Source organism: Pseudomonas retamae, from assembly GCF_043496865.1.
GTDB lineage: Bacteria > Pseudomonadota > Gammaproteobacteria > Pseudomonadales > Pseudomonadaceae > Aquipseudomonas > Aquipseudomonas retamae.
Window position 1 is genome coordinate 115,344 of sequence record NZ_JBIEIL010000007.1, and the last position, 111,742, is coordinate 227,085.

The window sequence follows — 111,742 nt, forward strand, 5'->3', positions numbered from 1 at the left end:
GTGCCGATGGCGCAGGTGCTGTTCGCCGGCAGCACCATCGGCGTGCTGATCCTGCCGCTGATGCTGTTCCATCAGATCCAGTTGATGGTCTGCGCGGTGCTGGCCCAGCGTTATGCGCGGCGGCCGGAATCGGTGCCGGAGCTGATGGCTCAGGTCGATCCCTGAGGGCTGCGCCTCAGACGATATCGTCGATCAGTTGAAGGGCGGTATTGCAGCTACACGTCGATTGCTTGTAGGCGGATGACAAGCTGCGCCTACACCAGCCCGACATACTTCACCGCGGCGGCAGCACGCGAAGGCACATCGAGGACGCGTAATAAACAAGACACGTGAATGCGCACCGTGAAGGGTGAAATGTCCAGTTCACGGGCGATTTCCTTGTTGGTCTTGCCTTGCGCGATCAGCCGTAAAACCTCCTGCTGACGAGGGCTGAGGGCGCTGGCGGGTTCCAGCGGCAGCAAGCCTGACGGCGCAAACTTCACCAATACCTCGCCCGCGCGGATCGCCAGAATCGCCTGTCCGATTTCATCCGGGGCGATGTTCTTGCCGATAAAACCGTCAACGCCCGCGCTCATGACCTCGCTGATCAGCGCCTGGTCATCGACCATCGATACCACGATCAGCGTGGTGCGCGGCAAGCGTCGGCGTAGTTCGGTGAGTTGGGTAATGCAGGTCAAACCCGGAAAACGCAAGTCGAGTATCAACGTGTCCGGCTCGCTACCCAGCAATGCGGTGACAGCGTCGAGGTCTCCCGCCTCCTCGATGGTCGCCTCGGGCAGCAAGCGCTGCACAGTGCGCACCATCGCTTCGCGAAACAGTGGGTGATCGTCGGCTATGATGATCCGGCATGCCATGGCGCGACCCTCCCTGGGTCAAGCGTTAATCAAGGCTGGCACCTTAGCATCGGACGCGAAGGTTGCCTGTAGGCTGCTTCCGAAACTGACGAACGCTGCACAAGGACGTTTACATGAAATTCGAGAAAAACACCGAACTCGATCAAGCCAATCTGCGCATTATCATCGCGGCCATCGCCGTGGTTTACATGGTCGTATTGAGTTTTCTGCCCGGCCATCGCGTCGATACCTACCTGCCGGTCATTACCTACATCAGCCTGTTTTTGCTGGTTTCCATCGTGTTCCGTCAGGCCATTGCGCGCTGGCCCGGGCATTATCCGGCGCGGCGGATTTTTGCCATGATCCACGATTACACCGGCACCTGTTTCGGTCTGGTAGTCGGCGGCGAAGCCGCGCTGCCGTTGTACGCGGTGATGGTCTGGGTCAACCTCGGCAATGGCATGCGCTATGGCTCACGCTATCTGGCGGTCGCCACCGGTCTGGCGTTGCTGGCGCTGCTGGCGGTCTATCGCCTGACGCCGTACTGGCAGGCGCAACCGTTCATGGTGCTGATGCTGATGATCACCAGCACCGTGATCCCGTTTTACGCCCACCTGTTGCTCGAGCGTACGCGCAAGGCATCGGAGGAGGCCGAGGCGGCCAATCTGGAGAAGTCACGTTTCCTGGCTCAGGCCAGTCACGACCTGCGTCAGCCGATTCATTCCATCGGACTGTTTACCGCGTGTCTGCGCGAGTCGCGCCTGGGCGATGACGAGCGGCGGCTGGTCGATAACATCGACCGTTCACTGCTCAACGTTTCGCAGTTGTTCCGTTCGATCCTCGACCTTTACACCCTCGATAACGGCCGGGTCGAAGCAAAAATGCAAACGCTCAACCTCGGTGAATGGCTCGCGGACATCGTCCGCCAACATCAGGAAGCGGCGCGTTGGGCGGGTGTCGAACTGCGTTTGCGTCCCTGTCACCACTGGGTCAGAACCGACCCGGCGCTGCTGGCGACCATGGTGCAGAACGTGCTCTCCAACTGCTTCAAATACGGCGCGCAGCGGCCGGTGCTGATCGGTGTGCGTAAACGCGGGGCAGGGCTGGCTATCGTCATCCATGACTGCGGCAATGGCATTGCCGAAGAGCATCTGCACAAGGTGTTTGAGGAGTTTTATCGGGTGCGGCAGGTACGCGACAAAGATGTCGAGGGTGTCGGGCTGGGCCTGTCGATCATCAAGCGTCTGGGTGAACTGATCGATGTGGACGTTGCTCTGCGCTCGCGGGTAGGGTGCGGCACGGCGATGACTCTTGCCGGATTGCCAATCGTAGCGGCGCCGCAGTCACGGCTTGTCCGTGGTGAAGTGCGGCAGGTGGGTTTGTTGACGGGGCTGAAGGTGTGCCTGGTGGAGGATGATCGCAACGTGTTGCTGGCGACGTCGACGCTGCTCGAGCGTTGGGGCTGTGTCGTTCAAGCCGAGTGGTCGGCCGAAAACCTGGTCACCGACTGCGACATCCTTGTCGCCGACTATGACCTCGGCACCCACGCCACCGGCATCGAATGCATCGATGAAGTGCGCAGGCAGCGCGGTTGGGCGGTGCCTGCGATGATCATTACCGGCCACGACGTCGAAAGGATTCAGGCGGCTTTGCACGATCGGCAGATTGCGATTCTGTCGAAACCGGTGCACCCCGCCGAGTTACGCACGACGCTGCGCGGGCTGCGTGATCGACGAGGCGAATCCGCCGAAAGCGTTCTGACGTAAAGTCTGGTCTGCAGGCTTCACGTCAGTGCAGAACTAGATATTCGCCAGTGCCCTGGCCAGGTCGGCCCGCAGGTCTTCGACGTCTTCTACCCCGACCGACAGCCGCACCAGCCCATCGCCGATCCCCAGTTTCGCGCGGGTTTCGGGCGGAATGGTCGCGTGGGTCATGATCGCCGGATGTTCGATCAGACTTTCCACGCCGCCGAGACTTTCCGCCAAAGCGAAGATCTGCACGTTCTCGAGAAAGCGCCGTGCACCGGCGAGATCGCTGTTAAGGTCCACGGAAATCATTCCGCCGAAACCGCGCATCTGCCGTTTCGCCAGTTCATGTTGCGGGTGAGACTTCAAGCCTGGGTAATGGACGCGTTTGACCTGCGGCTGTTGCTCGAGCCACTGCGCCAGATCCAGCGCATTGCTGCAGTGGCGTTCCATGCGCAGCGCCAGGGTTTTCACTCCGCGCAAGGTCAGGAAGGCATCGAACGGCCCGGAGATCGCCCCGACCGCGTTTTGCAGAAAGCCGAGTTTCTCCGCCAGTTCGGCGTTCTGCCCGACCACTGCGATACCGCCGATCACATCGGAGTGGCCGTTGAGATACTTGGTGGTCGAGTGCAGCACGATGTCGAAGCCCAACTCCAGCGGGCGCTGAATGTACGGGCTGGCGAAGGTATTGTCGGCCACGCAGATGATCCCGCGGGCGCGGCAGATGCGGGCGATAGCGGCCAGGTCCGACAGGCTCAGCAGCGGGTTGGTCGGTGTCTCGACCATGACCATGCGCGTGTCGTCCTGCAACGACGCCTCGAATGCCGACAGATCAGCCAGATCGACAAAACTGAAGCGGTGCCCGGCGCTGCGCTGGCGGACCTTGTCGAACAGGCGGAACGTGCCGCCGTACAAATCATTGCCGGAGACGATGTGCGAACCGGCATCAAGCAATTCCAGCACGGTGGAAATTGCCGCCAGCCCCGAGGCAAAAGCGAACGCGCGGGTGCCACCTTCAAGGTCCGCCACACAGCGCTCGAGGGCGAAGCGCGTCGGGTTGTGCGAGCGCCCGTAATCGAAACCCTTGTGCACGCCGGGGCTGTCTTGCAGATAAGTGGAGTTGGCATAGATAGGCGGCATCAGCGCGCCGGTGGTCGGGTCCGGTTGTTGCCCGGCGTGAATCACCCGGGTCGCGAAGCCTTGGGATTTATCGTCGGGCTGACTCATGCAAGGGATCTCCGTAATTGGTTGAGCATGTCGGTGCGGGTGATCAGGCCATGAAAGCCCGTTGCATCGGCGATGATCGCGACGAGGCCACGGCTGAGCACTGCTTCCAGCTCGGCCAGCGTCGCGCCGGGGGCGAGGGTTTGCAGCTTGTCGGTCATCACGCTGGACACCGACTGGCTGAAGCGCGCGGCGTCTTCGTGCACCGCCATGAGGATGTCCGATTCATCGATCACCCCCACCAGTTGTTTGCCTTCGACCAGTACCGGCAGTTGCGAAACATCGGCCAGGCGCATGCGCTGGAACGCGGTCAGCAGGGTGTCGTCGGGGCCGACGCTGATTACCCGGCCGTCCTCGAAACGCCGGGCGATCAGGTCGCGCAAATCGCCGTAGCCTTTGCGTTGCAGCAGGCCCTGATCGGTCATCCACTGGTCGTTGTAGACCTTCGACAGGTAGCGCGTGCCGGTGTCACAGACGAAACTGACCACGCGTTTCGGCTCGGTCTGCTCGCGGCAATAACGCAGCGCGGCGGCGAGCAGGGTGCCGGTAGACGAACCACCGAGAATGCCCTCGGCCTTGAGCAACTGGCGCGCGTGATCGAAGCTTTCCGCATCGCTGATCGAGTAGGCGTGGCGCACGCTGGAGAGGTCGGTGATCGACGGGATGAAATCCTCACCGATGCCTTCAACCGCCCATGAACCGGGCGTCGGCAGGCTGCCGTCGCGGCTGTATTGCGCCATCACCGAACCGACCGGATCAGCCAGCACCATCTCCAGATCCGGTTGCACCCGTTTGAAGAAACGGCTCAGGCCGGTCAGCGTACCGGCCGAACCGACGCCCACCACAATCGCATCCAGATCATGTTCGGTCTGCGCCCAGATTTCCGGCGCGGTGCTGCATTCATGGGCCAGCGGGTTGGCCGGGTTGTTGAACTGATCGGCGAAAAATGCGCCGGGAATGTCTTTCGCCAAACGCGCGGCGACGTCCTGGTAATACTCGGGATGGCCCTTGCCGACATCGGAGCGGGTGATGTGCACCTCGGCGCCCATGGCCTTCAAGTGCAGGACTTTCTCGGTGGACATTTTGTCCGGCACCACCAGTACCACCCGGTAGCCCTTGGCGCGGCCGACCAGTGCCAGACCGAGACCGGTGTTGCCGGCTGTCGCCTCAACGATGGTGCCGCCCGCTTGCAAACGGCCGTCGCGTTCAGCGGCATCGATCATCGCCAGACCGATGCGATCCTTGATCGAACCGCCGGGGTTTTGCGATTCGAGTTTGAGAAACAGCGTGCACGGGCCGGTATCGAAACGAGTGACCTGAACCAGCGGAGTATTGCCTATCAGCCCAAGCACGGCAGGGCGTGAATCCTTTGACATTTCTTCACCTCTTGATGGTGTTGATCGCGTTCCGGTCGCGAAGAAAGACTCGCGTGCAACATAGGCTCAGCGCTCATCCGTCGCAACCCTTAGTCCTGCATTGGTGCAGCCGGTTTGATCTAACGATAGAACGAAATCCGCGTCGTGCCGCACGGGCCCTGATCGTTCCCATGCTCTGCGTGGGAATGCAGCCGGGGACGCTTCGCGTCCCATAACCTGAAGATCGCAGCCTGCGACAGCTCCTGCGCAACACGTCAGTCATGAACAAAACTTGTGATCATCAGGAATAGATTGAGTTTGTTTCATTACGTGCTGCTCCCGACAATACCTGCCATCGAATAAGCACTGGAGTTGTTTGTCATGGCACTGGCCCATTCCCCTGGATTTCCGCGCATCGGTCGCGACCGCGAACTGAAGAAAGCGCAAGAGGCGTTCTGGCACGGCGAACTGAACGAAGCAGGGCTTCGTGACGTCGGTCGCGAGCTGCGCAAGGTACATTGGGAGTTGCAGAAAAACGCCGGAATCGAATTGCTCCCGGTCGGCGATTTCGCCTGGTACGACCAGGTGCTGACGCATTCGCTGATGTTCGGCGTGATCCCGGAACGCTTTCGCCCGCACGACGGCAAGGTCACGCTGCAAACCCTGTTCGCCATGGCCCGCGGCGTCAGCGACGACTGCTGCGGCGGCACTCATGCGCAGGAAATGACCAAGTGGTTCGACACCAACTATCACTACCTCGTCCCGGAATTCAGCGCTGAGCAACAGTTTCAACTGGGCTGGGAACAGCTGTTCGAAGAAGTCCAGGAGGCACGCGAACTGGGGCACAACGTCAAACCGGTGATCATCGGTCCGCTGACTTATTTGTGGTTGGGCAAGGTCAAAGGCGCCGAATTCGACAAGCTCGATTTGCTTGATCGCCTGCTGCCGCTGTACGGCCAGATCTTCGCCCGGCTTGCGGCGCTTGGCGTGGAATGGGTGCAGATCGACGAGCCGATTCTGGTGCTCGACCTGCCGCAGGAATGGAAGAACGCCTTTGAGCGTGCCTACAACCAGATTCAGCGCGATCCGCTGAAGAAACTGCTCGCGACCTATTTTGGTGGCCTGGAAGAAAACCTCGGTCTGGCGGCGAACCTGCCGGTCGACGGTTTGCACATTGATCTGGTCCGCGCGCCAGAACAGTATCCGACCATTCTTGATCGTCTGTCGGCTTATAAAGTGCTGTCGTTGGGCGTGGTCAACGGTCGTAACGTCTGGCGTTGCGACCTGGAAAATGCCCTCGCAACTTTGCAGCATGCCCATGAGCGATTGGGCGAACGCCTGTGGGTCGCGCCGTCCTGCTCGCTGCTGCACACGCCGGTCGACTTGGGCCGTGAAGACCAGCTTGATGCCGAACTGAAAAGCTGGCTGGCGTTCGCCGTGCAGAAGTGCGAAGAAGTGGCACTGCTGGCGCAAGCGGTCGAGCAACCGCAAGCGCCGAAAGTGCTGCGCGCGTTGGCGCAAAGCCGCTCGGTGCAGACCAGCCGCGCCGCTTCGCCACGGATTCACAAGCCGGCAGTACAAGCGCGTGTGGCGGCCATCACGGCCAGGGACAGCCAGCGCCAGTCACCGTTCGCCGAGCGCATCGCCAGGCAGCGTGCTGGTCTGAATCTGCCGTTGTTTCCGACCACGACGATTGGCTCGTTTCCGCAAACTGCAGCGATTCGCCTCGCTCGCCAGTCGTTCAGACAAGGCACACTCAGCGCCGCCGACTACACCGAAGCCATGCACAGCGAGATCCACCACGCCGTACACATCCAGGAATGTCTGGGCCTCGACGTGCTGGTGCACGGTGAAGCCGAGCGCAACGACATGGTCGAATACTTCGCCGAACAGCTCGACGGTTATATGTTCACCCGCTTCGGCTGGGTGCAGAGCTACGGCTCGCGCTGCGTCAAACCAGCGGTGATTTTTGGCGACCTCAGCCGACCGCAGGCCATGACCGTGGAATGGATTCGCTATGCGCAAAGCCTGACCGACAAGGCCATGAAAGGCATGCTGACCGGTCCCGTGACGATGCTGATGTGGTCGTTCCCGCGTGAAGATGTCAGCCGGGAAACCCAGGCGCGGCAACTGGCGCTGGCGATCCGCGACGAGGTGGTCGATCTGGAAGCCGCCGGCATCCGCATCGTGCAGATCGACGAAGCGGCGTTCCGCGAAGGCCTGCCGCTGCGCCGCGCGCATTGGCAGGCGTATCTGCACTGGGCAACCGAAGCGTTCCGCTTGTGCGCCTCGGGCGTGCGGGATGAAACGCAAATCCATACGCACATGTGCTACAGCGAATTCAACGACGTAATCGAGGCCATCGCCACGATGGACGCCGACGTCATCACCATCGAAACCTCACGTTCCGACATGGAACTGCTCGATGCCTTTGAGGCGTTCGCCTACCCGAACGACATTGGCCCGGGCGTCTATGACATCCACTCGCCGCGGGTTCCGGAGGCCGGCGAAATGGCCAGCCTGATCCGCAAAGCCGCCCAGCGGATACCCGCCGAACGGCTGTGGGTCAACCCCGACTGCGGCCTGAAAACCCGCGGCTGGGCCGAGACCGAAGCGGCGCTGGTGCACATGGTTGCTGCCGCCCGGCAGCTGCGCAAAGAGCTGGCCTGATCGGCTTGCACACATTCCCCGGTGGGAGCGAGCCTGCTCGCGAAGGCTGTGGGTCAGACGATGAGTCCTTGATCAATACATATCGATCAAAAGCAACGTCAAAAGCCCCTCACCCTAACCCTCTCCCGGAGGGAGAGAGGACTGACCGGAGTGGATGTAAGAACCACGCCGACCTGCGATACCGAGTCGTACGCAGTTTCTGAAAAGCCCACAAATCGGCTCCCTCTCCAGGGGGAGAGGGCTGGGGTGAGGGGCAGCCCCACCACAAATCCCAAGCCAACCCCCCGCTTCTAACCACTCAACAATGAGCGTTAGCTCGAGTGCCCTTGATCTTGCCTAACCAGCGACATCGGAAGGCTGAGCGGAGGGATTGATCCGGGCGTGGGAGCGCAGCGACCGTCTGGCGCAGCCAGACACAGCGGAAGGAGGTGCAGCGCAGCAAACCGTAGCCGCTGCGCCCGGATCGATCCCGGAGCGAAGGAACCCGAGCCTGCGAGGGCCGTACGTAGGAGCAAGCCTTTTTGGGTACTTTTTCGGCGTCTGGAAAAAGTGCCTCGCCGTAAGGGCGAAACCGCCAGCCGCAGCACCCGCAGCAACGGATATGCACCCAATCAAAAAAAGGCCTGCCCCCCAAAGCTACGAGTGAAACCGCAAAATCCGCTCACCATCAAACGGATCAGTCAAATACCGCGCCCGAACCCCAAACGTCTCCAGCAAGCGCTGCGGCGTCAGCACCTCCAGCGGCTTGCCCAGCGCCACTAACTCCCCACGCTCAAGCACCGCCAGTCGATCGCACTTGAGCGCCTGATTCAGATCATGCAGAGCAATCAACGTAGTCACCGGCAACGCTTTCACGACGCTGAGAATCGTCAGCTGATGCTGAATGTCCAAATGGTTGGCCGGCTCATCGAGCAACAGAATCTGCGGACGCTGCGCCAGGGCACGAGCAATGTGCACCCGTTGCCGCTCACCCCCCGACAGACTGCGCCAGATGCGCTGACGCAAATGCACCGCATCGACATCAACCAGCGCCTGCTCAACGATGGCAGTGTCGGCAGCCGACCACGGTTGCAGCGCCGACAACCAAGGCGTACGCCCCAGCGCCACCGCATCGAACACACGAATGCCGTCATCGGTGTCAGCCTGTTGCTCGACCACCGCGAGTGTCTGCGCAACGCTGCGGCGCGCCATTTTGCGCAGACGCTGACCTTCTAGCAGTACCTCGCCAGCGCTCGGGTCGCGCAGACCGGCCAACAGCTTCAACAGGGTCGATTTGCCCGCGCCATTCGGTCCGACAATGCCCAGCGTTTCGCCGCGTTGCACCTCAAGGCTCACAGCTCGCAGCAACTCAGCGCCACGCACCTTGAAACTCAGTTGCGAACAACTCAATACCGCTGTCATCGCGCCGATCTCCGGCCCACCAGAATCAGCGCAAACACCGGCGCGCCGACCAGCGCGGTGATCACTCCGACCGGAATCACCTGACCCTTGATCAGGGTCCGCGACAGCACATCGGCAGCGATCAGAAACACCGCGCCGCCCAAGGCACTCGCTGGCAGCAATCGAGCATGACCAGTGCCAAGCAACAACCGCGCTGCATGGGGAATCACCAGGCCGACAAAACCGATCGAACCGACAATCGATACCATCACGGCTGTTACCAGCGCCGCACAGCCGATCAGCAGAATCTGCACGCGGCGCACCGGTATGCCGAGCGACGCCGCCGAATCCGCACCAAAGGTAAATGCATCCAGCGCGCGCCGATGCCACAGGCACACGACCAGCCCGAGCAAGGCTACCGGCACCGCCAGCCACACCGACGGCCAGCGCACCCCGCCGAGGTTGCCGAGCAGCCAGAACATGATCCCGCGAGCCTGCTCGGAACTCGCCGAGCGGGTAATCAAAAACGCTGTGAGTGCATTGAACAATTGCGAACCGGCAATCCCGGCCAGAATGATCTGTCCGGTGCCACTGGCCGAACCGCTGACCCGCGCCAGCAGAATGACCAGTACGAACGCCGTCACCGCACCGGCAAACGCGCCGGCCGACAGCGACACCAATCCCGCACCAACCCCCAGCAACGCGACCATCACCGCGCCAGTCGACGCCCCGGCAGAGATGCCCAGCAGATAAGGATCGGCCAACGGATTGCGCAGCAGCGACTGCAAGATCACCCCGCAGGTCGCCAGTCCGGCGCCGCAGGCAGCAGCGACCAAAGCACGGGTCAGGCGGTAATTCCAGACAATGCCTTCATCGATCGGGTCGAGCACATAACCGGCGCCCCACAGCTTGTTGGCCAGCACCTGCAGCACCACGCTCGGCTCGATCGACGTCTCACCGATCGCCACGCCGCCGATCAGCGCAAGCGCAAGCGTCAGCACAACCAGCAGCGTACGGATCAGGCGTCTGCTCATGGCGCCAGGTCGTAGGCATTGATGGCGGCGGCCAGTTGTGCGAGGCCGTCGAAGGTGCGCAGGCTGGCCTGCATGGCCATGGCGTCGAGGATGATGATGCGGTTGTGTTTCACCGCGTCCATGTTGCGCGTCACCGGGTCGCTGCGCAGGAACGCGAGTTTCTTCTGATAGTCGTCAGCCGGGAAACGCCGGCGATCCATGCGCGCGATCACCAGAAAAGTCGGGTTGGCCTTGGCGATGGTTTCCCAGCCAACGGTTGGCCATTCTTCATCCGACTCGACCACATTGCGCACGCCCAGCGTGCTCAGCATGAAATCCGGAACGCCTTTGTGCCCGGCCACAAACGGCTCGATGTCCATCTCGGCGCTGGAAAACCAGACCACTGCGCTGACGTCTTTGCGCTGCTGGGTTTTCGCCGTGGCGATCGATTGCGCTAGGCTGGCCTTGAGCTGTTCGTTGAGCCGTTCGCCACGCGCTTGCACGTCGAAAATCTGCGCCAGCTGGCTCACGCTCTTGTAAATGCTGTCGATGCGAAACGGCGCCAGCCGCGTTCCATCGGAGCCGACGAGGTTGTCCTTGGCTTCGCAATCGGAGGGCAGCAGGTAGGTCGGAATCTTCAATTCATGAAACTGCTCGCGGGTGCCGACCGCGCCTTGCGGGCCGACCATCCATTCCAGCTCTACAGCGACCAGTTCCGGGCGCTTGCCGATCACCGCTTCGAAACTCGGCTCGTTATCGGCGAGGCGCTCGATCGTGTCGTTCTGCGCCTTGTATTGGGCCAGCACGTCGTTGAACCACAGCGAGGTGCCAACGACTTTGTGGCCCAGCCCCAGGGCATAGAGCATTTCCGTACCGGCCTGGCCGATAGTGACTGTGCGGGTGGGGGCGTGCTGGAAGGTCAGGCTGCTGCCGCAATTCTCGATCGTCAGCGGATAAACGGTGGGTGCCGCTTGCGCAAAGGTGCAAAAGCTCAGACCGGTGATCAAGGTGGCAATGCGGGGCAGAAGCATGGGTCTGTCTCCAATGGAACCGTACGGGGAGGGCGGGTACGGTTTGGAAACACACCATCAAGCGCCATCAGGAAATAGCGCAAGGCCGTTCATCACGTAAAAACGCGCACGGCACGATGTCCTTCCCGGACACCCCGCCGGTTAGTAGTCATTGTGCCGGCAGGTCTCCTGACTGATGCGTCATCGCCTGGCTCCGGCCTTCCCAGGGTTACCCAGTGGCAGTCGTGGAGCAGGCTCGGCACCTACAGTTGCGGGGGCAGTTCCGATCGATGCTGAGCAAGCACCTCGGATTCCCTATTAATCCCATGCGGAAACCGGCGGCGGCATGGTAGACGATTTGGGCGGTTGAGGGGGAGATGAATCTGTTGGCGAGTCGGGATCAAGCCAGCCATCAATGCAGATCAAAAGTCCCTGACCCTAGCCCTCCCGAAACGTCGGACCGCCCGTAGGGAGAGGGGACTGACCGCGGTGTTTGGGCGACATATGGCCACACCGAGTACCGAGCTGAACACAAATTCAGAAGCTAACAAAGATCGGCTCCCTCTCCAGGGGGAGAGGGCTGGGGTGAGGGGCCGGGTCACTACAAGTCCAAAGCCGGCCGCATGCTTCTTACCACCAGCCTCCAGATCCTGAAAAATCCCAAAGTCACAACCCGGATTTGCAATCCAGGAACCCCCGCAGCTAATATACGATCCATATACATTTCGTATCGGGTCGCACCCATGGGCATCGTAAAAATTTCCGAAGACATGCACGAAAACCTGCGCATCTCCAGCAACGCACTCAGCCGCTCGATCAACGCGCAGGCCGAGCACTGGATGCGCATCGGCATGCTCGCCGAGCTGCACCCCAACCTCGACCACAGCGCCATCTGCCGCCTGCTGATCCGCGCCGAACAGACTGGCGGGCTCGACCTGCACCAACTGACACAGGAAGTCGCCCTCGCATGAGAAACCAGATCAAGCTCAACACCCCGGCCGAGATCGAGAAATCCCGCGCTGCCGGCAAACTGGCCGCCGAAGTGCTGGCAATGCTGGTGCCCCACGTCAAGGCGGGGGTGACCACCGATGAACTGGATCGGCTGTGCAACGACTACATCGTCAACGTACAGAAAGCCGTCCCGGCCAACGTCGGTTATCACGGTTTCCCGAAAACCGTCTGCGCCTCGGTCAACGACGTGGTCTGCCACGGCATTCCCTCAGCTACGCCGCTGAAGGATGGCGACATCCTCAACCTCGACATCGCCGTGATCAAGGACGGCTGGTTCGGCGACACTAGCCGCATGTATGTGGTGGGTGAGGCCACGCCGGAAGCGCAACATCTGATCAAGACCACCTATGACGCCATGTGCGCGGGTATTCGTGCGGTCAAGCCGGGCGCCACGCTGGGCGATATCGGCCACGCCATTCAAAGCCTCGCCGAGAAAGAAGGCTTCAGTGTGGTGCGCGAGTATTGCGGCCATGGCATCGGCAAGATCTACCACGATGAACCGCAGATTCTGCATTACGGCTTTCCCAATCAAGGGATGAAGCTCAAGGCGGGAATGATTTTCACCGTCGAACCGATGCTCAACGCCGGCAAACGCCATGTGAAGAACATGCCCGATGGCTGGACGGTGTTGACCAAGGATGGCTCGCTGTCGGCACAGTGGGAGCACATGGTCGCGGTGACGGAGACGGGGTTTGAAGTGCTGACCGCGTGGCCGGATCAGATCGAAGGGTATGCGGCTATCGGTTGATACTGCGCTTGGCGGTCAGAAACCCTGACATTCAACGCATAAAAAACGCCGCTTGAACAAGCGGCGTTTTTTGGGGCCGTTACTTCAGATCGAACCGATCCAGGTTCATGACCTTCGTCCAGGCTTTGACGAAGTCATTGACGAACTGCTCCTGCGCATCCGCACTGGCATACACTTCGGCCAGCGCGCGCAACTGCGCATTGGAACCGAACACCAGATCCACCCGGGTTGCCGTCCATTTCGGCGCGCCAGTCTTGCGGTCCCGTCCCTCGAATTCATCAGCATCGCGCGTTGTTGGTTGCCACTCCAAGCCCATGTCCAGCAGGTTCGTGAAGAAGTCATTGCTCAGCGCTTCCGGTTTATCGGTGAAGACACCATGGCGGGTCTGCCCGACGTTGGTGTTCAACACCCGCAGGCCGCCAAGCAGCACGGTCATTTCCGGGGCGGTGAGGGTCAGCAGTTGCGCCTTGTCGATCAACAGGGTTTCAGCCGCGACGGTGTATTTGCCCTTGCTGTAATTGCGGAAACCGTCGGCAATCGGTTCAAGGAAGCCGAACGACTCGACATCGGTCTGTTCCTGCGAGGCATCCACGCGCCCGGGCGAGAACGGCACGCTCACGGAATGACCAGCGTTCTGTGCGGCTTGCTCGACCCCGGCATTGCCCGCCAGCACAATCAGGTCCGCCAGCGAGATTTTCTTGCCGGTGCTTGCGCCATTGAATTCACCCTGAATGCCCTCCAGGGTTTGCAGCACATGGGCCAGTTGCTCTGGCTGGTTGGCTTGCCAGAACTTCTGTGGTGCCAGACGCAAACGCCCGCCGTTGGCGCCGCCACGTTTGTCCGAGCCGCGAAAGGTCGAGGCGGCAGCCCAGGCCGTCGAGACCAGTTGCGAAACGGACAGGCCTGAGGCGAGGATTTTGCTTTTCAGCGCGGCGGCGTCGCTGTCGCCAATCAAGACATGGCTGACGTCAGGCAGCGGGTCTTGCCAGAGCAATTCTTCGTTGGGCAATTCCGGGCCGAGATAGCGAGACAGCGGGCCCATGTCGCGGTGGATCAGTTTGTACCAGGCGCGCGCGAAGGCGTCGGCCAATTGCTCGGGATTGGCCAGGAAGCGTCGCGAGATCTGCTCGTAAGCCGGGTCGAAGCGTAGCGCCAGGTCAGAGGTGAGCATGGTGGGTGAAAGCTTTTTGCTCGGGTCATGGGCATGCGGAACCGTGCCGGCACCGGCGCCGTTTTTCGGTTGCCACTGATGCGCCCCGGCCGGGCTCTTGGTCAGTTCCCACTCGAAGCCGAACAGGTTTTCCAGGTAGTTGTTGCTCCAGCGGGTTGGCGTGGTGGTCCAGGTCACTTCCAGACCGCTGGTGATGGTGTCCGCGCCCTTGCCGGTGCCGAAGGCGTTTTTCCAGCCCAGGCCTTGCAGCTCGAGGCCGGCCGCTTCCGGTTCAGGGCCAACGTTGTCGGCCGGGCCGGCTCCGTGGGTCTTGCCGAACGCGTGGCCACCGGCAATCAGCGCCACGGTTTCTTCATCGTTCATGGCCATGCGGCCGAAGGTTTCGCGAATGTCCTTGGCCGAAGCGACCGGGTCCGGGTTGCCCTCGGGACCTTCCGGGTTCACGTAGATCAGGCCCATCTGCACGGCAGCGAGCGGGTTCTCCAGATTGCGTTCGCCCTGATCGGTGCGGCTTTCCTCGCGACCATGCAAGTCCGGTTCGGCTACCAGCGTACCGTCACCGGGTTCCTGCACCGGGCCGTTGCTCTTGCCGTAACGATTGTCGCCGCCCAGCCATTCGGTTTCCGAGCCCCAGTACACGTCTTCATCCGGTTCCCAGACGTCGGCGCGGCCACCGGAAAAACCGAAGGTCTTGAAGCCCATGGATTCCAGCGCGACGTTGCCGGTGAGCACGATGAGGTCGGCCCAGGAAATATTGCGGCCGTACTTCTGCTTGATCGGCCAGAGCAGACGGCGCGCCTTGTCGAGGCTGACGTTATCCGGCCAACTGTTCAGCGGGGCGAACCGTTGCTGACCGGAGCCGGCACCACCGCGGCCATCGGCGGTGCGATAAGTGCCGGCGCTGTGCCAGGCCATGCGCACGAAGAGCGGGCCATAGTGGCCGAAGTCCGCCGGCCACCAGTCCTGAGAGTCGGTCATCAAGGCGCTGATATCCTGCTTCAGCGCCTGGAAGTCCAGGCTCTTGAACGCCTTGGCATAGTCGAAGTCCTTGCCCAGCGGGTCAGACTTGGGCGAGTGCTGACTGAGGATTTTCAGGTTCAGTTGATTCGGCCACCAGTCACGGTTGGTCGTGCCGCCACCAGCGGCGTGGTTGAACGGGCATTTCGATTCGCTTGCCATGTTCGAGTCCCTATCAGGTCTGCTGCGGCCGGCTGGTGCCGACTTCGGACTTGTAAGGCTAGACCCGAGTTGGCAAACCAGCTAATAGCGCAGCTATTGCGTGCCGATAGGCAAACTCTCTCAGCGCTGCGCTGGCTTCTGATCAGCAGGATCAGCTCGATTGCGCCGTGTCGTCATCGGGCACGTCGTCGAGAATATCCTCTTGTCCCGGCAGCTCAGTGATTACGCTGAAGTCACTGACCTCCACCGCGCCTTGCCCATAACCGAGCAAATGAAACGAAAACGCCTTGCGCTGTTGCGGGTTTTCAAAGCTGAAGTCCATCTCCAGCGGCTGATCCGCCGTGGCGACCATTTCCGCCGGTAAGCCCAGCTGCACGTCCTGTTCGAACTCCTTGGCCTTGAGTTGTATGTACGCCGCTTGCTGCGGGTCGACCGCGCGCACGGTCAGGCGTACGCGGGTGTGCGAGCCCTTGGGCATTTCCAGATACTGCGCGCCGATCAGGTTGTCGGCCCAGTCATCCTTGATCTGCGCTTGCAGCGGGATGATGTTGTTGCTGCCGAACTGATAGCGATGATTCAGCGGCGTGCGCAGCAGCGACAGATCCAGCGCATTGGCGCGGGCGGCAATCTGCCGGGCCGGATGACCGCTGTAGCGCCCCTTGTAAATGGCGCTGTCGGCGATGAAGCCAGGGCTTTGATAGTAGCGGCAGCGACGCGGCATGTCGCATTCGGAGAAGATCCCGCGGCCATCGTGATAGCGCAGCTTGCCATTGGTGAACGACATGATTTCCCGGCCAGAGTCGTAGTCACGGAACAGCGAACGGCCACTCAGCGCGGAGGGCACTGGCAGGTCGAAGTAGTCGAGAATCGACGTGCTCAGATCGACGTGACCATAGACGCCTTTGTTCAGATGCGGCAGTTGCGCCTGCTCCGGTGCCAGAGTCAGATTGAACCCCCACGAGGAGGCCAGACGCACGCCGTCGATGCCGTGGGATTCGTCGGATGTGATCACCACCAGCGTGTCCTTGAGCACGCCCTTACGTTCGAGGGCACTGAGAAACTGGTCCAGTGCATCGTCGAGATAACCGACGGCGGCCTGCTTTGGCGTTTCGTAACGCTGCAGATAATCGTCCGGTGCGGAGTAGGGCTGGTGAGTGCCGACAGTGAGCAGGGTGAGCATCCACGGCTGTTTGTTTTTCTTCAGTTGGCCGACGTAATCCAGTGCACCTTCGAAGAACGCCTTGTCATCCTTGCCCCACGGGAATTCCAGATAGTTGCTGTTGCTGAACCATTCCAGGCCATGGGTGGCATCGAAGCCGATATGCGGCATGATCTTGTCTTTGGCCATGAAGCGCAGCCCGGCGCCTTGCAAGTAATGCGTGCTGAAACCGTGGTCGCGCAGTTGTGCCGGCAGACAGGCCTGATTGCGCTCGTTGAGGGTGAGCATTTCCACGCCTTTGGGCGTGCCGTTGTCGAGTTTGTCGTAGTCGCCGCAGAGCATGGCGTACAGACCGCGAATGGTCTGGTGCGTATGTAACACGTAATCCGGGGTGTTCATGCCGCGCTCGGCCCAGCGGCTGAGGTTGGGCATCAGGTCTTCCTGATAATGACTGCCGATGGCCTCGCGGTTGGCGCGGATGTAAGCGCCGGGAATGCCCTCCAGCGCAATGATCAGCACGTTGCGCGCTTGTCCCGGTGCGGCCAGCAGTTTTTCCCCGTTGAGGTCGACGTCGGTCAGCCCGGCCATGGCCGGCGCGGGTTCTTCGCCGTCGCCGTCCAGCCATTCCTCGGTGCGAATCTGCAGATCGGCCACTTCGCTGGCGAGCAGGTGGTGTGGCAGGTTATACAGCCGCCATGGGTCGGCTTCGTTGGGCCACAGGTTCTGCGCCCCCCAATGCGCGGCGAACAGCAGCAGCGGTGCGCCCCAGGCTGCACGGGGCAGGGCAGTGAGCGGCCGCTCCCGGCCGGCAAACCGGGTCAGCAGCCACACCAGCAATGCCAGCAGCAGGGTCACGCCCAACGCCGGATGCGTCAGGCCGCCGCCGCTGGAGTTCTCCACGAACTGCGGGTCGATCAGGTAATGGGCATCGGAAGGGGTCGGCAACCGACCGACTGCGCTGACCAGTTCCGCCGTTGCCACCGCCAGCAAGCCCCACAACAACAGCACCGGCAGAGCCAGCCACCACGCGCGGCGATGCAGCAATACCAGCAACAGGCTGCCCACCGCCAGATCCGACAGATAACCCAGCGTGCTCGACCAGCCCAACGCCGCGCGCAGGCCCATTGGCACGATCAATACCAACAGCAGCAGAGAAAACAGTCGGGCGTGCGGTTGCCGCAACCGGTTGAAAAGAGCGCTCACAAAAAGACCTTCCCGCCATCAAACCGTCATAAAAGTGTGCGCGATGATAGCAAGGCTCGGCCATCTGATTGCCTTTTAAAACGCTCGGGTGATCCGCAGATACAAGGGCTGGCGGGCACGGCAAACCCTTTGAAACCCCCATGGCTGTTGATGTAACGCAGCGGGGGGTGTTTGTGCCGACACGGATTTTGCCGGGGGATTAATTGTGTCAGGCTGTGAACGATAACGCGGGAGCCAACGTAAGGTTTGCGTTAGGCGGCCGGTGCTAACGATATGCAATAAAGATATTTAAGTTCTGTTTTTTATAGCGATAAAGTCAGGCCTTTCAGCAAACCACCCCCTGCTGCGAGGTTGTCATGGCCACACCGTTGAAACGTTCCGCATTGACCCTGTTGGCCGCCGCCCTGGCGGGCACAGCGTTGTTCAGCACCGGTGCTCAGGCCGAAGGCAAGATCAGCATCGCCCAGCAGTTCGGCATCGGTTACCTGATTCTCGACGTGGTCCGCGACCAGCAATTGATCGAAAAACACGGCAAAGCCCAGGGCCTCGACATCAAGGTCGACTGGAACAGCATCTCCGGCGCCACCGCGATGAACGAAGCGCTGTTGACCGGTTCGCTCGACGTGGTCTCGGCCGGCGTACCGCCGATGCTCACCGTGTGGGATCGCACCAAAGGCAAACAGAACGTCAAGGCCATCGCCGCACTCGGCTCGATGCCCAACTACCTGCTGACCAACAATCCGAAGATCAAGACCCTCAAGGATTTCAGCGAAAAAGACCGCATCGCCGTGCCTGCTGCCGGGGTGGGCTTCCAGTCACGCACCCTGCAGATCGAAACCGCCAGGCTGTTCGGTGATGCCCAGTACAAGAAATTCGACGACATCTCCGTCAGCCTGCCGCACCCCGACGCGACGGCCGCGCTGATTGCCGGTGGCTCGGAAATCAACTCGCACTTCTCCAGCCCGCCGTTCCAGTACCAGGCGCTGCAGAACCCCAACGTGCATAAAGTGCTGAGCTCTTACGACGTACTCGGCGGCCAGGCGACGTTCAACGTGCTGTACACCACGGAAAAATTCCACGACGAAAATCCCAAGACCTACAAGGCGTTCTACGACGCCCTGGCCGAGGCCGAGAAGATCATCAAGGCTGACAAACCGGCAGCTGCGCAGGCCTATATTCGGGTCGAACAGTCGAAACTGCCGTTGGCGCTGGTAGAGCAGATCGTCAACGATCCGGAGATCGACTTCACGGTGGTACCGCAACGTACGTTTATCTATGCCGAGAAATTGCAGGAATTGGGCGTGCTGAAAAACAAGGCGGGGAGCTGGAAGGATTACTTTTTTGAAGAGGCGCATGGTGGGGCGGGGAGTTGATGTTCTGCGCCAGGATCAAAAGCCCCTCACCCTAACCCTCTCCCGGAGGGAGAGGGGACTGACCGAGGTAAATGCGAGAGATACGCCAACCTGCGATACCGAGTCGAACGAAAGGTTTGAACGGCCCACAAATCGGCTCCCTCTCCAGGGGGAGAGGGCTGGGCGGGCGGCGTTCCGATGAGGGGTAGCTCCACCACGAAACCCAAGCTCCTGCGTCGACCTCCACCACCAATCAATGCATCTTGCTGTGATCATGCTCCTGCATATTGGTCAGCGCACGCACCGGCGCCTTCACTTCGAGGGTCTCTTTCTCGCCCTTGGCGTTTTCCACGGTGAAGGTCAGCGGCACGCTTTCGCCTTCCTTGAGCTGCCCGGTCAGCCCCATCAGCATCACGTGATAACCATTGGGGTCAAACGCGACCGCTTTGCCCGCCGGCAGGTCGACCGACTTCACCGGGCCCATGCTCATGACGTCGTTCTTCATGGTCATTTCGTGGATCTGCACGTCTTTGGCGACCGGCGAAGCCACGCTGAGCAACTTGCTGTCGCTGTCAGCGGTGAGGGTCATGAACGCGCCGCTGGCGGTCTGGGTCGGCACGGTGGCGCGAACCCAGGCGTCGTCGACTTTGGTTTGCGCCGATGCCTGAAAAGCCAGGCCCAGCAACGACAGACCCAGTACAGCACGTTTGATGTGGTTCAAGACAGGACGCATCAGCAGACCTCCATAACAGTAAGCAAATCTTCCGTGCATTGTTCTGCCGAAAGCGATGTGGACAGACCCAGGCGCAAGCCGCCGTTGGAGTCGTAGACGTAACTGGTCGCGGTGTGCGAGATGGTGTAGGTGTCGCCGGCCGGAACCTTCTCGTAGAACACGTCGAATTCCTTGGCCGTGGCCTGGGTTTCCTCAAGCGTGCCGTACAGCGCGACGAAGGTCGGGTCAAAGGCTTTCATGTAGGCGTCGAGGATTTGCGGGGTGTCGCGCTCGGGATCGAGGGTGATGAAGATCACCTGCAAGCGATCGCCGTCGGCACCCATCAGCTTCTTGATCTTCGCCGCACGGGCGAGGGTGGTCGGGCACACGGCCGGGCATTGGGTGAAACCGAAGAACACCATCGGCATCATGCCACGAAAGCTCGACAGCGTCATGGTTTCGCCGTCGGTGTTCTTCAGTTTGAAGGTGCGCCCCATGATCTTGTTACTCAGATCCTTGCCGTACTTGTACGACAGTTGGCCGCGGGTGTCGCAGCCGGCGAGCAGGCCCAGCCCGAGCACGCCCATTCCCGCAAGTACCTTGCGGCGAGTCAACAAAGCCGTCATCTAATACCGCCTTTTGCAGCCCGTCAGTCGACAGGACTGGCGGGGGGTTAACCGTAAAAGCGGCGCATGATACCAAACTGCAGGCAGACGCCGGCCACGGATCGGCGGATGGCGTGGGATAGGGCGATAAAAGGTGTAAGAAAAGATGACCCGCCGACTCACGAACGACCCTCAGCGCCATCAACCATGAATGATCGAATTCACCGATTCTGCCGTGATCACCGGTGCCTCGATCGCATCGATCAAGCCGCACAGCATGGCCTGCGACGGGTCGATGATCCGCGGGGCAGCCGTCAGGTATTTCTCGGTTTCCAGTGTTTCCTGCGCACCTTCCGTTCGTTCAGCGACGATGCGCGCGTACAGGTACAAATCGTAATCCAGGCTCATGGCGTATTCCGACATGCGCGAATGATCGACCGCGCCCTGTAAATGCCAGTGAAACGGATGGAAGAGAAACTTGCTATGGGTACACGCCGAGCGGCGCTCGCCAGCGAGGAAGACGATATTGCCCATCGACTCGACTGTGCCCAGGTTATGCGTGTGCACCGGAACCGGCAGGGACAACAGAAAGTTGTACATGGTGAAACCGTAACTGCATTCGCCACCCATCGTGGCGATGTTGACGATCAGCTTCGAGGCTTTTTGCTGTACGGCTATGGAGGCTTTGTCGATCAATTGGCCGCAGGTGGACGCGTTGATCGGTCCCGTGAAATTGATGACGTGAACGGGCATGAGTCACCTCGCTGTTTAATGGCGTTTTGACGATGCGGGCTTACCGACTGCTGTTAGGGCGGACTTGCTTAATGACCTCGCTCGCAAACCGGCCGGGTATGCGTGGCTGCGCATTGGCGCTCGGCCTGAGCGGCGCCTTGCAGGCGCTCGTAGCAACTGCGCGACGCCACGGCGGGAACAGGGCGTGGCGGCTCTGGCGCACTGACTGGCTGTTGAGGCTGATCCTCTGCCACTGTCAGGCCTGGAGGAGAGCTTAGCTCCATTTCATGGGCAGGTTCTTCAGCCTTTTCCATTTGCATCGCGCAGTGATGATTTTCGATGGACGCTTTCATGGCAGACCTCAAGTTAAAAAGGGGCAGCAACGCTGCCCCCGATCTGGCGTTTAAGACTTGCGTCCGCCGCCATGGCTCTGTTGCCCGCCTTTACGGCCGGCTTCCGAGGCTTTTTCGCGATCATTGGCGAAGTTGCCGCCATTGCCGCCGCCCGATGAGCCTTTTTTATCGCTGGTGGAGGTCTTGTTATTGCCCTGATTCTTATTACCGGTAGTCATGATGGTTCTCCGACAACAGTGAGGGTTAACTTGCTGTCCGTTAACGCAACGGACACTAATTCCGATAACGCCAAAGCGTGAATCGTTTTGATTGTTTTACAGTTGCCCGATAAGCGGTCGAACGGTTAATGGCTCAGCAGCAAGTCGTGAATCAGACAGACCGAGCCATCGGTTGCCGCCGTGGTCGCGCTGTAATCGATCTGGTTGTAGACGCCACCATGAAAATTGAAGCGCTGGCTGGCCCAACTGCTGTCCATTTGCTGCGGCGGCGCCGAGGTGGTCACGCCATTGCAGATCACCAGCACGTTGACCAGCCCTGCTGCGCTGACGTTGATCTCGACCGTGAAAGGTACGTTAAGGCCAATATTGCTGGCGATCGTGCTGTTGACCGGGTCGGGCTGATTGAAGCTCTGGCGAAAGCCCCAGGTGATTTTGTTCTTGTTCCAGAACACCTTGATCGCCGGGCTGTCGTCGTCCTTGACGTGCATCTGTGAAATCACCACTTTTTGCGCGGAGTTCACTTGCGTGAGCGTCATGCGTTGGCGATTGACGTGTAACGCCGCACTTTCCAGCGTCCAGTAAACCGACTCTTTCCATTCGCAGCGCGTGCGATGGGTGCTTTTGCTTGAAGCGCCACGAGTAGGCGCGCTGAAACGGATGCTGCCATCCGGCTGACGGCTGATGACTTCAGGAAAACGCAACAACGCCTCATCGCCCAGCAACTCCAGTGCGACCGGGTTGGTGGGCGAAGTGGCGACGGGTGTGGTGATGCGCAAACGGCTGATATCGACAGGCATAAATACCTCCACAATCTCTGACAGATGAAGTGGGTAAGTTGCAAGACGGGTGATGCCGCGGCGCGGCGATGTGTTCCATGAACTTAACAGTGCGTGGACTAATGGCGTTGATCAGCGGGTGTGGATTGTCTCGTTTGGGTGGACGGTGAAACGCGTTTCAGCCGATTTATCCCTTTTCGCTGGGTCAGTAATCTGTACCCAACTTGAACGCAACAACAAACTTCAAACTTGAAAAGGGACGCACACCATGACCACTCCAACTTACAACCGCCTGAACAAAGACGACGCTATCGTGCTGCTGGTTGACCACCAGACCGGCCTGATTTCCCTGGTGCAGGACTTCTCGCCCAACGAGTTCAAGAACAACGTACTGGCCCTGGCCGACCTGGCAAAATTCTTCGACCTGCCGACCATCCTCACCACCAGCTTCGAACAAGGCCCGAACGGCCCGCTGGTCCCGGAACTGAAAGAGATGTTCCCGGACGCGCCGTACATTGCTCGCCCAGGCCAGATCAACGCCTGGGATAACGAAGACTTCGTCAAAGCGATCAAGGCCACCGGCCGCAAGCAGATCATCATTGCCGGCGTGGTCACCGATGTTTGCGTAGCGTTCCCGACCTTGTCGGCGCTGGCGGAAGGTTTTGATGTGTTCGTGGTCACCGACGCTTCGGGCACCTTCAACACCACCGTGCAACAAGCCGCATGGAGCCGCATGACCCAAGCCGGCGCACAAATGATGAACTGGTTCTCGGTGGCCTGTGAGCTGCACCGCGACTGGCGCAACGACATTGAAGGCCTGGGCAACCTGTTGTCGCAGCGTATTCCCAACTACCGCAATCTGATGAACAGCTATACGGCGCTGACGGCTCAGCAGAAGTAATGACCTGATGAAAAACGCAAAGCCTGCTGAGAAGCAGGCTTTTGTTGTTCAGTGCATTTAATACTGCAAGTCAGGTCAGGCTCATCGACGGCTGCGGCACCCGCAAAGCCGAACGCGCGGCGAGCAACGCCAGCACCGCCGCGACGATGAGCAGCCCGGCGCTGGATTCGAACGTCGCGCGATAGCCGCTCATGTCGAACAACACGCCGCCGACAATCGCGCCCGAGGCGATCGCGAACTGCACCACCGCGACCATCAGGCCGCCGCCAGCTTCCGCAGCATCCGGCAGCGTTCGCGCTAGCCACGTCCACCAGCCCACCGGCGCCGCCGTCGCCACCAGCCCCCACAATCCGAGCAGCACCGCTGTAATGAGCGTAGAACTACCAAAGGCAATCAGCGCCATCGCTATCACCGCCATCAGCAGCGGAATGACGATCAGCGTGCGATGCAGGCTTTTTTTCACAAACCCTTCGATCAGGAAAGTCCCGGCCAGCCCGGCCGCGCCGAGGCCGAGCAACATCAGCGAGAGCACCGAGACGTTCACCTGAGTGACCGTTTCAAGGAACGGCCGCAGATAGGTAAACAGCATGAACTGGCCCATGAAAAACACACTGACCGCAAGCATGCCCAACGCCACCGGCGGGCGTTTGAGCAAGCGCAAGACATTGCCCGAAGCCGCGCCACCAACGGCTTTCATCGACGGCAGACTGAACATCAGCCAGGCCCCGGCCAACAGAGCGACCGGCACCACGCAGAAAAACGCCCCGCGCCAGCCAATCAACGCGCCGAGAAAACTGCCCAGCGGCGCGGCAATCACGGTTGCCAGCGCATTACCGCCGTTGACGATCGCCATCGCCCGCGTGACCTGTTCATCCGGCACCAGGCGCATCGCTGTCGCCGCCGACAGCGACCAGAAGCCACCAATCGCCACGCCGATCAGTGCGCGGCCGAGCATGAACACCGTGTAGTTCGGTGCGAACGCGACCACAGTCCCGGAGACGATCATCAGCCCGGTCAGCGACAGCAGCAGCGGTTTGCGATCAACCCGCGCCGCCAGCAACGGAATCAGCAAACTGGTGAGCAAGGCAAACAGCCCGGACACGGAAATGCCCTGACCGGCCTGGCCTTCGCTGATATGCAGATCGCTGGCGATTGGCGTCAGCAGGCTGACCGGCATGAACTCCGAGGCCACCAGCACGAAGGCCGCGAGCGACATGGCGAAAACCGCGCCCCATGAGGCGTGCGGTTGCGGCGGGGTAGGTGTGGTCACGGTCATTGTCGAAATCCTGTGTTGCGCGAAACGCCCATTGTCCCGGTCAGACGCGCAGGGCTGTAGCGCGATTCGCTGGATTTCTTGCCTGATCCGCTGAGTCGCGCCATTTGCGCGGGACGCTCGCGCGCCGGCACGCTACAGTTCAGCGCAGAGGTAACGGAACCCTATGACCAACACAATTTCCCAACATTTACCGCTGCAAGCCGAGCTGGCGCAGACCATCGGCGCCCATGCCCAGGTGCCTGGCGATTTCCCCACGGCGATTGCCGGTCTCGGCTTTTTTCGCCGCGAACAGCCCTCGTCACCGCTGGTGTGCATGGTTGAACCCAGCGTGATTCTGGTAGCGCAGGGCGAGAAAAAACTGTGGGTGGGCGGCGAAGGTTTCATGTACGACACCTCGCGATTCCTGCTGACCTCACTGGACCTGCCGGCCAACTCTGAAGTGTTGCAGGCCAGCCCCGAGCAGCCTTGTCTGGGCCTGTCGTTCAAAATCGATGTGCAGATGCTCGCCGAGCTGGCCGCGCAAAGTGATCCACCGCCGTACCGCGACGTTGCCGAGCGCAAAGGCGTCGGCATCGGCTCGGTCACCCAACCGATGCTGCTGGCGTTCCAGCGCTTGCTCGCACTGCTCGATGAGCCGGATGCAATCGCGGTACTGGCGCCGTTGATCCAGCGCGAAATCCACTTCCGCCTGTTGCAAAGCGATCAGGCCGCGCGACTGCGCAAGATCACCGCGGTCGACGGCCAGGGCTACCGCATCGCCAAAGCCATCGACTGGCTGAAAATCAACTACACCTCGCCGTTGCGGGTCGAGGAACTGGCCGCGCGGGTGCAAATGAGTGCGCCGACCTTCCACCATCATTTTCGCCAACTGACGACGATGAGCCCACTGCAATATCAGAAGTGGCTACGCCTGACCGAAGCGCGGCGACTGATGCTCAACGAACAGCAGGACGCCTCCAGCGCGGCCTTCAAGGTCGGCTACGAAAGCCCATCGCAGTTCAGCCGCGAATACAGCCGACTGTTCGGCGCCGCGCCCAAGCGCGACATCGTCGCATTGCGCGGGCAGCGACGTTCGACGGATGAGCGTCAGGACGCGAAAATCAAAAGCCCCTCACCCTAACCCTCTCCCGGAGGGAGAGGGGACTGACCCAGGTGGATGCGAGTGCTACGCCGAGCTGCGATACCGAGTCGAACACAAAATTTGAAAAGCCCAAAGATCGGCTCCCTCTCCCTCGGGAGAGGGCTGGGGTGAGGGGCGAATCCAAAACAAATCCCAAGCCAAGCGCCGCTTCTAACCACTCAACAATGAGCGTTAGCTCGCGTGCTTTTGATCTTGCCTAACCAGCGACATCGGAAGGCTGAGTGGAGGGATTGATCCGGGCGTGGGAGCGTAGCGACCGTCTGGCGCAGCCAGACACAGCGGAAGGAGGTGCAGCGAAGCAAACCGTAGCCGCTGCGCCCGGATCGGTCCCGGAGCGAAGGAACCCGAGCCTGCGAGGGCCGGACGCAGGAGCAAAGCCTTTTGGTTCCTTTTTGGCGTTTGAAAAAGGGACTCGCCGTAAGGGCGAAACCCTAAGCCGCCGTTACCGCAGCAACGGATATGTACTCGGTCAAAAAAACTCGCCCCATGAAAGCAAGCCACCACTTCCTCTCGATCTCCGTGCTGACCGCGCAACAGTCAGTTGCTGCACGCCACACGCACTGCTTGTATCCTTGCCCCAGCCGAGGACATACGGTCGCTGTCAGGGCCTCGATCCGCTGACGGCAGGAACGGGAAACCGGACTTTCCACAAGGTACTTTCGTGAAGCGTGATACCCACCTCGTCATCCTCCTGTTGCTGGTGATCGGCTGTTCCCTGGCGTCTCTGACCATCTGGAAAGTCCTCGCCTCGCGCGAGCGCGCGCTTGAGGAAGTCAACGTTCACAGCCTGAACCTGACGCAAGCACTGGCAACCTATTCCGAAGGCATCGTCCGCCAGAGTTCGCTGTTGTTGCTCGGCCTGGTCGAACGCCTCGAAACCGAAGGCAGTGGCCCGGCGCAGATCGAGCGCTTGCGCACGTTGATCAACCATCAGCAACCGCTGATGCCGCAACTGAGCGGCATCACCATTTACGACCGTCACGGCCATTGGCTGATGTCATCCAACCGGCCGATTCCCCAGGGCGCCGACAGCAGCGACCGCGCCTATTTCATTCATCACCGCGACGATCCGAGCCGCGAGACCTTCATCGGCCCGCCGATCCGCAGCCGTAGCAATGACGAGTGGGTGATCACCGTCAGCCGCCGCTTCAATGACGATCAGGGCGCGTTCGCCGGGGTGGTTGCGGTGACGTTGGGCGTGCAGAACTTTCTGCGCCTGTTCGGCAAACTCGACGTCGGTCAGGACGGCGCGATCGGCCTGTCGTACACCGACGGCACGCTGCTGGTGCGCTACCCGTTCCGCGAGCAGGACATGGGCCGCAACTTTTCCCAATCGCCGATCTACGCCAAATACCTGCTGGAACGCTCGGTGGGCACCGCGTCGTTTACCTCCAGTCTGGACGGCGTCGAACGCCTTTATGCGTTTCGCAAAAGCCAGAAACTGCCACTGATCACCACGGTCGCCCTCGGCAAACACGAAGCCCTTGCGGCGTGGCGCACCGAGGCTTTGCTGTCTGCGGTGGTGGTGGCCAGCCTGTTGGGACTGACCGGTATCATCGGCTGGTTTTTGTATCGCGATATTCGTCGGCGCACCCAGATCGAAGAAGAATTGCGGATCGCCCAGCAGCAGTTGCTCGGTTCCAATCGACAGCTGGAATTGCTGGCGATGAAGGATGCACTGACCGCGCTGGCCAACCGTCGCTGTTTCGACCAGACCCTCGCCACCGAGGCGCGCCGGTCCCAGCGTGACGGTACCTCTCTGGCCTTGCTGATGATCGATCTGGATTACTTCAAGTTGTACAACGATTCGCTCGGACATGTCGCCGGCGACGCGTGTTTGCAGGCGGTCGGCAAACTGCTGGAAGACGCGGTGCGGCGCCCGTCGGATCTGGTCGCGCGTTACGGCGGTGAAGAGTTCGCGGTGATCATGCCCGACACCGACGCAGCAGGCGCGGCCGTTGTGGCGCAACTGCTCGTTGATCGCCTAAGGCACGAGCATCTGCCGCATCCCTCCAGCCCACTGGCCCGGGTCAGCGTGAGCATCGGCGTTGCCGCGGGGCAGGGGGCGCAACTGGATGCCGTGCAAAGCCTGATCGAAGCCGCCGATCAGGCGCTGTATCAAGCCAAAGCCGCCGGGCGCAACGGCTTCGCTGCGTACCGGGGTGAGCCGTCACTCGAAGGGCGCGGCCATCAGCCCACTGACCCGTGACACCAGCGTGTCAACCGCAAAGGGTTTGGTCAGTACCTGCATACCCGGCCCGAGCTGGCCATTGCCGATCACCGAGTTTTCCGCGTAGCCGGTGATGAACAAGGTTTTCAGTTGCGGGCGGATTTGCCGCCCGGCATCCGCCATCTGCCGACCGTTCATGCCGCCCGGCAGGCCGACGTCGGTGATCAACAGATCGATCTTCGCGCCGGAACGCAGCACTTCAAGCCCTTCGAGGCTGTCCGCCGCTTCGAGCAGGCTGTAGCCGAGGTCGTTGAGAATGTCCTTGAGCAGCATGCGTACCGAGGGTTCGTCGTCAACGATAAGAATGGTCTCGTTGGCCTTGGCAAACGGCGTGCTGGTGCTCTGCGCGTCGTCATGATTGTGCTGCGCCGCGCCGCGATAACGCGGCAGGTAAATGCACATTTCGGTGCCTTGGCCGACTTGCGACTGCACCCGCACCTGACCGCCGGATTGCTTGGTAAAACCGTAAATCATCGACAGCCCGAGTCCGGTGCCCTGGCCCAAGGGTTTGGTGGTGAAAAACGGATCGAAGGCCTTGGCCATGACTTCGGCGCTCATCCCGGTGCCAGTGTCGGTCACGCACAGGCACAGGTATTGACCGGCGGGCATGTCCAGCACCCGCGCGGCTTCGGCATCCAGCGAACGATTGGCGGTTTCGACGGTGATGCGCCCGCCATCGGGCATCGCATCGCGGGCGTTGATGCACAGGTTGAGCAGGGCGTTTTCCAGTTGGCTGGCATCGACCAGCGCCGGCCACAGATCGGCAGCGATCACGGTTTTCAGGCGAATGCTCGGGCCGACGGTACGCTGGATCAATTCGCTCATGCCGGCGATTAATCCGTTGACTTCAGTGGGCCGCGGATCGAGGGTCTGGCGCCGGGAGAATGCCAGCAGACGATGAGTCAGGGCGGTGGCACGCTTGGCCGCGTCCTGGGCGATTTCCATGTACTTGCCGACGTCGTGCAGACGCCCCTGACTGATGCGTTTGTCGACCAGCTCAAGCGAGGCGCAAATCCCCGCGAGCAGGTTATTGAAGTCATGGGCGAGGCCGCCGGTGAGCTGCCCGACCGCTTCCATTTTCTGCGACTGGCGCAGCTTTTCTTCGGCCTGCATCAGTTCGGCGGTGCGTGCCGAAACCCGCTGTTCCAGCGTGTCATTCAATGCGCGCAGGGCGGCGGTGGCGCGGTCGCGCTCGGCCTCGACATTGCGTCGGTCCTCGACATCAATGAGCACCCCGGGAAAACGCAGCGGCGTGCCGTCCTCGGCGCATTCGACGCGGCCATTGGCTTCGATCCAGGTGTATTTACCGTCGGCCCCGCACACGCGGTACTGATGCGAATAGGCACCGCCACGGGCGATCACTTCGTTGATCGCGGCGATCAGTCCGTCGCGGTCGTCGGGGTGGACGCTGATGACTATCTGCTCAAGGCTCAGGCCATCGCGGCCCAGCGCCGGGTCAAGGTTGAACACCCGGGCGAAGGCTTCATCGACGGAAAAACCATCGGAGGGCAGGTGCCAATGCCAGGTGCCGATGATCGCGCCAGCGGCGAGGGCGAGTTGCACACGCTCGATGTTCTCGCGGGCCACGGCCTCGCTGACGCGCAGGCGTTCCTGGGCGTTGCGGCGTTCGGTGACGTCATTGAACAGAATTGCGATCTGCCGATCGGCCGGCTCGCCAACGCGCACGGCGCGCACGTCGAACCAGCGTTCGAAGGTATTGGCATAGTTTTCGAAATTCGCCGGCTCACCGGTTTTCGCCACATGGCCGTAGGTCTCGAACCAGAACCGTTCCAGATTCGGCGCAAACTCGGTGACCCATTTGCCGCGCAGGTTGACCCCGGCCTGACGCTCGAACGCCGGGTTGGCTTCAACGAAGAAATAATCGATCGGCTGGTCGTCGGCATCGAATTTGACCTTGACGATGGCGAACGCCGCTTCGATGGTTTCGAGGATTGTGCTGAAGCGTTCTTCGCTCAGGCGCAATGCATTTTCCGCGCTGCGCGAGCGGGTCAGGTCGAGCATCGCGCCGATCATTCGCTCAGGCTGGCCGGCGGAATCGCGGATCAGATGACCGCGATCGAGCACTTCGGCATAGGAACCGTCGTGGCAGCGAAAGCGGTACTCGGCGCTCCAGGTGGTGCCCTTGCCGTCGATCGCCGAGCGAATCGAGTTGGTTACCCGGCCACGGTCCTGGGTATGGATCTGCGCAAAGCGCCAGTCGCAGGTCGGCTCGATGGCCTCGGCGACATAGCCGTAGGCCTGTTGCAGGGAGTCGTTCCAGACGATCCGGTCGGTCTTCAGATCCCAGTCCCAGACGGCGTCGCAGGTGGCCTCGACGGCCAGGCGCAGGCGCGTGACCTCGGACTCGAGCTGCTCGCGAGTTAGCTGTTTCAGGACATCCACTCCTCATGCCTTGTTGATGGTCGGCTCTGCTTTCGAACGGCACGCCGCAACGAACATTCATGAGCTGGACACTGTGTCAGCATTGACCCGGCGCGCCACGTTTAAGTTGCACGCCCGCGCAGTTATAACGCGTCGCCGTTATCCAGCCGCTCGAGCAGGCTTTGCCCGCGTTGCCACAGCGCCTGCTGTTTGGCCAGCGGCATGCGGTCGAGGTTCTTGTACATCATGCTCATCCGCTGATTGCCGCGCAGCCGATCGCCGTGGCGCATGAGGAAATGCCAGTACAGGGCGTTGAACGGGCAGGCGTTGTCAGTCGTGGTTTCGCGAACCGAGTAGGCGCAGTCGCGGCAGTAGTCGGACATCCGGTTGATGTACTGGCCGCTGGCGCAGTACGGCTTGGAACCGAGGTAGCCGCCGTCGGCGTGCATGACCATGCCGAGGGTGTTGGGCAACTCGACCCAGTCGAACGCGTCCATGTAGATCGCCAGATACCACTCACAGATCTGGCTCGGCGCGATGCCGGCGAGCAAGGCGAAATTGCCGGTCACCATCAGCCGCTGAATATGGTGGGCGTAGGCGTGCCGGAGACTTTGGCCGATGGCCTGGCGCATGCAGTTCATTTGCGTGGCGCCGGTCCAGTAGAACTCCGGCAGGGCACGCTGATTGGCGAAGACATTACCGTCGGCGTACTCGGGCATTTTCAGCCAGTACACGCCACGCACATATTCGCGCCAGCCGATCAATTGGCGAATGAAGCCTTCGGCAGCATTCAGGGCAATCGCGCCGGACCAGTACGCCGCCTCGACATCGCTGCACAGTTGGCGTAGATCAAGCAGACCAATATTCAACGCAGCGCTGATCCGTGCGTGGAACAGAAACGGTTCGTCGCTGGCCATCGCATCCTGATAGTCACCGAAACCGGCCAGGCCATAATCGAGAAAATAAGCCCAGAGTGCCTGCGCGTCGGCGTGAGTCACCGGGTAATTGAAATCTTCGAGGCTGCCGTAGTGACTGGCGAAGCGCTCGGCGACCAGCGCCAGCACCTCGAGAGTGATCGCATCGTTGGCAAATCGCGCGGGGTAGGGTGGCTTGGCGCTTTTGGGCAGGGCCTTGCGGTTGTCGCTGTCGAAGTTCCAGGCGCCGCCGACGGGGGTGCCGTCACCGTTGAGCAGCAGGCGGCTTTTGCGGCGCATGTCGCGGTAGAAGTACTCCATACGCAGCTGTTTTTTCCCGGCGGCCCAGGCGCGGAATTCGACACGCGAACAGAGAAAACGCCGGTCGGCATGCCAGTGCAGCGGCAATCCGCAATCCTTCAGCGATTGTTCCAGACGCCAGTCGCCGCATTCAGTGAGGTGCACTTCGCGCGCTTGCAACAGCGCCTGCCAGCGCTTGAGTTCGCCGGGTACCGAGCCGCTGTTGTGCGGGTCGTCGAGGGTGACGTAATGCACGCGGATGCCCTGGTCCTGCAGGGCCTTGGCGAAGTGGCGCATGGCGCTGAAGATCAGCGCGATCTTTTGCGGATGGTGGGCGACATGGCTGGCCTCTTCCATGACCTCGACCAGCAGCACAGCGTCGTGCGCGCGGTCGAGATCGGCGAGGCACGCGAGGTCGAACGACAACTGGTCGCCCAGCACCAGACAAAGCCGATGGGTGGTGTTCATGTGCGCGGATTCAGGTGAGGAGCAGCAACGGGTGCTCGGCCAGGGATTCGTTGTTGGGCTGCGAATACTTATACAGATTGTAGTTCGTGTATAGATATTTGCGACCTGCTCAACGAAAACCTGGCGCTGTCTGAATCGTGCGCAGAAGCCCGCTCAGCCGTTGTAGACCGGGTAGTCGGTATAACCTTCAGCCCCACCGCCATAGACGGTCGCCGAGTTCAACGCATTCAGCGGCCAGCCGTTGGCGATGCGCGCTGGCAGGTCGGGGTTGGCCATGAACGGACGGCCGAACGCGACCAGATCCGCCAGCCCGGATTCCAGCAAGCGTGCGCCGGATTCCGCGGTGTAGCGCCCGGCATAAATGATCGCGCCGCTGAAGGTGTCGCGCACGGCCTGACGAAAAGTCACAGGCATCTCGGGGGCGTTGTCCCAGTCCGCTTCGGCGATGGACAGATAGGCGATGCCGACGTTCTCAAGGATTTTGATCGCTTCGATGTAGGTGGTGTGCGGATCGTCCTCGACCAGGCCCAGATACGTGCGCGCTTCATCAGTGGTGGTGAACAGCGGCGCGAAGCGCACACCGACTTTGTCCCTGCCGATGCATTCGGCGACGCCCGCAACCACGTCACGCAGGAACCGCAGGCGATTGTGCAGCGAGCCACCGTATTGATCGTCGCGCAGGTTGCTGTGCGCCGAGATGAACTGATTGACCAGATAACCATTGGCGCAGTGCAACTCGATGCCGTCGAAACCGGCCTCCATCGCATTGCGTGCGGCCTGGATATACAGCTGCACCAGTTCTTCGACTTCCAGCGTGCTGAGTGCGCGCGGCGCCGAAGGGCTGACCAGTTCACCAGCGCCGGGCGCCGTTTCGATGAACACGCTGACCCGATCGGTCGCTACCGCCGAAGCCGACACAGGGGCCGCGCCGCCGGGTTGCAACGCGTTGTGCGAGACCCGGCCAACGTGCCACAACTGGGCGAAAATCACCCCGCCTGCGCCATGCACCGCCTCGGTGACTTCACGCCAACCGGCGATTTGCTCCGGGGTATGGATGCCTGGTGTCCACGCGTAACCCTGGCCGCGCGGTTCGATCTGCGTGCCTTCGGTGATCAGCAGGCCGGCGCCGGCACGTTGCTGGTAATACTCGGCCATCAGCGCGTTGGCGACATTGCCCGGTTGCGTGCTGCGTTGACGGGTCAGGGGCGGCAGGACGATACGGTTTTTCAGGGTGTGGCCGCCGAGGGTGACGGGGGGTAGAAAACGGGTTGTGCTTCATGGAGTGACCTTGAGTAATTAGACCAGTCGACTACTAGTCGAATGAAAAAAAACGCCGGGCAAACCGCGCACGGCGTTCTTAGGGGTTGAGCGTGAACCTAGCCGAGCAGTTTCAGCAGTTTCTCGGCGACGGCGGCGGAGCTGGCCGGGTTCTGACCGGTGACCAGTTGCCCGTCGGCAACCACGTGTACCTGCCAGTCAGCGACTTTCGAGTATTGACCGCCCAGACGCTGGAACTCGTCTTCGATCAAGAACGGCACGACGTCAGTGAGGCCGACCGCTGCTTCTTCAGCGTTGGTAAAACCGGTGACGTTGCGGCCCTTGACGATCGGCTGGCCATCAGCCCGAACCACATGAAGCAGCACGCCCGGTGCGTGGCAGACAAAACCGTGCGGCTTGTTGGCGCGGTCGAAGGCTTCGATCAGGGCGATCGAATGCTTGTCCTCGGTCAGATCCCACAGCGGGCCGTGGCCTCCCGGGTAGAACACCGCATCGAAATCTTCTGCGCTGACCTCGGCCAGGCGTCCGGTGTTTGCCAGCGCTTGCTGGGCGGCCGGGTCCTGGCGGAAGCGGTCGGTTTCAGCGGTCTGCGCGCCGGGCTCGTCGCTTTTCGGGTCGAGCGGTGGCTGACCACCGGCCGGCGAGACCAGCGTGACGTCAGCGCCGGCGTCCTTGAAGGCGTAGTAGGGGGCGGCGAATTCTTCCAGCCAGAAACCGGTTTTCTTGCCGGTGTTGCCGAGTTGATCGTGAGAGGTCAGCACCATCAGGACTTTCATAAACGCACCTTTGTGTAGGTCAGGTGTTTCGTGGGAGAGGGATTCGCCCATCGCTGGCACCCGGCAGAAATCGTTTGTCGGGGCGCAGCATAGATCCCAATTAGACCAGTCGTCTAGTAATTTTTTATCTTTGGTTTTTTTAGGTTCAGGTATGGCAAACTCGCGTTCCTTCTCAGCATACGACTGGTCTATTGCCAGCTAATTCGCGCCCCATGAAACCGACCTACGACGACACCCGCCAACACTTGCTCGACACCGGCCACCGGATGATGGCCGAGAAGGGCTTCACCAGCGTTGGCCTCAACGAGATCCTGCAGACCGCCGGTGTGCCCAAGGGCTCGTTCTATCACTACTTCAAATCCAAAGAGCTGTACGGCCAGGCATTGCTTGAGGATTACTTCGTCGGCTACCTCGCCGACATGGAGCGCCGCCTGACGCTGCCGGGGCTCAACGCCTATGAGCGGCTGATGGATTACTGGCAGGGCTGGCAGAACCGCTGCACCCTCGAAGGCCACGGCGATGAATGCCTGGTGGTAAAACTCAGCGCCGAGGTCGCCGACCTCTCCGAGTCGATGCGCCTGACCTTGCGTGATGGCGCCGAGCGCGTGGTGGCACGCATCACCGAATGCCTCGAACAAGGCCAGGCGGATGGCAGCCTGCCAGAGGGTGACGCACGGCATCTGGCGGAAACCCTGTATCAGTTGTGGTTGGGCGCCAGCCTGCTGAACAAGTTGCAGCGCACCGGACAGTCACTGCACACCGCGATGGCGATGACCACGCGGCTGCTGGACCACTGATCCCCAAAAGCGCCGCGCGACCTCCGATTGATGAATCACACTCATGACTCCATGAGACGCAGGCTGGCTAGTCGCTGGGGCATAAGCCCCTTAACGTGGCCGCTGATGATTCCGTCAGCAGGAGTGTGGCCATGCCCGTACCGTCGATTCGAAACGCGTTCCAGCCCGGCAGTCTCCTGCTGACGGCCCTGGCCCTGGTGCTGTCTGCCTGTGCCTCCGCTGAAAAAGGAACGCCCTTGATGAACCATGCTCCTGTAACAACGCAAACCAGTGCTGCCGCGGTTTCGCCGGCGCTGGCGCACAACACCGAATCAATGCTGCTTGGCGAACTGTGGCAACGCCCGGGTCTGTCGCCACGCGATCGCAGTCTGGTCACGGTGGCGGTGCTGATCGCACGCGGGCAAACCGCCGAGATGCCAATTCAGTTCAATCTGGCGCTGGACCACGGCGTGACGCCGCTGGAATTGTCGGAAGCCCTCAATCATCTGGCGTTTTATTCCGGTTGGGGCAACGCGACGGCGGCGCTGCCGATCGCTCAGCAGATATTCGCCGCGCGCCACATCGGCCCGGAGCAACTGGCGCCGGTGTCGCCGCCACTGCTGCCGCTCGATGAGGTGCGCGAGGCGGATCGCGTCGAACGGGTGAACGCGGCAGTTGGCTCTGCTGCGCCGGGACTGGTCGAATTCACCACCAAGGCGCTGTTTCGCGATCTCTGGTTGCGCCCGGGCCTGGCTCCGCGTGACCGCAGCCTGATCACCGTCAGTTCGCTGGTGGCGAACGGGCAGGTGGGCCAGGTCGGTTATCACCTCAATCGCGCGATGGACAACGGTCTGAGCCAGACCGAGGCGGCGGAAATGATCACCCAACTGGCGTTCTACGCCGGCTGGCCCAACGCTTTTTCCGCTGTGCCAGTGTTCAAGGAGGTGTTCAGTCAGCGCACAGCAGGCTGACCTGACGATGCAGGTGCCCATTGCCGTCGGGTTCGATGGGCCCGCAACTGCAACATGACAAATAAGAATACGTTTCAATTACGCATTGCACTGGTATACCATGCGCGCCGCTTCGCTGGCAGTTCTGCCATCCGTTCTGGCCTATTCGTAAAGGTTTCCTTTTCATGCGTCGTACTCTGCTTTCCATTTGCGTGCTGCAGGCGTTGTCTTCTTCTGCGTGGGCCGAACAGGCCGATTCCACCTCCTCAGTGCTTGAGCTGGACGCCACCGATGTGGTCGGCACGGCAGATTACGAACGGGCCGACGGCCCGGTGCAGGGCTATCGCGCGACGCGTTCGGCCAGTGCCACGCGCACCGACACGGCGATTCATGAAACCGCGCAATCGATCAGTGTCGTGACCAAGGATGCGGTCGAGGACATCGGCGCGACCCGCCTGCAAGACGCGCTGGATTACGCTGGCGGCGTTGGCCGTGCGAACAATTTCGGCGGGCAAGGCCTGACTACTTTCACCGTGCGTGGCTTCACCACCGGCGAGTTTTATCGCAACGGTTTTCCGATCAACCGCGGCTACCCGAACATGCCCGACGCCAACACCATCGAGCGTCTGGAAGTACTGCGCGGCCCGGCCACCACGCTCTACGGTCGCGGCGATCCCGGCGGCACCTTCAACGTGGTGTCCAAACAACCGCTGGCCGAGCGCACCGTCACCCTGGGCAGCCAGCTCAACGATCAAGGTATAAAACGCGGCACCCTCGACGCTTCCGGGCCGCTGGATGAAGAAGGCCGGCTGGCCTATCGGCTCAACGTCGTGGGCGAGGGCGGCGACACCTTTCGTGATCATGTCGAGACCGAACGCTACGGCATCACGCCGGTGCTGAGTTGGCAGGCGACCGATGCGACCAAGGTGATTTTCGAAGGCGATTTCATGCGCAACAATGCGCCGCTCGACCGTGGCGTGACGCGCTATCCGAAGCAGATCGGCACCGCCTCGCGCGACACGTTCTTCGGCGAGAAGGACGTCGGCAAGCTGCACAACGACAACAACATGGCGCAGCTGCGTTTCGAGCACCTGCTCAACGACGACTGGACCCTGGGCGGTGGTTTCCAGTGGCTCGACGGCTCGCTTAAAGGCAACGCGATCGAAGCCAACGGCATCGCCGCTGACGGTCGCACCCTGGGGCGCAACTTCAACTACCGCAAACTGGAATGGACCGACAAGGACACCCAGCTGAATCTGACCGGGCACTTCAGCACCGGCGGTCTGCAGCACACCTTGCTCACCGGCATCGAATACGAAGACTACGACTACAAGTCGATCATCCAGCGCTCCAGCGGTGCGGTCGGTGCCTACCCGATCGACATCTTCGATCCGGTCTACGGCCAGCCGCGCCCGGCCCTGACCCGCACGCCGACCCACGACAAGGAAAACCTCAAGACCTACGCCGCCTTCGTCCAGGATCAGGTGGCGTTGACCGAGCGCCTGAAAGTGCTTGCCGGGGCGCGGTTCGAGCGTTTCGAACACGACTATGAAACCTACGTGCCGGGTGGCAAGAGCTGGCAGGCCGCGGATAACGCGGTCACCCCGCGTCTGGGCGTGACCTACGATCTGACCGAAACCCTCGCGGTCTACGCCAACACCGCGCGCTCGTTCAAACCCAACACCGGCGCCAGCCGCGCCGGTGGCGGCTTTGCCCCGGAGAAAGGCAAATCCTATGAAATGGGCCTCAAGTGGGAGGCGCTGGATCATCAGCTAAGCGTCGATGCGGCGATCTACCAGATCGAAAAACGCAACGTGCTGACCACCGACCCGGTCGACTCGACCTTCAGCGTTGCCGCAGGCGAGGTGCGCAGCCGTGGCTTCGACCTGAACGTCGCGGGCAACCTGACCCCGGAATGGCGGGTCATCGGCGGCTATGCCTATGTCGATGCCGAAGTGACCAAGGACAACACGATCCGCTCCGGCACCCGCTTGCTGAACATCCCGCAAAACAGCTTCAGCCTGCTCAACGTCTACGAATTCCAGGACGGCGCTCTGAAAGGCTTGGGCCTCGGTACCGGGCTCAAGTATGTCGACGAACGCGCCGGGCAAACCGCCAATACCGCGTTTTCGATGGGCAGCTACACGGTGGTCGACTTGCTGGGCTTTTATAAGGTCAACGACAAGGTGCGGCTCAACCTTGATCTGAAGAATCTGTTCGATCGTGATTATGAGGAAGGGGCGTTCGGCAACGTCTACGCCTATCCGGGCGCGCCGCGGACGGTGCAGGTGGGGATTTCTTATACCTTGTGAGGCGTTTGCGATCTGCGTGAACCGCAGCCCCTCACCCCAGCCCTCCCGAAACGTCGGACCGCCCAGAGGGAGAGGGAGCCGACCGAGTCGATCCTGATCGTTCCCACGCGGAGCAACCTGATCGTTCCCACGCTCTGCGTGGGGATGCAGCCCCGGACGCTCTGCGTCCAAAAGCGTGACGCAGAGCGTCACAAGAGGCATTCCCACGCGGAGCGTGGGAACGATCAGGTTGGGGCGCTCGGGCTGGTGCAGGGCTGCCATTTCAGCCCCGGCGCTTACCCGGTGACACACCCCTGCGGTACCTTCCCGGCAAAGCTGTCGAGCAGGCTGGCAACCACCATCTCGCCCATCCGCGTACGCGTCTGCAAGGTGGCGCTGGCGCGGTGCGGTTGCAGCACCACCTGTTCGTTGTTGAACAAGGCTTCTGGCACATTCGGTTCATCGACAAACACATCCAGCCCGGCCCCGGCGATTTCGCCGGCCGTCAACGCCGCCAACAGGTCCGCTTCGTTGACCAGTTTGCCGCGCGCGACGTTGATCAGATAACCACCCTTGCCCAAGGCTTGCAGGACTTCAGCGTTGATAATCGCTTCAGCCTTGTCGGCGGCGGCGGCGAGGATCAGCGCGTCGCTGTCGCGGGCCAGTTGCTTGAGATCGGCGACGAAGGTATGGCTGACATCGCTCATCGGCTGCAGATCGGTGTAACTGATCGGGCAGCCAAACGCGGCGGCGCGACTGGCCACGGCACGACCGACCCGACCCATGCCGACGATGCCGATGCGCATGCCCGACACCTGTCGCGCCAATGGCAGCGGCGCCAGCGGCGTCGGGCTGTGCGGCCATTCACCCGAGCGCACGTAGCGATCACTGGTGCACAAACCGCGACACACGGCGATCAGCAAACCGATGGCGAGGTCGGCGACGTCTTCGGTCAGCGCGCCAATGGTTGCCGTCACGCGGATGCCGCGATCGCGGGCGTAGGCCAGATCGACCGCGTCGGTGCCAACACCATTGACCGCCACCACTTCCAGTTGCGGCAGTTGCGCCATCAAGGCCTGGCTGATGCCGGTGTGCCCGCCGGTGATCACCCCGCGAATATTGGCGCCGTGCTCACGCAGATATGCGGGTTTGTCGGCCTGCTGGAAATAGCGTCGGACGGTGAACAGTTCATCGAGACGGGCGTTGATTTCAGGAATCAGGATCGGGCTCAACTGCAAGACTTCGGGCTTCATGTAAACCTCACTTACCGAATAAAAAGGCCGGCTCAACCGCGGCCGGCAAACGGCATGGCAGTGGCCATGACGGTCATGTTCAGAACGTTGGCCGACAGCGGCAGGCCAGCGATGTAGCGCACGGCCTCGGCGACGTGTTTGACGTCGACCATCGGCTCGACGGCGATGCTGCCGTTGGCCTGGCGCACGCCGCGGGTCATGCGTTCGGACATCTCGGTCAAGGCATTGCCGATGTCGATCTGGCTGCAGGCGATGTTGAATTCGCGACCGTCCAGCGCCAGCGATTTGCTCAGGCCCAGCACCGCGTGTTTGCTGGCGGTATAGGCGCTGCTGAACGGGCGCGGCGTGTGCGCGGAAATCGAACCGTTGTTGATGATGCGTCCGCCCTGTGGCTGCTGGCGGCGCATCAGGCCGAAGGCGCCGCGGGCACAGAGGAAAACCCCGTTGAGATTGGTGTCGATGACATTGCGCCATTGCTCGAACGACAGCTCGTCCAGCGGCACGGCAGGGGCATTGACCCCGGCATTGTTGAACACCACGTCGAGGCGTCCGTAGACCTCGGCAATGCTCGCAAACAGCGCGTCGACACTGGCCGGGTCGCGCACGTCGGTGGGTACCGCCAGCGCCTCGTGGCCTTCGCTCGTCGCCAGTTCGACCAGCGCTTGCAAAGGTTCCGCTCGGCGTCCGGCGGCGACCACGGTGAACCCGTCGGCCATCAGGCCCAGCGCCACGGCGCGGCCGATGCCGCTGCCCGCACCGGTGACCAGCGCGACTTTTAACGGTGATGAAGTGGACATGCTCGGGTACTCCTTATGCAAATGGCTGAGGACGAGCGCCGACGCGCATTTCCAGTTGACCGATGCCGTCGATGCCAGCGCTGATCAGGTCGCCGGGCTGCAGCGCGTCGACGCCGGCCGGGCTGCCGGTCATGATCAGATCGCCGGCGCGCAACGCCACCGAACGAGAGATGCGGCTGATCACTTCGCTGACCGACCAGATCTGATTGTCGAGGCTGTCACGCTGGCGCTCCTCGCCGTTGACGTTGAGCCACAACTCGCCCTCGGGATGGCCGCCGCGGCTGACCGGCACAATCGCGGTCATCGGCGCGGCACCATCAAAAACCTTGGCGCCTTCCCACGGCAGGCCCTTGCTCTTGGCCGCCAGTTGCACGTCGCGGCGGGTCAGGTCGAGGCCGGCGGCGTAGCCCCAGACATAGGCCAACGCCTGGTCTTCGGGGATGTTCGCGCCGCCTTCGCCAATCGCCACCACCAGTTCGATTTCATGGACGAACTCCTCGGTCAACGGCGGGTAGGACACTTCACCGACGGCATCGATGACGTTGCTCGCCGGCTTCATGAAAAACACCGGTGGCTGGCGCGACTGGCCCTGGCTGTCCGGCCACGGGTAGTTGCGGCCGACACAAAATACCCGACCGACAGGAAAGCGTTGCGCGCTGCCCACCACCGGCAAGGTCGCGGGCAGATCCGGAGTGAAAACGTATTCAGTCATGTTCATCCTGTGAGGTCCTGTGTGTGAGATCAGCCTACGGCGGCGCGCGTCGGTGTAGTTGGACGAATGCCGCTTCGGCTTGGAGAAAACGGTGCTGTTGCGCTCAGCGTGGTTTCAATTCGATGCGATACAGACGGCCGAGCAGCAGCGAGTAGGAGAGGGTGCCGATCAGCGCCACGCCGCCGATGAACCAGAACGCCCAGGCGAACGAGCCGGTGGCATGCACGATGGCGCCAATCACGATCGGCGTGACGATGCCGCCGATGTTCGCCGCCAGGCTGGTGATGCCGCCGGTTAGGCCGATCAGTTCCTTGGGCGCGACTTCCGAGACCGCCGCCCACGAAGACGAGGCGATGCCCTGAGCGAAAAAGGCGATGGTCAGCACGGCAATGCAGATCGTGTTCGAGTCGGTGAAATTCACCAGCACGATCGACATGCCCAGCATCGACCCGACCACCAGCGGCAACTTGCGGGCGAACGACATCGAGTAGCCCCGGCGGATCAATCCGTCGGAGACGATCCCGGCGAGCAGAATGCCCACGGTCGCGCCGACGAAGGGCAGCACGGCGAATATCCCGGCCTTGATCATGGTCAGTTGGCGTTCTTCGATCAGGTAGGTGGGGAACCAGGTCAGGAAGAAGTACAGCGCCGAAGTGCTGGCGAACTTGCCGATGCAGATCGCCCAGACCTGGCGGTAGCTGAACAACTCGGCGATCTGCCGCCAGTTGAAACGGGTGCGTTCCTGACTGCTTTTGACCAGGCCGCCACCCGCTTCGATGTACTGCAATTCGGCTTTGCTGACCTTTTTGCAATTGAGCGGGTCGCGATACAGGTACAGCCACAGCACACCGAAAATGATCCCCAGTGCGCCGGTGCTGTAGAACACGTGGCGCCAGTCGAAGGTGGTCGCCAGCCACAGCAGCGCGCCAGTGAACAGCGCCGTGCCGAGGTACTGGCCGCAGACATAAATGCTGCTCGCCAGACCGCGTTCGCGGGCCGGAAACCACACCGTCACTGCGCGGCTGTTGGCCGGAAACGCCGGCGCTTCCATGGCACCGACCGCCAGGCGCAAACCGAACAGCGAGGCGAAACCGGTGGCGAAGCCCTGGCACACGGTGACCGTCGACCAACTGATCAGCGAAACCCCGTAGGTGAAGCGCGAACCAAAGCGGTCGGCGATGAACCCGGCCGGCACCAGCGCCAGCGCATAGGTCCAGGCAAACGCGGAAAAGATCAGGCCCATCTCGATCTTGTCCAGCCCCAGGTCCTTGGCCATGAACGGTGCGGCGATTGAGATATTGACCCGGTCGATGTAGTTGATGATGGTCGCGATCAGCAACAGCGACAGCATGAACCAGCGGCGCCGCGAGGGCAGGCGTTGCGGCACCACCGCGTCGCGTGCGCCGGCAATCACCGGCGGCACAGTGGCTTGAGAAGCATGGGAATTGGACATGGTCAGACCTCGTTATTGTTAGAAGGGTCGAGGGGTTTCGCGCAGCCGAAGGCCTTGCCCACACGCGTGGGGGCAGACAGATCGGCACTGAAAAGCGACGGCACGAAGGCCTGGCGTCAGACGTTCAGGTACGTCTCACGGCAGGCCGGTTCGGCGGGATCGGGAGGGGCGGCGAGAAGTAATGGCTGGTTCATGACGTGCACACCTTTGATTGTTTTTGGAGGAGGCTGGGCTGCGTTGGCTATTACAGTGGTCGTACAACTTCGTCAGATCAAGCCAAGGGTTAGAACGTTTTTTCTTATGACGCGGGGGCTGGTTAAACCTGTCCAAGAAAAAAATCTGCGTGCGACGTTCCACAATCAACTGGATATGCACGTTAACGTATTGAAAATAAACATAAATACGTTTTGTTATGGCTTCAGGTTTTTTGGACAGGCGAATCGCCACTCCGACGCGGAAAAAATTGCTGGTGCTCATGTCGTCGTATGACTGCTTGCTGCGTCGCGGGCTTGCCTGCAAGATGATTCGCGCCCACGTACCTGCCGAGGACCCTCCGCCGATGTCGTCACCGCACCGGATTCCGACTTACGTCATGCAGCAACGCAGCGAATTGACCGACTTCTACATTCGCGACAAAAAGGGCCGCCGCGCCGAAACCGCGCCGCATCGCCACGAATACTTTCAGATCCAGATCAACCTCGGCGGCGACACCGTGCAGCACATCGGCAACGTCGAACGTCCGTTCCCGCGCAACACCCTGGCGTTCATCCTGCCGCACCGCGTCCACGTGATTCCGCACCCGGCGGAGAGCAATTTCATCGTCATCAATTTTTCCCAGACCTTCCTGTTGCCGCATTTGCAGTGCGACCCGATGGACCTCGAAGAGGTGTCGATCCTGCTGGCGCCGGAGCTGTCGCCGTTCCGCTTTCAGGAACATCTGGATTTCATTCTCGTGGACGCGGATTTTGCCGGGGTCTGTGCGCTGATCGAGCAGATGCGCCGCCTGGACGAGAATCGCCAGTTCGGCACGCGGGAGATGCTCAAGGGCTTGCTGCTGCAGTTGATCGGCAGCGTGTGTTTTCTTTACGCCGAGCCGCTCAAGCGCCTGGCCGAAGAAAACGCTGCTGAGGTCAGTCGACGCGATGCGCTGAGCCGCATGTTCGAATACCTGCGCAAGAACATCGCCGACCCCGACCTCAACCTGATCAAAGTGGCGGCGGCGACGTACCTGTCACCGACCTATCTGACCCACTGGTTGCGCAAGGAAATCGGCAAGACCTTCACCGAACTGGTGCTCGAACGGCGGATGCACGCGGCGCGCAATTTTCTCCTCAACAGCACCCGCTCCGTGGGCGAGGTGGCGCGCTTGTGCGGCTTTGCCGACGAGGCCTATTTTTCCCGGCGTTTCCGGCAGATTCACGGCCAGCCGCCGGGGCAATTCCGCCGTCGTCAGCTCAATCCGGATACGCCGCAAACGCCGTTGAATACCTGACGGGCAACGGGTCAGGGCTCAAGCAACAAGGGCCGCCAGACGATGGCGGCCGGGTCGAGCAGGGGGGCTGGCGGCTCGATCGCGGGCGTTCGCTCGCCGGCGGGCTCAATCGTGCCGAACTGCTGCGTGCCGGCAGGGAGATCTTCAGCGTTGCCTGCAACGTCATCGACCGGCATAGGGCTACTTCATCCGCACAATGACTTTGCCCTTGGCGCGGCCCTGTTCTACATGAGCCAGCGCCTCAGCCGTCGACTCAAACGCAAAGCTGCGATCCAGCACTGGCGCCAGCTTGCCGGCCTCGATCAACGCACTGATGTCGCGCAGCTGCGAGCCGTTGGCCCGCATGAACAGGAAGCTGTAGCTGACGTTGTGCCGGCGAGCCTTGCGGCGGATCTTCAGGCTCAACAGGCGCACGACTTGCCGTAGTGGCCACGCCAGACCTTGCGCCTTGGCGAACTCGGCGGTGGGTGGGCCGGAGATGGAAATCAGCTGTCCACCGGGTTTGAGCACTTTCAGTGAGTTCTCCAGCACATCGCTACCGAGGCTGTTGAGCACCACGTCGTAACCGCGTAGCTCATCCTCGAAACGCTGGTGTTTGTAGTCGATCACCACGTCCGCGCCGAGCGCCTTGACCCACTCGACATTCGCCGTGCTGGTGGTGGTCGCGACAAACGCGCCGAGGTGTTTGGCCAGTTGAATCGCGACCGTACCGACACCGCCGGAACCGGCATGGATCAGTACTTTCTGCCCGGCGCGCAACTGTGCAATGTCGACCAGCGCTTGCCAGGCAGTCAACGTCACCAACGGTATCGCCGCGGCCTGTTCCATATTGAGGTTGGCAGGCTTCAATGCGAGCGCATGCTGATCCACCGCGATCCGCTCGGCAAAGGTGCCGATGCGCTGTTCCGGCACCCGCGCATAGACCTCATCGCCGGGTTTGAAAGCGGTGACTGCTGCGCCGGTCGAGATCACCACACCGGCGACATCGTTGCCCAGTACCAGCGGCATTGCGTACGGCAGAATCAACTTGAATTCACCGCGGCGGATCTTCGAATCGAGGACATTGACGCTCGCTGCGTGCACCTCGATCAGGACGTCGTCAGGCCCAGGCGCGGGCTCGGCGACGTCGCCGATGCGCCCGCGGTGTTGGCCGTAGCGGTCGATGAGAAAAGCTTTCATGGCAGGTAACGCTGGGCAACCGCGGACTGGCGAATCTGCCCGAGCAAACCCTGCCGCGCGGTTTGCAGGTCATCCCAGCGCTGGCCTTCATGCAGCGGCGGAATGGTTACCGGCTCGCGGCGATCGAAACCGACCAGTGCGGCGTCGACCAGATCACTGACTTCCATGATTTCGCTCAGGGTGTTGATGTCGATGCCGGCGCGGTCCCAGATTTCCGTGCGGGTCGCGGCGGGCAGCACGGCTTGCACGTACACGCCCAGCGGCGTCAGTTCCAGGCTCAGGCCCTGCGAGAGGAACAGCACAAACGCCTTGGTCGCGCCGTAAACCGACATGCCGAATTCCGGCGCCAGCCCGACCACCGAACCGATATTGATGATCGCACCTTCACCGGCCTTGGCCAGACGCGGCGCAATCGCGCTGGCAAGGCGTACCAGAGCGGTGGTGTTGAGGGCGACCAGATTGGCCACGCTGTCGGTGCTCTGCTCGATAAAGCTGCCGGACTGTGCGGCACCGGCGTTGTTGACGAGGATACCGATGCGCGTGTCGTCACGCAGACGCGTTTCGACGGTGGTGAGATCGCTGAGTCGGGTCAGGTCGGCCGGAACCACATCGACGGCAACGCTGTGCTCGCTGCGCAGTTGGGCGGCCAGTGTGTCGAGGCGCGCAGCATCGCGAGCGACCAGCACCAGATCATGCCCGCGTTGGGCGAAACGTTCGGCATAAACCGCGCCGATACCAGTGGAAGCGCCAGTGATCAGGACAGCAGGGCGAGTGGTCATTGATTCATCTCTTTGCGAATGCATCGGTTGGGGTAAATGCCGGATAGCAGCAAGTGGATTTAGGATGATGATCTAAATCTAAACTGTCAACGGTTTTGATTATGGCCAACATCTATGTATCATCGGCGGATGATTTTTAGCGCACAGAGGTACCGCTCATGCGAGTCAGCAAAGCCCAGGCACAGGCCAACCGTGAACACATCGTCGAGACGGCGTCCGAGCTGTTTCGTGAGCGAGGGTTTGACGGCGTCGGTGTGGCTGATCTGATGGCGGCGGCCGGTTTCACCCACGGCGGTTTCTACAAGCACTTCGGCTCGAAAGCGGATTTGATGGCCGAAGCCTCGGCCAACAGCCTGGGGCGATCACTGGCGACCGCCGAAACTCTCGACGTCAAAGGCTTTATCGACCTCTACGTGTCGCGTGAACACCGCGACGGGCGTGGCGATGGTTGCACCATGGCCGCACTTTGCGGCGACGCCGCCCGCCAGCCGGACGAGTTGAAAGCCACGTTCGCCGACGGCATCGAGCGCACCTTGCAGACGCTGGGCGCGAAGTACCCGACTGACACCGAAGCAGCCCCGGACGCGGCGCGTTTGAAGATGATCGGACTGCTGGCGCAAGCGGTGGGCGCGGTCATGCTGTCTCGGGCGTGCCCGGATGATTCCGCGCTGGCTGATGAAATCCTCGCGGTGTGTCACGCGCAAATGCTGGCGTCGTTGCCGCTGGTTTCGGAGGATGAAGCGGAACAAAGCGAATAAGCATTGTCCGTTTTGAGTGGACAGTGAAACGCGTTTCAGCCGATTTATCCCTTTTCGCTGGGTCAGTAATCTGTACCCAACTTGAACGCAACAACAAACTTCAAACTTGAAAAGGGACGCACACCATGACCACTCCAACTTACAACCGCCTGAACAAAGACGACGCTATCGTGCTGCTGGTCGATCACCAGACCGGTCTGATTTCCCTGGTGCAGGACTTCTCGCCCAACGAGTTCAAGAACAACGTGCTGGCCCTGGCCGACCTGGCCAAGTTCTTCGACTTGCCGACCATCCTCACCACCAGTTTCGAACAAGGCCCGAACGGCCCGCTGGTCCCGGAACTGAAAGAGATGTTCCCGGACGCGCCGTACATCGCTCGCCCAGGCCAGATCAACGCCTGGGACAACGAAGACTTCGTCAAGGCGATCAAGGCCACCGGCCGCAAGCAGATCATCATCGCCGGCGTGGTCACCGATGTCTGCGTAGCGTTCCCGACGCTGTCGGCACTGGCGGAAGGTTTTGATGTGTTCGTGGTCACCGATGCTTCGGGCACCTTCAACACCACCGTGCAACAAGCCGCATGGAGCCGCATGACCCAGGCTGGCGCACAAATGATGAACTGGTTCTCGGTGGCCTGTGAGCTGCACCGCGACTGGCGCAACGACATTGAAGGCCTGGGCAACCTGCTGTCGCAGCGTATCCCTAACTACCGCAACCTGATGAACAGCTACTCGGCGCTGACTGCAAAGCAGAAGTAGTCGGTATCGCTACAGAACAAAAAGCCCGCTTTGAAAGCGGGCTTTTGTCGTTGCCACCTTAAACACACCGCTCCCACAGTGGACCGCATTTCAATTGAAGAACCACGAACAAATTGTAGGAGCTTGCCTGCAAGCGATGGCGGCCCGACATTCAATATGGATTTTGAATGACGAAGCGCGATTGTAGAAAAGCCACGCATCGGGTTATACCAGAACCACCAGATCAGAATATCGAGCGACCAACGGATCGGCCGTAAGCAACCTCATCGGTTCAGTCATGGCTGTGGCAACGATAATGCGATCAAACGGATCCCGATGATGGTGTTCAAGATCCTTAACAGCTATGGCGTGTTCCGTGGTCACCGGCAATTCGATAAACCCGCTATCAAGGCAATGTTGGCGGACGTCATCCAGATCAACATCTAACTTACCGAGCCCGACCTTGATAGCCATTTCCCAAAAAGTGGCGGCACTGATGTAGATATCGGCAGCGTTTTCAATCAGCTTTCTGGCTTTACCAGATAATCTGGCGTCATCACTGAGCGTCCAGAGCAGGATATGGGTATCAAGCAGTAGCCTCATGCCTGAGTGCCTTCGAATGCGTCCAGCATGTCATCGGGCAATGGGGAGTCGAAATCTGCAGGCAGCAACAGTTTGCCCTTCATCGCACCAATACGCTGTGCGGTCGGTTTTCCTGCAGGAACGAGACGAGCCATCGCCCGGCCATGCTTGGCAATCGTGATGACTTGCCCAGCGGCGGCATCATCGACAAGTTTGGATAGGTTGTTTTTAGCTTCGGCCAGCGGAACGATGATCATCAGTTCACTCCAATATTCTGGACAAATATAGCCAGAATAATTTGGCGCTGCCAATCCCTCGGCGCTTTCAGCCCATTTGGAAAAGATATCTCTATGCACTTTCGCCTCGCTGTTCTTTCGATTGAACAAGGCCTCACCATAGAACTATCCATTCAGGCTGGCTGTAGGACGCAACGGAGATTGCGGCGAGAGCTTTCGGCATTTGCCCAGGGATAGGACAAAATTGGTAAAAAGTCGTACAAACGACTCTCTGGCAAGCCACTCGCTTTTTACATTGTTCTACCGATACCGTTCACACCCCAAACGGAAACGTGTCCTCTTCATGACTCGATGACTCCGGGCTCGACAGCGGTGTAATCGCCGTAGTCTGCGCGAACCACAAATACGCATCGAATTGCTCGCTGAGGGTGGCGTCGAAGTAATGGCTTTGGCGTTCGGTCTGCGGGCGGTAGATCACCCCGATCGCGCGTTCGAGCAGGCGCCGCGTGAGGGCTTCGCGCAACTCGGCGCGATCCGTCGCGCGCCAGTCATATAACGCCATCGGGCAAGCGGCTTCGACACAGGCGCGCTCCCAACTGCGCGGCAGGGCGGGGCGGACGTTTTTGATCTGCATCGGCGCATCCCAGTCGTCGGCAGCTGCCACGCTGCCCTGATCGGTGCCCATGCCGATCAGCACCGCATCTGCGCCGAAGGCTTGCCGGCACAGCTGGCCGAGGGTCAGTTGGCCGCTGTCGCCCATTTGCGTGGCGCGGGCGTCGCCGATGTGCGAGTTGTGCGCCCAGACGATCACTTTCGCCTCATGCGCTTGGCGCGTGCGCAACGCTTGCAAGGTGTCGAACATGTGCCGGTCGCGCAGGTTCCACGATTCGCGGCTGCCGCGATACATCGCTCGATAATATTGTTCGGCGGCGCGCACGACGCGGGCGTTCTGGGTGGCGTTGAACAGCGCTTCGCCGTCGTTTTCCATCAGGCTCAGGCGTTCGCTCAACAGGGCCTGAAGTTGTTCGAGCACGGCACGTTCGCAAGTGGCCATGCCGCCGACTTCAGTGAAATGCCCGTAGAGCGCCGGGTCATCGTGCCAGGGATTGAGGCAGGCGTAGCGCTGTTGTGCTTCACGGGCCATGGCCGGGTCGGTGTCTTGCAGATAGCCCAGCACCTCGCGAATTGAACTGCGCAGGCTGTACACGTCGAGTCCGCGGAACTCCACGCGTTGCTCTGCCGGCTGAGCCTGGTTGTATTGCTGCAACCAGCGGGTAAACGCCTGCACGTCGGTGTTGCGCCACATCCACGTCGGGAAGCGCGCAAACGCCGCATCGTGCCACGCCCCTTTGCTCCGGCCGCGCACGCAGCGATCAATCTGATCGGCGTCCGGCCAGTCAGCCTCGACCGCGACAATGGTGAAACCATGATGGGCAATCAGATGCCGGGTGATCGCCGCGCGTGCTTCGTAGAATTCATGGGTGCCGTGGCTGGCTTCACCGATCAGCACCACCTGGGCATCGGCGTAGCGGTCGAAGAGGTCGGCAAAGGCGTCGCTGCCAATATCCGGCAGCGGTTCGGCGTGTTCCTTGAGGATCGAGACCAGAGTGTCCATGGGCGGATTCTCCGTGGTGGGGTGTGCATTGGAAAACCCAGGAAAAACCGCGGTTCCATCGAACTGAGCGGACGGCAACCGACCGAGCGAAGCACCGTTCGTCCAGCATTGGGCACTTGCCCGCCAAGCGCTTTTCTCAGTTTTGACCCACTGTGAATTACCACGGAGAACAGACATGGACATTGACGAAAGCCCACCGGGCAATCAGTCGCAGCAAGGCGCAACACGCACGACGGACAACGAGGCCGGGCACGACTCCCCGCGCAAAAATCCCGAGGTGCCGTTGCCGGCTGATGACGAAGCACCGGTTGATGAAGACATGGCGGATGTCGACGCGACGAACGCGGTTTCGCAAGAACATCCCAAGCCGCAATAACGGCGCAGCCGCATAGGGTCAGAGTAGTGTTTGGCGTGAACAACGCCTCGCCAGCCCTTTGCTCGGGAGACAACGCCCTCGGCCTCGTGGTCGGGCCCCGGTCCGTGTGGGTGATTGCCTGCAAGTCACTGTTCCAGCTCCGACAACGCTTGCATCGCCGGATCCACCGCCATCGCCAGCAGGCTGACGCTCACAGGTTGTTCGCGTTTTAACCGTGGGAGTTGGCCTGCAGCGACAGCAGTCTGACGTGCAATGCACATCTGGGCCAATTTGATCGCTGACAGATCCGGAATGTTGGAAACCAGACCATTCACGCATTCCACGGACCATTCGCGCAGGCATTTCCTGTCCACCCGCAACTGTCATATTTCGTTTCACTCACGTGCCCATAGTGACCAGCCCAACGCTAGTTCCATGAGGCTGCACTGTGTTCCAACGTCTTTTGTGTTCACTGTCCGTTCTAAGCCTGTCCATCGCCGCCGCTCACGCTGCCGAGTCCATTGCACTCGACACGCCGCGCCTGCAAGGCATCGATAACTTTCGGGACGTTGCCGGTACTACCACGGCTTACTCCACCGCCCACGATGGCACCCTGCGCAGCGGCGTGTTTTACCGCTCCAATGCGCTGACGCCGTCGGCTGCAGATCTGGCGACGCTCAACGGGCTGGGTATCGGGGCGATTTATGACCTGCGCACGCCCAGCGAAATCGCCGCCACGCCTGACACGATGATCGCGGGAGCCAGCTGGCAGAACATCGACATCATCGGCAGCACCACGTCCGGGGCAGATATCACCAACATCTCGTTCAAAAGTGCCGCCGACGCCATCGCCATGATGGAGCAGACCAACCGCGCTTTCGTCAGCGACGCGGGTATGCGCGGTCAGTTCGGCCAGTTGTTCAACGCTCTTGCCAGTGTCGATGCGGCGCAGCTGTTTCACTGCACCGCCGGCAAGGACCGCACCGGCTGGACTGCGGCGGTGTTGCAGAGCATTGCCGGGGTCGATGAGGCGACCATCATGGCCAACTATCTGGCGACCAACGACTACACCGCCGCCCGTGTGGCGGCGACGCTGAAAGCCTTGCCGCCGAGCATGGCCGCGGTCTACGAGCCGTTGCTCGGCGTCCAGGCCAGTTATTTGCAGGCCGGTCTCGATCAGGTCGCCGCCGAGTACGGCAGTATGGACAATTACCTCAAACAGGGGCTCGGTCTGTCGCAGGAAACCATTTATGTGTTGCGCGGCAAACTGTTCGAATACAACAGTCTGCCGGGGCAGGCCGGGCTGATCGGCAACGCTGCGGCCGGTGCCGAGTTGCTGCGGCAGTTGCAGAACACTCAGTTGTCCGGGACTTACAGCGCCTACAACTACTATCTGCAATCGGCGATCGATGCCGGCACCCTCGGCGGGGTTGAAAGCCATGTTGGCGGCCAGGTGCATGCCGACGCGGCGAGCTACCTGCTGCGCCAGAACGCGATGATCGAGCAAGCCGCGGCACCGTTCGCCAGCGGCAGCGACCTCAAGGTCGGGCAGTACCGCCTCTGGAGTACCGCGCTGGCTGGCTACCTCGGCACCGATGGCTCGGCCCATGCCGACAGCAGTAACGAACACAGCCAGGGCCTGATGGTCGGCATCACTCAACGCTTCAGCGAACAGTTCAGTGCGCGCGGCGGATTCGGCTACAGCAATGGCAGCGTCGGCGGGGCGGGCGGGGAGGCGGATACGGACTTGACCTTCCTCAATGTCGGCGCGCGCTACGGTTTCAGCAGCCTGGACCGCGGCCTGTTCGTTGACGCCAACGCCAGCGCCGGTTACGTCGATTACACCAGCAAACGCGAACTCGGCGGTGGCCTCGGCACGGCGAAAGGCGACACCCATGGCAACCTCACCGGGGCCACGTTGGCGCTGGGTTACCGCGCCCCGGTTGACGGCATGACCTTCGAGCCGAGCCTCGGCTTGCGCATCAGCCACCTCGACCTCAACGGTTTCAAAGAGAAGGGCAGCGAACTGGCGCTGGACGTCGACGACAACAGCGCCACGCGCCGCAGCGCTGTTGCCAACCTCAACGTCGCCTTCGCTCCGCTGGCCATGGGCGCCTGGCAACTGGTGCCGGGCGTGCAGGTTGGCTACGAACGCACCTTGGGCGATAACCAGGTCGACAGCCAGGGCCACTTGCTCGGCCTCGACGTTGAGCAGCGCGCGGCTTTCGACAGCCGCGATCAGTTCAGCGGCGGCGTCAACCTGATGGCCAATCTCGGCGCCCTGAGCCTGGGCGCTGAAGTCGGCGCCAGCGGTGGCGGTGACAGCCACGGCTTCAACGGCGGGCTCAAGGCCAGCTACGCGTTCTGAACGAACAACCGGCCGCCAGTGCTGCTGGCGGCCGGTTGTTCAAAGCGCTCAGGCGTGTTCCGTGCGCGACACATGCTGCGCTCTCGGCGGCAATGCTGCCGCCTCGGGCAATGACGCGATGTGCACCGTCCGCGACGGGAAGGCAAACGCCGCATCGACCTCGGCCACCGCCTCCATGATCTGCAGATTGATCCGCTGCTGCACATCCATGTACACGTTGTAGCTGGCATCAAGGACGATATACACCGTCTCGAATTCCAGTGCGCTTTCGCCAAAACTGCGGAAATGGCAGCGATCGAAGCGCGCCTGTTTTTCATTCCTGATGATGGTTTCGACGCGGCGGGTGATCGCTTTGATCTGCTCGGTCGAGCATTCATAGGTCAGGCGAAACTCGAAAACGATCCGCCGCTCCTGCAGCCGTTTGTAGTTCTGGATGGTGCTGCCGATCATGTCGGCGTTGGCCATGACGATCTGCTCGCCGCCGAGGCTGCGAATGCGCGTGGTTTTCAAACCGACATGTTCAACCGTACCGGCCAGCGTGCCGACGACGATGAAGTCGCCCACTTCAAACGGCTTGTCGACGGCAATCGACAGCGAGGCGAACACATCGCCAAGAATGTTCTGCACCGCCAGCGCCACGGCGATACCGCCGACGCCGAGGCTGGCGACGAACGCGGTGATGTTGACGCCGAGGTTCGACAACATGGCCAGCAGAATCACCGCCCACAACAACACCTTGACGCCCCACAGGCTCAGCGTCGCCAGAGCACTGCCCTGAAACGTGCCAGTGGTGCTGTGGCGTGAAAAATAGCGATGCAACGCCAGCGCCAATGCGCGATTGACCCACAGACCGACCTGCAGCGCTGCCACGACAAACCACAGGCTGCTGACCCGATTGAGCCAACGCTCGGGCAGATCGAGCAAGCCAATCCCGATGAGAATCGACGCCAGCAGCAACAACGTGGTGCTGGTCGCCGACAGCACTTCGCTGGCCATGTAACTCAAATGTCTGTTACCGGCTGCGGCTCGCGCCTGCACCTTGCGGAACACGAAGCGGATCGCCGTCCGCGCCAGAAAATAGCTCAGCAACGTTGCGCAAAACGCCAGAATCCAGTTCCCCAGCGAAATGCCTAAAATCGCGTGATCAGTAAAAAATCCAGTGAAATCCTCAGTCATCGAAACCCCCTATCGAAGCCTGCGCCGGCGCATCCGCAGCAGCCACCGCAGCCAGGTAGACGCCACGCGATCCGGTGCTGCAATCGAGTGGCCTGTCAGGGTTAGTCGTTATGAGGGTGTGGCTGTTCCATCAAATCACGCTGGAGGCGGATGACGTGCATGGGCAGGCTCGGTGATACGCAAGCTTCAAAGCCTGGATTTCAACTGCGCCGGGCTCACCCCGAACGCACTCTGGAAATACTGACAGAACCGCCCGACATTGCTAAAGCCAAAGCGCAGCGCCACCTGCGTGACCGACGCCGAATGCCGCTGCGCCAACGCTTCATAAGCACGCTGCAAACGCACCTGGCGCTGATACGCGACGATCGACGTGCCGACAAAGCGACGAAAGCCCTCCTGCAAGGCACGCTGGCTGACATGGCTCATTCGCGCCAACTCCACGCCGCTGACCGGTTGCTCCGGATACGTTTGAATAAACTCCACGGCCAATTTCACATGCTTGGGCGCTACCAGCGGTGCCGGCCGACGCAGTGCCTCGGAGAAGTTATGCGGCCACGCCTCCAGCACCGCATCGATCAACATTTCGCGCAGGCGCGAGGGCATCAAGGTTCCGCCATTGAGCAACGTGTCGAACTCGCTTCCGGTGGCCAGATCGATCAGCGCCTTGAGGCCCTGAAAGGCTGGCGACTGCAAATCCACGCTGGGCTGAAACACGATCTTCTGCACGATCGGTTTATCCAGCAAGGCCGATAAACGCTCAGTGAGCTGATGACGATTGATCGACATGCCGTGATGCGCGTGATCGTCGCAGAAGCGCATCGAGCGGATGTCCGCCTTGTCGATCGCCAACCCGGTGTGGCAAGCGCCGATGGATTCCCCGGCGTGATTGAACAGTATCTTGCCGGCGGTGGGGATGACGAAGGTGATCTCGTCCTGCGGGTCAGGGAAGGCCACGCTGAAGTCGCCGCGATAATGCATGCGCCGAAAGCTCACGCCTTCGTGTCGACCGTAGACGCCACTGATGACGATGTTCGTGGGAATCGGCGGGGTGTCGGCGTAGCGGTTGCCGAAGAATTGCGAGAAGAGGGCGCCGAAGTCATCGGAGCGCATGTTGTCGGAGCGCAGGATAATTTTCTGGCGAAGTGGGGGCTCGTTCCATTGCATTTGAAATTGCACGCCTTGGGCAAGTGATACGTGCGCCAGAGGCTAGCAAAGCGCAGTGACCGCATTATGACGAGCATTAGCGATCATGCTGGCTGCGCGGCACTGCAGTAGCGATCGCGACCTTGCTGCTTCGCTGCATAGAGCATCTTGTCGGCGGCATTGATCAGCATAGCGGCGCTCACCTCATGTTCAGCGGGCCTGGACGCCGCGATGCCGGCGCTGGCAGTGACGTGACCCAGCGGATGATTGGCGTGCTCTATTGCCAGCGCTCGAATGGTCTCGATAATTTGCTGGGCGACCAGTTGCGCCCCGTGGAGGTCGGTGTTGGGCAGCAGCACCGAAAACTCTTCACCGCCGTACCGGACGGCAAGGTCCCCGGGGCGCTTCAGCGCTTGGGAGATTGCGCTGGCGACCATGCTCAGACATTCATCACCGGCGGCATGCCCGTAGGTATCGTTGTAGCGTTTGAAGTAGTCGACATCGATCATGATCAATGACAGCGACGAGTTCTGCCGCTTGGCCAAGCGAATCTCGTCAGCCAGTGCAGTGTCCAGCCGACGCCGGTTCGCCAGGCCGGTGAGGCTGTCAGTCAAGGCCATATCGCGCATGGTCTGGTGGGCAAGACGTAGCTCTCTTTCGATGGCCATGCGCTGGCGAAGCTGATTCAGGACAATCAGACCGAACGCCGTAAACGCGCAGATCACCGAGGACAGCACAAACCCGGTCTTGTAAAGGTCCCAGCGCCACGGCGCGATGATCGATTCACGGGACAGCCCGGTTTCGACCACCAAGGGGTAAGTGGTCAAGGCCCGATAACCATACAGGCGCTCGGTGCCGTCCACGACGGCTTTGACTTCTGCAATGCCGTCGCTGGAGACGGGCAGATAACGGGTGAATATTTCACTGCTCGCCAGGCTCTGACCGATAACGGACTTGATAAACGGGCGACGGACCAGGATTGTTCCATCGCGCAGTGCCAGAACCAGTGCGCCTCGGTCGTCGATTTTGAAATCACCGTAATAATCCACGAAATAGCTGACTTTGATGGTCCCAAGGAGCACGCCTGCAAAGGAACCATCCGGGTTATTCAGACGGCGCGATATTGGGATGATGAGGTCGTCGGTGGATTTGCTTTTCACCACCTTGCCGATCCGCACATTGCGATCGGTATGCGTGCGGTGATATTGGAAGTAATCGCGGTCGGCGTTGTTCGCGGGTTCCGGAATCACTTCCTTGTCGGTGACGATCCATTGCCCGTCCGGGCCATAAATGAACAGGCCATGCAATTGCGGCATCAGTCTGGATTGCTGGACGAGCAATTTGTGGATGCGATTCACATCAATGTTTCGCAGCCCATCACCTTCTACCCGCTCGCCCAGAGCCGCTGTGAGCACGTCCACTTGCCGAATGGCATCCTCGGCATGTTGCGCCGTCGCCCTGGCAAGGTTGGTGACGGAATTGCGCGCCGAATTGAATGCTGAGTGGTAGTCACGCCAGGTCCGCCACCCTTCCACGCTGAGAAACGCCAGAATCACCGTCAACATGAACGCCACTGTGAGGCGCAAGGCCGCGACAGCGCTGACAGCCTTGATCGGGGCAGCGTCTGCGGTCTCTTGCGCCTTGATCTCAGGCGGTTTTTGACCGGGTATCTGCGCATTCATAGGCTGCGAGGCTCATTGGTTCTTCCCGTGGCATTCGTCTGGTCTTCTCCACAAGCTGACCGCATGGGCTGGGTTGAGATTCAATTTAACGGCCGAAGCAGACCTCGTTGAATACATCTTGCGACATGTTCGAAGCGTGATGTTTTTTCGAACCTTCACTTGCCTGGGCCTATCGGAACTGACAAGGCGAGGCTGAAATCCAGCTGATACCCGGCAGCCATGCCGGGGGCGAGTGTCATCATTGAGACCAGACCGGTGAGTAAAAACATCAGCGCAAGCGACTTGCAGATCGACCTTCAAGGTGCCAACGAAGCGGGGCTGTTCAAATGGCTGGTTGCCAGTTTTTTGATGGGCAAAAGAATCCAGGGCGCGATTGCTGCGCAGGCGTACCAGATCATCGTCGTGCAGCATCGCAACGATACACCGCAGAAACTCGCACAGTGCAGCCACCGCCAGTTGGTCGGGCTTCTCGGGCAAGCTCGGTACGTGCGTTACGACGAGAGCACGGCTGCGCGATTGCTCGCGTTGGCAAACAAACTCAATAGCGAATACGCCGGCAAGGTGAGCAACATCGTGGCCGCGAGTGCTGATCGCAGGGCGTTTGAAAAACGCCTTTGCGAATTCGATGGGGTCGGGCCAAAGACCGTTGAGATTTTCATGCGGGAAGCGGCGGCTGTGCTGTTTTTGGAATAGCGTTTTATTGCGAAGCCGTTCACACGGATACAGGCTTGGCGAAATGAGGTGACTGTCCGAACGACTCGATCAACAGTTCGGTGAGGGCCTGGATCTTGCGCGCCGGATGTGGTCCCGGGGGGCGCACGACATAGGCGCCTGCCTGCGGCGGGGGGTAGTGAGTCATGATCGGCACCAGTGCGCCTGACTTCACCTGTTCATAGGTAAGACAGTCCGGCAAATAGGCAATGCCCAATCCGGCCGTTGCAGCGGCAACCAACGCCGTGCCGTTGTCAGCCTTGAAACGTCCTTGCGGACGAACCGTCACCACGTTGCCGCCGTCCATGAATTGCCAGGTTTCGGTGCCCTGCATCAACGCCTCATGAGCCTGCAGGTCGTGTGGACATGCCGGTTCGCCATGGACTTTGATGTAACCGGGGCTGGCGACGAGTTTGGTGAAGATCGGGCCGATGCCACGCGCAATCAGATTCGAGTCCGGTAGATATCCTACGCGTATCGCACAGTCATAACCTTCACCGATCAGATCAACGAAGCGATCGCTGTAGCAAGTCTGCATCTGCAGTAACGGATGACGGCGCGCCATCTCTGCCAGCATCGGGGCGAAGTGCGTCGGACCAAAAGATAGCGGCGCGGCAATCCGCAGTCGGCCGCGCAGCGGGCCGGCAGGCAGAAGTGTTTCCTTCGCCATGTCCATTTCGGCGCAGACCCTCGCGGCATGATCGCGGAACGTGATCCCCGCTTCGGTCAGCGCCGCGCCGCGAGTCGTGCGTGCGAGCAGTTGGATGCCCAGATCCGCCTCAAGCCGCGCGAGCCGGCGGCTGACGATGGATTTGGACACGCCCAGCCGAGTTGCCGCCGATGAAATTCCGCCCGCATCAGCGACTGCTACAAAGGTCTGCAATTCTTCGATATCCAAAACCAGCGTTCCCCATTCTGCAACACAGCTAGTCTCGGGATGCTACTACTGCGTTGAGTCGAGCAACAGCACAATCCTGCTCTCTGGCAACACGGCCCAACCGGGTACGCAGCCGGGAAATGCAGTCTCCCTCAATGCAGTGCAGGCTACGAAACACTCGCCGCTGTTCGAGCGAGCTATCGGGTCCGCGCTGCGTACAAGACAACTAAAAGCAGGAGCAGCAAATGGCAAGCGAGACAATCCGCAACCCTCTGACCGATCAACTGTTGTCGCCAGTGAATTCGGCGCTGATCGTTATTGATTACCAGCCGATTCAGGTGTCCTCGATCCGCTCGATGCCGCGCGACGAGTTGGTGTTCAATATCACTAGCGTGGCCAAAGCGGCCGTCAACTATAATCTCCCGATCATCCATTCAACGGTGAACGTCGCGACCGGTCGCAACAAACCACCGATACCGGAACTGCAAGCGGTACTCGGGCATTTGCCCACCTATGACCGTACCTCGATCAACAGCTGGGAAGACGCGGAGTTCAAGCAAGCCGTCAAGGCACTTGGCCGACCGAAGCTGATCATGACCGCGCTCTGGACCGAAGCCTGCCTGACTTTTCCGGTGCTCGATGCGATTCAGGAGGGATATGAGGTCTACATACCGATTGATGCCGTAGGCGGTACGTCGGTTGTTGCTCACGAAGCGGCGTTACGGCGCATGGAACAGGCGGGTGCCCGGTTGATCAGCCGCGTGCAGCTGTACTGCGAGCTTCAGCGCGACTGGGCACGCGAGTCGACGGTCGCGGGGTTCATGGGGGTATTTGAAAATGCCGATGGCTACAATGCGGAAAAAGCGCTGTGAGGCTCTAATCCATAGCGATTCAGCCCGTTGACGAAGTGAGGCCCGTGTTTGCGGGCCTCACTTTTTAGCTCTGGGTGCGCGCCGCGGTTGTTCAGCCCAGGGAGGAAGAGCGGCAGGCTTGTTCTGGCCAGCCGCTCTGCTATTCAACGTTCTACTTTGGCGAATGTTGTTATCTTCCTTGATGGGTAGGGCGAAGCGGATCTCGTTGTCTGTGCTTCACAATCCCCCGAAACCGCTAAACCAGGGAAACACAATGCCAGCCTTGTGTCCCTGGTATTTTGACGGGTCTCTCAGCTGCCTGCGGCAACGCCATCCGCTGACCATCGCAGGGATGAGCAGCAAGGCGAGCATCCATGGCAGCACAGAGGATGATCCCACACTCAAAGCCGTCAGCAGGCCAGCGAGCGCCAGGCAAATAATTGCGACGTTATAGCTGAGATGCCGACGCTTGATGGAAGCGAAGGTGGCCCAGTCATAAATCAGCCAGTCGTGGGAGAAACTTCCACACTCGGGGCACTTGTGGGTTGGAGGAATACTGTTCGCAATATAGCCACATTCAGGACATCGAGATTTCATCGAACGATCCATCATCGGAGGCGGGTGAAATCATAGTCAGCTTGGCGAGACTGACACTGAGCAACCCGCAGTACTTGCTTCCAAGGGCAATCGGTCAGAGCAAACTCCACGAAACCCCGACATACACCCCCATTCCTTCGCCCGGCGTCGACCGTGCTGCATCCAGCCCCTTGTCGTCATACCCCGGCGTGACGGTGGCGGCGTAATGCTTGTTGGTCAGGTTGCGCATATCGACCCAACCCTGCCAGTCACCCTTCGGTGCGTTGTAGCCCAGCGTTGCGCCGAACAGCGCGTACGGGTCAGCGTAGTAGCTGTTGGCGTAATCCACGGCTGCTTTCGAAACCAGTTGAGTGTTCACGGCGGCGAAGAAACCTTGCGGCCAGTCGTAACGCAACTCGCCCTGGTAATAGTGCATCGGCAAGCCCGGCAGACGGTTGTCACCGAAACGCTGGTCATCACGATAGTGGAAATCGCTGAAGGTGTAGGCCTGACGCAGGCTCAACTGACGGCCATCCGCCGCCGTCCACAGTTTGCTGTTGAGGCTGGCTTCGACGCCTTGATGCACGGTCGGGCTGGCGTTGAGTTCGTACGGCGTGACGGCAGTGGCGTCGGGCAGTACCGAAAGCAGTTCGTGGCGCACTTGTGCGTAATACCAGGCCAGGCTCCATTCGCCGACAGCGCTGTCGCCACGGCCACCGAGCTCAAGGGTGGTGGCGGTCTGGTTTTGCAGGGTGGTCGGGTCTTTTTGCGTGCCGGTGGCCGCGCCGTTACCAGCCGGGAAACGCACGTTGGAGCTGTAGATCAGCGACCACGGGTGCGGCGCCTCGACCGAGCGGCTGAGGTTGCCGAATACTTGAACATCCGGGGTGATCTGGTAGCGCAGGCCGATTCGCGGCGCGTAATCCCAATCGTTGAGGCTGGTTTTGCCGCCGCTTTGCGGGTAGGTCACGGCGCTTTCGCGGCGTGTATAGATGGCGGCGAGGCCGGTGGTCAGCCACAGGTCGTCGGCGATTTCCAGGTCGTTGCCAAAATGCAGGACGGTGTCCGAACCCTGATACGTGAAGTTGCGCATGCGCGTGCCCGGCGCATGACCGGCCGTGTTGCCGCTCGGCACCCGGACAAATTCGCTGGCGCCGTCGTTGGGCAGGTGCTTGGTCACGCGCAGGCCGACATTGCTGCGGCTTTCCATGCCGAACAGGGTGTCGCGGCGCTTGTAGTCGAAGGTGCCGCTGACGTCGGAGTAGGCGACTTTCAAGCGGTTCGGGCCTTCGCGCAGGTCCATCGGATAGTCGTGATAGACGAGGCCGGTCTGGATGCTCGAATCGTCGTCGATGTAGAAGGTGGTCTTGTTGCCGATGAAGGTGCTGCCCGGTTGCTTGCGGCTGTCGTCCCGCGCCACGTAGGACGGGTTGGCTGCCCGCGGATGATGCTCGATGGAATGCTTGGTCACACGACCGGCGAGGTCGTTGTCGGATTCGCGATAGCGGATATAGAAGCGCGTTTCCAGATTCGGGTTGAAGCGATAACCGAAGTTGGCGATCACGCCTTTGCTTTCGCTGGCGGTGTGATCCTGATAGCCGTCGGCATTGGCATCGGTCAGCGATACGTAATAATCGAAGTCGCCGAGCACTTGCCCGGAACTGACCTGGCGCTGCTGATAGCCGTGGCTGCCGGTCGCATAGCGCACTTGCAGCTTCGGCGCGGTGTAGCCGGTGTGGCTGAGGTAATCGATGGCCCCACCCAGCGCGAGCGCGCCGCGATCGAAACCGTTGGCGCCGCGCAGCACCTCGACGTGATCGACCCACAACGGTTCGAGCAACTCGTACGGCGTGCCGCCGGGACCGGTCAACGGCAAGCCATCGAGCATCGTGTACAGCCCCGACGCATGCGCGCCCGGTGCGCGGTTGATGCCCGAACCACGCACGGAAATCTTCACACCTTCGTTGCCCGCCGACTGTGCATAAACGCCCGGTTGGTAGGCCAGCACATCCTGATTGCTCGCCACGCGGCCCTGCAACGGCTGGCGCATGTCGACCACGTTGGTGCCACCGGGCACCTGTTCGAGACTGGCCTTGGCTTCTTCGACGCTGGCGTCTGTGCCGCTGCGCTCATCCGCCGAAATCAGCACTTGCCCCAGTTCCAGACCTTGGGTCTCGGCCAGCGCCGGGCAGGCAAGGGCCAGGCCGAGCAGGGCGGCGGGCAGGGATTTGGGCGACGGCATCGAAAAACTCCAGCGAACAGGGATGAACAGTGAACAGTGCGACGCAGGAAACAGGCGGGGAAACACATGGCGAGCAGGCTTTTTCCCCGGCGATGAGCCACAACCGGACGAGGAATAACTTCGCGGATCGGCACCGCACGGTCAATAAACAAATACAGCTACACCGTTGACCCGTTTCAACCGGACCGTCCGTCCGTCGTCTGCCCTGAACCAGCGCCGCAACGAATCTTTCTACCGGGTGAGTCTTTCAGGAGATACCCGCATGTTCGATCAACAAAAACAGGCATCACTGGCGGCTTGGCGCGAACTGGCGGCGCAAACACAGGACGATCCGGACCCCGAGCAGCGCTACGACGAACTGCTCAGGGCCGCCGATGCGATGGAGGAACAAGGCCTGATCACCGCTGCGGAATGGCGGCAACTGGTGCGCGACGCCGGCAATCTGTTCACCCATAACGAAGAACAAACCCACGGTTGAATGGCCAGCGGAGGAACATCCCCATGCTCAGTTATCTGTTTATCGGCGCCAATGACGTGGAACGTTCGGCGGCCTTTTATCACGCGATCCTCACGCCGCTGGGTTATCAGCATGATCGCGAAGAACACGATTGTTTCTATCTGCCCGGCGCGGCCGACAAGTCCAACGGGCCCGGTAGCGTGCACATCGCCAAACCGTTTAACGGCGAGCCGGCGACTGCGGGTAACGGCATGATGCCGGCGTTTCGCGCCGAATCCCGGCAGCAGGTTGATCAGATTTACAAGACCGGACTCGACAACGGCGGCAGCGACGAAGGCGCGCCGGGCACGCGCGAGGCATACACGCCGGACTTCTATGTGGCGTACCTGCGCGACCCCGAGGGCAACAAGCTTGCGCTGTTTTTCAGTGGCTGAATGCGCGCATGGAGTCCGTTGATTCCGCCCTGATGGCGGCCCGCGCCCAGTTCGCAATCACCATCAGTTTTCACATCGTGCTGGCGGCGTTCAGCATCGGTCTGGCCAACTTCCTCATGGTGCTGGAAGCGTTGTGGTTGAAAACCGGGCGCACGGTTTATCTGGATGTTTATCGTTATTGGTTGAAAGTGTTCGCGCTCAACGTCGCAGTGGGCACCGCGTCGGGGTTGATTCTGGAATACCAGTTCGGGTTGAACTGGTCGCGGCTGGCGGTGCAGGCCGGCGACGTCATCGGGCCACTGATGTTCTATGAAGTACTGGCGGCGTTTTTCATCGAAGCGGGTTTCCTCGGCATCATGCTGTTTGGCCTGAAAAAGGTCGGCCCGAAACTGCATTTTTTTGCCACCTGTGCCGTGGCGCTGGGTTCACTGATCAGTGCGTTCTGGATTCTCTCTGCCAATTCCTGGATGCAAACGCCGGCAGGCTATTCGATTGCCGCGGACGGCCGATTCATCGCCGAGGACTGGTGGGCAATCATTTTCAATCCGTCGTTTGCGCATCGTCTGGCGCATATGATCCTCGCCGTGTTCATCGGCAGTGCCACGTTGATTGCCGGCGCCAGCGCCTGGCAATTGCGCAAGGCCGCGCACAATCCCCGTGCGCGCTTGCAGTTTTCCATGGCCCTGTGGGTAATCGCGCTGTTGATGCCGCTGCAGATCGTGGTCGGCGATCTGCATGGCCGGCACAGCTTGCAGGTCCAGCCGCAGAAGGTCGCTGCGATCGAGGGCTCGTGGACCCGACCACCCGCAGGCGCTGGCGAACCGTTGCGCCTGCTGGCCTGGCCAGACATGAACGAGCGCCGCAACCTGTGGGAATTGTCGATTCCACGCGCGGGCTCGCTGTATTTACATCACGATCTACACAGCAGCATCGCCGCGCTGGATGAATTCCCGCCGCAAGACATCCCGCCGGTGGCTCCGGTGTTTTTTGCCTTTCGCCTGATGGTCGGGCTGGGGCTGTTGATGCTTGCGCAAGGCGTGATCAGCCTGATCCTGCGCCGGCGTCGGCGCCTGTACAGCGCGCGCTGGTTTTTGAGCGGTTGCGTGTGGCTGGCCCCGGCCGGATTTCTGGCGATGCTCAGCGGCTGGGTCGTTACCGAGGTCGGCCGACAACCGTTTACGGTGTACGGCTTGATGCGTACGGCGGACAGTCTGTCGTCGGTATCGCGTGCGCAAGTGCTCGGTTCGACGTGGTTGATCCTGCTGTTCTATCTATTGATTTTCGCCATCGGCCTGTGGGTGTTGCTGCGCTTGCTGCGTAAGCCGCCGCAAGCCGATGAGCCGGGACCGCAACCGACCCTGGCTGACGAAACCGGGCATTCTTGAGGACGCCGCTGCATGGACACTGACTGGCTGACCCTGCTCAGCGCCGCCGCGCTGGCGTTCTCGGTGATGAACTACGTGATTCTCGATGGCACCGACCTGGGCGTCGGCATGCTCATGGGCGTGACGGCTTGCAGCCGCGAGCGTCGAGCCATGGCGGTGACGATTCTGCCGGTGTGGGACGCCAACGAGACATGGCTGGTACTCGGTGGCGGTGGGTTGCTCGCGTTGTTTCCGCTGGCTTACGCGATTTTACTGCCGGCCCTGTATGTACCGTTCATTGTGATGTTCCTGGCGTTGATCGCGCGGGCGGTGGCGCTGGAGTTTCGTGACCATGCGTCCAGTGAACGGCGCAAACGGGCGATCGACAGGGTGTTGACGGGCGCATCGCTGCTGACCGGGTTCGTGCAGGGCATGGTGCTCGGTACGCTGGTGCAGGGTGTTGCGCATCACAATGGTCAATACAGCGGCGATGGCCGTGAATGGCTCAGTGCTTTTGCGCTGTTCTGCGGTGGGGTGCTGGTGCTCGGCTATCTGTGGCTGGGCGCCTGCTGGCTTTACTGGCGAACGATGGATCAGTTGCAGCAGCGCTCTGCGCGGCAGGCGCGGGTTCTGGCATTGATCGTCGTGCTGTCGCTGCTGGCACTGGTTGCGTGGACTGCCACGTTGCATCCGCAATACGCGCAACGCTTGCTGGATGTACGGCTGTGGTTGCCGGCGGGGTTGCTCCTCGGCGTTTCTTTGCTGGTCTTTGCCCGGGGTTTTCGCAGCCGCCGGGATTTCCTGCCGTTGTTCGCCGCGCTCGGTGTCTTCGTACTGGCCTTCGCCGCGATGCTGGTCGCGCTGTTTCCCTACATCATCCCGCCGGGCCTGACCCTGAGCGCCGCGGCGTCCAGCCCGAACAGCCAGGTATTCATGCTGATCGGTTTTGCCGTGCTGGTACCGCTGACGCTGGCCTACAACACGTTCGGCTTCAAGGTCTTCAGCGGCAAGGTGCGGGTGGCCGGGCAGGGCTGACCTCAGGTCACCCGGCCCTTTCTGGTGGCAATGCTGCTCACCGGCGACAGGCGTGAGGCCTGCAACAACTCGGCAAACGCGGCTTTGTCGATCGGCCGACTCATGAAATAGCCCTGGACTTCATTGCACTGGTCGACACCGAGAATATCCAGTTGTTCTTCGGTCTCGACGCCTTCGGCAGTCACGGTCAGGCCCATGGCTTTACCCAGGCCGATGATCGCCTGCACCACGGCGCGATCATTGGTCCCGCTGCTGATCGAGGCGATGAAGCGCTTGTCGATCTTGATGCCATCAAAAGGGTAGGCGCGCAGGTAACCGAGCGAAGAGTAACCCGTGCCGAAATCGTCCATGTTCAGGCGCACGCCAAGTTCTTTCAGCGCATTCATGGTAGTCAATGCGCCGTCGGTGTCGTTGAGCATGACGTTTTCGGTGATTTCCAGTTCAAGGCGACTGGCCGGAAAGCGCGTGGCAACCAGCACTTCGCGCACATCCTCGACCACGTCGCTGACGGCGAATTGCGCCGGCGACAGATTCACCGACAACAGCACGTCCTCCGGCCATGCCAGCGCGGTCTCGCAGGCTTCGCGCAATACCCAGCGTCCGAGGGGCACGATCAGATCGGTCTGCTCGGCCAACGGAATGAATACGTCCGGGCCGAGCAGACCCTTGGTCGGATGCTGCCAGCGCACTAGCGCTTCGACCGAGACGATCTGCTTGCCATCGACCTTGTAGCGCGGTTGGTAATGCAGGATGAATTCGTTGTGCTTGAGCGCGTGGCGCATGTCGTCTTCCATCTGCCGACGCGTCTGGATCTGATCGCTCATGTGTGCTTCGAAGTAGCACCAGGTGTTCTTGCCGTCGGATTTGGCCTGATACAGCGCGATGTCGGCATAGCGGATCAGATCACTGGGCACGTAACCGTGACGCCGACTGAGGGCGATACCGATACTGGCGCCGATGTGCAGCGGATGTTCTTCGAACAGGACCGGCTGATGCAGGCTGCCGATCAGCCGTGTGCAGAATTTGTCGATCTCGTGATGCGTGTCCATGCCGTTAAGAACGACGATGAACTCATCGCCCCCCAGGCGCGCGACGATGTCGTCTTCGCGCGTGCATTCACGCAGGCGCACGGCGACTTCCTGCAACACCGCATCGCCGGCCGGATGGCCGAGTGAGTCGTTGATCGGTTTGAAATTATCGAGGTCGATCATCAGCAGCGACAGCGGCGGCGCGTGTTCCTTGAGCAGCAGGGCTTCATCGAGATATCGCGCCAGTTTGTTGCGGTTCGGCAGGCCGGTCAGGGCATCGTGCATCGACAAGTGCTGAATCTGCGCATGGGCGGCCACTTCGTCGGTGATGTCGCTGGCGGTGCCGCGATAGCCGACGACATTATGCTGATGCAAGATTGGTCGTGCCGACAGCCGACAGTGGCGCGGTTGTCCGGAGTGATCGCGATAGGTACAGCGCAAATCGCTGCTGCTGGTTTCTTCGCTGAGCTTGCGCAGCCACAACTCCAGCGGTGTCGTGTCACAGGTGAGCAATTCGCCGATGTGCTGGCCCAGCCACAAGGTCTGCGGATAACCGGTGACCTCGCTGAAGCGTGCCGACAGGTAAGTCAGCAACAGATCGCGGTCGACTTCCCAGATCCAGTCCGAAGCCGCCTCGGCCACCGCACGAAAGCGCTCTTCACTGGCTTCGAGGGCATGGTTGGCACTTTCCAGCGCGAGATTGGAGGCCTGCATCGCTTCAATGCTGTTGTCGACGTATTGCGATGAGCGTAGGGCATGGCGGAAGAAATACGCAGTCAGCAGCATCAGCACGATCAGCGTCGCGCCGAGGGGCGGGATCAACGACCACAACAGTTGCTGGCCGGGGCGTTGCAGATCGGCAATCAGGCTGTAACCGGTGCTGTCGAGCGGCACCCTTGGCTGAGTGCTTTGGATGCTGTCGTCCGGAGCCAGCGTCAGGTTGGTCAGGCCGTAGCCGCTGCCGATTTTGCGTAGTTTGGTCGGGGTCAGTTTGTCGACGAAGATCAACACCGAGGTATTTTTCAATTCATCGAGCGGGCGTTCATCGTTGGGAATGATCGGGGCCGCCGTGATCAATGCCGGCCAGCCTTCGAACAAGGAATAGGTGGCAATCGGTTTGGTCAGGTCCGGCTGACTCAGCGCCTGTTCCAGTAATTCTGCGGCAGGCACCTGCAGCACCTCGGCAAGGTCGGTCTCGACCATCTGCCCGCGAATCACCGAGTATTTGGTGCGATTGCGATCGATCACGAAGACGCCGTCATAGCCGTCGCTGGTGAACATGGTTTTGCCCATGTTCTGCTCGGCGTACGCCCAGTCCGTATCGACCGGCCCGCTCAAATGTTCGTAAGCGGTGGTCCAGTAGGCGTAGCTAGTGATGTAGTTTTTCGAGGTGGTAATGCGGTTTTCCAACGCCCTGGCCGAATAGAACCGGTTTTGTTCGACGTCTTTTTCATCAAGCTGATTGGCAATGCCGAGCAGGGCGCTCACCGCGGCAATGACGCCGGCAACGAACAACGCGCCGACCGCAATGGCCAGGCGGCGGGTGACCGCGCGTTGCGGGCTCGGCAGGGGGTGCGCAGAAGCAGTAACGGCCATGTGCTCGTCCTTGATCCGGTGTCTTCTGAATCTAGAACAACGGCGCGGGGACATTGTTCAGATTGTTGTCATGGATGACGACGCGTTGCTTCGAAGTGTAGCGAATTTGCCGAAAATGCCAGTGTCGCCGGCTGGCGGCGAATCCCGAAAGCACAAGACATCGTGCGCAAAAGCCGGATAATGGCGGCCATTCGTTTAGCCGTATTCTGGTAATCCCGCATGGAAATCAAGGTCAACTTTCTCGACAACCTTCGACTTGAAGCCAAGTTCGACGACTTCACGGTGATCGCCGATCAGCCCATCCGCTACAAGGGTGATGGCTCGGCACCGGGGCCGTTCGACTACTTTCTGGCGTCGTCGGCGTTGTGTGCGGCTTACTTTGTGAAGTTGTACTGCGACACGCGCAATATCCCCACGGAAAACATTCGTCTGTCGCAGAACAACATCGTCGACCCGGAAAACCGCTACAACCAGATCTTCAAGATCCAGGTTGAATTGCCGGCAGATATTTCCGACAAGGACCGCCAGGGCATTCTGCGTTCGATCGACCGTTGCACCGTAAAAAAAGTCGTGCAAACCGGCCCGGAATTCATCATCGAAGAAGTCGAGAACCTCGACGCCGATGCGCAGGCCTTGCTGATGCCGCATGCGGGTTCTGAAGCGGGCACGTACATCGCCGGTAAAGACCTGCCGCTGGAGCAGACCATTGCCAACATGTCGGGCATCCTCGCCGACCTGGGCATGAAGATCGAAATCGCCTCGTGGCGCAACATCGTGCCCAACGTCTGGTCGCTGCACATTCGCGATGCGCATTCGCCGATGTGTTTCACCAACGGCAAGGGCGCCACGAAGGAGGGCGCTCTGGCCTCGGCGCTGGGCGAGTTCATCGAGCGCTTGAACTGCAACTTCTTCTACAACGACCAGTTCTGGGGCGAAGAGATCGCCAACGCCGACTTCGTCCATTACCCGGACGAAAAGTGGTTCAAGCCGAGCGCAAAAGACGAGTTGCCGAGCGAGATCCTCGACGACTACACCTTGAAGATCTACAACCGCGACGGCGAACTGCGCGGCTCGCATCTGTTCGACACCAATTCTGGCAACACCCAGCGCGGTATTTGTTCGCTGCCGTTCGTGCGTCAGTCCGATAACGAAGTGGTGTACTTCCCGTCGAACCTGATCGAAAACCTTTACCTGAGCAACGGCATGAGCGCCGGCAACACCCTGGCCGAAGCGCAGGTGCAGTGCCTGTCGGAGATTTTCGAGCGCGCGGTGAAGCGCGAAATCCTCGAAGGCGAAATGGCCCTGCCGGACGTACCGCAAGCAGTGCTGGAAAAATACCCGAGCATCCTCGCCGGTATCAAAGGCCTGGAAGAGCAGGGCTTCCCGGTGCTGGTCAAGGATGCCTCGCTGGGCGGTGAATTCCCGGTCATGTGCGTGACCCTGATGAACCCGCGCACCGGTGGCGTATTCGCCTCGTTCGGTGCGCACCCAAGCCTGGAAGTGGCGCTGGAACGCAGCCTGACCGAATTGCTTCAGGGCCGCAGTTTCGAAGGCCTCAACGACCTGCCGCAGCCGACGTTCTCCGGCCAGGCCGTGACCGAGCCGAACAACTTTGTCGAGCACTTCATCGATTCCAGCGGTGTGGTGTCGTGGCGTTTCTTCAGTGCCAAACCAGACTTCGAGTTTGTCGAGTGGGACTTCTCCGGCCAGGGTGAAAACTCCAATGCCGAAGAAGCGGCGACGCTGTTCGGCATCCTTGAGGACATGGGCAAGGAAGTCTACATGGCGGTGTACGAGCACATCGGCGCCAAGGCCTGCCGCATCCTCGTGCCGGATTATTCGGAGATCTACCCGATCGAAGACCTGATCTGGGACAACACCAACAAAGCCCTGCAATTTCGCGCCGATATTCTCAACCTGCACAACCTGAGCAAAGTCGGCCTGCGCAATCTTGCCCAAGGTCTGGAAAACAGCGAACAGGACGATTACACCGACATCACCACGCTGATCGGCATCGAGTTCGACGACAACACGCCGTGGGGCAAACTGACGATCCTCGAACTGCGCCTGCTGATCTACCTCGCTCTGCAGAAGTACGAACAAGCCAAGGACCTGGTCGAAGCCTTTCTGCAATACAACGACAACACCGTCGAACGCGGCTTGTTCTATCAAGCGGTCAACGTCGTGCTGGAGATGGAGCTGGACGAAGATCTGCAACTGGAAGACTACGAAGCCAACTTCCGCCGCATGTTTGGCGATGAGCGCATGGACGCAGCTATTGGCTCGGTCAACGGCAGCGTACGCTTTTACGGACTCACCCCGACGAGCATGAAGCTGGAAGGGCTGGATCGGCATTTGCGTTTGATTGAGAGCTATAAGAAGTTGCATTCGGCGCGGGCGGCATTCGCGCACTGACTCCGTCCGTTAAAGAAGCACAGTCGGGTGCTTCTTTAACGCGCTATTCGTTTTCTGACACATCCCGTGAAAACTGCAAAAATCCCTGTGGGAGCTAGCCTGCTAGCGATGAAGGCCAGTCGGTCTATCAGTCTGTCGCAAAAATTTTGATACAAGATTTCAACGCCCATGCGCCGCATCCGCCAACTGCCCGGTATCCACCCGCACAAACACAGACTCGCCTACCGCCGTCAGCACTTCCCCTGCATACACTTCGCAAATCACTCGCGTCTTGCGCCCGACTTCACCGTCAACCCTGGCTCGCAAGATCAGTGGCACGCCCATGGGTGTCGGTTTGATGAATTTGATCCCCAGATTGCCGGTGACACAATCGATGCGCGGCAAGCTGCCGGCTTCGCGGTTTTCTGCGCGGTAGTGGTAGGCCATCGCCGTCCAGTTGGAGTGGCAGTCGACCAGCATGGCGATCAGGCCGCCGTAGACCAGGTCCGGCCAGCCGCAATATTGGCTGTCCGGCAAATGCTCGGCGATAACGTGGACGCCGTCGTCGTGCCAGCGGCTTTTGACGTGCAAGCCGTGTGGGTTGCGGCCGCCGCAGCCGTAGCAGACGCCTTCGGGGGCGGCGAGGTCTTGCAGGGGCGTGTCGAGGCTGGACATGGTTTTTATTATCCTGAAGTGGTGAGCCCGGTCAGACGCAGACGATTGCGCCCACCGCGTTTGGATTCGTAGAGCGCCAGATCGCCTTGTTCGATCAGGGCGGCAAGACTGGGCGGTGCGGTGTCGAACAAGGTAGCGCCGATGCTCAGCGTGACGGCGGCCGGCGTGGCAAAGGTCTGTGAGGCCATCGTCAGAAACTGGTCGCGCAAGGTGTTGCCCAGTTCGACGATGCGCTCACTGGAAGCGTTGTTCAACAGGATGACGAACTCGTCACCGCCGAGTCGCGCCGTTAGTGCATTGCGCGGCAGGGCCGCGAGGATCATTTCGCTCAGGGCGATCAGCAAGCGGTCGCCGGCGGTGTGGCCGTAGTGGTCGTTGACCAGTTTGAAATTGTCGATGTCGATCAGCAGCAGGGCGCCCGGCTGTTTCGGCGAAACCTGTTGCAACAGGCGCGTTGCGCGTTTTTCCAGGGCGCGGCGGTTGTACAGGGCGGTCAGCGGATCACGCTCGGCGAGGCGGGCAATCTGCTTTTCGCGGCGGTAACGTTCGGTACCGGTCATCGACAGCGCAATCAACATGATCGCCATTGCGCCTTCGACCAAAGAGATCTGAATGATCTCGCCGCGAAACGCCGCCAGATCGATCAACGTGCCAGGAATCACCACGGTCAATGCTTTTGCGACGTAGAAGAGGCCATGGCCGAGCAGTACATAACGCAGTTGCACCGCGCCGACGCTCAGCGACTTGCCATGCGGGCGCAGCAGCGAGCTGGCCTTGAGCGTGGGGACTGCCACCAGCAGCGAATTGGCCACCAGCATGGCCTTCGACCACAACGGCCCGTCCGGCAACAGCAGCATCACCAGCCAGGTCAGGAAAATCAGGTACCAGGCCGGCGACAGCCGTGTCTGGGTAAAACGCGCCACGCCGAGCAGGAAAAAGAAGTGCGCGGTCACCAGCAAGCCGTTGGCGAACCAGATGCCTAGCCACAGGAAGCCGCTGCTGCGCAACAGGGCGAGGGTCGAGCCCACGCTGATCGTGGCGAAACCGGCGCTCCAGAACAGCAGCGAAGGTTCGCGAATGCTGCGCCATTCGACCGCCAGGTAGAGCGCGGCAGCGGCTGCAAGCGCGATGGTGATGGTGAGCATCGTTGGCGGGTCGAGCAGCATTTCCGGGCGGGCCTGTCTGATTGAGCGGTTGGGCCGGCGATTGTAAGCGTTCGAACGGGTTTTTCGCAGAGGGCGCGGTCGGCTGGCACCGCCGCGCCCTGGCTTTATTGGCTGGCGTCGAGCACCACGCGGTAGCGCGCTTTGCCACTGCGCAGGTGATCGACCGCCTCGTTGACCTTGCTCATCGGGAACATCTCGACCTGCGGCAGAATCTGGTGCCGGGCACAGAATTCGAGCATGGTCGCCATGGTGCCCGGCGAACCGACAGGGGAGGCGGATAGAGATTTCTGCTGCGGAATCAGATCGAACACATGCACCGGAATCGCGCTGGGTACGATGCCGACGAAATGCAAGCGGCCATTGGCGCGTAGCGTCGCCAGCATCGCCGGCCAGTCGAGGTCGGCGTTGGCGCTGATCAGCAGGAAGTCGAGGCTGCCGGCAATCGCCTTCAGCGCGTTGCTGTCGGTCGAGGCAACCACATTGTGCGCGCCGAGCCGTTTGGCCTCGTCCTGCTTGTTCAGGGACGAGGTGAATGCGGTGACTTCGCAGCCCCATGCGTTGAGAAAGCGCAGCGCCAGATGCCCAAGCCCGCCAATGCCGACCACGCCGACCCGATCGGTCGGTTTCACGCCAAATTGCATTAACGGGTTGAACACCGTGGAACCGGCGCAAAACAGTGGCCCGACCAACGCCGGATCGAGGCTGTCCGGGACCGCAACCGCCCACGCCCAATGCGCGCGCAGGTGATCGGCGAAGCCGCCATTGCTGCCAATGATGGTCGGTTGCGCGGTGCCGCACAGTTGTTGCGAGCCAGACATGCACGATGAGCAATGCATGCAGCTGCCTTTATACCAGCCGATACCGACACGCTGGCCGAGCTGCAGGCCGCGCACTTGCGAGCCCATGCGCACGATTTTGCCGACGGCTTCGTGGCCGGGTACGAACGGGTAACGACTGATGCCCCAATCGTTATCGATCAGCGACTGGTCAGAGTGGCAGACGCCGCAGTATTCCACGGCGACTTCGACGTCTTCCTCGCCGAGGGGGCCGGGGTCATAGCTGTAAGGTTCGAGCGGGGCGCCGGCCGCGGTCGCAGCCCAGCCGTTGAAAGTTGTGGGTTCGCTGTTGCTCATGACGCACCTCCGGTTCGACTGACGGGACAACGCCCGGCAAGTCTAGACGGTCATGGCGCAGGCGCGAGCCAGGTGTCGACCACTCGGCGATCCAGCTCTTCCCAATAAGCCATACCCAACACGCGCGTGGTGTTGAGCCCGCGCAGGTAGCCGCGCAACTGGTTGGCGGTGTCTTTGTTGAGCTGTGGGTCGCTGTTGTTTTTATCCAGCAACACGTTCTCGTACTGCACCAGATACTCGGCGACGCGGTCGCGGTATTCGGGCAAAACGGCGTCACGGATCAGGTCGAACGTTCTCAAGGCAAACCTCACGGGTCTTTGTCGTTGTATTGGAGTGTCTCGCAGTCTGCGCGAGCGCAACTATTGCTAGAAGTAATAGTGACCATCAAGAAACGCAAGTTCTGCTTTGCCGGCGATCGGCGGAAAATCGCCTCCATCGACCACGCCGCTCAAGGAAATTGCGCGATGAACATGCTGCCCCGACTGGCTTTGCTCGCCCTGCTGACCGCGGGCGCGATGTTTACCGCACCGACCTACGCAGCCGACGCCGGGGCGTGCCACTTCCAGAGCCTGGGTAGCAGCGGCGCAACCTTGCAGCATTCGCAAACCGTCGGCGTGTTGCTCAGCGCGAACACGCTGGACAACCTGCAATACCTTGAGCGTTACCACGACATGGCAGCCAATGGCGCCAAAGACGCGCTGGATTCGCGGATTCGCGAAGCGTTTGTCGGCAGTTCCGATCCGGAGTTGGCTATCGACTGGCTGGTGAGTTCGTTGCAACAACAGTTTCTCTCGGTGACGGTCTACGACAACCTCGATGCCCTGGTGCAGGCGCACCCGGACGTAGTGGTCAAGCTCGATACCTTCAATCGCTTGTTGACCCAGCGTAACAGCCTGGTCGAGGCGCGATTTACCGCACGCTTCTACGATGCCGACCTGCAATACATCGGCAAGGCTGAAGGCGCGGTGGAAAAACAGCTGCCTTCGGTCTGGGTGCATGACCAGGCAGCACCGGCGATCGCTGCACAGATCGATAAACAACGCGACCTGCAATTCGACGCCTTGAAGCAATTCGATGTATCGCTCAAGGCCCTGGTGGCGTCGAGCTGATCGCTCAAAACATAAATGGCGACGGCAGCTCCGTGAGGCTGAACCGTTGCCGGTTGAACCGAACCTTTATTTTCAGGATTACACCAATGCGTCTTTTATTCGTTCCTGCGATGGCTGTCGCTTCCTTGCTGCTCGCCGGTTGTGCTTCGGCGCCGAACAATCCGAGCCTGACCTTGCAGACCAGCAAGACCCCGGCACAGTACGCTGAGTGCGTGGTGCCGAAGTTGCAGGGCAGTGCGCTGAACCCGATGGTTTCGCAGACCCAGCGCAGTTATCGGATTGTGGTGCCGAGCAAGATTTCCGCAGACAACGTGCTTGAGGCTTACAAGGCGGGGAATGGCGGCAAGGTGTTCATTTATGAGCGGCACTTGCTGGCCTCGAATTTGTTGCCGTCGAGCTTTGAGCGGGCGGCGCAGGATTGCATCTGATTTTTTGATTTGGCTGAGCTCCTTTGGTTGGCCGCAACCAACCAATTCCTTTGCCCCACGCCTTTTGGTTGTGGGGTTTTTTTTGTCTTGGCGGCCTTAGGGCCGACCATGCTCGGGTTGTTTTGGGTGTATATCCGTTTCTTCGGGTGATGCGTCTGGTGGTTTCGCCCTTACGGCGAGTCCCTTTTTCAGACGCCAAAAAGGAACCAAAAGGCTTTGCTCCTGCGTTCGGCCCTCGCAGGCTCGGGTCCCTTCGCTCCGGGATCGATCCGGGCGCAGCGGCTACGGTTTGCTGCGCTGCACCTACTTCCGCTGTGTCTGGCTGCGCCAGACGGTCGCTGCGCTCCCACGCCCGGATCAATCCCTGCGCTCAGCCTTCCGATGTCGCTGGTTAGGCAAGATCAAGATCAGGGGCACGCGAGCTAACGCTCATTGTTGAGTGGTTAGAAGCGGGTGGTTGGCTTGGGATTGTTTTGGATTCGCCCCTCACCCCAGCCCTCTCCCGAGGGAGAGGGTGCCGATTTTGGTTGGTTTTGATACTTGCATTCGACTCGGTATCGAGCGTTGGCGCACTTTGTCCAAACAACTCGGTCAGTTCCCTCTCCCTCCGGGAGAGGGTTAGGGTGAGGGGCTTTTGATTTTGCTTTCAAGTCTGCATTCGACCCGGTATTCCCCGTCGGCGTATTTCTCGAATTCGTCGAGGTCAGTCCCCTCTCCCTCCGGGAGAGGGCTAGGGTGAGGGGCTTTTGATTTTTCAAAACTTGAGTTCGACTCGGTATTCCACGTCGGCGTATTTCTCGAATTCGTCGAGGTCAGTACCCTCTCCCTCCGGGAGAGGGTTAGGGTGAGGGGCTTTTGATTTTTCAAAACTTGAGTTCGACTCGGTATTCCACGTCGGTTTAGCTCTCGAATCCACCGTGTTCAGTTCCCTCTCCCTTTGGGCGGTCCGACGTTTCGGGAGGGCTAGGGTGAGGGATGGAGCCGGGCCGGGAATCTTGCGGTGAAGCAGGTTCCCGCTTCGGCGTCTGACGTCACGTGCAACGTGCCGTTGTGCGCTTTGGCTATCTGCGCGGCGATGTACAGGCCCAGGCCCAGTCCTTCGCGGCTCTGCTCGGCTTCGGCGCGGGTGAAAGGTTCGAACAGCCGCGGCAGCAGTTGCGCCGGGATCGGTGTGCCGTGGTTGGTCAGGGTGATGACGATCTCGTCGTGTTCGGCAAAGGCCTTGAGCACAATTGGCGTGCTGTTCGAACCATGGGTGGCGGCGTTGCTCAGCAGGTTGGAGAGCAATTGGCTGATGCGCAGCGCGTCGCAGTAGACTCCCATCGGTAAATCCAGATCGTGAACGAAGGTTGCCTGCGGATAGGCCGCCTGCGCTTCGGCAACGTTCAGTTGCAGAACCTGCTCCAGGTCCTGCACGAACTTGCGCTGCACCGGGATGCCGCTGCCCAGGCGACCGCGGGCGAAGTCGAGGATGTTCTCGATCAGCACACCCATGCGCACTGAGCTGTTGCGAATCGCCGCGATCAGGTTCAGCGAACGTTTATCCTCGGTTTTGCTGTGCAGCAGGTCGGCGCTCATGCGCACGGCGCTCAGCGGGGTGCGCAGGTCGTGGCCCAGCACGGCGATGAATTGCTCGCGCAGGCGCCCGAGTTCGTTGGCGTTGCTCAGTTCGACGGTGGTCGCTTCCAGACGGCTTTGGGTGTCCAGGCTCATGGCAATCAATTGAGCGAAGAGGGTGAGTGTCTTGGCGATCGCCGGTTCGTCGAGGTTCGCCGGTACCGAGTCGATCGCGCAAAGCGTGCCGAAGAAGTCGCCGTTGGCCTGGATGATCGGGATGGAAATGTAGCTTTCCAGACCGTAGGTCTTCGGCGTGTGGTGCACGGAGAAGATCGGGTGCGCACTGGCGTGGCCGAAGATCACCGGTTGCTGGTGTTGGCGGATTTCATGGCAAATGGTCGATTCGAGCACCAGTTCACCGCCCGGCAACAGGCCGAAATCGATCGAGTCATCCACGGCGCAGGCCACCCAGTTGCGTTCGGTCACCCGGGCCACTGCGGCGAAGCGCATGCCGGTCAGGTGCTTGACCATGCTCAGGATCACCGGCACCGCGTCAATACGGTTGATGGCTTCGATGTCTGGGGTAAATGCCGGGTCGGTCATGGTGCGGTGCTTCTCGCAGAATTCGCTGAGAGACTATCGCGGATTTCCGTTGCTGACTAATGACGCGCATCAAAAAAGGCGCCGTGGATATTTCCGGGGCGCCCTTGTCATTGTTGCAGTAACGCGGCTTAGAACTTGTACTTGGCCGTCAGCATGTAGTTGCGCGGCGTACCGTAGTTGTCGGTGGACCCCCACGTTACGTCGGTGCCGATGGACGAGTAGTAGACGCGATCAAAGATATTGTTGGCGTTAACCTGCAGGTCGAGGTGTTTGTTGACTTCGTAGCCGGCCATCAGGTCGGTGACCGCATAGCCGCCCTGTTCCAGGCGATAGCTGCCGTTGTTCGCCAGCTCAATGTCGTTGTACATGCGGCTCTGCCAGTAAACGTTGCCACCGACGCGCAGTTTTTCCAGCGGGCCTTTGAAGCGGTACACGGTGGAGACCTTGAACAGGTGCTCCGGGGTGTCGGTGTCGAAACGCTGATTGTTGTTGGCCGGGTTTTCGTCCTTGATGTAGTGCGCGCGGGTGTAGGTGTAGCCGGCGCCGACTTGCCAGTTGTCGGTCAGCGCGCCTTGCAGTTCCATGTCCACTCCCTGGCTGCGGACCTTGCCGGAGGTTTCATAACAGGTCAGCTCCGGGCAACCCAGCTGGGTCTGCGCCAACGTTGCGCGGTTGGTCTGATCCATCTGGAACACCGCCAGGCTGGCGTTGAGGGCGCCGTTGAAGTACTCGCCCTTGATGCCCACTTCGTAGTTTTCACCAACGATGGGTTCCAGCACTTTGCCGGACAGATCCTTCTGGGTTTGCGGGGTGAAAATGTCGGTGTAGCTGGCGTACACCGAGTGGTGATCGTCGAGCTTGTAAATCAGCCCGGCGTAACGTGTGACGTTGCGGGTGACCTTGAAGTCGCCGTCGGCGCTGCGGTCGTCGTAGTCGTACCAGTCGAGACGGCCGCCGAGGATCAGCGTCAGCGGGTCGGCCAGGCTCAGGCGCGTGGTCATGTAAACCGCGTCCTGGGTGGTAACGTTGCGCGATTTGCCGGAGCGGACGAAGTCAGGCTTCGGCGCGCCGATTGGCCATGCCGTGTCGTAGGGGTCGTATTCCTTGGTGGTGGCGTCGTACACGCGATTGCTCGCACCGACCACCAGTTCATGAGTGCGGCCGAAGGCTTCGAACGGGCCGCTCGCGAAACCGTCGAACGCGCGCTGCTTGTCATTGTGATGGGACTGATAAACCGTGGTTTCCAGCGGCCCGGCGTAACGCGACAGGTAACTCCCGGAGTATTCGCCTTCAAGGTCCGAGGTCGAGCCGGCGACGTGCAGTTTCCAGTCGTTGTCGAAACGGTGCTCGACCTCACCAAACACGGTGTCGATCTGCAGCTTGCGGTTTTCCCAATCGGTGCCCGGATAGGTAGAGCGGGGCAGGTCGAGGTGGTGGCCGTTGGTGCCGATCGGCAGGCCGCCCCAGAAATAGTTGGTCTGCTCGTGCTGTCGCGAAAAGCCCAGGGTTGCCGTGGTGCTGTCGCTCAGGTCGGCTTCACCGATGGCGTAGAACAGGCCATGGTCGTTTTCTTCCTTGTCGCGGAAGCTGTCGGCACCTTGATAGGAACTGACCACCCGGCCGCGCAGGGTGCCGCTTTCATTCAGCGGGCTGGAGGCGTCGACTTCGCCGCGGTAGTTGTCCCAGGTGCCGGCGGCGCCGGTGAGGGTAACGCGCTGGTCGGCGGTCGGGCGCTTGCGCACGAAGTTGACGGCCGCCGAAGGGTTGCCGGCGCCGGTGACCAGGCCGGTCGCACCGCGGACGATTTCCACGCGGTCGAACATCGCCAGGTTCGGCTGCACCGACATGGCGTACGGTGAATAGGAGCTGGGCAGGCCGTCGAACATGAAGTTGTCGATGTCAAAACCACGTGCCTTGTAGGTCAGTCGTCCCGGACCGCCAGCCTCGCTGAGGAACAGCCCCGGTGACGCGCGCACCACGTCATTGATGCTGGTCATGTTCTGGTCGTCCATGCGCTGACGAGTGATCACTGTCACCGCTTGCGGGGTTTCGCGCATGGTCAGCGACAGTTTGGTCGCGGTGCTCATCGGGCCGGTGGTGTAGGACTGGCTGTCTTCGGTGGTGCTGCTCATCTGGGTCGCGCCGATTTCGGTGGCGTCCAGTTCCAGCGTGCCGGTTTGGGCGGGGTTTTGCGCTGTGGCGGGAGTGGTTTGTTCGGCAAGTGCCGGTGTGGCACTGGCCATGCAGATGGCGAGTGCCAGGAGGTTGGGCGAGAGGTGGCTGCGGCGGTGCGTGGTACGAAACGACATCTATCTGCTTCCCCAAATGGTACGAAAACGAATCTGATGCGACTGCGTGTAGGAATTATTCGCATTAGTGTGTCAGAACGTTCTTGGGGAATAAAGTCTTGCGAGTCAGTTGGTTAACCAATTTTTCACATGGAGGGTTGGGTTTTATGCGTGTATATCCGTTGCTTCGGGTGCTGCGGCTGGCGGTTTCGCCCTTACGGCGAGTCCCTTTTTCAGACGCCAAAAAGGAACCAAAAGGCTTGCTCCTGCGTTCGGCCCTCGCAGGCTCGGGTCCCTTCGCTGCGGGATCGCTCCGGGCGCAGCGGCTACGGTTTGCTTCGCTGCACCTACTTCCGCTGTGTCTGGCTGCGCCAGACGGTCGCTGCGCTCCCACGCCCGGATCAATCCCTGCGCTCCGCCTTCCGACGTCGCCGGTGACGCAAGATCAAGAACACGCGAGCTAACGCTCATTGTTGAGTGGTTAGAAGTGGCGCTTGGCTTGGGATTTGTTATGGATTCGCCCCTCACCCCAGCCCTCTACCGAGGGAGAGGGAGCCGATCTTGGTTGGCTTCGAAATTTGCATTCGACTCGGTATCGCAGGTCGACGTAGCCCTCACAATCACCACGGTCAGTTCCCTCTCCCTCCGGGAGAGGGCTAGGGTGAGGGGCTTTTGTTTTTCAAACTGATTTCAGCCTCAGCCTTCAACATCGCTGGTATCAAGATAAGACAGGCGAGCTGAGCACTCGGCCTGCTGGCTGTACTCAGTCTCTGCGGGAGCTGGCTTGCCAGCGATGACGGCCTGACAGCCAATCAGAATCTGTCAGATGTACCTGATCCAACTGTGGGAACCAGCCTGCTGGCGATGGTTTTCTTTCAGTCGATACGATGTTGAATGTTCAACCGCTATCGCTTGCAGGCAAGCTCCCACAGGTTGAGCGCGTTCCGACTGAAAGAACGCGGTCAACCTGTGTGAGGTGCCCGGCGATGGAGGTTTCAGTTCAGATCGTCAGTACTGTGACGTTCCGGCACTTGGCTGGCTTCATCGCCCCAGGTGCGGTTGACCCGCTGCCCACGCATCACCGCCGGGCGTTGGGCGATGTCTTCGGCCCAGCGCTGCACATGGGTGTATTCGTGCGCGGCGAGGAATTCGGCGGCGGAGTAGACGTTGTTGCGCACCAGTTGCCCGTACCACGGCCACACCGCGATGTCGGCGATGCTGTACTCGTCGCCGGCCAGGTAAGCGTTCTTTGCAAGACGCTGATTGAGCACGTCCAGTTGCCGCTTGGCCTCCATGGTGAAGCGGTTGATCGGGTATTCCAGTTTTTCCGGCGCATACGCATAGAAATGCCCGAAGCCACCGCCCAGATAAGGCGCCGAGCCCATTTGCCAGAACAGCCAGTTGAGTGTTTCGGTGCGTCCGGCCGGGTCTTTGGGCAGGAATGCGCCGAATTTTTCCGCCAGGTACAGCAGGATCGAGCCGGACTCGAAAACGCGGATCGGCGGTTCGACGCTACGGTCCAGCAACGCCGGGATCTTCGAGTTCGGGTTGATCTCGACGAAACCGCTGGAGAACTGATCGCCCTCGCCGATGCGGATCAGCCACGCGTCGTATTCGGCGCCGGCATGCCCCAGCGCCAGCAGTTCCTCAAGCAGGATGGTCACTTTCACGCCGTTGGGCGTGGCCAGCGAATACAGCTGCAGGGGATGCTTGCCGACCGGCAGCGTTTTGTCGTGAGTCGGCCCGGCGATCGGGCGGTTGATACTGGCGAAGTGGCCGCCGGACGGGGCTTCGTGTTTCCAGACTTTGGGCGGAACGTAAGGCGCATTGCTCATGAATCGGACCTCATCGTGGGCAGGCTGACAGTAGATGATCACCGTAAGGAAAATTCCCGGCGCATGCCAGAGTTAGTTGCTGGCAGCTGACTCATCCATCGGCCAGCGTGCGGCGAGTTGCTGTGTCAGGTACGCCAGGAAGGCACGCACCTTGGGTGTCATCGCCGCACGTTCCTGCACGCAGGCGTAGATATCCATAGGCTCGGTCACTGCACTGTGCGGGTTGTTGAACAACGGCAGCAATTGGCCGCTGGCCAGATACGGCGCGGCGACAAACTCGGCCAGACGGGTGATACCCGCGCCATGCAGGGCCATTTGCGTCAGCGCATCGATATCGTCGCTGATCGCACTGGCCCGGATCGGCGCATCGTAACGCTGACCGTCACGGACAAAACCCCAGCGCAAGAAGCGCCCGTCCAGCGGATAACGAAAGGCCAGGCAGGCATGATGTTGCAAGTCATCGGGCGATTGCGGCCAGCCGGCGCGCGCAAGATAGGCCGGCGCGGCGCAAAGAATGAAGGGCAGTGAGACCAGCTTGCGCGCAACGATACCGTCTTCAAGTTGCGGGCGGATGCGCAGGCTCAGATCGATGCCGTCCTTGATATGGTTGATCTTGCCGTCGGTGGTCGACAGCTCGATCTGCAGGCGAGGGTGTTGCGCGGCGAATCCAGCGATCAGGCCCGCGAGCACGTGGCGACCGAACGCGGCGGTGGACGCGATGACCAGACGTCCTTTGAGTTCTTCCTGATCGCCGCAGATCAAACTCTGCGCAGACTCCAGATCCGCCGTGATCTGCCTGACTTTTTCGTAATACACCGCACCGTTTTCGGTCAGCGCCATGCTCCGCGTGGTGCGTTGCAAGAGGCGCACACCCAGATGCGCTTCCAGACGATTGAGTGTCTGACTCACCGCTGCGGCGCTGACCCCCAGGGATTTCGCAGCACCGGCAATCGAGCCGGATTCCACCACTTTGATAAAACTGGCAATCGCCGCTAACACATTCATTAAGGGGGCCGCGCATCGGGGATTCGTAAGTTCTGCTTTATAAAGTACCTGCAACTGGCCGTCTAGTTGAGCGGCCGCGGCGTTGCTAAGGTGCGGGCTCCCTGTCAACAGCCACGGATAAAAGCCTTATGAGTGAAGCCACAGAAACCGCCATCTCCAGCCGCCGCAAGCTCTCGTCGCGAGCCACGCCGTACGTGTTCGCGTTGTACATGGCGACGATCATGGCCTTTCTCATGTCGCTGGTGATCACCGCAGCGAACGCCGGCATTGATAACGATTACTTGAGCAATGCCTTGCACGCCTACAAGCTGGCGATGCCGGTGGCTTTCCTGTGCATTCTGGTGGTTCGGCCAGTGGTGAGCAGACTCGTCGCGCTGACCGTACACCCGCATCGCTGAGCACTATCTGGCCCAGTGCTGCGACAGCGCGCCGTGCTCGCCCTGCACTGGGTCCTGCTGCGGAAACTCCACATTGGCGAGATTCTGAAGTTGCTCGGCATTCGGCGCTTCAGTGCAAATATCGCCTTGCTGCCCGGGTGGATATGCGCCGACTACGAGAAAATCGGGGCTGGATTCCAGGCTGCAGTGGCCGGTGCCGACCGGCAGCAGCAAGACATCACCGGCACTGACTTGCACCTCGCGCCCACCGGGACCGCCGAGCATCAGCCGCGCATCCCCCTGGGCGACGCCCAGCACCTCGTGGCCCTGGGTGTGGTAGTGGTGGAAATCGTAAACGTGGTAGCGAAACTGCGGCGGCCAGCCATTGGCGCGAAAGGTCTGTTCGAACAGCGCGGCCGGGTCGTCGCCTTCGAGGGCAATCGCGCTGGAATACACCAGCACCGGCAATTGCGGATTGTTCGGTACCCAGTCGTTACGCTCGAGCAAAAAAGTAGTTACGTCAGTCATCGTTCGTCCTCCGGCGGTCGTTGTGCAGTCGACCGCGGGGGAGGGCGAACGCCTCAGAAAAACTCGGCGAGTGGCTGACCAAAGGCTCTTCGACGCGTCATGGCATGTCGCTGGAAAAGCGCTCGCGCGCGCAAATTCAGCGAAACTTCGCCGTCCGGCCGATGGTCCAGACCCATACACCTGCCGGCGCGTGCCGCGTCGCAAATGCACCCTGTAAACGGTGAAAGGCGAGGATCAAGATGACGATGACAGTAGGAGATTTTCTGGTCGAGCGACTCAGTGAGTGGGGCGTGACGCGCATTTTTGGCTACCCGGGCGACGGCATCAACGGCGTGTTCGGTGCGCTGAGCCGGGCGCAGGGCAAGATCGAATTCGTCCAGGCGCGGCATGAGGAAATGGCCGCGTTCATGGCCTCGGCCCATGCCAAATTCACCGGAGAGCTGGGCGTGTGCATCGCCACGTCCGGCCCTGGCGCTTCGCATTTGATCACCGGTCTATACGATGCGCGAATGGACCACATGCCGGTGCTGGCCATCGTCGGTCAGCAGGCGCGCACTGCGCTGGGCAGCCACTACCAGCAGGAGCTCGATCTGCTGTCGATGTTCAAGGACGTCGCTGGCGCGTTCGTGCAGCAGGCCTCGGCACCGGCGCAAGTGCGCCATCTGCTCGATCGTGCGGTGCGGACGGCTGTCGGTGAACGGCGAGTGACGGCCATTATCCTGCCCAATGATTTGCAGGATCTGCCTTACGAAGCGCCCGCCAGAGCCCATGGCACTGCGCATTCAGGCGTCGGTTACAGCAAGCCGAAAGTGCTGCCTTACGAGGCGGATCTGCAGCGCGCCGCCGAGGTGCTCAACGCCGGCGAGAAAGTCGCCATTCTGGTCGGCGCCGGGGCGTTGCAGGCGACCGATGAGGTGATTGCCGTAGCGGAAAAACTCGGCGCGGGCGTGGCCAAGGCATTGCTCGGCAAAGCCGTGTTGCCCGACGAGTTGCCGTGGGTCACCGGCAGCATCGGCCTGCTCGGCACCGAGCCGAGCTACAAGCTGATGAGCGAATGCGACACCTTGCTGATGATCGGTTCAGGTTTCCCTTATTCGGAATTCCTGCCCAAAGAGGGCCAGGCCCGTGGCGTGCAGATCGATCTGCAGCCGGACATGCTCAGCCTGCGCTACCCAATGGAGGTCAACCTGGTCGGCGATGCGGCCGAAACCCTCGCCGCGCTGTTGCCGCTGCTGGAGAAAAAAGACGCGGGCAAATGGCGCAAGAAAATCGAAGGCTGGCGCGGTACCTGGGAGAAAACCTTGGAAAAGCGCGCCATGGCCAAAGCCAATCCGATCAACCCGCAACGCGTGGTCTATGAGCTTTCACCACGCTTGCCGGAGCAGGCAATCATCACCAGCGATTCCGGCTCGTGCGCCAACTGGTACGCGCGTGATCTGAAAACCCGCCGCGGCATGAAATGCTCGCTGTCCGGTGGCCTCGCCTCGATGGGCGCTGCGGTGCCTTACGCGATTGCCGCCAAGTTCGCTTACCCTGAGCGTTCGGTCATTGCTCTGGTCGGCGATGGCGCGATGCAGATGAACAACATGGCCGAGCTGATCACCGTCGCCAAATACTGGCGGCAGTGGTCAAGCCCGAAATGGATCTGCGCGGTGTTCAACAACGAAGACCTCAACCAGGTGACCTGGGAGCAACGAGTCATGGAGGGCGATCCGAAGTTCGAGGCTTCGCAAAGCATTCCTGATGTGCCGTATCACCTGTTCGCCATTTCGATTGGTCTCAAGGGCATTTATGTCGAGCGCGAAGAAGATGTTGCCGCCGCGTGGGAGCAGGCGCTGACCTCGGATGTGCCGGTGCTGATCGAATTCAAGACCGACCCGAACGTGCCGCCGCTGCCGCCGCACATCAAGCTGGAGCAGGCGAAAAAGTTCGCGACCACGCTGCTCAAAGGCGACCCGGACGAGGCCGGGGTTATCGTGCAAACCGCCAAGCAAGTCCTCGGTGCGGTATTGCCAGGCAAGAAATGAGCAGCGAGGAACGTCAAGCGAAGCTGTTGATCGGCTGCGCCGGCTGGAACCTGGGTCGTGAGTACTGGCCGCAATTTCCTTCGGTCGGCACGCATCTGCAGCGCTACGCGGCGCGGCTCAATGCGGTGGAGATCAACAGCTCGTTCTACCGTCCGCATCGACGCCAGACCTATGAGCGCTGGGCTGATTCGGTGGCGGACGGTTTTCGCTTTTCGGTAAAAATGCCCAAGCAGATCACCCATGAGCGGCGTTTGCTTGAGTGTGAAGTGCTGCTTGATGAATTCTTTGCGCAGTGCGGTGGGTTGGGAGATCGCTTGGGGTGTCTGCTGGTGCAGTTGCCGCCGTCGTTGACGTTTGATGCGGTTGTGGCAGACCGGTTTTTCCGTGCGTTACGTGAGCGCTTTGACGATGCGGTGGTGCTGGAGCCGCGTCATGAAACCTGGGTGGCGGCTGAGCCGATGTTGGTCAGCTATCGAATCGCTCAGGCAGCGGTGGATCCTTCGCGCATCAGCACGGACAGCGAACCGCGAGGTTGGGCGGGGGTTCGGTATTGGCGCTTGCATGGATCGCCGCGGATTTATTTCAGCGATTATTCGGCGGATTTCCTTGAGGAGCTGCAGCGCAGATTGCTGGCGGAGATTGCGTCGGGTGTCGAGACCTGGTGCATTTTTGATAACACGGCGGGTGGGGCTGCTCTGGGAAATGCGTTGAGCCTGCAACAGCCCTCACCCTAGCCCTCTCCCAGGGGGAGAGGGGACTGATTGGGGGATATTCGAGAGTTGCACCGACCTGAACGATCAGCGTTGAATCCATAATCGACTCGGTCTTTCAGGTCGATGTAGGACGGAAGACATCGCGGTCAGTTCCCTCTCCCTCCGGGCGGTCCGACGTTTCGGGAGGGCTAGGGTGAGGGCAGGCGGTCTCGAGCCCGAAAAACACACAGCGCCGAGCACATTCCAGCTCACACTGACCCAACCCCCTCAATTGCCATCCGCCACCTTGCGCTCGATCTCATCCACCTTGCGCTGCAACTCCTCGGCGTCCTGCTCTTTCACCCGGGTCGACGACGGAGTAATGACCTTGTCCACGCCCTCGGTGGTTTCATCGCGATCCTCAAGCGCACGCTCGACCACGTTCACCGGTTTGCCGGACGTGTCGGTAGGTGGGCCGTTCGGGGTTTTGTCGTTGTCGTTGCTGTTCATGGTGATGACCTCCATTGGTTTAACCATTGGAGGCATCACAAAGCGGCGGGTTCGATATTTTTCAGCCGGTTGGTCGCGAATGGCGCCCGCTCGTTGCAAGCGGGCGCTGTGATCGCCGGTCAGTCCTTGAGGATGTCGCGGTCCTTGGTTTCCGGCAGGAAGAACGTGCCGAGCACCGCTGTCATCACGGCGATGACAATCGGGTACCACAGGCCGTAATAGATATCGCCGGTGGCCGCGACCATCGCGAAGGCCACCGTCGGCAGGAAGCCGCCGAACCAGCCGTTGCCGATGTGGTAGGGCAGCGACATCGAGGTGTAGCGGATGCGCGTCGGAAACAGTTCGACCAGCCACGCCGCAATCGGCCCGTAAACCATGGTCACGTAGATCACCAGGATGGTCAGCAACAACAACACCATTGGGTAGTTGATCTTCGCCGGATCGGCTTTTTCCGGGTATCCGGCTTCCTTCAGCGCGGCGGCGAGGTTGGCGGCGAAGGCGTCGTTGCGGGCCTTGAAGTCGGCGGCGGGCAGGGCGCTGCCTTCGAAGCTTTCGATGACTTTGTCGCCGATGCGCACCTGCGCGACGATGCCCGGTTCTGCCTCAACGTTTTCATAGGGAATCGCGCGTTTGGCCAACAAGGTCTTCGCCAGGTCGCAGGAGCTGGTGAAGCGGGCCTTGCCCACCGGGTCGAACTGGAACGAGCACTGGTCGGCGTTGGCGATCACCTTGACCGGGTTTTTCTCCTGCGCAACGAACACATCGGGATTGCCGTACTGGGTCAGTGCGTGAAAGATCGGAAAATAGGTCAGCGCCGCCAGAATACAGCCAGCCATGACGATCGGTTTACGCCCGATGCGGTCGGAAAGGCTGCCGAAGATCACGAAGAACGGCGTGCCGATGATCAACGAACCGGCGATCAGCAGGTTGGCGGTCTGCGCATCGATCTTCAGCGTCTGCAACAGGAAGAACAACGCGTAGAACTGCCCGGTGTACCAGACTACCGCTTGCCCGGCCGTGCCGCCGAGCAGCGACATGATCACCACTTTGAGGTTGTCCCAGCGGGCGAAGGATTCGGTCAGTGGCGCCTTCGACGCCTTGCCTTCGGCCTTCATTTTCTGGAACACCGGCGACTCGCTCAGTTGCAGGCGGATGTACACCGAGACGATCAGCAGCAGGATCGACAGCAGAAACGGAATCCGCCAGCCCCATGCTTCGAACGCTTCAGTGCCCAGCGCGGTGCGGCAGGCCAGGATCACCAGCAACGACAGAAACAGCCCGAGCGTGGCGGTGGTTTGAATCCACGAGGTGAAAAATCCGCGCTTGTTGCGCGGCGCGTGCTCGGCGACATAAGTCGCCGCGCCGCCATACTCGCCACCCAGCGCCAGCCCCTGCAGCAAGCGCAGGATGATCAGGATCACCGGGGCAGCGACGCCGATGGTTGCGTAACTGGGCAGCAAGCCGACGATGGCGGTGGACACGCCCATGATCACGATGGTGATCAGAAAGGTGTGTTTGCGCCCGATCATGTCACCGAGCCGGCCGAACACGATCGCGCCGAATGGCCGCACCGCAAAGCCCGCCGCAAAGGCGAGCAGGGCAAAGATGAACGCGGTGGTTTCGTTGACGCCGGCAAAGAAGTGCTTGGCGATGATCGCCGCCAGTGAGCCGTAGAGGTAAAAGTCGTACCACTCGAAAACCGTGCCCAGGGAGGAGGCGAAGATTACCTTGCGCTCTTCCTTGGTGATGCCGCCGCTGCGCGGTGGACTGCCGGTGGATGCTGTGTCGATTGAGGCCATGGGTGTTCTCCGTTGTGCTTATTGTTGTAGGCCGGAGTCCCCCGTTACTGCTTGTTTCACTCTGGCCTTGTGGCAAATATCGCCCTTGCTGTCGCGTGTCGCGTGCACAGTCTGACCGCCTCGCCGGGCGGCGAGGTTTCCTCAAGCATAATCAGCTTTTGCCAGATATCCACTGAGCCGCCCGTTGGCCTAGGCCTTGACCCAACGCTGGCGGCTCCAGGCACTCAGCCAGTCGACCAGAAACACCAGCACCAGCATCGCCAGAATCACCGTACTGGCCTGGGCTTCCTGGAATAGACTGAGGCTGACATAGAGCATCTGCCCCAGCCCACCGGCGCCGACAAAGCCCAACACGCTGGCCATGCGGATGTTGTTTTCCCAGCGATACAGCATGTACGCGAGCAGTTGCGGCGCGAGATTCGGCAGCGTGCCATAACAGAACGCGAGCAGCGGATTGCCGCCCTGCAAACGGATGGCCTCGGCCGGTTGCGGCGGGGTGTTTTCCAGCGCTTCGGCGAACAGCCGACCCAGCACGCCGGTGGTGTGCAAGGCGAGGGCGAGGGTGCCGGCGTTGGGCCCAAGGCCCGCCGCCAATACCATCAGCGCCGCCCAGACCAGTTCCGGGATCGCCCGCAAACCATTGAGCAGCAGGCGCGAAAGGCTTTGCAGCGGCCAGCCGAAACGCCCGGCGGCGGGCAGGGCCAGGACGATGCCGAACACCGCAGCGAGCAACGTGCCGAGTGCCGACATGGCCAGGGTTTCCAGCGAACCGTGGAGAATCGCTTTGAGATAGTCCGCGCTCAGGTCCGGGCTGAGAAAGCGCTGCACATAAGCGCCCATCTGCTTGAGGCTGGCAGCGCTGCCCAGTTCGCCCAAGTTGAGCCCCAGATAGCTGAACGAAGCAATCACCGCGACGCCGATCGCGGCGATCAACAGCAGGTTGATCAGGCGATTCATGCCAGCCTCCAGCGCAGCAAACGGCTGAACTGGTCAGCCAGCAGCACCAGCAGCAGAAACATCAGCAGCATGCTCGCCACTTCGCCGCCGGCGAACATGCGGATCGACAGGTCAATCTGCTGGCCCAGACCTCCGGCACCGACAAAGCCCATCACCACGGAAGCGCGGATCGCGCATTCCCAGCGGTAGACGCTGTAGGACAGCAATTCCGCCGCGACATTGGGCAGCGTGCCGTAGGCAAACGCCTGCAGTCGACCGCTGCCGGCTTGCATTAAGGCGTGGGCCGGGCGTTGGTCGGTGGACTCGAAAATCTCCGCGTAAACCTTGCCAAGCATGCCGCTGTAAGTGATGGCAATCGCCAACACGCCCGCCGCCGGGCCGAGGCCGACCGCACGCACGAACAGCAGCGCCCAGACGATTTCCGGCACGCTGCGCAAGAAAATCAGCAAGCCGCGTACCGGCCAGCGCAGCAACCGTCCCAGGCGACTCGGCACGCCGCCCCGTGATGCCGCCGACAGCGACAACGCGCGGCTGGCGATCAGGCTGGCCGGCACCGCCAGCAGCAACGCCAGGGCCATACCGGCCGTGGCGATTGCCAGGGTTTGCAAGGTTGCGGTGAGGAGGATCTGCACGAACGCGGCGTCATGCGCCGGCGGCCAGAACTGCGCGACGAAGCGGCCCATTTCGTTCTGGCTGTCGGGCAGCAACACGCCGAGATTCAGCTCGCTCAAGTGAATGCCCGGCCACAGCACGGCAATCGCCAACAGCGTCAGAAGCAATCGCGGCCACGCCGCCGGGTCGCGTGAATCGGTCTTCAGCATCGCGGAATCTGCACCGTCAGCGGCGCCACCGCCGCAGTCGGCGATTGCAGTTTTTCGTTGGCGTACAGCGCGTCGAGCATGTCGTGGCTGACGTCCGCCGAAGGGCTGTCGAAGAGGATTTGCCCGTCACGCAGACCGATGATCCGTGGGAAGTGCGACAGCGCCAGATCCACCGCGTGCAGGCTCGCCACCAGCGTGACGTTATGCTCGCGGGCATGCCGCGACAGCACCGACAAGGTATGCCCGGCCATTACCGGGTCCATCGCCGACACTGGCTCGTCGGCCAGCAGCACCTCCGGCGCCTGATACAGCACGCGGGCGATGCCGACGCGCTGCAACTGGCCGCCAGACAATTGCTGGCAATGCGCGAACAGCTTGTCACCCAGATCCAGCCGCGCCAATGCCGCGCGCGCACCGGCCACATCCAGCGGATGCAACAGATTCAACAGGCTTTTGCCCAGACTCCATTGGCCAAGCTTGCCGGCCAGTACCGCCGTGACCACACGCTGACGGGGCGGCAGCGGCGGCGCCTGATGCACCAGGCCAATACGCGCCCGCAGGCGTTGGCGCTGGCGGGCGGACAAGTGCCAGGCGCGCTCGCCAAGCACTTCGAGGTCACCGCTGCTGGGCCGCAGTGCGGTGGCCAGCAGGTTGAGCAGGCTCGATTTGCCGGCGCCGGACGGGCCGATGATCGCGACCTGCTCGCCCACGGCAATCTGTAAATCGACAGAGCGAAGGGCATCGACGCCATTGGCATGGCGCAGGCTGCCCTGGTTGAGGCGTAGGGTCATTTCAACAGTTCGGCGGCGCGGGCGGCTTCCTCGATGCCCTTGTAGTTATCAGGCTTGGTGTCGATGAAACGGCTGGCGGCCTGCAGGTCGAGGATTTTCTTTTGCTCAGGCTTGGCCGGGTCGAGATCAAGGAAGGCTTTCTTGATTTTCGCCGCGAGCGCCGGATCAAGGGTGCCGCGCACGGTCCAGTTGTAATCGAAGTAAGTTGGCGTGGTAGCGAAGACTTTGACCTTGTTGGTGTCGACCTTGCCGGCATCCACCAGTTTCTGCCAGACGCTGGCGTTCAGCACACCGGCATCGACCTTGCCGGCCTGCACCCAGGCGACGGTGGCGTCGTGGGCGCCGGAATAGGCGACACGGCTGAAATACGCTTCCGGCTTGATGCCGTCGTTTTTCAGCATGAAATAACGCGGCATCAGGCTGCCGGAGGTCGACGACACCGAACCAAAGGCAAAGGTCTTGCCCTTGAGATCAGCGAGGCTTTTGACGTTCGGGTCGGCGGTGATGAATTTACTGGTGAACTGCGCGTCCTGCTCGCGCTGTACCAGCGGAATCACCGGCGTGGTCGCGTCGGTCTTCAGACGTGCCTGAACAAAGGTGAAACCGCCCAGCCAGGCCATGTCGAGGCGATCGGTAGCCAAGGCTTCAACCACGGCCGGATAATCGGCCACCGGCACGAACTGTACTTTCATGCCCAGTTGCTGTTCCAGGTAAGCGCCCAGCGGTTCGAACTTGCGCAGCAGTTCGGTCGGCGCTTCATCGGGAATCGCGCTGACGCGCAACACATCAGCGGCCTGCGCCATCAGCGCAGAAACAGACAGGGCCAGGCCCGCAGTCAATGCCAGGGTTCGTTTGAGCATGAAATTCTCCGTTTCGTAAGCGTCCAAAAGGCTGAAGTCGCGACGTGTGGCGCACACTCAGGGTAGACGAGTCGGCGAGGTTATACGTATTCGCACGCACAAAGGCCAGCGCCTTGGTCAGGCGCTCGGCCCCGGAGTGAAAGCTCCGGGGCCTTTTTGTTGAAGATAAAAGGATGCGATCGTTCCCATGCTCCGCGTGGGAATGCCTCAAGGGACGCTCTGCGTCCAGTGACGCGGAGCGTCACGGGCTGCATTCCCACGCAGAGCGTGGGAACGATCGGATGCCTCAGGTGAGCCTGTGATTGAGGATGGCTATGCAACCAGACGTGGCTGGCCTTGGCAACCGGTCGGCTATGTCCGGATATTTAGTCTGGGTCGCGGCGGGGCATGCGCTCGCTGATTCTGGCTTTGGTGTCGCGGTCGATGAGCGTGCGCAACGCGGCGAAAACCGGTGCAGTGCTCGTGTGTTTCTGGCCGTAGGTGAGATTGAAGCGGTAATCGAAATCCGCAGGATTGAGCCCCTGAGTGTGTTGCAGCAAGGTTTCCAGCTTATCCAGCGCCTTGACCGTTTTTGCCTCCGGGGATACGGCGTTTTCGTAATCATCCCAGAGCGCAAGGATCTCGTTTCTCAGCGGTTCGTCGAGTGAGCGCATCAGCAAGAGCAGATCGTTGCGCTCCTGCGCGCCCTTGTCCGGGAACGCCGCTTGAGCGACGGCCGGGATATCGCCATTAAGCGCTTCGCCCAAGTCATGAACGATGCACATCTTCAGCACTTTCAGCAGATCAACCCCGGGCAATTCGTCAGCGACGACCATCGCCATCAGGCACAGACGCCAGCTGTGTTCGGCGGTGCTTTCAGGGCGGCCGCTGGAGGTGTGTGCGCTTCTGAGCACGTCCTTGAGCCTTTCAGCCTCGCGGAGAAATTCCAGACGCCCGCTGATTTTTTCCAGATCCATAAAGCTGCCCTTGGTTGACCGACGGCAAGCCTAGAGCCCGGGGGACTGCAGCGTCCACGCATAAAATATGCGTTCAGAGCGTCTCCACTAGCCGTGCCGCAGTGCCGTCGGACAAGGCGATGCGCGTCCAGCGACACAGGCTCTGGCGAATCGGCACCAGCTCGGAATCGTTGCTGCCGGTGGCGAACTCCAGCGCCGGTGGTGCCTGAACTTCCCGCCAGCCTAAAGCGGCGAGCGCTTGTTCATGGCGGGCAATTTCAGGCGTGACGAAACGCCAGAGCGACTGGCCGAGCAATTCGCTGAGCGGACGGGCGAACTGCGCGGCACGCGCAGGGGAACAGGCGAGCAAACGGTGTGTCAGGTCGCAGACCAGATGCACTGGCCGCGTGCTGTCGCAGACCAGCCGGGCAAGGGCTTGATCGGCAGCCGTGTCGAGGCGTGCGGCCAGCAGTTGCTCCAGCTGCAGATGCGCTGCCGGATCCATCAGCAAAACGCCGCTTTCCCAACGCGAGATCGTCGATTGCGTGACGTTGAACAACTGCGCGGCATGGTCCTGCTTGATCCGGTGCAACCGGCGCCAGCGGCGCAGGGCGATGCCCGGCAGGGCGGGTTTGAGCAAGGCTTCAGGCATGTCGATGGTCAAAAAGCAGCAGGGGCCGACAGTCTGAAGACTCGCGGCCCCTGCTGCAAATCGACCTGACGATCAGGCAGCGTCCGGCAACCGGGCGATCACCTTGATCTCAAAATCGAACCCATACAGCCAGGTCACGCCCACGGCAGTCACCGTTGGGTGCGGTGCATCGCCCCAAAATTCGCTCAGAACGACATTCCAGATCGTCTCGAACTTCGACTGCGGGTCGACGATGAAAATCGTCACATCGACCACGTCGTCGAAGCTTGCACCAGCCTCATCGAGGATCGCATTGAGGTTGTGGAACGCCTGACGCACCTGATTTTTCAGATCCGGCTCGGGTGTGCCGTCCTCGGTGCTGCCGACTTGCCCGGAGACGAACAGGAAACCGTTCGAGCGAATCGCCGGTGAATAGCGGTGGCGCTCGTAGAGCGTGCGGCGGGTGGGCGGGAAAACAACGTCGCGCTGAGTCATCGGGGTGTCTCCATCAGTAGGTGATGGTGCCACTTTAGGTATTTGCAGCGGGCCGATAAACGCGCAAGCTTGGCGTTCACTGTTTGTAAAATCCAAACAATCGAGGCGCGCACCTTGGACCGTTTTGACGCAATGCAAGCCTTCGCCCGAGTGGTAGAGGCGGGGAGCTTTACCAAAGCGGCGGAAACCCTGCACATGAGCAAAACCACTGTGACCCAGTTGGTGCAACAGCTGGAAGCGCGCTTGCGGGTCAGGTTGCTCAACCGCACCACGCGCAAGGTCAACGTCACCGCTGACGGCGCGGCTTATTACCAGCGAGTGGTCAAGCTGCTGGCCGAGCTGGACGACGCTGAAACCAGCTTGCCCGGCGTTGCGGCGGTGCCGTCGGGGCGATTGCGTATCGATGTGCCGAGCCCGTTCGCACGGCATATTCTGGTGCCGGCACTACCCCAGTTCCATGCTCGCTACCCGGATATTCAGATCGACATGGGCGTCAGCGACCGCATCGTCGACATCATCGATGAGAACGTCGATTGTGTGGTGCGCGGCGGCGAGCTGCTCGATCAATCGTTGATGGCACGCAAAATCGCCGATCTGCCATTGGGCGTGTTCGCCGCGCCGCAATACCTCGCCCGCGCTGGCACGCCTGAGCATCCGCGGGAGCTGGAAGACTCGCACCATCGGGTGGTCGGGTTTCTCTGGGCGCGTACGGGCAAACCCGTGCCGTACGCCTTGGACAACGGCCGTGAACACTTGCAAATCAAGGGGCGCCATGTCTTGGCGGTCGACGACGGCAATGCCTATCTGGCAGCGGGTCTGGCCGGGATGGGGGTGCTTTGGCTGCCGACGTACATGTCCGATGCGCATGTTGCGCGCGGCGAACTGGTGCCATTGTTCGAAGGCTGGCGGCTGGAAAGCATGCCGCTTTACCTGGCATATCCGCCGAACCGGCATGTCAGTTTGAAGTTGCGGGTGTTTATCGACTGGATCGTAGCGTTAATGGCGTGACGGGTCTGGTGCGCTTATTGCTTCAGGCGAATCAATGTTGTCAAAAAAACAACGATCCCGGCGACCCGAACGCGAGCAATGATGAGATGCGCACGTTCGACTCAAGGAGCAATGCTCATAATGAATATGTACATCGATATCGTCGGCGCCTGCAATCTGAGCTGCCCGTCATGCCCAATGGGTAATTCCGAAAATCTGAATTTCAAAAAAGCTATGCAACTGGACATGTTCAGGCAGATTGTCGAGAAGGCCCGGTCGGAGGGCGTGCGGACGATCTTTCTCTATAACTGGACCGAGCCTTTGGTTCATCCGAAAATCGGCGAGTTTATCGAGATTATCAACGCCGCCGGCATGGCGAGCGGGATCAGCACCAATCTCAACCTGGCCAAGAACATGGAAAAGGCCTTGCTGGCCGAGCCGAGCTACTTCCGCATATCGCTGTCGGGTTTCTATCAGGAAACCTACAAAAAGGGCCATGTGGGCGGGGATATCGAAGTCGTCAAACAGAACATGATTGCCCTGCATGAGATCAAGCAACGCCTGGGCTTGAGTACCCGTGTCGATGTCTACTATCACCGCTACCTGGACAACATCGACGAAGAAGCACTGATGCGCGAGTTCAGCGAGGGTCTCGGGTTCGTGTTTACCACTGGCTATTCGGTGATGATGCCTTTGGAAAAGACGCTGGCAATCGTCGAGCGCGACCCCTCTGTCACGGCTACCGATTACGAAACCCTGAAACGCCTTGCATTGCCGCCGTACGATGACCTGGTGAACGTCATGCAGCAATATCCCAAGCAGGCGTGCCAGCTCAAGGATAACTGGCTGGTGATCGACTGCAATGGCAATACCGTACTGTGCTGCACGATCTTCAATCAGTCCGAGTATCAGGTCGGCAAGTATCTCGACATGCCGTTGGCCGAACTGACGCAGCGTAAATCGACCCAGCAAAATTGCGTGGACATGTGCAACCGCTGCGCGAAAAAAGGCTTGCACATTTATTCGACGTTTCCCAACCAGGGCGCACTCGAACAACACGCCGTCAATCGCATCATTGATTTCGAACGCCTCGAAAACCTCGGGTTTCCTGTCGACAGCGAACGGCTGGGGCGTGCCGGCGAAGTCAGTGCGGAAAACTTCGACGAGGCGCAATACCTGCGCCTGAACGACGATGTCCGGGTTGCGGTTTCCAATGGGGCTTTCAGTAGCGGTTACCAGCATTACGTGCTGTGTGGCCGACTAGAGGGGCGAGCAGGCGCGGGGATGTTCTCGTTCGTTTGAGGCGCGGCTGATCATCCCGTCACATGCACGATTGACTCTTCACCGGTTCCGGCCAACTATCGGCGCACAACAACATGACCGATGGATTGCAACTTGACCGAACGACGCCAATTCAGCGGAGGCATGAAGGGCAAAAACCTCCGCTACCTGAATGAGCAAAGCGATAGCGCGCAGCTGACGCGCACCGGTTTTCTGCTGCTTGAACACTTTTCACTGCCGGCCTTCACGCAAACACTGGACGCCGTGGTGACTACGAATCTGTTGCGCCCGGGGCTGTTTTCCTCGCGTACGTTCGGGCTGGGCGAGGGCGAGGTCATCAGCGACTTGGGGCTGGTGATCCGCCCCGATGCACGCCTTGACGCAGCTGCGCTCGACGATCTGGATCTGCTGGTGGTCTGTGGCGGTTATCGCACCGAGCTGCGGGCTAGCGATGGGTTCGTGCATTTACTCAAACTGGCGGCGGAGCGGGGCGTCAGTCTCGCGGGGTTGTGGAACGGTTCATGGTTCCTCGGCCGTGCCGGGCTGCTCGACGGCTATCGCTGCGCGATCCACCCGGAGCATCGCCCGGCGCTGACCGAAATCGCCAAGGCTACTCACGTCAGCAGCGAACCTTATGTGATCGACCGCGACCGCCTCACCGCATCGAGCCCGTCGGGGGCTTTCCACATGGCGCTGGACTGGATCAAAAGCCTGCACGGCAAGGCGCTGGTCGAGGGTGTCGAGGACATACTGGCTTTCGAAGAATCACGCTATCGGCGGATCAAACCGGACGAAAATCTCTGCGTCAGCGCGCCGTTGCGTGAGGTGGTCAAGCTGATGGACGCCAACCTGGAAGAACCGCTGGAGCTCGAGCAACTGGCGGTGTACGCCGGACGTTCCCGCCGGCAACTGGAGCGCCTGTTCAAGGAACAACTGGGCACCACGCCGCAGCGCTACTACCTGGAACTGCGCATCACCGAAGCCCGCCGCCTGCTGCAACACACCGAGCTGTCGCAAGTGGAAGTGCTGGTGGCCTGCGGGTTTGTTTCGCCGAGTCATTTCAGCAAGTGTTACAGCGCCTATTTCGGGTATCGGCCTTCCAAGGAGAAGCGCTTGGTCAAATAGCACCAACGCTTTTACTTTTCCCAGTTCACCTCGGTATCTCAAATCGGCGTACCTCGCCCAAACACCCCAACCCTCTCCCCTTGGAGAGGGAGCCGATTTGGGTTTGCAGTTTGTGTTCGACTCGGTATTTCTTGTCGGCGCAGCTCCCGCATTCACCACGGTCAGTTCCCTCTCCCTCTGGGAGAGGGCTAGGGTGAGGGTGGCTCTTAAACGTCACCGAGCACCAACGTTTAAATCACACCAACTGTTACGCCATAGCGGCTACAACTCCTTGCGCCGTTGCCTACGTGTACGCCAGAATCCGCCGGCTTACGAGTCACGAGGCGGGCTGTATCGTTTCCCCTGTCACTGCAAAACAGTGATCGGGTTTGGTAGCCCGTTTCTCGACAAACGTTTGGCATCGCCAGCACCAGTCTCTTTCCGGGACTCGGTTTTATATGGTGGCCATATGTGGGGCTCCTTCGGGAGCGCCGGGTTTTCTCTGTCTTGACCGGTCTACCAACCCACGTGTGGCCGCCACCCTTCGTTTGGTAGCGAAAGTGACGGCTCTTTCATTTCCTCAAGACAAAGAGTCCTTTATGTTCAAAGTTACGCCGAACCCGCCAGACACCGATCCAATCCCCTACGACGCCGCGCTCGAACCTCAAAACATCAAAGACGCTGCTGATCGCGCCATCAACTTCTACCTCAGTCCCGGGGCGCACAAGCTTTCGATACCCGCGCGCAACACCGGCAAGATTTACCTGATCGACCCCACTGTGGACAACGAAACGCTGCTCGTCGAGGCTACGGAAACCCTGTCCTCGGCCAGCGACATGGCCCGTGAGCTCGCCGACTCGATTGACAGTTCCCAGCGCAGGAAAATGCTCATCCTGCGACAGGTGATCATGCTCAGCGAGCTGACGGTAAACCGCGTGCTGGATAATCAGCGCTTGCCGAACCCGTCGCAGTGACGATCATCTGTCAACGAGCCTCAAGGGGCTCCTGTCTGGAGTTGCAGCTGATGTCCAAGCCACCTGAAGCACCGCTCATTGACCCGGCGTCGCCGTACGCATCCCCCAACTCACGAAAGCTCCACGAAGCGGCGGAGCGTGCGCTTGACCATTACCTGTTGCCCGCCGCGATCATGGCCACGCCCTATACGCCCAGCCCGCTGTTCATGGTCAACCCGCAATCGGACGCCGAGACGTTGCTGACCAATGCCAGCGGTTCCCTGGCGTCCGCCACGGTCATGCTGGGCAATTTTGCGGGGGTATTGGAGGGTTCGAACCGTCAGACCTTGCTCGGCATTGCGCAAGTGGTGATGTTGGGTGAGCTGGCGGTGAACAAGGCCTTGGATCTGGTTGTGCCAACCGAGTAATCGCGCACGTTAATCGGGCTTGAGGGTGTCTGAGCGGGCGCCTTCGCGAGCAGGCTCACTCCTACATTTGAAATGCGTTCCCCTGTAGGAGTGAGCCTGCTCGCGATAACGCCAGTTCAGGCAAAGAATCTGCAATCTTTCAAGCCCACCTCTAACAATCAAGCAGTCAGCCGTTGCGGCTGACTGCTTTTGTGTTCCTACAGATGATCGGCATCGATGACAGCCTGCGCAAACGCCTTCGGATCTTCCTGCGGCAAGTTGTGCCCGATGCCGCCACTGATCAAGCGGAACTGGTATTTACCGGTGAAGCGCTTGGCGTAATCCTCCGGTGCCGGGTGCGGTGCGCCGTTGGCGTCGCCTTCTAGGGTGATGGTCGGCACGCTGATCGACGGCGCGGTGGCGAGCTTCTGTTCCAGCGCCGCGTATTGCGCTTCACCCTGCACCAGGCCCAGGCGCCAGCGGTAATTGAACACGGTGATCTCGACATGATCCGGGTTCTGCAAGGCCTTGGCGCTGCGATCAAAAGTCGCGTCGTCGAACTTCCATTGCGGTGAGGCGGTTTGCCAGATCAATTTGGCGAAGTCATGGGTGTTCTTCGCGTAGCCGGCGCGACCGCGCTCGGTGGCAAAGTAAAACTGATACCACCACTGCAGTTCGGCTTTCGGCGGCAGCGGGTTTTGCCCGGCGGCCTGGTTGCCGATCAGGTAGCCGCTGACCGCGACCAGCGCCTTGACGCGTTCCGGCCACAGCGCCGCGACGATGTCCGCTGAGCGCGCGCCCCAGTCGTAACCGCCGAGCACGGCTTGCTTGATCTTCAGTGCATCCATGAAATCGATGACGTCACTGGCCAGCGCCGCCGGCTGGCCGTTGCGCAGGGTGTCTTTGGACAGGAACTGCGTATCGCCATAACCGCGTGCATAGGGCATCAGCACCCGGTAACCCTTGGCGGCCAGCAGCGGCGCGACTTCGTCGTAGCTGTGAATGTCGTAGGGCCAGCCGTGCAACAGGATCACCACCGGGCCGTTGGCCGGGCCGGTTTCCGCATAGGCGACATCGAGCACGCCGGCCTTCACGTGTTTCAGCGGGCCGAAGGGCGAGGGCGCGGAATAGCTGACCGCAGCCGGTTCGGCGGTTTGTGCCTGAACGCTGGCAACGGTGCCGAGCAACGACAGCGCCAGGATCGACAAGCCGAATGCGGTTTTACCGAGGTGCAGTGCCTTTTTCATGGGAACGTCTCCTGTGCAGGGTTGGGTCAAGGAGCTGAGTGAATCCTTGATACCGTGGGTGCATTTGAACGGATGGACGTATCTGGGCTGTGTCGGAACGGGGCCTTGTTGCAAGGCGATGTATCGTCGTTGGGCACGTATACAGTGTGATACACAGAGGCTCAACGTGCCCGGCGCCGGGGTGTTTACCGATGAAAAAATTAAGTCGCTGTTTTAAAACAAAAAATATTTCACGCCGGGCTTCCCAAAGCCAAACAATGTTGGTAAATTGCGCCCCGTTCTCACAGCGAACCCAACGGGCCGCTGGAAAGAGCAGTAGGGGCGTCGCCAAGCGGTAAGGCAGCAGGTTTTGATCCTGCCATGCGTTGGTTCGAATCCAGCCGCCCCTGCCATATTCGAAAAAACGCCAACTTCGCAAGAAGTTGGCGTTTTTTTATGCCTGCGATTTGGCAAGCGCAGCAAAGGCGGGCCTGCGCGGCACCGAGGCACCGCGCAGGCGAGGCACTCAGTGCGGTGCGCGCGGGATGGTCTTCATCAGGTCTTCGGGGCTGATGTGGCCGACCACGCTGCCCGGTTGCGGCAGGTTGAGGATGTGGCCCTTCATCTTGCCGATGATGTGCATCTCGCACGGTTTGCAATCGAACTTCAGCGTCAGCACTTCATCGCCGTGGATCAACTGCATCGGCGCGACTTTGGTGCGCACGCCGGTCACGCCTTTGGCCTGTTTCGGACACAGGTTGAAGGAGAAGCGCAGGCAGTGTTTGGTGATCATCACCGGCACTTCGCCCGGCTCTTCATGGGCTTCGTACGCCGCGTCGATCAGCTTGACGCCGTGACGGTGGTAGAAGTCGCGCGCCTTCTGGTTGTAGACGTTGGCGAGGAAGGTCAGGTGCGAATCCGGATACACCGGCGGCGGGCTGGTTTCGGCCTTGCGGCTGCCACGCGGATGCGCAGCGACGCGGGCGGCGGTCAGGGCTTCGATCACTTCCCGGCGCAGCGCTTTGAGCTGCGAGTTGGGGATGAAAAACGCCTGCGGCGCATCGAGCTTGATGTCGGTGGCATGGTACTGCGTGGTACCGAGCTGGCCGAGCAGATCGCGCAACTGTTCCAGGGCTTGCTCAGGCTTGTTGGCCACGCCGAACGGACCGGGCAGGGTGACGCTGGCGCTGATGCCTTCTTCGCTGGTGGCGGTGATTTCCAGCTGCTCTTCACGCAGACGCGCCAGCCAGCTCAGGGCCACGCGACGTTCCGAAGAGGTCTTTTGCAGCGCCTGTTGCCAGTTGTGGTCAAGGTTGCGGTTCAGCGGGTGGTTCGGGCGCAGCTTGAACAGGCCTTCGGGCATTTCGTTCGGCTCGACGCGATAACGGTAGCGCTTCTCGCCGTCTTCCTCGAACTCGCCCTTGGCCTCGGCGATGTTGGCGCGGAAACCGACCACCTCGCGTTTGACCAGCACGTTGAGGCCGTCACCGTTGGACAGCGGCTCCTGAGTGACCACCTGCATGTCACGCTTGCCGACTTTCTCGACCGTACCGACCGGCAGACCGGTGAAGGTCGGCGAGTCGAAGGCGCCGATGTCGATCTTGCGATCGGTGACGAAATAATCGGTGCTGCCACGGTGGAAAGTTTTTTCCGGATCGGGCAGGAAGAAGTGCGCGGTGCGGCCGCTGGAAGCGCGGGCGAGGTCCGGGCGATCTTCCAGCACGTCGTCGAGGCGCTGGCGGTAATAGGCAGTGATGTTCTTCACATAGCCCATGTCCTTGTAGCGGCCTTCGATCTTGAACGAACGCACGCCGGCTTCGACCAGCGCGCGGATGTTGGCGCTCTGGTTGTTGTCCTTCATCGACAGCAGGTGTTTTTCGTAGGCGATCACGCCACCCTTTTCATCTTTCAGGGTGTACGGCAGACGGCAGGCCTGCGAGCAGTCGCCACGGTTGGCGCTGCGCCCGGTCTGCGCGTGGGAAATGTTGCACTGGCCGGAGAAGGCCACGCACAACGCGCCGTGGATAAAGAACTCGACGGCCGCGTCGGTTTCGTCGGCGATGGCGCGGATTTCCTGCAGGTTCAGCTCGCGCGCCAGTACCAGCTGCGAGAAACCGGCCTGATCGAGGAACTTCGCCCGCTCCAGGGTGCGGATATCGGTCTGCGTCGAGGCGTGCAGTTCGATCGGCGGAATGTCCAGCTCCATTACGCCCAGGTCCTGAACGATCAGCGCGTCGACACCAGCGTCGTACAACTGATGGATCAGCTTGCGCGCCGGCTCCAGTTCGTTGTCGTGCAGGATGGTGTTGATGGTGGTGAAAATGCGCGCATGGTAGCGCCGGGCAAATTCCACCAGCTCGGCGATTTCGCTGACTTCGTTGCAGGCGTTGTGGCGCGCGCCGAAGCTCGGGCCGCCGATGTACACGGCGTCAGCGCCGTGCAGGATCGCCTCACGGGCGATGGCCACGTCGCGGGCAGGGCTGAGCAATTCCAGATGATGCTTGGGCAAGGACATAGTTTTTTTAGTCAGGCTGTCACGGTTAGGCGCGCATTCTACCCGCGAAACGCGCGGCCGGCACGCCCGCGCTGCCCGATGGCACAGATCTCAAGGATCACCCAAACCCCTGTAGGAGTGAGCCTGCTCGCGAAAGCGCCGGTCCAGCTACCACCTATGTTGAATGCCAGACCGCTATCGCCAGCAGGCTGGCTCCCACAAGGGGCCTGATGTCAGCGCGGAATCGGCGAACGCTACGCAGGAATTGCGATCGTTCCCACGCGCAGCAAAGGAATGCCTCGACGGACGCTCCGCGTTCGGCTTTGAAAGGGACGCGGAGCGTCCCGGGCTGCATTCCCACGCAGAGCGTGGGAACGATCAGAAAACCGAGCCCAACGCAAAACCATTGTGGGAGCGAGCCTGCTCGCGAAAGCGGTGGTTCAGCCAGCATCGATGTTGAATACAAGGCCGCTATCGCCAGCAGGCAGGCTCCCACGGGGTTAACGGGTGTTGCAGAAGTCAGGTCAGGCCTTGGCCGCCATCGCCGTGACTTCCACGCGCATCCCCTCGACCGCCAACGCCGCCACGCCCACCGCCGCGCGCACCGGCCATGGCTTGGCGAAGAAGCGCTGGTACACCTCGTTGAATGCGGCGCGATCGGCCATGTCGGTGAGGTAAATGGTCAGGTGCATGACCCGGTCCATCGAACTGCCTGCACGTTCCAGCGCGACTTTCAGCGCTTGCAGGGTGCATTCGCTCTGCGTGGTGATATCGCCCAGCTCCAGGCTGCCGTCGGCGCGCGTCGGGATCTGGGTGGAAACCATGATCCCGCCGAAGGTTGCCACGTCGGAAGAAATCGAGTCGGCGTCCGGATCGGGGGTGAAGGTGATGTCTTGGTTGGCCATGGGAATCCCTTGTCTGAGCGAGTGAAGATCGCGGCAGTTTACAGCTTCCTCGTCAACATGGCCTGCCTGCAAGGTCGACACAGTGACGAGGCAGTTTGTATGAGCGTGTATCTGATCACCCGCGGTACACAGCTGAACAACAAACTCAGGGTTCACGACACATCCGCCTTACATGTAACCCGCACAGTAGCCCTCACCACATCACTGATTGAAGGGGCTACATATGAAACGTTCACTGTTACTCGCCAGCGCCATTTTTGCTTCGATGATCGGCATCGCCCACGCGGCAGACGCCCCGGCCAAGAGCTGGCAGCAAGGCTTGAGCCGCACCGATCTGGTCAAGCAGGATCTCGGTGCTGCCGACCGCGAAGTGGTTCAGGCACGCGTTGATTTCGAACCGGGCGTGACCTCGCCGCGCCATGCACATCCCGGCGTTGAAGTCGCTTACGTGATCAGCGGCACATTCGAATATCAACTGGAGGGCAGGGCGCCCGTGACGCTGAAGGCGGGGGATTCACTGTTCATTCCGGAAGGTGTGGCGCATGTGGCGAAAAACGTCGGCAGCGACAAGGCCTCGGAGCTGGCAACCTACATCCTCAAAAAAGGCGAGCCGGTGCTGATCCTCAAGCCGTAAGCCGATGCCTCAATGCAGAGTCGCCGCCCGGCGACTTTCGCCGATGCGAATGCGATCGAGCGCACGGTTCAACGCATCGAGCGCATCAAGCAGGGCTTTGGCTTCGGCGACACGGTCCTCGCCCCAGAGGCGCTCGGCCAGCCGGTTGAGGGCCTGGATCGAGCGCTCGATGTCGGCGGCGCTGGCCGGCTCTTCAGGGGTTGGTGGATTTTTCGGCATTCAGGTCATCCTGCAAAAAATGGATCAATCGCGTCGCGCTACTGCCGCGACGCCAACTGATCAGCCGCGCTTGGGCAGTTTCCAGTTCGGCCGAATGAAGTGGCAGGTGTAGCCATTCGGAATCCGCTCCAGATAATCCTGATGCTCAGGTTCCGCTTCCCAGAAGGGGCCGGCCGATTCGATTTCAGTCACCACTCGGCCTGGCCACAATCCTGAGGCGTCGACATCGGCAGCAGTGTCTTCAGCGACGGCGCGTTGCTCGTCGTTGAGGTAATAGATCGCCGAACGATAGCTCGGGCCAAGGTCGTTGCCCTGACGGTTGGGTGTGCTCGGGTCGTGGATCTGAAAGAAGAATTCGAGTATCTGGCGGTAGCTGATCACGGCAGGATCGAAGGTAATTTCGATGGCTTCGGCGTGATTGCCGTGATTGCGATAGGTCGCGTTCGGCACGTCGCCGCCGCTGTAACCGACGCGGGTGTTCAGCACGCCCGGGTAACGTCGCAGCAGGTCCTGCATGCCCCAGAAGCAGCCGCCGGCAAGAATCGCAGTTTCGGTTTGATCGGTCATGGCGCGGGTTCCTCTGACAACGTGGGGGATTGCCATGATTATGAGGGCGAGTTGGCCAATTCCAAGGTGCAGCGGTGAAGAAAGCGGCGGGGGATGGCGAGGAAGTTGTCTTGCGTTGAATAAACGGCAGGGGAGCGATGCTCCCCTGCAAATGGCGCATTAGCTGTTGCGCCCACCACCATGACTGTTTTCGCCACCTTTGCGCCCGGCTTCGGAGGCTTTTTCGCGGTCGTTGGCAAAGTTGCCACCGCTGTTCTGGCCGCCTTTACTGCCGGCCTCGGACGCGCGCTGCGGGTCGTTCTTGAAGTTGCCGCCGCTGTTCTGGCCGCCCTTGCTACCGGCCTCGGCTGCCCGCTCCGGATCATTCTTGAAGTTGCCTCCACTGTTTTGGCCGCCTTTGCTGCCAATTTCCTGGTAGAACTCTTTATCATGCGAAGCCGATGTTGCTTCCCCACCTTTTTTACCTGCTTCGTTGACGGACATGCTGCCTTGTTTATCTTGAGCCATTTCAAAACACCTCTTGCATATATAAGCATCGATACGAATTCAGGCTGCGCTTAGTTACGCTCTGAAGTTGTTCGGACAAATGCCGTGGATACTGCCTGATGTTGTTTGTTGCAATGCTCGTTACTTGCCGGTTGGCTTGGGTTCGACTATCAATCAGTTGGAACGATCATCAGCGGTATATAACTGCCTTCACGCCGGTGACCGTTCCAGCTGTTTGATTTCGAAGGGCAGCGAGGCTGCCCCTTATGCCGCCGGTCAAGACGACTTGCGGCCGCCACCGTGGCTGTTCTGGCCGCCTTTACGGCCTGCTTCGGAGGCTTTTTCGCGGTCATTGGCGAAGTTACCGCCGGAAGCCTGGCCGCCTTTTTTACCCGCCTCGGATGCTTTCTCACGATCGTTGGCGAAGTTGCCCGGGTTTTTATTACCTGTAGTCATGATAGCTCTCCAATATCAATTAAGGTTTTCTTAAGTTGCCCATGTGTTGCAACGGACACTTACTCGGATAACGCGCTGAGGAAATTCGTTTGAAGATTTTTTTCGGTGCCCGATGAACGGTAGTGCTCTCGATGAAACTTATACAGGGTGCTGTTTCAGATGCCGCTTCGTATAAGTTTGTTGATATTAAGATGATTGTTTACCAGTCGTTGAAAGCTTCGCTTCGTTTCGTTTGAATACCTTTCGTCAGTGTGGCGAATACATGGGTAGCGAGCGCAAAGTTCGGTTGATAGGGTGCAAGGGCGGCATACGGAACTGACAACCGAGATTTCATCGCGAGGACAGTGTCATGACCAGCAAGCATCAAAGCGGGCATTCATTCGCCGACGATCCGCAGAAAATCAAGGAAGCCGGTAAGAAGGGCGACACTGCGGTCGACGTCAAACTCGACCGAGCGGAAAAGGCGCGAACGGGCGGACAACACAGCCATGGTGGAACCCGCACCGGCAAGGGCGATTGATGCGAAGTGTTAAAGGTCGATCAACTGCGCGAGGTTTCCTCTAGCAGATGATCGACCACTTGCGACAGCGCCGAACGCGGACCGGGCTGTTGCTGCAGGGCCTTGTTGAATACCGCCAGTTGCCGGTCGGCGCTGGTGCCGTCATTGATGATCCTGTTGGCGCGTTTGAACAAGGTCGGCATCCGCAAATTGTCGGCGGTTTCGGCGAAGCGCTCTTCAGCCAGCGCTAGCCACTGGCTGATTGAGCAAGGGCTGTCCTGGCCGGTGACAATGAACTTCCCATCAAGCCCCCAGCGCTTGGCGCGCCAGCGATTTTCCTCAAGTATCCAGCGTGCTGACGCGTCATAGGCCGAGCCCGGTTGCGACTGCCGGCACGCATGCGCGACCAGTACGCGAAAGAACGCGGCGAGGGTCAGCGCGTCTTCCACGCGCGGGCAAGCATCGGTCATGCGCAGTTCCAGCGTCGGGTAGCGCACTGCCGGGCGAATGCCCCACCAGCATTGGCTGGGCTGGCTGATCACGCCGGCGGCGGTCAGGAAACCAACGTGCTCGTCATAAGCCTGTTGATCGGCAAACAGTGGCGGCACGCCCATGCGTGGCCATTCGTCGCACGCGGTCTGGCGATAACTTTTGTAGCCGCTGTTGGCCCCGTCCCACAGCGGCGACGAGCAACTCAGGGCCAGTAACAGCGGCGTCCAAGGCAACACTTCGTTCATCACCCTGACACGGTCCAGATGCTCAGGCACTTCTACATGCACATGCAGGCCCGACAGCACGCTGCGCCGGGCGACGTGGCCGTAGGTATCGAACAGATCGTGAAAATGCGGTTCATCGGTGGGGGTCTGTTCGCGCCAATCGGCCAGCGGATGGCTGCCGGCGCTGAGCAGGCCGAGGCCGAAAGGTTCGAGGGTTTTGCTTAGGGTCTGACGTGCGCCGGTCAGATAATCGCTGGCTTCGACGAAGTCAGTGAATACCGGTGAAGCGATTTCGAACTGGCCCTGGAACATCTCGGTGGCGAACGAGGCACCGATGGCTTTCTTGCAGGCCTCGCGGGCTTCGGGCGAAGGGGCGCCGGCCATTCGGCGGGTGTGCAGGTCGGTGACGAAATATTCTTCTTCGATTCCAAAGCGCGGTTCGGTCATGACTGGGCTCGCTGGGTATTACAGAGTCAGTGGTAGTCGTGGCCGGCGATGGCCTGCACGTAGGCCTGGTCGGCTTCGCGGCGCAGTTCTTGCCATTCTTGCCAGGTGATGATGCCGAGGCGGTCCATTTCGTCGCATTGGCGCAGGAGTTCTTCGTGGTAGCGATCGGGGCAGTCCATGCGCAGGGTGCGGTCTTGCAGTGTTCGATGCCAGGTATCGAGGGCTTGCAGGCGGGTTTGTTGTTCGGCTGTCAGCAGGTTTTTATAGGCGTTCATGGGGGGCTGGCTCGCGGGTGGTTTTCTTTGTGAGCGCTTTGGGTTCGTGGTGGTTCAAGGGAAGTGACGGGGCGGGTGCCTTGGCGGCCTCTGGGCCGACCAGGCTTTGGTTGTTTTGGGTGTATATCCGTTTTTTTGGGTGTGGCGGCTGGCGGTTCCGCTCTTACAGCGGGTCACTTTTGCAGACGCCCAAAAGTAACCAAAACGCTGGGCCCCTGCGTTCGGCCCTCGCAGGCTCGGGTTCCTTCGCTCCGGGACCGATCCGGGCGCAGCGGCTACGGTTTGCTGCGCTGCACCTACGTCCGCTGTGTCTGGCTGCGCCAGACGGTCGCTACGCTCCCACGCCCGGATCGATCCCTCCACTCAGCCTGCCGATGGGGCCGGTTAGGCAAGATCAAGGGCACTCGAGCTAACGCTCATTGTAAGGAGTGGTTAGAAGCGTGGCGTTTGGCTTGTGTTTTGTGGTGTGGCTGCCCCTCACCCCAGCCCTCTCCCGAGGGAGAGGGAGCCGATTTTGGTTGGCTTCGAAGTTTGTGTTCGACGCGTTATTTCAGGTTGGCCAGCTCGCGCATTCACCACAGTTGTTCCCTCTCCCTCCGGGAGAGGGCTAGGGTGAGGGGCTCTTGATTTTGTTGTGTCTTTTGTTCGATTTGCACTGGTAAAACCGCTGCTTTCATTGAAGAAAATCGCGCAAACAAGCGAACCCGCGCCACCCGTTTCGCTTGTTCCATCCACATAACCATTTGTCCTGAACCCGAATATTTTTTGAAATTTTCTTCACAGCGAATGCTTCACAAAGGAGTGGGCAGTGACTTGACCGTCGAGACCGCCACACTCATTCAGACTGAGGAGATTTGTCATGTTTCTACATAACAAGCGACTTCAATACACCGTTCGTGTTGCGCAACCCAATCCCGGGCTTGCGAATCTTTTGCTGGAGCAGTTCGGGGGGGCGCAGGGGGAGTTGGCGGCGGCTACGCGCTATTTCACTCAGGCGTTGGCTGAGGATGATCCGGGGCGCAAGGATTTGCTGCTGGACATCGCGACTGAGGAGCTGAGCCATCTGGAGGTGATCGGTTCGATCATCGTCATGCTCAACAAGGGCGCCAAGGGCAAGATGGCTGAAGGCGTGGAGGAGGAGGGTGAGTTGTATCGTTCGTTGAACGGTGCGGGTAACGATTCGCACATCACCAGCCTGTTGTATGGCGGGGGGGCGCCTTTGACTAATTCGGCGGGTGTCCCATGGTCCGCGGCGTACGTTGACACCATTGGTGAGCCGACGGCGGATATGCGTTCGAACATCGCGGCCGAGGCGCGGGCGAAGATTGTTTATGAGCGGTTGATGAACGTGACGGACGATCCGGGTGTGAAAGAGGCGCTGGGCTTCTTGATGACTCGGGAGATTGCGCACCAGCTGTCGTTCGAAAAAGCCTTGCATGCGATTCAGCCGAACTTCCCGCAAGGCAAGAAACCCGGCATGCCGGAGTTCACCAACGTCTACTTCAACATGTCCCACGGCACCGAGAGCATGCGCGGGCCATGGAACCAGGGGGACGATTGGGAGTTTGTCGAAAGCCCAACACCGGCGGTGGATGGCGGCGATGGTCTGGCGACCGTCAAGCTGGACAGTGCCGACGAAGCGCTGCTGGAGAACATGAAAACCCGCACCATGTCCGATCCCAACAGCGAGCCGGTGACCGGCGCGGATCTGGGCGCCGGTACGCAGGTTCCGCCGTCGGTGTGACAGCGCGACACTGCCCGCCGAACTCCGCTCACGCGCGCTATGCAACAGCGTGGCGCGCGTGAGCGGGACCACTGTGAAACCATCAAGAAGAGGATTCAACCATGGCCACTCCACAGGAAAATCTGCTCGACTGGCTGCGCGATGCCCATGCCATGGAGCAACAGGCCGAGCAAATGCTCAAGGCGCAATCCAAGCGTCTGGAGCACTACCCGCAACTGAAAGCGCGGATCGACCAGCACATCGAAGAAACCCTCGGCCAGCAGAAACTCATCGATGAGTGCCTGCAACGACTGGGTGGCGACTCGTCGACGATCAAGGATCTGGGGGGCAAGTTGATGGCGTTCGGTCAGGCCGTGGGTGGCTCGTTGATGAGCGATGAGGTGATCAAGGGCGCGATGGCCGGCTACGTGTTCGAGAACATGGAAATCGCCAGCTATACCGTGCTGATCGCTGCCGCCGAAGCGGCTGGCGATACGCAGACGAAAAAGGCCTGTGAGTCGATTCTGCCGCAGGAGGTGGCTATGGCCGACTGGCTACTCAAGCATTTGCCGCAGCTGACCGAGGCGTTTCTCGCTCGCTCGGCTGACCCCGACAAGGAAGCCAAGAAGTAACCCCACCTTGGAACCGCTACGTCCGTTCGCCAGGCGAGCGGGCGTTTTTTTATTGATCGCGCGAGCGGGGCACAGGATTTCGCATCACTGGCTACAAATGGCCCTGTTGATCGAAGTGATAGCGCTGCAGGTCGCGCGCCAGAATCAATTCCCCGTTGTACAGCGCTGCCGCCTCGCTGCGCACGTCTTCGATTGACGGATGTTGCGCCGGGTTGGCCTGGTAGCGTGCGCTGAAGTGCGTCAGCACCAGGTTGCGCACGCCCACCGCTTCGGCAAAACCGGCGACCGCTGCGGCGCTGCTATGGCCGTAGCTGGCGCGGGTCTTATCGATGGCCGCTTGGATGAACGTCGCCTCGTGCACCAGAACATCGGCTGAGGCGGCAACCTCCGCCAGCAGTTCCGGGCGGTCGTTGTCGCCACAGACAATGATGCGTTGCGGCGGGCGCGCCCGGAGCAAATAGTCCTGCGCGCGCAGCCAGCGCCCGTCGTGCAGCACATCCTGGCCATGGGCCAGTTCACCCCACAGCGGACCGCGTTCGATGCCTTCAGCGTCAAGGCGTTGCACATCCAGACGCGGCGCCGGATCGGCTTCGGTGAACACATAACCGTGACACGGCACGCGGTGCGACAACTCGACAGTGCTGACCTCGACGTTGCCGTTGCGCCAGTGATCCAGCGACTCGACCGCGTGCAGATGGATTTCGAACGGCAGGTGCGATTGCGTCACGCTGAGGCTGAGCGTCAGCCACGTATGCAGGGCTGCCGGCAGGATGATATCCAGCGGTCGCGTCCGCCCGGACATCCCGGTGCTTGCCAGCAAACCGGGCAAGCCAAGGCAATGGTCAGCGTGCACATGCGTGATGAAAATGCCCCGCAGTTCGCTCAGTGACAACGGCGTGCGCAGGATTTGATGCTGCGTGCCTTCACCACAATCGATCAGATACCAGCCTCGGCCCGACGCCTCGATCAATGCCGTGGCGCTGACATTGCGCTCACGGGTCGGCACGCCGGCAGAGGTGCCCAGAAACAACAAGTCCACGATAGTGTTCTCTCGCAATCATCAGTTGAAACGCAAATGACGGAATGGCCATGGGTCGTCGTCATCGACCGGCGCTTGCGTCCGGGAGTTCCGCTCTCGCAGCGGTGGCCAGTCGTTGTATGCGCTGTTACTCAAACCCCAAAGTCAAAAGCCCCTCACCCTAGCCCTCTCCCGGAGGGAGAGGGGACTGACCGAGTTGAATGAACGAGGTTCGCCGGCCTGCGATACCGAGTCGTACTCCAGTTCTGAACTGTCCACAAATCGGCTCCCTCTCCTAGGGGAGAGGGCTGGGGTGAGGGGAGGCCTCACCACCTCACTAAAACCGAACACCCGAACTCGCAGCAATGAACAACCAACCCACCAAAAAAATCGAACGCTAACCCAACCATAACGTCCATCGCCATAAGCCCCCCAAAAAACCGGAGAACCCAATGACCCATTACCCAATGGACGAAACCGATTCAGACCACCGCTACCGCCAGTTTGCCCAGGCCTTGGGGCTGGACGCCGACGAGGTCGAACTGTGGGTCAGCGCCATCGAGGAAGACGGCAGCGGCATGGGCTACGTCGTGCGCTTTTCCGACGAAACCCCGGTCGATGTCCTCGCCAAGGTCCAGGGGCTGGGTGACGACATGACCATTAACGTTGGTCCCATCGACTGACAGCGCCGCCGCTCAAGGCTTGCTCGGCGCAGTCAATTTCCCGGCCGAAGGCTTGAGTTTTTCCTGCAGAGCCTTCGCCGTCTGCGCTTGCTTTTCGATGCCTGGTAGCGCCGATTTCGCGAAGGCCTTGAGCTGCGGGTTTTCCGAAGACATCGCCTCTTTCTTGAACAGCATGACCTTCTGCTCGAGGGTCTCGGCCTGGCTGTCGATGTAGGTGCGATCGAACGATTCATCGCGTGATTCAAGGCGCAGTTGCTTGGCTTTTCCGGCTGTCGAAGGTTCGGCTGGAACGTCCATCTTCAAGGTTTGCCCGAGTTGTTGCAGTTTCGGGTAGAACCGATCGTGGTCGGCGATCTGGTTTTTGGCAAACTCGCGAACTTCGGGCAGGGCGCTGTTTTCCATGGCGATGCGCGAGGCGTTGTTCTGGAACAGGCTCTGTTGCGCCGCCTCTTCGACGAAGGCGTTGAGTGTGACGGCGTAACACAGGGCGATGGTCTGCAGGCTCAGGACCAGTGTGGCGAGGGTTTTTACTGCGAGCTTGTTCATGTCCGGCCAACCTCCGGGTCACGTTCTTTATCCGCAGGGCCGGGGGTTACGCGGGCGCCTTGTTGGTGGTCGTTGGTTTCGCGGCGTACGCGTTGATCGTCGGTCAGGCCGTCGGCTTCGGTGCCTGGCGTGATAGGGCCCTGGGTGGGTTTTTCATCGGTCATGGGTGGATTCCTGAATGGTTTGATTCGGGTGTGGCGGCGGTCACTGAGCGGGTGTAGGCCGCGGTGGCGATTTCGATCAGGGTG

Annotated in this window: 106 protein-coding genes, 1 tRNA gene, 1 pseudogene and 1 riboswitch (2 of these 109 only partly in view); of the genes and pseudogenes, 40 read left to right on the plus strand and 68 right to left on the minus strand. The window is 60.7% G+C overall.

Translation table 11 applies throughout. The annotated features are described in order from the left end of the window. On the plus strand, positions 1-165 hold the 3' portion of the coding sequence (locus ACGSLL_RS15510; protein ID WP_394506957.1) for a bile acid:sodium symporter family protein. Its footprint begins 834 nt before the window's first position; the window shows 165 of its 999 coding nt (coding positions 835-999); the start codon falls outside the window, past its left edge; its stop codon occupies positions 163-165. A gap of 89 nt (positions 166-254) precedes the next feature. Here ACGSLL_RS15510 and ACGSLL_RS15515 read toward each other — a convergent pair whose 3' ends face one another. Beyond that, complete coding sequence (locus tag ACGSLL_RS15515) at positions 255-854, minus strand: LuxR C-terminal-related transcriptional regulator (RefSeq protein ID WP_394506958.1); 600 nt, start codon at positions 852-854, stop codon at positions 255-257. Positions 855-967: 113 nt separating this feature from the next. Here ACGSLL_RS15515 and ACGSLL_RS15520 point away from each other — a divergent pair, with 113 nt between their 5' ends. Then, complete coding sequence (locus tag ACGSLL_RS15520) at positions 968-2,599, plus strand: ATP-binding response regulator (protein WP_394506959.1); 1,632 nt, start codon at positions 968-970, stop codon at positions 2,597-2,599. Positions 2,600-2,632: 33 nt separating this feature from the next. On the opposite strand, the gene ACGSLL_RS15525 is transcribed toward ACGSLL_RS15520, so the two are convergent. Then, positions 2,633-3,805, minus strand: a complete 1,173-nt coding sequence (locus ACGSLL_RS15525) for a cystathionine gamma-synthase (RefSeq protein WP_394506960.1) — start codon at positions 3,803-3,805, stop codon at positions 2,633-2,635. Further along, positions 3,802-5,178: a pyridoxal-phosphate dependent enzyme gene (locus ACGSLL_RS15530; RefSeq protein ID WP_394506961.1), complete on the minus strand. Its 1,377-nt coding sequence runs from the start codon at positions 5,176-5,178 to the stop codon at positions 3,802-3,804. The genes ACGSLL_RS15525 and ACGSLL_RS15530 overlap by 4 nt, the downstream gene beginning before the upstream one ends. A gap of 360 nt (positions 5,179-5,538) precedes the next feature. On the opposite strand from ACGSLL_RS15530, the gene metE reads away from it, so the two are divergent. After that, the gene (metE, locus tag ACGSLL_RS15535) at positions 5,539-7,827 is read left to right on the plus strand and encodes a 5-methyltetrahydropteroyltriglutamate--homocysteine S-methyltransferase (protein WP_394506962.1); all 2,289 of its coding nucleotides are present in this window, start codon (positions 5,539-5,541) and stop codon (positions 7,825-7,827) included. Between the two features lie 636 nt (positions 7,828-8,463). On the opposite strand, the gene ACGSLL_RS15540 is transcribed toward metE, so the two are convergent. Genes ACGSLL_RS15540 through ACGSLL_RS15550 form a run of 3 tightly spaced genes read right to left on the minus strand, consistent with a single transcriptional unit; the run spans position 8,464 to position 11,251 of the window. Further along, positions 8,464-9,228, minus strand: a complete 765-nt coding sequence (locus ACGSLL_RS15540) for an ABC transporter ATP-binding protein (RefSeq protein WP_394506963.1) — start codon at positions 9,226-9,228, stop codon at positions 8,464-8,466. After that, positions 9,225-10,241 carry a FecCD family ABC transporter permease gene (locus tag ACGSLL_RS15545; RefSeq protein ID WP_394506964.1) on the minus strand — a complete coding sequence of 339 codons (1,017 nt, stop codon included), beginning with the start codon at positions 10,239-10,241 and terminating at the stop codon, positions 9,225-9,227. The genes ACGSLL_RS15540 and ACGSLL_RS15545 overlap by 4 nt, the downstream gene beginning before the upstream one ends. Then, positions 10,238-11,251: an ABC transporter substrate-binding protein gene (locus ACGSLL_RS15550; protein ID WP_394506965.1), complete on the minus strand. Its 1,014-nt coding sequence runs from the start codon at positions 11,249-11,251 to the stop codon at positions 10,238-10,240. The genes ACGSLL_RS15545 and ACGSLL_RS15550 overlap by 4 nt, the downstream gene beginning before the upstream one ends. 141 nt (positions 11,252-11,392) lie before the next feature. After that, a riboswitch (cobalamin riboswitch) is annotated at positions 11,393-11,585 on the minus strand. Between the two features lie 388 nt (positions 11,586-11,973). On the opposite strand from ACGSLL_RS15550, the gene ACGSLL_RS15555 reads away from it, so the two are divergent. After that, complete coding sequence (locus ACGSLL_RS15555) at positions 11,974-12,201, plus strand: ParD-like family protein (RefSeq protein WP_394506966.1); 228 nt, start codon at positions 11,974-11,976, stop codon at positions 12,199-12,201. Beyond that, entirely contained in the window at positions 12,198-12,989 is a 792-nt protein-coding gene (gene map / locus ACGSLL_RS15560) for a type I methionyl aminopeptidase (RefSeq protein WP_394506967.1), read from the plus strand. The genes ACGSLL_RS15555 and map overlap by 4 nt, the downstream gene beginning before the upstream one ends. Positions 12,990-13,068: 79 nt before the next feature. Here map and katG read toward each other — a convergent pair whose 3' ends face one another. Both katG and ACGSLL_RS15570 read right to left on the minus strand, forming a co-directional pair. After that, positions 13,069-15,339 carry a catalase/peroxidase HPI gene (gene katG / locus ACGSLL_RS15565; RefSeq protein ID WP_394506968.1) on the minus strand — a complete coding sequence of 757 codons (2,271 nt, stop codon included), beginning with the start codon at positions 15,337-15,339 and terminating at the stop codon, positions 13,069-13,071. A 151-nt stretch (positions 15,340-15,490) separates the two neighbouring features. Next, entirely contained in the window at positions 15,491-17,701 is a 2,211-nt protein-coding gene (locus ACGSLL_RS15570) for an LTA synthase family protein (protein ID WP_394506969.1), read from the minus strand. 356 nt (positions 17,702-18,057) lie between these two features. On the opposite strand from ACGSLL_RS15570, the gene ACGSLL_RS15575 reads away from it, so the two are divergent. Continuing rightward, entirely contained in the window at positions 18,058-19,074 is a 1,017-nt protein-coding gene (locus ACGSLL_RS15575) for an ABC transporter substrate-binding protein (protein WP_394506970.1), read from the plus strand. A 232-nt stretch (positions 19,075-19,306) separates the two neighbouring features. Here the strand turns inward: ACGSLL_RS15575 and ACGSLL_RS15580 are convergent, their stop codons facing one another. From ACGSLL_RS15580 to ACGSLL_RS15600, 5 genes and pseudogenes are all read right to left on the minus strand, one after another. Next, on the minus strand, positions 19,307-19,786 hold the full coding sequence (locus ACGSLL_RS15580) for a copper chaperone PCu(A)C (RefSeq protein WP_394506971.1): 480 nt from the start codon (positions 19,784-19,786) through the stop codon (positions 19,307-19,309). Beyond that, the gene (locus ACGSLL_RS15585; RefSeq protein ID WP_394506972.1) at positions 19,786-20,391 is read right to left on the minus strand and encodes an SCO family protein; all 606 of its coding nucleotides are present in this window, start codon (positions 20,389-20,391) and stop codon (positions 19,786-19,788) included. The genes ACGSLL_RS15580 and ACGSLL_RS15585 overlap by 1 nt, the downstream gene beginning before the upstream one ends. 180 nt (positions 20,392-20,571) lie before the next feature. Next, positions 20,572-21,123 carry an ATP-dependent Clp protease proteolytic subunit gene (locus ACGSLL_RS15590; protein ID WP_394506973.1) on the minus strand — a complete coding sequence of 184 codons (552 nt, stop codon included), beginning with the start codon at positions 21,121-21,123 and terminating at the stop codon, positions 20,572-20,574. 382 nt (positions 21,124-21,505) lie between these two features. Next, positions 21,506-21,607 (minus strand): annotated as a pseudogene (locus ACGSLL_RS15595) (con-10 family general stress protein); the annotation flags it as partial. A 191-nt stretch (positions 21,608-21,798) separates the two neighbouring features. Beyond that, complete coding sequence (locus ACGSLL_RS15600) at positions 21,799-22,470, minus strand: polysaccharide lyase family 7 protein (RefSeq protein ID WP_394506974.1); 672 nt, start codon at positions 22,468-22,470, stop codon at positions 21,799-21,801. A 247-nt stretch (positions 22,471-22,717) separates the two neighbouring features. Between ACGSLL_RS15600 and ycaC (ACGSLL_RS15605) the strand changes: the two genes are divergently transcribed. After that, positions 22,718-23,350, plus strand: coding sequence for an isochorismate family cysteine hydrolase YcaC (gene ycaC / locus ACGSLL_RS15605; protein WP_394506975.1), 633 nt, complete (start codon positions 22,718-22,720; stop codon positions 23,348-23,350). A gap of 70 nt (positions 23,351-23,420) precedes the next feature. Here ycaC (ACGSLL_RS15605) and ACGSLL_RS15610 read toward each other — a convergent pair whose 3' ends face one another. Beyond that, complete coding sequence (locus ACGSLL_RS15610; protein ID WP_394506976.1) at positions 23,421-24,626, minus strand: MFS transporter; 1,206 nt, start codon at positions 24,624-24,626, stop codon at positions 23,421-23,423. Between the two features lie 163 nt (positions 24,627-24,789). Between ACGSLL_RS15610 and ACGSLL_RS15615 the strand changes: the two genes are divergently transcribed. Together ACGSLL_RS15615 and ACGSLL_RS15620 are read left to right on the plus strand one after the other, a co-directional pair. After that, a complete protein-coding gene (locus ACGSLL_RS15615; protein ID WP_394506977.1) occupies positions 24,790-25,746 on the plus strand; it encodes an AraC family transcriptional regulator in 957 nt (318 codons plus the stop codon). Between the two features lie 682 nt (positions 25,747-26,428). Next, positions 26,429-27,976 carry a sensor domain-containing diguanylate cyclase gene (locus tag ACGSLL_RS15620; protein WP_394506978.1) on the plus strand — a complete coding sequence of 516 codons (1,548 nt, stop codon included), beginning with the start codon at positions 26,429-26,431 and terminating at the stop codon, positions 27,974-27,976. Here the strand turns inward: ACGSLL_RS15620 and ACGSLL_RS15625 are convergent. From ACGSLL_RS15625 to ACGSLL_RS15640, 4 genes are all read right to left on the minus strand, one after another. Then, positions 27,938-30,400: a PAS domain-containing protein gene (locus ACGSLL_RS15625; RefSeq protein ID WP_394506979.1), complete on the minus strand. Its 2,463-nt coding sequence runs from the start codon at positions 30,398-30,400 to the stop codon at positions 27,938-27,940. The genes ACGSLL_RS15620 and ACGSLL_RS15625 overlap by 39 nt on opposite strands. A 122-nt stretch (positions 30,401-30,522) precedes the next feature. After that, positions 30,523-32,061, minus strand: a complete 1,539-nt coding sequence (locus ACGSLL_RS15630; protein ID WP_394506980.1) for a cryptochrome/photolyase family protein — start codon at positions 32,059-32,061, stop codon at positions 30,523-30,525. A 153-nt stretch (positions 32,062-32,214) separates the two neighbouring features. Continuing rightward, positions 32,215-33,291 (minus strand): alkene reductase, encoded by a 1,077-nt coding sequence (locus ACGSLL_RS15635; RefSeq protein ID WP_394507134.1) that lies wholly within the window; start codon positions 33,289-33,291, stop codon positions 32,215-32,217. Between the two features lie 146 nt (positions 33,292-33,437). Beyond that, a complete protein-coding gene (locus tag ACGSLL_RS15640) occupies positions 33,438-34,115 on the minus strand; it encodes a type 1 glutamine amidotransferase domain-containing protein (protein WP_394506981.1) in 678 nt (225 codons plus the stop codon). A 212-nt stretch (positions 34,116-34,327) separates the two neighbouring features. Between ACGSLL_RS15640 and ACGSLL_RS15645 the strand changes: the two genes are divergently transcribed. The 3 genes from ACGSLL_RS15645 to ACGSLL_RS15655 all read left to right on the plus strand — a co-directional run bounded on the left by ACGSLL_RS15645 (position 34,328) and on the right by ACGSLL_RS15655 (position 38,153). Further along, the gene (locus tag ACGSLL_RS15645) at positions 34,328-34,912 is read left to right on the plus strand and encodes a TetR/AcrR family transcriptional regulator (RefSeq protein ID WP_394506982.1); all 585 of its coding nucleotides are present in this window, start codon (positions 34,328-34,330) and stop codon (positions 34,910-34,912) included. A 239-nt stretch (positions 34,913-35,151) separates the two neighbouring features. Then, positions 35,152-35,862: a carboxymuconolactone decarboxylase family protein gene (locus ACGSLL_RS15650; RefSeq protein ID WP_394506983.1), complete on the plus strand. Its 711-nt coding sequence runs from the start codon at positions 35,152-35,154 to the stop codon at positions 35,860-35,862. Positions 35,863-36,026: 164 nt separating this feature from the next. Next, positions 36,027-38,153, plus strand: coding sequence for a TonB-dependent siderophore receptor (locus ACGSLL_RS15655; protein ID WP_394506984.1), 2,127 nt, complete (start codon positions 36,027-36,029; stop codon positions 38,151-38,153). Between the two features lie 275 nt (positions 38,154-38,428). Here the strand turns inward: ACGSLL_RS15655 and ACGSLL_RS15660 are convergent, their stop codons facing one another. The 5 genes from ACGSLL_RS15660 to ACGSLL_RS15680 form a co-directional block, all read right to left on the minus strand. Continuing rightward, entirely contained in the window at positions 38,429-39,385 is a 957-nt protein-coding gene (locus tag ACGSLL_RS15660) for a 2-hydroxyacid dehydrogenase (protein ID WP_394506985.1), read from the minus strand. 32 nt (positions 39,386-39,417) lie between these two features. Then, complete coding sequence (locus ACGSLL_RS15665; protein ID WP_394506986.1) at positions 39,418-40,182, minus strand: SDR family oxidoreductase; 765 nt, start codon at positions 40,180-40,182, stop codon at positions 39,418-39,420. Between the two features lie 13 nt (positions 40,183-40,195). Then, positions 40,196-40,900, minus strand: a complete 705-nt coding sequence (locus ACGSLL_RS15670) for a fumarylacetoacetate hydrolase family protein (RefSeq protein ID WP_394506987.1) — start codon at positions 40,898-40,900, stop codon at positions 40,196-40,198. 97 nt (positions 40,901-40,997) lie between these two features. Continuing rightward, positions 40,998-42,347, minus strand: coding sequence for an MFS transporter (locus ACGSLL_RS15675; RefSeq protein ID WP_394506988.1), 1,350 nt, complete (start codon positions 42,345-42,347; stop codon positions 40,998-41,000). A 135-nt stretch (positions 42,348-42,482) separates the two neighbouring features. Further along, positions 42,483-42,824, minus strand: a complete 342-nt coding sequence (locus ACGSLL_RS15680; RefSeq protein WP_394506989.1) for a hypothetical protein — start codon at positions 42,822-42,824, stop codon at positions 42,483-42,485. Between the two features lie 82 nt (positions 42,825-42,906). On the opposite strand from ACGSLL_RS15680, the gene ACGSLL_RS15685 reads away from it, so the two are divergent. Beyond that, positions 42,907-43,839: a helix-turn-helix transcriptional regulator gene (locus tag ACGSLL_RS15685; RefSeq protein WP_394506990.1), complete on the plus strand. Its 933-nt coding sequence runs from the start codon at positions 42,907-42,909 to the stop codon at positions 43,837-43,839. Between the two features lie 11 nt (positions 43,840-43,850). Here ACGSLL_RS15685 and ACGSLL_RS15690 read toward each other — a convergent pair whose 3' ends face one another. From ACGSLL_RS15690 to ACGSLL_RS15700, 3 genes are read right to left on the minus strand one after another with little or no spacing between them, the layout of a single operon-like run. After that, a complete protein-coding gene (locus tag ACGSLL_RS15690) occupies positions 43,851-44,015 on the minus strand; it encodes a hypothetical protein (protein ID WP_394506991.1) in 165 nt (54 codons plus the stop codon). A 4-nt stretch (positions 44,016-44,019) separates the two neighbouring features. After that, on the minus strand, positions 44,020-45,018 hold the full coding sequence (locus ACGSLL_RS15695) for an NADP-dependent oxidoreductase (RefSeq protein ID WP_394506992.1): 999 nt from the start codon (positions 45,016-45,018) through the stop codon (positions 44,020-44,022). Then, on the minus strand, positions 45,015-45,797 hold the full coding sequence (locus ACGSLL_RS15700; RefSeq protein ID WP_394506993.1) for an SDR family NAD(P)-dependent oxidoreductase: 783 nt from the start codon (positions 45,795-45,797) through the stop codon (positions 45,015-45,017). Before ACGSLL_RS15700 ends, ACGSLL_RS15695 begins: the two co-directional genes overlap by 4 nt. A gap of 158 nt (positions 45,798-45,955) precedes the next feature. Here ACGSLL_RS15700 and ACGSLL_RS15705 point away from each other — a divergent pair, with 158 nt between their 5' ends. Next, the gene (locus ACGSLL_RS15705) at positions 45,956-46,555 is read left to right on the plus strand and encodes a TetR/AcrR family transcriptional regulator (RefSeq protein ID WP_394506994.1); all 600 of its coding nucleotides are present in this window, start codon (positions 45,956-45,958) and stop codon (positions 46,553-46,555) included. A 125-nt stretch (positions 46,556-46,680) separates the two neighbouring features. Next, positions 46,681-47,313 (plus strand): isochorismate family cysteine hydrolase YcaC, encoded by a 633-nt coding sequence (gene ycaC, locus ACGSLL_RS15710; RefSeq protein ID WP_394506995.1) that lies wholly within the window; start codon positions 46,681-46,683, stop codon positions 47,311-47,313. A gap of 204 nt (positions 47,314-47,517) precedes the next feature. Here ycaC (ACGSLL_RS15710) and ACGSLL_RS15715 read toward each other — a convergent pair whose 3' ends face one another. The 3 genes from ACGSLL_RS15715 to ACGSLL_RS15725 form a co-directional block, all read right to left on the minus strand. Then, a complete protein-coding gene (locus tag ACGSLL_RS15715; RefSeq protein ID WP_394506996.1) occupies positions 47,518-47,895 on the minus strand; it encodes a type II toxin-antitoxin system VapC family toxin in 378 nt (125 codons plus the stop codon). Beyond that, on the minus strand, positions 47,892-48,218 hold the full coding sequence (locus ACGSLL_RS15720; protein ID WP_394507135.1) for a type II toxin-antitoxin system Phd/YefM family antitoxin: 327 nt from the start codon (positions 48,216-48,218) through the stop codon (positions 47,892-47,894). The genes ACGSLL_RS15715 and ACGSLL_RS15720 overlap by 4 nt, the downstream gene beginning before the upstream one ends. Positions 48,219-48,423: 205 nt before the next feature. Beyond that, complete coding sequence (locus tag ACGSLL_RS15725) at positions 48,424-49,725, minus strand: erythromycin esterase family protein (protein ID WP_394506997.1); 1,302 nt, start codon at positions 49,723-49,725, stop codon at positions 48,424-48,426. A 175-nt stretch (positions 49,726-49,900) separates the two neighbouring features. Here ACGSLL_RS15725 and ACGSLL_RS15730 point away from each other — a divergent pair, with 175 nt between their 5' ends. Next, complete coding sequence (locus ACGSLL_RS15730; RefSeq protein ID WP_394506998.1) at positions 49,901-50,101, plus strand: hypothetical protein; 201 nt, start codon at positions 49,901-49,903, stop codon at positions 50,099-50,101. A gap of 125 nt (positions 50,102-50,226) precedes the next feature. Here ACGSLL_RS15730 and ACGSLL_RS15735 read toward each other — a convergent pair whose 3' ends face one another. Then, positions 50,227-50,424, minus strand: coding sequence for a hypothetical protein (locus ACGSLL_RS15735; protein WP_394506999.1), 198 nt, complete (start codon positions 50,422-50,424; stop codon positions 50,227-50,229). A 104-nt stretch (positions 50,425-50,528) separates the two neighbouring features. Here ACGSLL_RS15735 and ACGSLL_RS15740 point away from each other — a divergent pair, with 104 nt between their 5' ends. Beyond that, the gene (locus tag ACGSLL_RS15740) at positions 50,529-52,448 is read left to right on the plus strand and encodes a tyrosine-protein phosphatase (RefSeq protein ID WP_394507000.1); all 1,920 of its coding nucleotides are present in this window, start codon (positions 50,529-50,531) and stop codon (positions 52,446-52,448) included. 48 nt (positions 52,449-52,496) lie between these two features. Here the strand turns inward: ACGSLL_RS15740 and ACGSLL_RS15745 are convergent, their stop codons facing one another. The 3 genes from ACGSLL_RS15745 to ACGSLL_RS15755 all read right to left on the minus strand — a co-directional run bounded on the left by ACGSLL_RS15745 (position 52,497) and on the right by ACGSLL_RS15755 (position 56,449). After that, entirely contained in the window at positions 52,497-53,624 is a 1,128-nt protein-coding gene (locus ACGSLL_RS15745) for a mechanosensitive ion channel family protein (RefSeq protein ID WP_394507001.1), read from the minus strand. Positions 53,625-53,810: 186 nt separating this feature from the next. Next, positions 53,811-54,788, minus strand: a complete 978-nt coding sequence (locus ACGSLL_RS15750) for an AraC family transcriptional regulator (RefSeq protein ID WP_394507002.1) — start codon at positions 54,786-54,788, stop codon at positions 53,811-53,813. Positions 54,789-54,871: 83 nt separating this feature from the next. Beyond that, positions 54,872-56,449, minus strand: a complete 1,578-nt coding sequence (locus ACGSLL_RS15755) for a sensor domain-containing diguanylate cyclase (protein ID WP_394507003.1) — start codon at positions 56,447-56,449, stop codon at positions 54,872-54,874. A 255-nt stretch (positions 56,450-56,704) separates the two neighbouring features. On the opposite strand from ACGSLL_RS15755, the gene ACGSLL_RS15760 reads away from it, so the two are divergent. Continuing rightward, entirely contained in the window at positions 56,705-57,142 is a 438-nt protein-coding gene (locus ACGSLL_RS15760; protein ID WP_394507136.1) for an HhH-GDP family DNA glycosylase, read from the plus strand. 19 nt (positions 57,143-57,161) lie between these two features. On the opposite strand, the gene ACGSLL_RS15765 is transcribed toward ACGSLL_RS15760, so the two are convergent. Further along, the gene (locus ACGSLL_RS15765; RefSeq protein ID WP_394507004.1) at positions 57,162-58,058 is read right to left on the minus strand and encodes a LysR family transcriptional regulator; all 897 of its coding nucleotides are present in this window, start codon (positions 58,056-58,058) and stop codon (positions 57,162-57,164) included. A gap of 224 nt (positions 58,059-58,282) precedes the next feature. Between ACGSLL_RS15765 and ACGSLL_RS15770 the strand changes: the two genes are divergently transcribed. Continuing rightward, complete coding sequence (locus ACGSLL_RS15770; RefSeq protein ID WP_258449469.1) at positions 58,283-58,909, plus strand: hydrolase; 627 nt, start codon at positions 58,283-58,285, stop codon at positions 58,907-58,909. Positions 58,910-59,125: 216 nt separating this feature from the next. On the opposite strand, the gene ACGSLL_RS15775 is transcribed toward ACGSLL_RS15770, so the two are convergent. Together ACGSLL_RS15775 and ACGSLL_RS15780 are read right to left on the minus strand one after the other, a co-directional pair. After that, the gene (locus ACGSLL_RS15775; RefSeq protein ID WP_394507005.1) at positions 59,126-59,485 is read right to left on the minus strand and encodes a hypothetical protein; all 360 of its coding nucleotides are present in this window, start codon (positions 59,483-59,485) and stop codon (positions 59,126-59,128) included. Between the two features lie 94 nt (positions 59,486-59,579). Beyond that, a complete protein-coding gene (locus ACGSLL_RS15780) occupies positions 59,580-61,706 on the minus strand; it encodes a TonB-dependent receptor family protein (RefSeq protein ID WP_394507006.1) in 2,127 nt (708 codons plus the stop codon). 262 nt (positions 61,707-61,968) lie between these two features. Here ACGSLL_RS15780 and ACGSLL_RS15785 point away from each other — a divergent pair, with 262 nt between their 5' ends. Genes ACGSLL_RS15785 through cydB form a run of 4 tightly spaced genes read left to right on the plus strand, consistent with a single transcriptional unit; the run spans position 61,969 to position 64,996 of the window. Beyond that, the gene (locus ACGSLL_RS15785) at positions 61,969-62,184 is read left to right on the plus strand and encodes a hypothetical protein (protein WP_394507007.1); all 216 of its coding nucleotides are present in this window, start codon (positions 61,969-61,971) and stop codon (positions 62,182-62,184) included. Positions 62,185-62,207: 23 nt separating this feature from the next. Next, positions 62,208-62,597, plus strand: coding sequence for a VOC family protein (locus ACGSLL_RS15790; protein ID WP_394507008.1), 390 nt, complete (start codon positions 62,208-62,210; stop codon positions 62,595-62,597). A gap of 8 nt (positions 62,598-62,605) precedes the next feature. Continuing rightward, on the plus strand, positions 62,606-63,982 hold the full coding sequence (locus ACGSLL_RS15795; protein WP_394507009.1) for a cytochrome ubiquinol oxidase subunit I: 1,377 nt from the start codon (positions 62,606-62,608) through the stop codon (positions 63,980-63,982). Positions 63,983-63,994: 12 nt separating this feature from the next. Further along, positions 63,995-64,996 carry a cytochrome d ubiquinol oxidase subunit II gene (gene cydB, locus ACGSLL_RS15800; RefSeq protein ID WP_394507010.1) on the plus strand — a complete coding sequence of 334 codons (1,002 nt, stop codon included), beginning with the start codon at positions 63,995-63,997 and terminating at the stop codon, positions 64,994-64,996. 2 nt (positions 64,997-64,998) lie between these two features. On the opposite strand, the gene ACGSLL_RS15805 is transcribed toward cydB, so the two are convergent. Beyond that, positions 64,999-67,620: a bifunctional diguanylate cyclase/phosphodiesterase gene (locus ACGSLL_RS15805; protein ID WP_394507011.1), complete on the minus strand. Its 2,622-nt coding sequence runs from the start codon at positions 67,618-67,620 to the stop codon at positions 64,999-65,001. Between the two features lie 219 nt (positions 67,621-67,839). On the opposite strand from ACGSLL_RS15805, the gene ACGSLL_RS15810 reads away from it, so the two are divergent. Beyond that, the gene (locus ACGSLL_RS15810; RefSeq protein ID WP_394507012.1) at positions 67,840-70,035 is read left to right on the plus strand and encodes an OsmC domain/YcaO domain-containing protein; all 2,196 of its coding nucleotides are present in this window, start codon (positions 67,840-67,842) and stop codon (positions 70,033-70,035) included. A gap of 159 nt (positions 70,036-70,194) precedes the next feature. On the opposite strand, the gene ACGSLL_RS15815 is transcribed toward ACGSLL_RS15810, so the two are convergent. From ACGSLL_RS15815 to ACGSLL_RS15830, 4 genes are all read right to left on the minus strand, one after another. Then, a complete protein-coding gene (locus ACGSLL_RS15815; protein WP_394507013.1) occupies positions 70,195-70,689 on the minus strand; it encodes a PaaI family thioesterase in 495 nt (164 codons plus the stop codon). Positions 70,690-70,697: 8 nt separating this feature from the next. Continuing rightward, a complete protein-coding gene (locus ACGSLL_RS15820) occupies positions 70,698-71,855 on the minus strand; it encodes a GGDEF domain-containing protein (RefSeq protein ID WP_394507014.1) in 1,158 nt (385 codons plus the stop codon). A 104-nt stretch (positions 71,856-71,959) separates the two neighbouring features. Then, positions 71,960-72,988 (minus strand): NADPH-dependent aldehyde reductase Ahr, encoded by a 1,029-nt coding sequence (gene ahr, locus ACGSLL_RS15825; RefSeq protein WP_394507015.1) that lies wholly within the window; start codon positions 72,986-72,988, stop codon positions 71,960-71,962. A 50-nt stretch (positions 72,989-73,038) separates the two neighbouring features. Continuing rightward, entirely contained in the window at positions 73,039-73,287 is a 249-nt protein-coding gene (locus tag ACGSLL_RS15830; protein WP_394507016.1) for a hypothetical protein, read from the minus strand. Between the two features lie 165 nt (positions 73,288-73,452). On the opposite strand from ACGSLL_RS15830, the gene ACGSLL_RS15835 reads away from it, so the two are divergent. Together ACGSLL_RS15835 and ACGSLL_RS15840 are read left to right on the plus strand one after the other, a co-directional pair. Continuing rightward, positions 73,453-74,097, plus strand: coding sequence for an ATPase (locus tag ACGSLL_RS15835; protein ID WP_394507017.1), 645 nt, complete (start codon positions 73,453-73,455; stop codon positions 74,095-74,097). A gap of 86 nt (positions 74,098-74,183) precedes the next feature. Next, complete coding sequence (locus tag ACGSLL_RS15840) at positions 74,184-74,525, plus strand: hypothetical protein (protein ID WP_394507018.1); 342 nt, start codon at positions 74,184-74,186, stop codon at positions 74,523-74,525. A gap of 963 nt (positions 74,526-75,488) precedes the next feature. On the opposite strand, the gene ACGSLL_RS15845 is transcribed toward ACGSLL_RS15840, so the two are convergent. From ACGSLL_RS15845 to ACGSLL_RS15860, 4 genes are all read right to left on the minus strand, one after another. After that, on the minus strand, positions 75,489-76,685 hold the full coding sequence (locus ACGSLL_RS15845; RefSeq protein ID WP_394507020.1) for a GAF domain-containing sensor histidine kinase: 1,197 nt from the start codon (positions 76,683-76,685) through the stop codon (positions 75,489-75,491). Between the two features lie 128 nt (positions 76,686-76,813). Then, positions 76,814-78,994: a TonB-dependent siderophore receptor gene (locus ACGSLL_RS15850; RefSeq protein WP_394507021.1), complete on the minus strand. Its 2,181-nt coding sequence runs from the start codon at positions 78,992-78,994 to the stop codon at positions 76,814-76,816. A 974-nt stretch (positions 78,995-79,968) separates the two neighbouring features. After that, complete coding sequence (gene yghU / locus ACGSLL_RS15855; protein ID WP_394507022.1) at positions 79,969-80,808, minus strand: glutathione-dependent disulfide-bond oxidoreductase; 840 nt, start codon at positions 80,806-80,808, stop codon at positions 79,969-79,971. 72 nt (positions 80,809-80,880) lie between these two features. Then, on the minus strand, positions 80,881-81,813 hold the full coding sequence (locus ACGSLL_RS15860) for a LysR family transcriptional regulator (protein WP_394507023.1): 933 nt from the start codon (positions 81,811-81,813) through the stop codon (positions 80,881-80,883). Positions 81,814-81,941: 128 nt separating this feature from the next. Between ACGSLL_RS15860 and ACGSLL_RS15865 the strand changes: the two genes are divergently transcribed. Next, a complete protein-coding gene (locus ACGSLL_RS15865) occupies positions 81,942-82,211 on the plus strand; it encodes a DUF2798 domain-containing protein (protein WP_394507024.1) in 270 nt (89 codons plus the stop codon). A gap of 3 nt (positions 82,212-82,214) precedes the next feature. On the opposite strand, the gene ACGSLL_RS15870 is transcribed toward ACGSLL_RS15865, so the two are convergent. Then, a complete protein-coding gene (locus tag ACGSLL_RS15870) occupies positions 82,215-82,718 on the minus strand; it encodes a cupin (protein WP_394507025.1) in 504 nt (167 codons plus the stop codon). 239 nt (positions 82,719-82,957) lie between these two features. Between ACGSLL_RS15870 and ACGSLL_RS15875 the strand changes: the two genes are divergently transcribed. Next, a complete protein-coding gene (locus tag ACGSLL_RS15875; protein ID WP_394507026.1) occupies positions 82,958-84,745 on the plus strand; it encodes a thiamine pyrophosphate-requiring protein in 1,788 nt (595 codons plus the stop codon). Continuing rightward, positions 84,742-85,479 carry a DUF72 domain-containing protein gene (locus ACGSLL_RS15880; protein WP_394507027.1) on the plus strand — a complete coding sequence of 246 codons (738 nt, stop codon included), beginning with the start codon at positions 84,742-84,744 and terminating at the stop codon, positions 85,477-85,479. The genes ACGSLL_RS15875 and ACGSLL_RS15880 overlap by 4 nt, the downstream gene beginning before the upstream one ends. A 246-nt stretch (positions 85,480-85,725) precedes the next feature. On the opposite strand, the gene ACGSLL_RS15885 is transcribed toward ACGSLL_RS15880, so the two are convergent. The 9 genes from ACGSLL_RS15885 to ACGSLL_RS15925 all read right to left on the minus strand — a co-directional run bounded on the left by ACGSLL_RS15885 (position 85,726) and on the right by ACGSLL_RS15925 (position 93,236). Next, positions 85,726-85,947, minus strand: a complete 222-nt coding sequence (locus ACGSLL_RS15885) for a hypothetical protein (RefSeq protein WP_394507028.1) — start codon at positions 85,945-85,947, stop codon at positions 85,726-85,728. A gap of 119 nt (positions 85,948-86,066) precedes the next feature. Then, complete coding sequence (locus ACGSLL_RS15890; protein WP_394507029.1) at positions 86,067-87,746, minus strand: MFS transporter; 1,680 nt, start codon at positions 87,744-87,746, stop codon at positions 86,067-86,069. A gap of 189 nt (positions 87,747-87,935) precedes the next feature. Continuing rightward, entirely contained in the window at positions 87,936-88,703 is a 768-nt protein-coding gene (gene phnE / locus ACGSLL_RS15895; RefSeq protein ID WP_394507030.1) for a phosphonate ABC transporter, permease protein PhnE, read from the minus strand. Then, a complete protein-coding gene (locus tag ACGSLL_RS15900) occupies positions 88,700-89,524 on the minus strand; it encodes a PhnE/PtxC family ABC transporter permease (RefSeq protein WP_394507031.1) in 825 nt (274 codons plus the stop codon). Before ACGSLL_RS15900 ends, phnE begins: the two co-directional genes overlap by 4 nt. Beyond that, a complete protein-coding gene (locus ACGSLL_RS15905) occupies positions 89,518-90,315 on the minus strand; it encodes a phosphonate ABC transporter ATP-binding protein (protein ID WP_394507032.1) in 798 nt (265 codons plus the stop codon). The genes ACGSLL_RS15900 and ACGSLL_RS15905 overlap by 7 nt, the downstream gene beginning before the upstream one ends. Beyond that, entirely contained in the window at positions 90,312-91,175 is an 864-nt protein-coding gene (locus ACGSLL_RS15910) for a putative selenate ABC transporter substrate-binding protein (RefSeq protein ID WP_394507033.1), read from the minus strand. The genes ACGSLL_RS15905 and ACGSLL_RS15910 overlap by 4 nt, the downstream gene beginning before the upstream one ends. A gap of 365 nt (positions 91,176-91,540) precedes the next feature. Further along, positions 91,541-92,131: an HD domain-containing protein gene (locus tag ACGSLL_RS15915; RefSeq protein WP_394507034.1), complete on the minus strand. Its 591-nt coding sequence runs from the start codon at positions 92,129-92,131 to the stop codon at positions 91,541-91,543. A gap of 73 nt (positions 92,132-92,204) precedes the next feature. Continuing rightward, entirely contained in the window at positions 92,205-92,762 is a 558-nt protein-coding gene (locus tag ACGSLL_RS15920) for a helix-turn-helix domain-containing protein (RefSeq protein ID WP_394507035.1), read from the minus strand. 72 nt (positions 92,763-92,834) lie between these two features. Beyond that, on the minus strand, positions 92,835-93,236 hold the full coding sequence (locus ACGSLL_RS15925) for a RidA family protein (RefSeq protein ID WP_394507036.1): 402 nt from the start codon (positions 93,234-93,236) through the stop codon (positions 92,835-92,837). A 114-nt stretch (positions 93,237-93,350) separates the two neighbouring features. Between ACGSLL_RS15925 and ACGSLL_RS15930 the strand changes: the two genes are divergently transcribed. The 5 genes from ACGSLL_RS15930 (at position 93,351) to ACGSLL_RS15950 (ending at position 97,989) form a co-directional block, all read left to right on the plus strand. Further along, a complete protein-coding gene (locus ACGSLL_RS15930) occupies positions 93,351-94,244 on the plus strand; it encodes a LysR family transcriptional regulator (RefSeq protein WP_394507037.1) in 894 nt (297 codons plus the stop codon). Positions 94,245-94,364: 120 nt separating this feature from the next. Beyond that, positions 94,365-95,525, plus strand: coding sequence for a radical SAM/SPASM domain-containing protein (locus tag ACGSLL_RS15935; protein ID WP_394507038.1), 1,161 nt, complete (start codon positions 94,365-94,367; stop codon positions 95,523-95,525). An 81-nt stretch (positions 95,526-95,606) separates the two neighbouring features. Next, positions 95,607-96,629, plus strand: a complete 1,023-nt coding sequence (locus ACGSLL_RS15940; protein ID WP_394507039.1) for a GlxA family transcriptional regulator — start codon at positions 95,607-95,609, stop codon at positions 96,627-96,629. Positions 96,630-97,207: 578 nt separating this feature from the next. Continuing rightward, complete coding sequence (locus ACGSLL_RS15945; RefSeq protein WP_394507137.1) at positions 97,208-97,582, plus strand: DUF6124 family protein; 375 nt, start codon at positions 97,208-97,210, stop codon at positions 97,580-97,582. A gap of 50 nt (positions 97,583-97,632) precedes the next feature. Then, positions 97,633-97,989, plus strand: coding sequence for a DUF6124 family protein (locus ACGSLL_RS15950; protein ID WP_394507040.1), 357 nt, complete (start codon positions 97,633-97,635; stop codon positions 97,987-97,989). A 197-nt stretch (positions 97,990-98,186) separates the two neighbouring features. On the opposite strand, the gene ACGSLL_RS15955 is transcribed toward ACGSLL_RS15950, so the two are convergent. Next, complete coding sequence (locus ACGSLL_RS15955; RefSeq protein ID WP_394507041.1) at positions 98,187-99,215, minus strand: alpha/beta fold hydrolase; 1,029 nt, start codon at positions 99,213-99,215, stop codon at positions 98,187-98,189. 317 nt (positions 99,216-99,532) lie between these two features. Here ACGSLL_RS15955 and ACGSLL_RS15960 point away from each other — a divergent pair. Beyond that, a tRNA-Gln gene (locus ACGSLL_RS15960) sits at positions 99,533-99,607 on the plus strand. A 113-nt stretch (positions 99,608-99,720) separates the two neighbouring features. Here ACGSLL_RS15960 and ACGSLL_RS15965 read toward each other — a convergent pair. After that, positions 99,721-101,709: a peptidase U32 family protein gene (locus tag ACGSLL_RS15965; protein ID WP_394507042.1), complete on the minus strand. Its 1,989-nt coding sequence runs from the start codon at positions 101,707-101,709 to the stop codon at positions 99,721-99,723. 503 nt (positions 101,710-102,212) lie between these two features. Beyond that, positions 102,213-102,593: a RidA family protein gene (locus tag ACGSLL_RS15970; RefSeq protein WP_090283006.1), complete on the minus strand. Its 381-nt coding sequence runs from the start codon at positions 102,591-102,593 to the stop codon at positions 102,213-102,215. A gap of 223 nt (positions 102,594-102,816) precedes the next feature. On the opposite strand from ACGSLL_RS15970, the gene ACGSLL_RS15975 reads away from it, so the two are divergent. Then, positions 102,817-103,227 carry a cupin domain-containing protein gene (locus ACGSLL_RS15975; protein WP_394507043.1) on the plus strand — a complete coding sequence of 137 codons (411 nt, stop codon included), beginning with the start codon at positions 102,817-102,819 and terminating at the stop codon, positions 103,225-103,227. Between the two features lie 9 nt (positions 103,228-103,236). Here the strand turns inward: ACGSLL_RS15975 and ACGSLL_RS15980 are convergent, their stop codons facing one another. From ACGSLL_RS15980 to ACGSLL_RS15995, 4 genes are all read right to left on the minus strand, one after another. Then, positions 103,237-103,446: a hypothetical protein gene (locus tag ACGSLL_RS15980; RefSeq protein WP_394507044.1), complete on the minus strand. Its 210-nt coding sequence runs from the start codon at positions 103,444-103,446 to the stop codon at positions 103,237-103,239. 60 nt (positions 103,447-103,506) lie between these two features. Beyond that, positions 103,507-104,013, minus strand: a complete 507-nt coding sequence (msrA, locus tag ACGSLL_RS15985) for a peptide-methionine (S)-S-oxide reductase MsrA (RefSeq protein ID WP_394507045.1) — start codon at positions 104,011-104,013, stop codon at positions 103,507-103,509. Between the two features lie 159 nt (positions 104,014-104,172). Next, positions 104,173-104,520, minus strand: coding sequence for a con-10 family general stress protein (locus ACGSLL_RS15990; RefSeq protein WP_090283013.1), 348 nt, complete (start codon positions 104,518-104,520; stop codon positions 104,173-104,175). 255 nt (positions 104,521-104,775) lie between these two features. Continuing rightward, entirely contained in the window at positions 104,776-104,955 is a 180-nt protein-coding gene (locus tag ACGSLL_RS15995) for a con-10 family general stress protein (protein ID WP_093101985.1), read from the minus strand. A gap of 349 nt (positions 104,956-105,304) precedes the next feature. Here ACGSLL_RS15995 and ACGSLL_RS16000 point away from each other — a divergent pair, with 349 nt between their 5' ends. Next, the gene (locus ACGSLL_RS16000; RefSeq protein WP_157720685.1) at positions 105,305-105,475 is read left to right on the plus strand and encodes a general stress protein; all 171 of its coding nucleotides are present in this window, start codon (positions 105,305-105,307) and stop codon (positions 105,473-105,475) included. A 20-nt stretch (positions 105,476-105,495) separates the two neighbouring features. Here ACGSLL_RS16000 and ACGSLL_RS16005 read toward each other — a convergent pair whose 3' ends face one another. Both ACGSLL_RS16005 and ACGSLL_RS16010 read right to left on the minus strand, forming a co-directional pair. Continuing rightward, the gene (locus ACGSLL_RS16005; RefSeq protein ID WP_394507046.1) at positions 105,496-106,617 is read right to left on the minus strand and encodes a carboxylate-amine ligase; all 1,122 of its coding nucleotides are present in this window, start codon (positions 106,615-106,617) and stop codon (positions 105,496-105,498) included. A gap of 26 nt (positions 106,618-106,643) precedes the next feature. Continuing rightward, on the minus strand, positions 106,644-106,892 hold the full coding sequence (locus tag ACGSLL_RS16010; protein ID WP_258449020.1) for a hypothetical protein: 249 nt from the start codon (positions 106,890-106,892) through the stop codon (positions 106,644-106,646). Between the two features lie 859 nt (positions 106,893-107,751). Here ACGSLL_RS16010 and ACGSLL_RS16015 point away from each other — a divergent pair. Both ACGSLL_RS16015 and ACGSLL_RS16020 read left to right on the plus strand, forming a co-directional pair. Further along, on the plus strand, positions 107,752-108,636 hold the full coding sequence (locus tag ACGSLL_RS16015; RefSeq protein WP_394507047.1) for a manganese catalase family protein: 885 nt from the start codon (positions 107,752-107,754) through the stop codon (positions 108,634-108,636). 101 nt (positions 108,637-108,737) lie between these two features. Beyond that, positions 108,738-109,247: a ferritin-like domain-containing protein gene (locus ACGSLL_RS16020; RefSeq protein WP_090283019.1), complete on the plus strand. Its 510-nt coding sequence runs from the start codon at positions 108,738-108,740 to the stop codon at positions 109,245-109,247. Between the two features lie 91 nt (positions 109,248-109,338). Here ACGSLL_RS16020 and ACGSLL_RS16025 read toward each other — a convergent pair whose 3' ends face one another. Beyond that, positions 109,339-110,286, minus strand: coding sequence for a ribonuclease Z (locus ACGSLL_RS16025; RefSeq protein WP_394507048.1), 948 nt, complete (start codon positions 110,284-110,286; stop codon positions 109,339-109,341). Between the two features lie 431 nt (positions 110,287-110,717). Between ACGSLL_RS16025 and ACGSLL_RS16030 the strand changes: the two genes are divergently transcribed. Next, complete coding sequence (locus ACGSLL_RS16030; protein ID WP_394507049.1) at positions 110,718-110,948, plus strand: hypothetical protein; 231 nt, start codon at positions 110,718-110,720, stop codon at positions 110,946-110,948. Between the two features lie 12 nt (positions 110,949-110,960). On the opposite strand, the gene ACGSLL_RS16035 is transcribed toward ACGSLL_RS16030, so the two are convergent. The 3 genes in view from ACGSLL_RS16035 to ACGSLL_RS16045 are tightly spaced (each overlapping or abutting the next) and all read right to left on the minus strand, a layout consistent with a single transcriptional unit that may run on beyond the window. After that, positions 110,961-111,494, minus strand: a complete 534-nt coding sequence (locus ACGSLL_RS16035; protein ID WP_394507050.1) for a DUF4142 domain-containing protein — start codon at positions 111,492-111,494, stop codon at positions 110,961-110,963. After that, complete coding sequence (locus ACGSLL_RS16040; protein WP_394507051.1) at positions 111,491-111,658, minus strand: hypothetical protein; 168 nt, start codon at positions 111,656-111,658, stop codon at positions 111,491-111,493. The genes ACGSLL_RS16035 and ACGSLL_RS16040 overlap by 4 nt, the downstream gene beginning before the upstream one ends. Continuing rightward, positions 111,655-111,742, minus strand: the 3' end of a protein-coding gene (locus ACGSLL_RS16045) for a hypothetical protein (RefSeq protein WP_394507052.1). It continues 155 nt past the right edge of the window; only the last 88 of its 243 coding nucleotides appear in the window; its start codon lies off the right edge, out of view — the gene reads right to left on this strand; its stop codon occupies positions 111,655-111,657. The genes ACGSLL_RS16040 and ACGSLL_RS16045 overlap by 4 nt, the downstream gene beginning before the upstream one ends.

Bases quoted from the DNA above. Each gene is read 5' to 3' on its own strand.
- ACGSLL_RS15515 (WP_394506958.1), bottom strand. From the start codon at position 854: ATGGCATGCCGGATCATCATAGCCGACGATCACCCACTGTTTCGCGAA.
- ACGSLL_RS15520 (WP_394506959.1), top strand. From the start codon at position 968: ATGAAATTCGAGAAAAACACCGAACTCGATCAAGCCAATCTGCGCATT.
- ACGSLL_RS15525 (WP_394506960.1), bottom strand. From the start codon at position 3,805: ATGAGTCAGCCCGACGATAAATCCCAAGGCTTCGCGACCCGGGTGATT.
- ACGSLL_RS15530 (WP_394506961.1), bottom strand. From the start codon at position 5,178: ATGTCAAAGGATTCACGCCCTGCCGTGCTTGGGCTGATAGGCAATACT.
- metE (WP_394506962.1), top strand. From the start codon at position 5,539: ATGGCACTGGCCCATTCCCCTGGATTTCCGCGCATCGGTCGCGACCGC.
- ACGSLL_RS15540 (WP_394506963.1), bottom strand. From the start codon at position 9,228: ATGACAGCGGTATTGAGTTGTTCGCAACTGAGTTTCAAGGTGCGTGGC.
- ACGSLL_RS15545 (WP_394506964.1), bottom strand. From the start codon at position 10,241: ATGAGCAGACGCCTGATCCGTACGCTGCTGGTTGTGCTGACGCTTGCG.
- ACGSLL_RS15550 (WP_394506965.1), bottom strand. From the start codon at position 11,251: ATGCTTCTGCCCCGCATTGCCACCTTGATCACCGGTCTGAGCTTTTGC.
- ACGSLL_RS15555 (WP_394506966.1), top strand. From the start codon at position 11,974: ATGGGCATCGTAAAAATTTCCGAAGACATGCACGAAAACCTGCGCATC.
- map (WP_394506967.1), top strand. From the start codon at position 12,198: ATGAGAAACCAGATCAAGCTCAACACCCCGGCCGAGATCGAGAAATCC.
- katG (WP_394506968.1), bottom strand. From the start codon at position 15,339: ATGGCAAGCGAATCGAAATGCCCGTTCAACCACGCCGCTGGTGGCGGC.
- ACGSLL_RS15575 (WP_394506970.1), top strand. From the start codon at position 18,058: ATGGCCACACCGTTGAAACGTTCCGCATTGACCCTGTTGGCCGCCGCC.
- ACGSLL_RS15580 (WP_394506971.1), bottom strand. From the start codon at position 19,786: ATGCGTCCTGTCTTGAACCACATCAAACGTGCTGTACTGGGTCTGTCG.
- ACGSLL_RS15585 (WP_394506972.1), bottom strand. From the start codon at position 20,391: ATGACGGCTTTGTTGACTCGCCGCAAGGTACTTGCGGGAATGGGCGTG.
- ACGSLL_RS15590 (WP_394506973.1), bottom strand. From the start codon at position 21,123: ATGCCCGTTCACGTCATCAATTTCACGGGACCGATCAACGCGTCCACC.
- ACGSLL_RS15600 (WP_394506974.1), bottom strand. From the start codon at position 22,470: ATGCCTGTCGATATCAGCCGTTTGCGCATCACCACACCCGTCGCCACT.
- ycaC (WP_394506975.1), top strand. From the start codon at position 22,718: ATGACCACTCCAACTTACAACCGCCTGAACAAAGACGACGCTATCGTG.
- ACGSLL_RS15610 (WP_394506976.1), bottom strand. From the start codon at position 24,626: ATGACCGTGACCACACCTACCCCGCCGCAACCGCACGCCTCATGGGGC.
- ACGSLL_RS15615 (WP_394506977.1), top strand. From the start codon at position 24,790: ATGACCAACACAATTTCCCAACATTTACCGCTGCAAGCCGAGCTGGCG.
- ACGSLL_RS15630 (WP_394506980.1), bottom strand. From the start codon at position 32,061: ATGAACACCACCCATCGGCTTTGTCTGGTGCTGGGCGACCAGTTGTCG.
- ACGSLL_RS15640 (WP_394506981.1), bottom strand. From the start codon at position 34,115: ATGAAAGTCCTGATGGTGCTGACCTCTCACGATCAACTCGGCAACACC.
- ACGSLL_RS15645 (WP_394506982.1), top strand. From the start codon at position 34,328: ATGAAACCGACCTACGACGACACCCGCCAACACTTGCTCGACACCGGC.
- ACGSLL_RS15650 (WP_394506983.1), top strand. From the start codon at position 35,152: ATGAACCATGCTCCTGTAACAACGCAAACCAGTGCTGCCGCGGTTTCG.
- ACGSLL_RS15655 (WP_394506984.1), top strand. From the start codon at position 36,027: ATGCGTCGTACTCTGCTTTCCATTTGCGTGCTGCAGGCGTTGTCTTCT.
- ACGSLL_RS15660 (WP_394506985.1), bottom strand. From the start codon at position 39,385: ATGAAGCCCGAAGTCTTGCAGTTGAGCCCGATCCTGATTCCTGAAATC.
- ACGSLL_RS15665 (WP_394506986.1), bottom strand. From the start codon at position 40,182: ATGTCCACTTCATCACCGTTAAAAGTCGCGCTGGTCACCGGTGCGGGC.
- ACGSLL_RS15670 (WP_394506987.1), bottom strand. From the start codon at position 40,900: ATGAACATGACTGAATACGTTTTCACTCCGGATCTGCCCGCGACCTTG.
- ACGSLL_RS15675 (WP_394506988.1), bottom strand. From the start codon at position 42,347: ATGTCCAATTCCCATGCTTCTCAAGCCACTGTGCCGCCGGTGATTGCC.
- ACGSLL_RS15680 (WP_394506989.1), bottom strand. From the start codon at position 42,824: ATGAGCACCAGCAATTTTTTCCGCGTCGGAGTGGCGATTCGCCTGTCC.
- ACGSLL_RS15685 (WP_394506990.1), top strand. From the start codon at position 42,907: ATGTCGTCACCGCACCGGATTCCGACTTACGTCATGCAGCAACGCAGC.
- ACGSLL_RS15690 (WP_394506991.1), bottom strand. From the start codon at position 44,015: ATGCCGGTCGATGACGTTGCAGGCAACGCTGAAGATCTCCCTGCCGGC.
- ACGSLL_RS15695 (WP_394506992.1), bottom strand. From the start codon at position 45,018: ATGAAAGCTTTTCTCATCGACCGCTACGGCCAACACCGCGGGCGCATC.
- ACGSLL_RS15700 (WP_394506993.1), bottom strand. From the start codon at position 45,797: ATGACCACTCGCCCTGCTGTCCTGATCACTGGCGCTTCCACTGGTATC.
- ACGSLL_RS15705 (WP_394506994.1), top strand. From the start codon at position 45,956: ATGCGAGTCAGCAAAGCCCAGGCACAGGCCAACCGTGAACACATCGTC.
- ycaC (WP_394506995.1), top strand. From the start codon at position 46,681: ATGACCACTCCAACTTACAACCGCCTGAACAAAGACGACGCTATCGTG.
- ACGSLL_RS15715 (WP_394506996.1), bottom strand. From the start codon at position 47,895: ATGAGGCTACTGCTTGATACCCATATCCTGCTCTGGACGCTCAGTGAT.
- ACGSLL_RS15725 (WP_394506997.1), bottom strand. From the start codon at position 49,725: ATGGACACTCTGGTCTCGATCCTCAAGGAACACGCCGAACCGCTGCCG.
- ACGSLL_RS15730 (WP_394506998.1), top strand. From the start codon at position 49,901: ATGGACATTGACGAAAGCCCACCGGGCAATCAGTCGCAGCAAGGCGCA.
- ACGSLL_RS15745 (WP_394507001.1), bottom strand. From the start codon at position 53,624: ATGACTGAGGATTTCACTGGATTTTTTACTGATCACGCGATTTTAGGC.
- ACGSLL_RS15750 (WP_394507002.1), bottom strand. From the start codon at position 54,788: ATGCAATGGAACGAGCCCCCACTTCGCCAGAAAATTATCCTGCGCTCC.
- ACGSLL_RS15755 (WP_394507003.1), bottom strand. From the start codon at position 56,449: ATGAATGCGCAGATACCCGGTCAAAAACCGCCTGAGATCAAGGCGCAA.
- ACGSLL_RS15770 (WP_258449469.1), top strand. From the start codon at position 58,283: ATGGCAAGCGAGACAATCCGCAACCCTCTGACCGATCAACTGTTGTCG.
- ACGSLL_RS15775 (WP_394507005.1), bottom strand. From the start codon at position 59,485: ATGAAATCTCGATGTCCTGAATGTGGCTATATTGCGAACAGTATTCCT.
- ACGSLL_RS15780 (WP_394507006.1), bottom strand. From the start codon at position 61,706: ATGCCGTCGCCCAAATCCCTGCCCGCCGCCCTGCTCGGCCTGGCCCTT.
- ACGSLL_RS15785 (WP_394507007.1), top strand. From the start codon at position 61,969: ATGTTCGATCAACAAAAACAGGCATCACTGGCGGCTTGGCGCGAACTG.
- ACGSLL_RS15790 (WP_394507008.1), top strand. From the start codon at position 62,208: ATGCTCAGTTATCTGTTTATCGGCGCCAATGACGTGGAACGTTCGGCG.
- ACGSLL_RS15795 (WP_394507009.1), top strand. From the start codon at position 62,606: ATGGAGTCCGTTGATTCCGCCCTGATGGCGGCCCGCGCCCAGTTCGCA.
- cydB (WP_394507010.1), top strand. From the start codon at position 63,995: ATGGACACTGACTGGCTGACCCTGCTCAGCGCCGCCGCGCTGGCGTTC.
- ACGSLL_RS15805 (WP_394507011.1), bottom strand. From the start codon at position 67,620: ATGGCCGTTACTGCTTCTGCGCACCCCCTGCCGAGCCCGCAACGCGCG.
- ACGSLL_RS15810 (WP_394507012.1), top strand. From the start codon at position 67,840: ATGGAAATCAAGGTCAACTTTCTCGACAACCTTCGACTTGAAGCCAAG.
- ACGSLL_RS15815 (WP_394507013.1), bottom strand. From the start codon at position 70,689: ATGTCCAGCCTCGACACGCCCCTGCAAGACCTCGCCGCCCCCGAAGGC.
- ACGSLL_RS15820 (WP_394507014.1), bottom strand. From the start codon at position 71,855: ATGCTGCTCGACCCGCCAACGATGCTCACCATCACCATCGCGCTTGCA.
- ahr (WP_394507015.1), bottom strand. From the start codon at position 72,988: ATGAGCAACAGCGAACCCACAACTTTCAACGGCTGGGCTGCGACCGCG.
- ACGSLL_RS15835 (WP_394507017.1), top strand. From the start codon at position 73,453: ATGAACATGCTGCCCCGACTGGCTTTGCTCGCCCTGCTGACCGCGGGC.
- ACGSLL_RS15840 (WP_394507018.1), top strand. From the start codon at position 74,184: ATGCGTCTTTTATTCGTTCCTGCGATGGCTGTCGCTTCCTTGCTGCTC.
- ACGSLL_RS15845 (WP_394507020.1), bottom strand. From the start codon at position 76,685: ATGACCGACCCGGCATTTACCCCAGACATCGAAGCCATCAACCGTATT.
- ACGSLL_RS15850 (WP_394507021.1), bottom strand. From the start codon at position 78,994: ATGTCGTTTCGTACCACGCACCGCCGCAGCCACCTCTCGCCCAACCTC.
- yghU (WP_394507022.1), bottom strand. From the start codon at position 80,808: ATGAGCAATGCGCCTTACGTTCCGCCCAAAGTCTGGAAACACGAAGCC.
- ACGSLL_RS15860 (WP_394507023.1), bottom strand. From the start codon at position 81,813: ATGAATGTGTTAGCGGCGATTGCCAGTTTTATCAAAGTGGTGGAATCC.
- ACGSLL_RS15865 (WP_394507024.1), top strand. From the start codon at position 81,942: ATGAGTGAAGCCACAGAAACCGCCATCTCCAGCCGCCGCAAGCTCTCG.
- ACGSLL_RS15870 (WP_394507025.1), bottom strand. From the start codon at position 82,718: ATGACTGACGTAACTACTTTTTTGCTCGAGCGTAACGACTGGGTACCG.
- ACGSLL_RS15875 (WP_394507026.1), top strand. From the start codon at position 82,958: ATGACGATGACAGTAGGAGATTTTCTGGTCGAGCGACTCAGTGAGTGG.
- ACGSLL_RS15880 (WP_394507027.1), top strand. From the start codon at position 84,742: ATGAGCAGCGAGGAACGTCAAGCGAAGCTGTTGATCGGCTGCGCCGGC.
- ACGSLL_RS15885 (WP_394507028.1), bottom strand. From the start codon at position 85,947: ATGAACAGCAACGACAACGACAAAACCCCGAACGGCCCACCTACCGAC.
- ACGSLL_RS15890 (WP_394507029.1), bottom strand. From the start codon at position 87,746: ATGGCCTCAATCGACACAGCATCCACCGGCAGTCCACCGCGCAGCGGC.
- phnE (WP_394507030.1), bottom strand. From the start codon at position 88,703: ATGAATCGCCTGATCAACCTGCTGTTGATCGCCGCGATCGGCGTCGCG.
- ACGSLL_RS15900 (WP_394507031.1), bottom strand. From the start codon at position 89,524: ATGCTGAAGACCGATTCACGCGACCCGGCGGCGTGGCCGCGATTGCTT.
- ACGSLL_RS15905 (WP_394507032.1), bottom strand. From the start codon at position 90,315: ATGACCCTACGCCTCAACCAGGGCAGCCTGCGCCATGCCAATGGCGTC.
- ACGSLL_RS15910 (WP_394507033.1), bottom strand. From the start codon at position 91,175: ATGCTCAAACGAACCCTGGCATTGACTGCGGGCCTGGCCCTGTCTGTT.
- ACGSLL_RS15915 (WP_394507034.1), bottom strand. From the start codon at position 92,131: ATGGATCTGGAAAAAATCAGCGGGCGTCTGGAATTTCTCCGCGAGGCT.
- ACGSLL_RS15920 (WP_394507035.1), bottom strand. From the start codon at position 92,762: ATGCCTGAAGCCTTGCTCAAACCCGCCCTGCCGGGCATCGCCCTGCGC.
- ACGSLL_RS15925 (WP_394507036.1), bottom strand. From the start codon at position 93,236: ATGACTCAGCGCGACGTTGTTTTCCCGCCCACCCGCCGCACGCTCTAC.
- ACGSLL_RS15935 (WP_394507038.1), top strand. From the start codon at position 94,365: ATGAATATGTACATCGATATCGTCGGCGCCTGCAATCTGAGCTGCCCG.
- ACGSLL_RS15940 (WP_394507039.1), top strand. From the start codon at position 95,607: ATGGATTGCAACTTGACCGAACGACGCCAATTCAGCGGAGGCATGAAG.
- ACGSLL_RS15945 (WP_394507137.1), top strand. From the start codon at position 97,208: ATGTTCAAAGTTACGCCGAACCCGCCAGACACCGATCCAATCCCCTAC.
- ACGSLL_RS15950 (WP_394507040.1), top strand. From the start codon at position 97,633: ATGTCCAAGCCACCTGAAGCACCGCTCATTGACCCGGCGTCGCCGTAC.
- ACGSLL_RS15955 (WP_394507041.1), bottom strand. From the start codon at position 99,215: ATGAAAAAGGCACTGCACCTCGGTAAAACCGCATTCGGCTTGTCGATC.
- ACGSLL_RS15965 (WP_394507042.1), bottom strand. From the start codon at position 101,709: ATGTCCTTGCCCAAGCATCATCTGGAATTGCTCAGCCCTGCCCGCGAC.
- ACGSLL_RS15970 (WP_090283006.1), bottom strand. From the start codon at position 102,593: ATGGCCAACCAAGACATCACCTTCACCCCCGATCCGGACGCCGACTCG.
- ACGSLL_RS15975 (WP_394507043.1), top strand. From the start codon at position 102,817: ATGAAACGTTCACTGTTACTCGCCAGCGCCATTTTTGCTTCGATGATC.
- ACGSLL_RS15980 (WP_394507044.1), bottom strand. From the start codon at position 103,446: ATGCCGAAAAATCCACCAACCCCTGAAGAGCCGGCCAGCGCCGCCGAC.
- msrA (WP_394507045.1), bottom strand. From the start codon at position 104,013: ATGACCGATCAAACCGAAACTGCGATTCTTGCCGGCGGCTGCTTCTGG.
- ACGSLL_RS15990 (WP_090283013.1), bottom strand. From the start codon at position 104,520: ATGGCTCAAGATAAACAAGGCAGCATGTCCGTCAACGAAGCAGGTAAA.
- ACGSLL_RS15995 (WP_093101985.1), bottom strand. From the start codon at position 104,955: ATGACTACAGGTAATAAAAACCCGGGCAACTTCGCCAACGATCGTGAG.
- ACGSLL_RS16000 (WP_157720685.1), top strand. From the start codon at position 105,305: ATGACCAGCAAGCATCAAAGCGGGCATTCATTCGCCGACGATCCGCAG.
- ACGSLL_RS16005 (WP_394507046.1), bottom strand. From the start codon at position 106,617: ATGACCGAACCGCGCTTTGGAATCGAAGAAGAATATTTCGTCACCGAC.
- ACGSLL_RS16010 (WP_258449020.1), bottom strand. From the start codon at position 106,892: ATGAACGCCTATAAAAACCTGCTGACAGCCGAACAACAAACCCGCCTG.
- ACGSLL_RS16015 (WP_394507047.1), top strand. From the start codon at position 107,752: ATGTTTCTACATAACAAGCGACTTCAATACACCGTTCGTGTTGCGCAA.
- ACGSLL_RS16020 (WP_090283019.1), top strand. From the start codon at position 108,738: ATGGCCACTCCACAGGAAAATCTGCTCGACTGGCTGCGCGATGCCCAT.
- ACGSLL_RS16030 (WP_394507049.1), top strand. From the start codon at position 110,718: ATGACCCATTACCCAATGGACGAAACCGATTCAGACCACCGCTACCGC.
- ACGSLL_RS16035 (WP_394507050.1), bottom strand. From the start codon at position 111,494: ATGAACAAGCTCGCAGTAAAAACCCTCGCCACACTGGTCCTGAGCCTG.
- ACGSLL_RS16040 (WP_394507051.1), bottom strand. From the start codon at position 111,658: ATGACCGATGAAAAACCCACCCAGGGCCCTATCACGCCAGGCACCGAA.